The 110,886-nt window shown below is 52.1% G+C and carries 102 protein-coding genes, 1 tRNA gene, 3 rRNA genes, 3 pseudogenes and 3 riboswitches; of the genes and pseudogenes, 22 read left to right on the top strand and 87 right to left on the bottom strand.

Annotation, left to right across the window (positions count from 1 at the left end; all coding sequences use genetic code 11):
• Nucleotides 1-751 (top strand): tyrosine-type recombinase/integrase (locus tag EXW96_RS24675; RefSeq protein ID WP_174351667.1); only part of this gene is annotated, 751 nt, incomplete at its 5' end.
• 233 nt (nucleotides 752-984) lie between these two features.
• Nucleotides 985-1,287 carry a hypothetical protein gene (locus EXW96_RS24680; protein WP_054819375.1) on the top strand — a complete coding sequence of 101 codons (303 nt, stop codon included), beginning with the start codon at nucleotides 985-987 and terminating at the stop codon, nucleotides 1,285-1,287.
• Nucleotides 1,288-1,401: 114 nt separating this feature from the next.
• Here EXW96_RS24680 and ilvD (EXW96_RS24685) read toward each other — a convergent pair whose 3' ends face one another.
• Nucleotides 1,402-3,090 (bottom strand): dihydroxy-acid dehydratase, encoded by a 1,689-nt coding sequence (ilvD, locus tag EXW96_RS24685; protein ID WP_054819374.1) that lies wholly within the window; start codon nucleotides 3,088-3,090, stop codon nucleotides 1,402-1,404.
• A 218-nt stretch (nucleotides 3,091-3,308) separates the two neighbouring features.
• On the opposite strand from ilvD (EXW96_RS24685), the gene EXW96_RS24690 reads away from it, so the two are divergent.
• Nucleotides 3,309-3,602 (top strand): DUF3055 domain-containing protein, encoded by a 294-nt coding sequence (locus EXW96_RS24690; protein ID WP_062411007.1) that lies wholly within the window; start codon nucleotides 3,309-3,311, stop codon nucleotides 3,600-3,602.
• Between the two features lie 90 nt (nucleotides 3,603-3,692).
• On the opposite strand, the gene EXW96_RS24695 is transcribed toward EXW96_RS24690, so the two are convergent.
• From EXW96_RS24695 to EXW96_RS24705, 3 genes are all read right to left on the bottom strand, one after another.
• Nucleotides 3,693-4,229: an acyl-CoA thioesterase gene (locus EXW96_RS24695; protein ID WP_054819373.1), complete on the bottom strand. Its 537-nt coding sequence runs from the start codon at nucleotides 4,227-4,229 to the stop codon at nucleotides 3,693-3,695.
• 191 nt (nucleotides 4,230-4,420) lie between these two features.
• Nucleotides 4,421-5,026 (bottom strand): HD-GYP domain-containing protein, encoded by a 606-nt coding sequence (locus EXW96_RS24700; RefSeq protein WP_254611564.1) that lies wholly within the window; start codon nucleotides 5,024-5,026, stop codon nucleotides 4,421-4,423.
• Nucleotides 5,027-5,095: 69 nt separating this feature from the next.
• Nucleotides 5,096-5,302, bottom strand: coding sequence for a hypothetical protein (locus tag EXW96_RS24705; protein WP_074729326.1), 207 nt, complete (start codon nucleotides 5,300-5,302; stop codon nucleotides 5,096-5,098).
• Nucleotides 5,303-5,438: 136 nt separating this feature from the next.
• Nucleotides 5,439-5,526, bottom strand: a riboswitch (cyclic di-GMP riboswitch).
• A gap of 273 nt (nucleotides 5,527-5,799) precedes the next feature.
• Here EXW96_RS24705 and EXW96_RS24710 point away from each other — a divergent pair.
• The gene (locus EXW96_RS24710; protein WP_174351668.1) at nucleotides 5,800-8,478 is read left to right on the top strand and encodes a phosphoenolpyruvate synthase; all 2,679 of its coding nucleotides are present in this window, start codon (nucleotides 5,800-5,802) and stop codon (nucleotides 8,476-8,478) included.
• A 37-nt stretch (nucleotides 8,479-8,515) separates the two neighbouring features.
• On the opposite strand, the gene rrf is transcribed toward EXW96_RS24710, so the two are convergent.
• From rrf to EXW96_RS24735, 5 genes are all read right to left on the bottom strand, one after another.
• A 5S ribosomal RNA gene (gene rrf, locus EXW96_RS24715) occupies nucleotides 8,516-8,632 on the bottom strand.
• A gap of 73 nt (nucleotides 8,633-8,705) precedes the next feature.
• A 23S ribosomal RNA gene (locus EXW96_RS24720) occupies nucleotides 8,706-11,618 on the bottom strand.
• A 223-nt stretch (nucleotides 11,619-11,841) separates the two neighbouring features.
• A 16S ribosomal RNA gene (locus EXW96_RS24725) occupies nucleotides 11,842-13,392 on the bottom strand.
• The 16S, 23S and 5S rRNA genes sit together here, the layout of an rRNA operon.
• Before the next feature lie 547 nt (nucleotides 13,393-13,939).
• Complete coding sequence (locus tag EXW96_RS24730) at nucleotides 13,940-14,314, bottom strand: XdhC family protein (protein ID WP_082660833.1); 375 nt, start codon at nucleotides 14,312-14,314, stop codon at nucleotides 13,940-13,942.
• On the bottom strand, nucleotides 14,272-14,427 hold the full coding sequence (locus EXW96_RS24735) for a hypothetical protein (protein WP_160327387.1): 156 nt from the start codon (nucleotides 14,425-14,427) through the stop codon (nucleotides 14,272-14,274). Before EXW96_RS24735 ends, EXW96_RS24730 begins: the two co-directional genes overlap by 43 nt.
• A gap of 392 nt (nucleotides 14,428-14,819) precedes the next feature.
• Here EXW96_RS24735 and EXW96_RS24740 point away from each other — a divergent pair, with 392 nt between their 5' ends.
• Both EXW96_RS24740 and EXW96_RS24745 read left to right on the top strand, forming a co-directional pair.
• Nucleotides 14,820-15,044, top strand: a complete 225-nt coding sequence (locus EXW96_RS24740; RefSeq protein ID WP_054818689.1) for a hypothetical protein — start codon at nucleotides 14,820-14,822, stop codon at nucleotides 15,042-15,044.
• A gap of 39 nt (nucleotides 15,045-15,083) precedes the next feature.
• A complete protein-coding gene (locus EXW96_RS24745) occupies nucleotides 15,084-15,968 on the top strand; it encodes a 5'-3' exonuclease (RefSeq protein WP_174351669.1) in 885 nt (294 codons plus the stop codon).
• Between the two features lie 68 nt (nucleotides 15,969-16,036).
• Here the strand turns inward: EXW96_RS24745 and EXW96_RS24750 are convergent, their stop codons facing one another.
• Nucleotides 16,037-16,339 (bottom strand): hypothetical protein, encoded by a 303-nt coding sequence (locus EXW96_RS24750; RefSeq protein ID WP_174351670.1) that lies wholly within the window; start codon nucleotides 16,337-16,339, stop codon nucleotides 16,037-16,039.
• Between the two features lie 398 nt (nucleotides 16,340-16,737).
• On the opposite strand from EXW96_RS24750, the gene EXW96_RS24755 reads away from it, so the two are divergent.
• Nucleotides 16,738-17,052: an MFS transporter gene (locus EXW96_RS24755; RefSeq protein WP_174351671.1), complete on the top strand. Its 315-nt coding sequence runs from the start codon at nucleotides 16,738-16,740 to the stop codon at nucleotides 17,050-17,052.
• 54 nt (nucleotides 17,053-17,106) lie between these two features.
• Here the strand turns inward: EXW96_RS24755 and EXW96_RS24760 are convergent, their stop codons facing one another.
• From EXW96_RS24760 to EXW96_RS24770, 3 genes are all read right to left on the bottom strand, one after another.
• Nucleotides 17,107-18,291, bottom strand: coding sequence for an aminotransferase class I/II-fold pyridoxal phosphate-dependent enzyme (locus tag EXW96_RS24760; RefSeq protein ID WP_074728853.1), 1,185 nt, complete (start codon nucleotides 18,289-18,291; stop codon nucleotides 17,107-17,109).
• A gap of 65 nt (nucleotides 18,292-18,356) precedes the next feature.
• The gene (locus EXW96_RS24765) at nucleotides 18,357-19,433 is read right to left on the bottom strand and encodes a site-2 protease family protein (protein ID WP_062409422.1); all 1,077 of its coding nucleotides are present in this window, start codon (nucleotides 19,431-19,433) and stop codon (nucleotides 18,357-18,359) included.
• An 18-nt stretch (nucleotides 19,434-19,451) separates the two neighbouring features.
• Nucleotides 19,452-19,832, bottom strand: a complete 381-nt coding sequence (locus EXW96_RS24770) for an arsenate reductase family protein (RefSeq protein ID WP_062409423.1) — start codon at nucleotides 19,830-19,832, stop codon at nucleotides 19,452-19,454.
• 215 nt (nucleotides 19,833-20,047) lie between these two features.
• Between EXW96_RS24770 and EXW96_RS24775 the strand changes: the two genes are divergently transcribed.
• Nucleotides 20,048-20,794 (top strand): YdcF family protein, encoded by a 747-nt coding sequence (locus EXW96_RS24775; protein ID WP_217437503.1) that lies wholly within the window; start codon nucleotides 20,048-20,050, stop codon nucleotides 20,792-20,794.
• A 56-nt stretch (nucleotides 20,795-20,850) separates the two neighbouring features.
• Here the strand turns inward: EXW96_RS24775 and EXW96_RS24780 are convergent, their stop codons facing one another.
• From EXW96_RS24780 to EXW96_RS24880, 22 genes are all read right to left on the bottom strand, one after another.
• Nucleotides 20,851-21,783 (bottom strand): RluA family pseudouridine synthase, encoded by a 933-nt coding sequence (locus tag EXW96_RS24780; protein ID WP_137671159.1) that lies wholly within the window; start codon nucleotides 21,781-21,783, stop codon nucleotides 20,851-20,853.
• On the bottom strand, nucleotides 21,780-22,346 hold the full coding sequence (locus EXW96_RS24785; protein ID WP_054818682.1) for a cob(I)yrinic acid a,c-diamide adenosyltransferase: 567 nt from the start codon (nucleotides 22,344-22,346) through the stop codon (nucleotides 21,780-21,782). The genes EXW96_RS24780 and EXW96_RS24785 overlap by 4 nt, the downstream gene beginning before the upstream one ends.
• A 3-nt stretch (nucleotides 22,347-22,349) precedes the next feature.
• Nucleotides 22,350-25,019: a cobyric acid synthase gene (locus EXW96_RS28355; RefSeq protein WP_174351672.1), complete on the bottom strand. Its 2,670-nt coding sequence runs from the start codon at nucleotides 25,017-25,019 to the stop codon at nucleotides 22,350-22,352.
• A gap of 4 nt (nucleotides 25,020-25,023) precedes the next feature.
• Nucleotides 25,024-25,875, bottom strand: coding sequence for an adenosylcobinamide-GDP ribazoletransferase (gene cobS / locus EXW96_RS24795; protein ID WP_309225222.1), 852 nt, complete (start codon nucleotides 25,873-25,875; stop codon nucleotides 25,024-25,026).
• Entirely contained in the window at nucleotides 25,760-26,833 is a 1,074-nt protein-coding gene (gene cbiB / locus EXW96_RS24800) for an adenosylcobinamide-phosphate synthase CbiB (RefSeq protein ID WP_174351674.1), read from the bottom strand. The genes cobS and cbiB overlap by 116 nt, the downstream gene beginning before the upstream one ends.
• Nucleotides 26,834-26,853: 20 nt before the next feature.
• Nucleotides 26,854-27,420, bottom strand: coding sequence for a bifunctional adenosylcobinamide kinase/adenosylcobinamide-phosphate guanylyltransferase (gene cobU / locus EXW96_RS24805; protein ID WP_062409428.1), 567 nt, complete (start codon nucleotides 27,418-27,420; stop codon nucleotides 26,854-26,856).
• Nucleotides 27,417-28,496 carry a nicotinate-nucleotide--dimethylbenzimidazole phosphoribosyltransferase gene (gene cobT / locus EXW96_RS24810; protein WP_174351707.1) on the bottom strand — a complete coding sequence of 360 codons (1,080 nt, stop codon included), beginning with the start codon at nucleotides 28,494-28,496 and terminating at the stop codon, nucleotides 27,417-27,419. Before cobT ends, cobU begins: the two co-directional genes overlap by 4 nt.
• Nucleotides 28,496-29,281, bottom strand: a complete 786-nt coding sequence (locus EXW96_RS24815; RefSeq protein ID WP_174351675.1) for an ABC transporter ATP-binding protein — start codon at nucleotides 29,279-29,281, stop codon at nucleotides 28,496-28,498. Before EXW96_RS24815 ends, cobT begins: the two co-directional genes overlap by 1 nt.
• A gap of 15 nt (nucleotides 29,282-29,296) precedes the next feature.
• Complete coding sequence (locus EXW96_RS24820; protein WP_062409430.1) at nucleotides 29,297-30,334, bottom strand: FecCD family ABC transporter permease; 1,038 nt, start codon at nucleotides 30,332-30,334, stop codon at nucleotides 29,297-29,299.
• Entirely contained in the window at nucleotides 30,335-31,357 is a 1,023-nt protein-coding gene (locus EXW96_RS24825) for an ABC transporter substrate-binding protein (protein ID WP_174351676.1), read from the bottom strand.
• A gap of 160 nt (nucleotides 31,358-31,517) precedes the next feature.
• Nucleotides 31,518-31,725: riboswitch (cobalamin riboswitch) on the bottom strand.
• A gap of 25 nt (nucleotides 31,726-31,750) precedes the next feature.
• Entirely contained in the window at nucleotides 31,751-32,278 is a 528-nt protein-coding gene (locus EXW96_RS24830) for a hypothetical protein (protein ID WP_062409432.1), read from the bottom strand.
• A 221-nt stretch (nucleotides 32,279-32,499) separates the two neighbouring features.
• Entirely contained in the window at nucleotides 32,500-32,769 is a 270-nt protein-coding gene (locus EXW96_RS24835; RefSeq protein WP_054818679.1) for an aspartyl-phosphate phosphatase Spo0E family protein, read from the bottom strand.
• Nucleotides 32,770-32,893: 124 nt separating this feature from the next.
• The gene (locus EXW96_RS24840; protein WP_062409433.1) at nucleotides 32,894-34,099 is read right to left on the bottom strand and encodes an aminotransferase class I/II-fold pyridoxal phosphate-dependent enzyme; all 1,206 of its coding nucleotides are present in this window, start codon (nucleotides 34,097-34,099) and stop codon (nucleotides 32,894-32,896) included.
• A gap of 14 nt (nucleotides 34,100-34,113) precedes the next feature.
• Nucleotides 34,114-34,605, bottom strand: a complete 492-nt coding sequence (locus EXW96_RS24845) for an Lrp/AsnC family transcriptional regulator (RefSeq protein WP_062409434.1) — start codon at nucleotides 34,603-34,605, stop codon at nucleotides 34,114-34,116.
• 177 nt (nucleotides 34,606-34,782) lie between these two features.
• On the bottom strand, nucleotides 34,783-35,154 hold the full coding sequence (locus tag EXW96_RS24850) for a hypothetical protein (protein WP_254611565.1): 372 nt from the start codon (nucleotides 35,152-35,154) through the stop codon (nucleotides 34,783-34,785).
• Nucleotides 35,155-35,339: 185 nt separating this feature from the next.
• On the bottom strand, nucleotides 35,340-36,266 hold the full coding sequence (gene cysK, locus EXW96_RS24855) for a cysteine synthase A (RefSeq protein ID WP_074728846.1): 927 nt from the start codon (nucleotides 36,264-36,266) through the stop codon (nucleotides 35,340-35,342).
• Between the two features lie 116 nt (nucleotides 36,267-36,382).
• The gene (locus EXW96_RS24860) at nucleotides 36,383-37,705 is read right to left on the bottom strand and encodes an MFS transporter (protein ID WP_074728844.1); all 1,323 of its coding nucleotides are present in this window, start codon (nucleotides 37,703-37,705) and stop codon (nucleotides 36,383-36,385) included.
• A gap of 141 nt (nucleotides 37,706-37,846) precedes the next feature.
• A complete protein-coding gene (locus EXW96_RS24865; RefSeq protein ID WP_062409437.1) occupies nucleotides 37,847-38,344 on the bottom strand; it encodes a hypothetical protein in 498 nt (165 codons plus the stop codon).
• 24 nt (nucleotides 38,345-38,368) lie between these two features.
• The gene (locus EXW96_RS28145; protein ID WP_256380563.1) at nucleotides 38,369-38,494 is read right to left on the bottom strand and encodes a hypothetical protein; all 126 of its coding nucleotides are present in this window, start codon (nucleotides 38,492-38,494) and stop codon (nucleotides 38,369-38,371) included.
• Complete coding sequence (locus EXW96_RS24870; RefSeq protein ID WP_062411011.1) at nucleotides 38,494-38,913, bottom strand: DUF350 domain-containing protein; 420 nt, start codon at nucleotides 38,911-38,913, stop codon at nucleotides 38,494-38,496. Before EXW96_RS24870 ends, EXW96_RS28145 begins: the two co-directional genes overlap by 1 nt.
• Nucleotides 38,914-39,012: 99 nt before the next feature.
• Nucleotides 39,013-39,693: a PspA/IM30 family protein gene (locus EXW96_RS24875; RefSeq protein ID WP_074728842.1), complete on the bottom strand. Its 681-nt coding sequence runs from the start codon at nucleotides 39,691-39,693 to the stop codon at nucleotides 39,013-39,015.
• Between the two features lie 166 nt (nucleotides 39,694-39,859).
• Nucleotides 39,860-42,238: an endonuclease MutS2 gene (locus EXW96_RS24880; protein WP_062409438.1), complete on the bottom strand. Its 2,379-nt coding sequence runs from the start codon at nucleotides 42,236-42,238 to the stop codon at nucleotides 39,860-39,862.
• Nucleotides 42,239-42,434: 196 nt separating this feature from the next.
• Here EXW96_RS24880 and EXW96_RS24885 point away from each other — a divergent pair, with 196 nt between their 5' ends.
• Both EXW96_RS24885 and EXW96_RS24890 read left to right on the top strand, forming a co-directional pair.
• Nucleotides 42,435-42,800 (top strand): phage holin family protein, encoded by a 366-nt coding sequence (locus EXW96_RS24885; RefSeq protein WP_054818674.1) that lies wholly within the window; start codon nucleotides 42,435-42,437, stop codon nucleotides 42,798-42,800.
• Nucleotides 42,801-43,008: 208 nt separating this feature from the next.
• The gene (locus EXW96_RS24890) at nucleotides 43,009-43,410 is read left to right on the top strand and encodes a cupredoxin domain-containing protein (protein WP_174351677.1); all 402 of its coding nucleotides are present in this window, start codon (nucleotides 43,009-43,011) and stop codon (nucleotides 43,408-43,410) included.
• 122 nt (nucleotides 43,411-43,532) lie between these two features.
• On the opposite strand, the gene EXW96_RS24895 is transcribed toward EXW96_RS24890, so the two are convergent.
• The 16 genes and pseudogenes from EXW96_RS24895 to cobJ all read right to left on the bottom strand — a co-directional run bounded on the left by EXW96_RS24895 (nucleotide 43,533) and on the right by cobJ (nucleotide 61,981).
• Complete coding sequence (locus EXW96_RS24895; RefSeq protein WP_174351678.1) at nucleotides 43,533-44,105, bottom strand: CvpA family protein; 573 nt, start codon at nucleotides 44,103-44,105, stop codon at nucleotides 43,533-43,535.
• 4 nt (nucleotides 44,106-44,109) lie between these two features.
• A complete protein-coding gene (gene zapA, locus EXW96_RS24900) occupies nucleotides 44,110-46,248 on the bottom strand; it encodes a cell division protein ZapA (RefSeq protein WP_174351679.1) in 2,139 nt (712 codons plus the stop codon).
• 119 nt (nucleotides 46,249-46,367) lie between these two features.
• Entirely contained in the window at nucleotides 46,368-48,818 is a 2,451-nt protein-coding gene (pheT, locus tag EXW96_RS24905; RefSeq protein WP_054818671.1) for a phenylalanine--tRNA ligase subunit beta, read from the bottom strand.
• Nucleotides 48,819-48,840: 22 nt separating this feature from the next.
• Nucleotides 48,841-49,875, bottom strand: a complete 1,035-nt coding sequence (pheS, locus tag EXW96_RS24910; protein ID WP_054818670.1) for a phenylalanine--tRNA ligase subunit alpha — start codon at nucleotides 49,873-49,875, stop codon at nucleotides 48,841-48,843.
• 446 nt (nucleotides 49,876-50,321) lie between these two features.
• Nucleotides 50,322-50,825: a ferritin gene (locus EXW96_RS24915; RefSeq protein ID WP_074728835.1), complete on the bottom strand. Its 504-nt coding sequence runs from the start codon at nucleotides 50,823-50,825 to the stop codon at nucleotides 50,322-50,324.
• 115 nt (nucleotides 50,826-50,940) lie between these two features.
• Nucleotides 50,941-51,168, bottom strand: coding sequence for a DUF1450 domain-containing protein (locus tag EXW96_RS24920; RefSeq protein ID WP_054818668.1), 228 nt, complete (start codon nucleotides 51,166-51,168; stop codon nucleotides 50,941-50,943).
• Between the two features lie 280 nt (nucleotides 51,169-51,448).
• Nucleotides 51,449-52,867 carry a cobyrinic acid a,c-diamide synthase CobB gene (locus EXW96_RS24925; protein ID WP_054818666.1) on the bottom strand — a complete coding sequence of 473 codons (1,419 nt, stop codon included), beginning with the start codon at nucleotides 52,865-52,867 and terminating at the stop codon, nucleotides 51,449-51,451.
• Nucleotides 52,864-54,021, bottom strand: a complete 1,158-nt coding sequence (locus EXW96_RS24930; protein ID WP_174351680.1) for a cobalt-precorrin 5A hydrolase — start codon at nucleotides 54,019-54,021, stop codon at nucleotides 52,864-52,866. Before EXW96_RS24930 ends, EXW96_RS24925 begins: the two co-directional genes overlap by 4 nt.
• On the bottom strand, nucleotides 54,021-54,797 hold the full coding sequence (gene cobM / locus EXW96_RS24935; protein WP_062409449.1) for a precorrin-4 C(11)-methyltransferase: 777 nt from the start codon (nucleotides 54,795-54,797) through the stop codon (nucleotides 54,021-54,023). The genes EXW96_RS24930 and cobM overlap by 1 nt, the downstream gene beginning before the upstream one ends.
• Complete coding sequence (gene cobI, locus EXW96_RS24940; RefSeq protein ID WP_062409450.1) at nucleotides 54,794-55,504, bottom strand: precorrin-2 C(20)-methyltransferase; 711 nt, start codon at nucleotides 55,502-55,504, stop codon at nucleotides 54,794-54,796. The genes cobM and cobI overlap by 4 nt, the downstream gene beginning before the upstream one ends.
• A complete protein-coding gene (gene cbiE, locus EXW96_RS24945; protein WP_174351681.1) occupies nucleotides 55,497-56,756 on the bottom strand; it encodes a precorrin-6y C5,15-methyltransferase (decarboxylating) subunit CbiE in 1,260 nt (419 codons plus the stop codon). Before cbiE ends, cobI begins: the two co-directional genes overlap by 8 nt.
• On the bottom strand, nucleotides 56,757-57,902 hold the full coding sequence (locus tag EXW96_RS24950) for a cobalt-precorrin-5B (C(1))-methyltransferase (RefSeq protein WP_174351682.1): 1,146 nt from the start codon (nucleotides 57,900-57,902) through the stop codon (nucleotides 56,757-56,759).
• 5 nt (nucleotides 57,903-57,907) lie between these two features.
• On the bottom strand, nucleotides 57,908-58,558 hold the full coding sequence (locus EXW96_RS24955) for a precorrin-8X methylmutase (RefSeq protein ID WP_174351683.1): 651 nt from the start codon (nucleotides 58,556-58,558) through the stop codon (nucleotides 57,908-57,910).
• 3 nt (nucleotides 58,559-58,561) lie between these two features.
• Complete coding sequence (gene cobK, locus EXW96_RS24960) at nucleotides 58,562-59,338, bottom strand: precorrin-6A reductase (RefSeq protein WP_054818665.1); 777 nt, start codon at nucleotides 59,336-59,338, stop codon at nucleotides 58,562-58,564.
• Nucleotides 59,335-60,293 (bottom strand): annotated as a pseudogene (locus EXW96_RS27025) (sirohydrochlorin chelatase). Before EXW96_RS27025 ends, cobK begins: the two are co-directional and overlap by 4 nt.
• Before the next feature lie 41 nt (nucleotides 60,294-60,334).
• A complete protein-coding gene (gene cobJ, locus EXW96_RS24975; protein WP_174351685.1) occupies nucleotides 60,335-61,981 on the bottom strand; it encodes a precorrin-3B C(17)-methyltransferase in 1,647 nt (548 codons plus the stop codon).
• A 431-nt stretch (nucleotides 61,982-62,412) separates the two neighbouring features.
• Between cobJ and EXW96_RS24980 the strand changes: the two genes are divergently transcribed.
• From EXW96_RS24980 to EXW96_RS24990, 3 genes are all read left to right on the top strand, one after another.
• A complete protein-coding gene (locus tag EXW96_RS24980) occupies nucleotides 62,413-62,562 on the top strand; it encodes a hypothetical protein (protein ID WP_174351686.1) in 150 nt (49 codons plus the stop codon).
• 35 nt (nucleotides 62,563-62,597) lie between these two features.
• Nucleotides 62,598-62,799, bottom strand: a riboswitch (cobalamin riboswitch).
• 258 nt (nucleotides 62,800-63,057) lie between these two features.
• A complete protein-coding gene (locus EXW96_RS24985; protein WP_074728870.1) occupies nucleotides 63,058-63,417 on the top strand; it encodes an MmcQ/YjbR family DNA-binding protein in 360 nt (119 codons plus the stop codon).
• Between the two features lie 227 nt (nucleotides 63,418-63,644).
• Nucleotides 63,645-64,583: an aldo/keto reductase gene (locus EXW96_RS24990; protein WP_137671148.1), complete on the top strand. Its 939-nt coding sequence runs from the start codon at nucleotides 63,645-63,647 to the stop codon at nucleotides 64,581-64,583.
• A 331-nt stretch (nucleotides 64,584-64,914) separates the two neighbouring features.
• On the opposite strand, the gene EXW96_RS24995 is transcribed toward EXW96_RS24990, so the two are convergent.
• Both EXW96_RS24995 and EXW96_RS25000 read right to left on the bottom strand, forming a co-directional pair.
• Nucleotides 64,915-66,666 (bottom strand): putative bifunctional diguanylate cyclase/phosphodiesterase, encoded by a 1,752-nt coding sequence (locus EXW96_RS24995; protein WP_174351687.1) that lies wholly within the window; start codon nucleotides 66,664-66,666, stop codon nucleotides 64,915-64,917.
• Nucleotides 66,667-66,778: 112 nt separating this feature from the next.
• Nucleotides 66,779-68,443 carry a copper resistance CopC/CopD family protein gene (locus EXW96_RS25000; protein WP_074728817.1) on the bottom strand — a complete coding sequence of 555 codons (1,665 nt, stop codon included), beginning with the start codon at nucleotides 68,441-68,443 and terminating at the stop codon, nucleotides 66,779-66,781.
• A 472-nt stretch (nucleotides 68,444-68,915) separates the two neighbouring features.
• Here EXW96_RS25000 and EXW96_RS25005 point away from each other — a divergent pair, with 472 nt between their 5' ends.
• A complete protein-coding gene (locus EXW96_RS25005; protein WP_062409460.1) occupies nucleotides 68,916-71,141 on the top strand; it encodes a ribonucleoside-diphosphate reductase subunit alpha in 2,226 nt (741 codons plus the stop codon).
• Nucleotides 71,142-71,226: 85 nt separating this feature from the next.
• The gene (locus EXW96_RS25010) at nucleotides 71,227-72,273 is read left to right on the top strand and encodes a ribonucleotide-diphosphate reductase subunit beta (protein WP_174351688.1); all 1,047 of its coding nucleotides are present in this window, start codon (nucleotides 71,227-71,229) and stop codon (nucleotides 72,271-72,273) included.
• Between the two features lie 73 nt (nucleotides 72,274-72,346).
• Here EXW96_RS25010 and EXW96_RS25015 read toward each other — a convergent pair whose 3' ends face one another.
• A complete protein-coding gene (locus EXW96_RS25015; RefSeq protein ID WP_174351689.1) occupies nucleotides 72,347-73,729 on the bottom strand; it encodes a GGDEF domain-containing response regulator in 1,383 nt (460 codons plus the stop codon).
• 332 nt (nucleotides 73,730-74,061) lie between these two features.
• On the opposite strand from EXW96_RS25015, the gene EXW96_RS25020 reads away from it, so the two are divergent.
• The gene (locus tag EXW96_RS25020; RefSeq protein WP_054818655.1) at nucleotides 74,062-74,442 is read left to right on the top strand and encodes a hypothetical protein; all 381 of its coding nucleotides are present in this window, start codon (nucleotides 74,062-74,064) and stop codon (nucleotides 74,440-74,442) included.
• A gap of 16 nt (nucleotides 74,443-74,458) precedes the next feature.
• On the opposite strand, the gene EXW96_RS25025 is transcribed toward EXW96_RS25020, so the two are convergent.
• Entirely contained in the window at nucleotides 74,459-74,866 is a 408-nt protein-coding gene (locus tag EXW96_RS25025; RefSeq protein WP_062411013.1) for a gamma-glutamylcyclotransferase family protein, read from the bottom strand.
• A gap of 172 nt (nucleotides 74,867-75,038) precedes the next feature.
• Between EXW96_RS25025 and EXW96_RS25030 the strand changes: the two genes are divergently transcribed.
• The gene (locus tag EXW96_RS25030) at nucleotides 75,039-75,179 is read left to right on the top strand and encodes a hypothetical protein (RefSeq protein WP_054818654.1); all 141 of its coding nucleotides are present in this window, start codon (nucleotides 75,039-75,041) and stop codon (nucleotides 75,177-75,179) included.
• Nucleotides 75,180-75,246: 67 nt separating this feature from the next.
• Here the strand turns inward: EXW96_RS25030 and EXW96_RS25035 are convergent.
• The 7 genes and pseudogenes from EXW96_RS25035 to EXW96_RS25060 all read right to left on the bottom strand — a co-directional run bounded on the left by EXW96_RS25035 (nucleotide 75,247) and on the right by EXW96_RS25060 (nucleotide 82,649).
• A protein-coding gene (locus tag EXW96_RS25035; protein WP_174351690.1) for an IS3 family transposase occupies nucleotides 75,247-76,802 on the bottom strand; the annotation gives its coding sequence in 2 pieces (ribosomal slippage) (nucleotides 75,247-76,151 and nucleotides 76,151-76,802; 1,557 coding nt in all).
• 147 nt (nucleotides 76,803-76,949) lie between these two features.
• Nucleotides 76,950-77,173: pseudogene (locus EXW96_RS28805) on the bottom strand (transposase); the annotation flags it as partial.
• Nucleotides 77,174-77,207: 34 nt separating this feature from the next.
• On the bottom strand, nucleotides 77,208-77,981 hold the full coding sequence (locus tag EXW96_RS25040) for a LamB/YcsF family protein (RefSeq protein ID WP_062409463.1): 774 nt from the start codon (nucleotides 77,979-77,981) through the stop codon (nucleotides 77,208-77,210).
• A 111-nt stretch (nucleotides 77,982-78,092) separates the two neighbouring features.
• Entirely contained in the window at nucleotides 78,093-78,401 is a 309-nt protein-coding gene (locus EXW96_RS25045; protein WP_054818653.1) for a CD3324 family protein, read from the bottom strand.
• 540 nt (nucleotides 78,402-78,941) lie between these two features.
• Complete coding sequence (locus tag EXW96_RS25050; RefSeq protein ID WP_174351691.1) at nucleotides 78,942-79,958, bottom strand: 5-oxoprolinase subunit C family protein; 1,017 nt, start codon at nucleotides 79,956-79,958, stop codon at nucleotides 78,942-78,944.
• Nucleotides 79,955-80,764, bottom strand: a complete 810-nt coding sequence (gene pxpB, locus EXW96_RS25055) for a 5-oxoprolinase subunit PxpB (protein ID WP_074728868.1) — start codon at nucleotides 80,762-80,764, stop codon at nucleotides 79,955-79,957. Before pxpB ends, EXW96_RS25050 begins: the two co-directional genes overlap by 4 nt.
• 301 nt (nucleotides 80,765-81,065) lie before the next feature.
• Nucleotides 81,066-82,649: a bifunctional metallophosphatase/5'-nucleotidase gene (locus EXW96_RS25060; protein ID WP_062409465.1), complete on the bottom strand. Its 1,584-nt coding sequence runs from the start codon at nucleotides 82,647-82,649 to the stop codon at nucleotides 81,066-81,068.
• A gap of 194 nt (nucleotides 82,650-82,843) precedes the next feature.
• Here EXW96_RS25060 and EXW96_RS25065 point away from each other — a divergent pair, with 194 nt between their 5' ends.
• Nucleotides 82,844-83,800 carry a phosphate/phosphite/phosphonate ABC transporter substrate-binding protein gene (locus EXW96_RS25065; protein ID WP_174351692.1) on the top strand — a complete coding sequence of 319 codons (957 nt, stop codon included), beginning with the start codon at nucleotides 82,844-82,846 and terminating at the stop codon, nucleotides 83,798-83,800.
• A gap of 69 nt (nucleotides 83,801-83,869) precedes the next feature.
• Here the strand turns inward: EXW96_RS25065 and EXW96_RS25070 are convergent, their stop codons facing one another.
• From EXW96_RS25070 to EXW96_RS25085, 4 genes are all read right to left on the bottom strand, one after another.
• Nucleotides 83,870-84,799 carry a lipid II flippase Amj family protein gene (locus EXW96_RS25070; RefSeq protein WP_375256480.1) on the bottom strand — a complete coding sequence of 310 codons (930 nt, stop codon included), beginning with the start codon at nucleotides 84,797-84,799 and terminating at the stop codon, nucleotides 83,870-83,872.
• The gene (locus EXW96_RS25075) at nucleotides 84,800-85,573 is read right to left on the bottom strand and encodes an ABC transporter permease (protein WP_174351693.1); all 774 of its coding nucleotides are present in this window, start codon (nucleotides 85,571-85,573) and stop codon (nucleotides 84,800-84,802) included.
• Nucleotides 85,566-86,486, bottom strand: coding sequence for an ABC transporter ATP-binding protein (locus EXW96_RS25080; RefSeq protein ID WP_062409467.1), 921 nt, complete (start codon nucleotides 86,484-86,486; stop codon nucleotides 85,566-85,568). The genes EXW96_RS25075 and EXW96_RS25080 overlap by 8 nt, the downstream gene beginning before the upstream one ends.
• Before the next feature lie 86 nt (nucleotides 86,487-86,572).
• Entirely contained in the window at nucleotides 86,573-87,385 is an 813-nt protein-coding gene (locus EXW96_RS25085) for a uroporphyrinogen-III synthase (RefSeq protein WP_174351694.1), read from the bottom strand.
• 374 nt (nucleotides 87,386-87,759) lie between these two features.
• On the opposite strand from EXW96_RS25085, the gene EXW96_RS25090 reads away from it, so the two are divergent.
• Nucleotides 87,760-88,464 (top strand): 3D domain-containing protein, encoded by a 705-nt coding sequence (locus EXW96_RS25090; RefSeq protein ID WP_174351695.1) that lies wholly within the window; start codon nucleotides 87,760-87,762, stop codon nucleotides 88,462-88,464.
• A 149-nt stretch (nucleotides 88,465-88,613) separates the two neighbouring features.
• Here the strand turns inward: EXW96_RS25090 and EXW96_RS25095 are convergent, their stop codons facing one another.
• Nucleotides 88,614-89,672, bottom strand: a complete 1,059-nt coding sequence (locus EXW96_RS25095) for a TRAP transporter substrate-binding protein (protein WP_062409470.1) — start codon at nucleotides 89,670-89,672, stop codon at nucleotides 88,614-88,616.
• 157 nt (nucleotides 89,673-89,829) lie between these two features.
• Between EXW96_RS25095 and EXW96_RS25100 the strand changes: the two genes are divergently transcribed.
• From EXW96_RS25100 to EXW96_RS25110, 3 genes and pseudogenes are all read left to right on the top strand, one after another.
• A complete protein-coding gene (locus EXW96_RS25100) occupies nucleotides 89,830-90,216 on the top strand; it encodes a hypothetical protein (protein WP_174351696.1) in 387 nt (128 codons plus the stop codon).
• Nucleotides 90,217-90,379: 163 nt separating this feature from the next.
• Nucleotides 90,380-91,953: pseudogene (locus EXW96_RS25105) on the top strand (ATP-binding protein).
• Nucleotides 91,954-91,995: 42 nt separating this feature from the next.
• Nucleotides 91,996-92,736: a response regulator gene (locus tag EXW96_RS25110; RefSeq protein ID WP_074728866.1), complete on the top strand. Its 741-nt coding sequence runs from the start codon at nucleotides 91,996-91,998 to the stop codon at nucleotides 92,734-92,736.
• A gap of 7 nt (nucleotides 92,737-92,743) precedes the next feature.
• On the opposite strand, the gene EXW96_RS25115 is transcribed toward EXW96_RS25110, so the two are convergent.
• The 20 genes from EXW96_RS25115 to EXW96_RS27945 all read right to left on the bottom strand — a co-directional run bounded on the left by EXW96_RS25115 (nucleotide 92,744) and on the right by EXW96_RS27945 (nucleotide 110,771).
• Nucleotides 92,744-93,454, bottom strand: a complete 711-nt coding sequence (locus tag EXW96_RS25115; protein ID WP_062411015.1) for a DNA alkylation repair protein — start codon at nucleotides 93,452-93,454, stop codon at nucleotides 92,744-92,746.
• Nucleotides 93,455-93,665: 211 nt separating this feature from the next.
• Nucleotides 93,666-95,171 (bottom strand): transposase, encoded by a 1,506-nt coding sequence (locus tag EXW96_RS27935; RefSeq protein WP_203237022.1) that lies wholly within the window; start codon nucleotides 95,169-95,171, stop codon nucleotides 93,666-93,668.
• Between the two features lie 374 nt (nucleotides 95,172-95,545).
• Nucleotides 95,546-95,616 (bottom strand) — tRNA-Gly (locus tag EXW96_RS25125).
• A 233-nt stretch (nucleotides 95,617-95,849) separates the two neighbouring features.
• On the bottom strand, nucleotides 95,850-96,698 hold the full coding sequence (locus EXW96_RS25130; RefSeq protein ID WP_174351697.1) for an alpha/beta fold hydrolase: 849 nt from the start codon (nucleotides 96,696-96,698) through the stop codon (nucleotides 95,850-95,852).
• 40 nt (nucleotides 96,699-96,738) lie between these two features.
• A complete protein-coding gene (locus EXW96_RS25135) occupies nucleotides 96,739-97,701 on the bottom strand; it encodes a DODA-type extradiol aromatic ring-opening family dioxygenase (RefSeq protein ID WP_174351698.1) in 963 nt (320 codons plus the stop codon).
• 98 nt (nucleotides 97,702-97,799) lie between these two features.
• Entirely contained in the window at nucleotides 97,800-98,186 is a 387-nt protein-coding gene (locus tag EXW96_RS25140; protein ID WP_174351699.1) for a RidA family protein, read from the bottom strand.
• Nucleotides 98,187-98,249: 63 nt separating this feature from the next.
• On the bottom strand, nucleotides 98,250-98,993 hold the full coding sequence (locus tag EXW96_RS25145) for an SDR family NAD(P)-dependent oxidoreductase (RefSeq protein WP_174351700.1): 744 nt from the start codon (nucleotides 98,991-98,993) through the stop codon (nucleotides 98,250-98,252).
• A gap of 97 nt (nucleotides 98,994-99,090) precedes the next feature.
• Nucleotides 99,091-100,182, bottom strand: coding sequence for an ABC transporter substrate-binding protein (locus tag EXW96_RS25150; protein WP_174351701.1), 1,092 nt, complete (start codon nucleotides 100,180-100,182; stop codon nucleotides 99,091-99,093).
• Between the two features lie 39 nt (nucleotides 100,183-100,221).
• On the bottom strand, nucleotides 100,222-100,575 hold the full coding sequence (locus EXW96_RS25155; protein WP_174351702.1) for a Rieske (2Fe-2S) protein: 354 nt from the start codon (nucleotides 100,573-100,575) through the stop codon (nucleotides 100,222-100,224).
• 39 nt (nucleotides 100,576-100,614) lie between these two features.
• Nucleotides 100,615-101,661, bottom strand: a complete 1,047-nt coding sequence (locus EXW96_RS25160; protein ID WP_174351703.1) for an amidohydrolase family protein — start codon at nucleotides 101,659-101,661, stop codon at nucleotides 100,615-100,617.
• A 21-nt stretch (nucleotides 101,662-101,682) separates the two neighbouring features.
• On the bottom strand, nucleotides 101,683-102,516 hold the full coding sequence (locus EXW96_RS25165) for an ABC transporter permease (RefSeq protein WP_062409477.1): 834 nt from the start codon (nucleotides 102,514-102,516) through the stop codon (nucleotides 101,683-101,685).
• Between the two features lies 1 nt (nucleotide 102,517).
• The gene (locus EXW96_RS25170; RefSeq protein WP_174351704.1) at nucleotides 102,518-103,297 is read right to left on the bottom strand and encodes an ABC transporter ATP-binding protein; all 780 of its coding nucleotides are present in this window, start codon (nucleotides 103,295-103,297) and stop codon (nucleotides 102,518-102,520) included.
• Nucleotides 103,298-103,325: 28 nt separating this feature from the next.
• Nucleotides 103,326-104,411 (bottom strand): ABC transporter substrate-binding protein, encoded by a 1,086-nt coding sequence (locus tag EXW96_RS25175; protein ID WP_217437504.1) that lies wholly within the window; start codon nucleotides 104,409-104,411, stop codon nucleotides 103,326-103,328.
• Between the two features lie 11 nt (nucleotides 104,412-104,422).
• Nucleotides 104,423-105,727 carry an FAD-dependent oxidoreductase gene (locus tag EXW96_RS25180; RefSeq protein ID WP_217437505.1) on the bottom strand — a complete coding sequence of 435 codons (1,305 nt, stop codon included), beginning with the start codon at nucleotides 105,725-105,727 and terminating at the stop codon, nucleotides 104,423-104,425.
• A gap of 27 nt (nucleotides 105,728-105,754) precedes the next feature.
• Complete coding sequence (ilvD, locus tag EXW96_RS25185; RefSeq protein WP_217437506.1) at nucleotides 105,755-107,341, bottom strand: dihydroxy-acid dehydratase; 1,587 nt, start codon at nucleotides 107,339-107,341, stop codon at nucleotides 105,755-105,757.
• Nucleotides 107,342-107,464: 123 nt separating this feature from the next.
• Complete coding sequence (locus EXW96_RS25190; protein WP_054820325.1) at nucleotides 107,465-107,965, bottom strand: 3-phenylpropionate/cinnamic acid dioxygenase subunit beta; 501 nt, start codon at nucleotides 107,963-107,965, stop codon at nucleotides 107,465-107,467.
• 38 nt (nucleotides 107,966-108,003) lie between these two features.
• Entirely contained in the window at nucleotides 108,004-109,296 is a 1,293-nt protein-coding gene (locus tag EXW96_RS25195) for an aromatic ring-hydroxylating oxygenase subunit alpha (protein WP_174351705.1), read from the bottom strand.
• A gap of 385 nt (nucleotides 109,297-109,681) precedes the next feature.
• A complete protein-coding gene (locus tag EXW96_RS25200; RefSeq protein ID WP_054820326.1) occupies nucleotides 109,682-110,080 on the bottom strand; it encodes a RidA family protein in 399 nt (132 codons plus the stop codon).
• Between the two features lie 47 nt (nucleotides 110,081-110,127).
• Nucleotides 110,128-110,361: an FCD domain-containing protein gene (locus EXW96_RS27940; RefSeq protein WP_254611566.1), complete on the bottom strand. Its 234-nt coding sequence runs from the start codon at nucleotides 110,359-110,361 to the stop codon at nucleotides 110,128-110,130.
• Between the two features lie 32 nt (nucleotides 110,362-110,393).
• Entirely contained in the window at nucleotides 110,394-110,771 is a 378-nt protein-coding gene (locus EXW96_RS27945) for a GntR family transcriptional regulator (RefSeq protein WP_254611567.1), read from the bottom strand.
• Nucleotides 110,772-110,886: the final 115 nt, after the last annotated feature.

Raw genomic sequence — 110,886 nt, forward strand, 5'->3', positions numbered from 1 at the left:
GGTGGGCAGCATGATATTTAAAAAAGCAGTCGAATTAGAAATTATCTCAAAAGACATCACGGAGTTTGCCGAGATCCCGAGAAAGATGCAGAGCGTTGATGACTTGGAGAAGCAGGAAGAACTTCCGCGATATTTGGAGAAAGACGAATTAAAACGGTTTCTCGAAGCGGCGAAATACTCTATCCGTCCGATCGATTACCCCGCTTTCCTCACACTCGCTTATACCGGTTTGCGAGTCGGTGAGCTTTGCGCGTTAAAGTGGCGCGACATCGACTTTGATGAACAAACCATTAGCATCACAAAGACACTTTACAATCGAAAAAATAAATCCGGAGCCCATGAGCTGCAAACACCAAAGACGAAGAGCTCCCGTCGAATAATCGACGTGGACAAGAGCGTATTGGATGTGCTGGACCGGCATAAAAACCAACAGAAAATTGTCAGCATGGATGATCGGGAAAATGACTTTATATTCGCCGACGAAAACGGCCAACCGATCACGACATATTATATCTGGCGACGTATGGTAGCCTTGCTTAAAGAGGCCGGCATAAAACATCATCTATCCCCCCACTCTCTCCGCCATACGCACACATCGTTACTCGCTGAAGCTGGGGTTAGCTTGGAAGTGATACAACATCGGCTTGGGCACCAGGATGACAAAATTACGCGCAGCATTTATCTGCACGTAACCAAACCCAAGAAAAAAGAAGCCTCCCAAAAGTTCGCCGAACTAATGGGAGGCATATAATATTAGCTTTATGTGGGCAAAATGTGGGCAATTCCAAACCAATAACCAACAAATCCTTATAAAATAAGGTTATTCGATTCTTTTTAAGAGAGGTGCTTCCTCATTGACGTTTGAAATTAATTCAATCATATCATGGAGAACCTACAAAATCAAGCAGGTTTTGGATAATAATCCATGATAAGGGGAAAATTAAATCAACAGTTTATCACCCAGTCCCAAGGAGGTGACAACAAATGGCTTCGATCGACCGTAATCGAGACGGCTTTATAGAGGAAGCCCCTCAAAAGAAATATACCGATCTGAAAACCGTCGAATCCCAGCGCAACGACCTGACCGCGGAGGAATTTCCGGAGGGGCCCTACGGAAGCAGCCTGGAAACCGAATCTCTCGGCAAGAGTAGCCCATGGCGAGAAGACCAGCGGCCGCATAATCAATTTACCTACGAAAACCGGGAGCTTCACGCAGGCATTTCACGCGAGTATCCCGATGCCCATCCGACCCACGATTCGTCTGGTGACGATCATGTAGACGAATAAAAAGGATAAAGACAGCCTCATCCTGAACTGCCCCCCGATGGTTAGACATCCCTAACCATTGGAGGTGCAGCTCACCGCGGTAATACCGATGGGCTGTCTTTATTCATGGACAGATCAATCTATTTTCATAACGCCGCCCGTGCTGGCGGACGTAACAAGCTTGGAATAACGGGCCAAGTAACCGGTCTTCACCTTCGGTTCGAAGCCTTTCCAGTTCGCCTTACGACGCTCGAATTCTTCTTCGCTGATCAGAAGCTCAATCTTGCGGTTGTTCAAATCGAGCTCGATGATGTCTCCGTCTTCTACGAATGCGATCGGACCGCCTTCCGCCGCTTCCGGAGAAATGTGACCGATGCTGATACCGCGGGATGCGCCGGAGAAACGTCCGTCCGTAATCAGGCCCACCTTCGCGCCAAGCCCCATGCCGACGATCTGGGATGTCGGTGCGAGCATTTCCGGCATGCCCGGTCCGCCTTTGGGTCCTTCGTACCGGATGACCACCACATGGCCTTCCTTCACTTTACCGTTGGCAATGCCTGCAAGAGCTTCTTCCTGGGAATCGAAGCAAATGGCCGGCCCTTTATGGTAGCCGCCTACGGATTTGTCGACCGCACCGACCTTAATGATCGAGCCGTTCGGAGCCAGATTGCCGAACAGAACAGCCAATCCGCCTTGTTCGGAGTGCGGATTATCCAGCGTACGAATGACATCCGTATTCCGAATCTCATGACCTTCCACATTCTCTCTCAGCGTCTTGCCGGTTACAGTGATCCGGTCGCCGTGGATCGCTCCCGGCTTTTTGAGCAGTTCGTTAAGGATCGCGCTCACGCCGCCGGCGTTATGCACGTCTTCAATATGATAATCGGAGGCCGGTGCGATTTTGGCCAAATGCGGCACACGCTTCGCTACTTCGTTGATGCGTTCGATCGGATAGTCGATCCCTGCTTCATGCGCTATGGCCAGCGTATGAAGAACGGTATTGGTGGAACCTCCCATGGCCATATCCAAAGCGAACGCATTGTCGATCGCTTCAACGGTGACGATGTCACGCGGCTTGATGTCCTTTTGGATCAGCTCCATCAGCTGCTTTGCCGAACGTTTCACAAATTCTTTGCGTTCCGGATCGACAGCAAGAATCGTACCGTTGCCCGGCAGCGCAAGGCCAAGACCTTCAGCCAGACAGTTCATGGAGTTGGCCGTAAACATGCCGGAACAGGATCCACAGGTCGGACAGCCGTACTGTTCAAGCTCCTGCAGGCCTTTTTCATCGATTTTGCCCGCTTGGTAGGCGCCTACGCCCTCAAATACGGAGGACAATGAAATCGAACGGCCATCGCTGGTCTTACCCGCTTTCATCGGCCCGCCGCTGACGAAAACCGTCGGAATATTGACGCGCAAAGCGCCCATCATCATGCCCGGCGTAATTTTGTCACAGTTCGGGATGCAGACCATTCCGTCAAACCAGTGAGCGGAAACCACCGTTTCCAGGGAATCGGCAATAATTTCACGGCTCGGGAGGGAGTATCGCATACCGATATGTCCCATCGCAATACCGTCGTCTACGCCAATCGTATTAAATTCAAACGGAACGCCGCCCGCTTCACGGATCGCTTCTTTTACGATTTTCCCGAATTCCTGCAGGTGGACGTGACCGGGAACGATATCAATATAGGAGTTGCAAACCGCGATAAACGGCTTGTCGAAATCTTCTTCTTTGACGCCGGCAGCACGCAGCAAGCTGCGGTGAGGCGCGCGGTCAAAGCCCTTCTTGATCATGTCACTTCTCATTTTTCTCTTGGACATTTTTCTTACAAGCCTCCGTTTCTACTCTATGAATCGCTTCATTCTATGAATGCTACCGCTTCTTCCGATTGTACCATGTTTCACCCGAAATGAAAACGAAACGCATGGTCGAAATCGGGCTAAAGTCATCTCGCGATCGGATTTTTTGGCGAAGCCCCGAAAAATCTGTTATAATTCGAATAACTTACGGAAAGCTTGAATCGGAGGAGAAAGCGGAAATTATGGAATTTGATTATTTATACGACGGTACGGAGGAAACGAAAACAAGGTTCGTTTGTTTTGTCGGAGATTCGCTGCGGAGATTCGATTTGGCCATCACGACGACTAACCGTTTTTACGGAAAAAAGATGGTCACGGATTTGCAGACCGGACGCACGGCTGTCATCGGGCCGGACGATCTGGAGGCTGAGGGCTACCTGGAGCACGTATACAAGCTCAATGAGGAAGAAGCGGCGGAGCTCACAGCCTTCTTAACGGAGGTTGTGGGGCCGGTCAACTTTACCGATATTTAAAGTGAAGAAAGCCGATCGATAGCTCCCGTAAGGGGCAAGATCGGCTTTTCCATGATGATTGCACTTCCATCGATTCACTACGGCTCCACTCTAGGAATGATCAGAGCCTGAATCCGATTCCCACGGGAAACTCACCGTGAGGTAGTCCGCAAATTTCTTGCTTTCTTCCCTGCGCAATCGGCGCATCTCGGCGCGATGCACAGCCGTTTCGTGAAGCCTGATCTCCTCTTCCGTTTCCGGTATGACTGCCGGGATGGCAACGGGCTTCTTATTGTCATCGAGCGCCACGAAAGTAAGGAATGACGTCGCGGCAATGGTGCGCTCCCCCGTTTTCAAATCCTCGGTAATCACTTTGACAAAGACCTCCATTGAGCTTCTTCCCGTCCAGGTTACGAAGGATTCCAAGCATACCGAATCTGTTGTTCGAACCGGTGACAAAAAGTCGACAGAATCCGTCGAAGCCGTCACGACGTTTCTGCGGCAGTGCTTGGAAGCCGCGATAGAAGCGATATCATCGATATAGGCCATCAGCTTTCCGCCAAACAGCGTATTGTGATTATTGACATCCGTCGGAAATACTCGGGATGTTTTGTAGCATCTAGATTCCTTGACATATCTTTGTTCCATATACAGTCTGCCGGCTCCTTCATGTTCATGTACATCATCCGTACGCGCATGTACGTTTTGAACACATTATGCAGGCTAACCCAGATGTTGTCAATGCTGTGTCGCTTCCCGTTTGCCCAAATCCGGCGCCGTTGGAGAAAACCGAATGTAAAAAAGCCCCCCGGATTAATCACAGGAGGCATTTGGTATATTCAACCGTAATATTCTTCTCTCCATTTGCCGAAGCTGGAGAATGTCTTTAATTCATGCGACGGGATGCTCAGGAAAACCTGAACAAGGTTTTTGTCAAATTGCTTCCTGCTCTGATACCACAGCTCTTGCTTGGCTTCTTGAACGGATAAACCTTTTCTGTGAGGACCGTCCTGCAGCATGTCATCAAAAGCATCAAGGATAGAGCAAATTCGCGCAAAAGTCGGAATGAACTCACCGCGCAAGCCATAAGGATAACCGGACCCATCCCAGCGTTCGCGGTGGTATTTAATGATTTCAATAATATTCAAATCATGAATTCCTTCTTTTTGCGCCAGATTTGCTCCGAGCACAGGATAACGTTTCATGGTTTCCCACTCTTCTACCGTCATACCTGTTTTCTTTGTAATAATATCCGTTGGAATAAATATCTTGCCAATGTCATGAAGCAGACATCCTACGACCAGACTACGTGTTTGTTCCTGATTGAAATGAAGATAGGATGCCATGATTCTCGCCATTTTGCCAACCCGCATGCAATGTTCGTATGTACTTAACTCTTTCTTCATCAATCTAAAAAGAATGTACAGCAATCGTTCATTTTTCATGACTTACTCCTCCATACCATGAAACTGATCCATGCAGACTTCATGTGAAACCGTCCCGTATGTCAATCGTCAACTGGTCTTTTTTTCCTTTTTTCTTGATAATTCTTTAAAAATAAAATCGATTTCTTCCTTAAGATCGGCTGCCCTTTCAAATTCAAAATTAACGCGAGCCACCTTTAATTCAGCTTTCAGGTTAGTGTAGTGGTGTTTTAATTCCTCATAGGTTTGGTTTCGAATCTCATCCAATCCCATTGCAGGAACTCGGCCAAGATACATTTTCACTCTCTCCTCTCATCAATGATTTCACAAAATACGGACCAACTCATCTACTTAGAGTGACGATGGAAGAATGCTACATAATACGTCCCAAAACCAAAAAATCCCCCGAAATTGGAGGATTGATGATCCGGATTTCGGTAACTGGCTGGCATAGTGTTTATCACACTGAAGCCCCTGTAGCTTTGCGACCCCACTTTTCAATGGGTGTGCCTTTATCACTTTTCAAAGGAGATTAGTTAGAAAAAACTAGATATTAGCTAACAATGTTCGACATATTCAATCAAATTCCTTTTTTATAGTAAAAATTTTCATTTTTATACTATATATTGTGAATGGAAAAGCCTCTCCTCATGTAAACCATCGATTGGAGAACGGCTTTTGCCGGGGGATGGAATAATATGAAAATCAGTAAAAAAATGGTTGACAACTCAGTGACAAGATCAATATATTGGGAACCAAAGCAAGCTGCCATTTCGTATTAAGGAGTTGGAAAAATGCCAACGATAAATGTGCTGAATTTTCAGAGTATTGATAAATCCCATCTGCCGGCTGTGGGCGGAAAAGGAGCCAACCTCGGGGAGTTGACAAGAGCCGGCTTCCCGGTACCGCAGGGTTTTTGCGTGACAACTGCCGCCTACCGCCAATTCATTCAATCCAGCCGGGAGATGAAGGAACTGTTCGATCAGTTGGACCGCGTCAGCCATGAACAATTGGAGCAAATACGTATATTGGGACAGCGTATTCGCGAACATCTCACCTCCCTTTCGATGCCCAACTCTGTAAAATCGGCCATTTCAAAAGCGTGGGAAACCACTGGGAAAGCTCAAGCTTATGCTGTTCGTTCCAGCGCTACGGCTGAGGATCTGCCGACGGCCTCGTTCGCGGGACAGCAGGATACTTATTTGAATGTTTGCGGACTGGAGCAGCTGCTCAACGCCGTACAAAACTGCTGGGCCTCACTGTTTACAGACCGGGCGATCTCGTATCGCGCCAAAAACGGCTTTAACCACCGTTCAGTGTTTATTTCCGTCGTTGTTCAACACATGATTTTCCCGGAGGTGTCCGGAATTATGTTTACGGCGGATCCGGTCACGGGACATCGCGGAACGGTATCGATCGATGCAAGCTTCGGTTTGGGAGAAGCCCTCGTATCCGGTTTGGTTACTGCGGATTTGTATCAGGTGCGTGCAGGTGAAATCGTAAAAAAACAGGTTTCCAAGAAGGAAACAGCCATATATGCCGTGCCGGAAGGAGGAACGGTTGCTCAGCATCTCCCTCCGGAGAAACAGCAGCTGCAGGCTTTAACGGATCATCAAATCATTCAACTGGCAATATTGGGTAAAAAAATTGAAGCTCACTATGCCTCGGAGCAAGATGTGGAGTGGGGTTTTGCCGACGGTCAATTTTATATTCTCCAAAGTCGGCCGATTACATCGTTATATCCGGTACCGCCTGTCTCAGATAATCAATTGCATGTATTTATAAATTTCGGCTACATTCAAATGATGACTGATCCAATGAAACCGCTGGCTATATCCGTTTTGAGCCGCCTTCTTCATTTTATAAAGAAAAATCCTGCTTCATCCGAACCGTACATCCTGCATCATGCAGGGGGAAGAATGTTTGCTGATTTTACCGCTCCTCTTTCTATAAGGCCTGTTCGAAACAGAATGCTAAAAATATTCAAGGGCATGGATGAATCCATAGCGTCAGCTTTGGAGGAAGTCATGAGCCGAGAAGCCTTTCGCCATCGATCCATACCGATAGGCACAATATTACGCACGGTCAGTAAACTGGCGCCGATCATCATTCCCTTGGCATTGAAAGTAATCAATCACCGGTTTGTGCAAGATCCCGCAAAGGCGAACAGAAAGGCCTCCGCCCTTATTGATCGTATCACTCGTGAAACCGGGATCCATGTATTTTCCGCCTCAGGGGCGGACAGGATTCGCGCGATCAGGAAGAGTATCGAGAAAATGCCCAAGGTGATTCCCAGAGTGGCCGTCTATTTTATTGCAGGTGTCCTGGCTTCCGGAACGCTTAAAAAGAAGCTGTACAAAAGGGTGGGGAAAGAACGGGCAGATAGGTTGTTGAATCCATTGTACAAATCTCTTCCCGGCAATGTGACAACCGAATTCGGCTTGGCGTTGGGAGACCTTGCCGATAAGATACGAAAGTATCCCGGCTTAATTGATTATTTGCAGAAAGCAAGCAGCGACCATTTCGATGAAAAATTGGGCGAGATTCCGGGCGGGGATGAATTTAAATTAGAATTGGAGAGCTTTCTTCAGAAATACGGTATGCGGTGTGTGGGTGAAATTGACATCACCAGACCAAGATGGCGCGAGGAGCCTACCCAACTTATCCCTTCCATTATCAGCAATATCAGAACGGCAACGGCCGGGGAGCACAGGAAGAAATTCAGACAAGGCAGGCTTGAAGCCGAGGCGGCGGGAAAAGAAATTGCCGCGCATTTTGGTTTTTGGCAAAAAAGAAGCATATCCCGGTTGATTAAGCTATACCGCCACCTGCTGGGCATGCGCGAGCATCACAAGTTCTGTGTGGTGAAGCTGTTTGACATCTACAAACGCGCGATGATGGAAGAAGCAAACAGACTTGTCGCAAAAGGAGTCCTTCGGCATAAAGACGATGTGTATTATTTAACGCTGGAAGAGCTCATCGCACTGTTGGAAAACCGCTTTTCAGGAGATGTTCCAACCATCGTAGAAGCAAGAGAAAAGCAGCATGAACGGAATCAAAAACTAAAATCTCCCCGGGTGATGACAAGCGAAGGAGAAATCATTTCCGGAAAATTGCGTGATGTGGTGGAAGCGCCGGAGGGCGCGATTGTAGGCACGCCGGTATCCGCAGGTATCGTCGAAGGTGTTGCAAGAGTCGTTCTTAAGCCGGAGGAAGCCAAGCTGAATGCCGGGGAAATTTTAGTCGCTCCCTATACCGATCCCGGATGGACACCGCTGTTTACCTCGGTCGTCGGCCTGATCACGGAAGTAGGCGGTTTGATGACGCACGGATCGGTGATTGCCCGGGAGTATGGCATTCCGGCCGTCGTTGGAATTGAAAAAGCGACCGAACGGATTAAAGACGGCGCTTATATCCGGTTGAACGGAACGAGCGGCTACGTGCAAATATTGGAAGGCACTGACTTTGAGTAAGACATAAAAAAGCCTGCCATAGGCAGGCAGGCTGTTTGCTTGGCGACGTTCTACTCTCCCAGGACCCTGCGGTCCAAGTACCATCGACGCTGGAAGGCTTAACGGTCGTGTTCGGTATGGGTACGCGTGGTTCCCTTCCGCCATCATCACCAAACGTATTCATTTCTCAAGGCTTGCGCCCTGAAAACTGGATCGAAACCAAGCCGCTGATCATCTTCATGTGCTTTTTGGATAAGCCCTCGACCGATTAGTATTCGTCAGCTCCACACGTTGCCGTGCTTCCACCCCGAACCTATCTACCTCGTCGTCTACAAGGGGTCTTACATACTGGGAAATCTCATCTTGAGGGGGGCTTCACGCTTAGATGCTTTCAGCGCTTATCCCTTCCGTACTTGGCTATCCAGCCGTGCCTCTGGCGAGACAACTGGTACACCAGCGGTACGTCCATCCCGGTCCTCTCGTACTAAGGACAGCTCCTCTCAAATTTCCTGCGCCCGCGACAGATAGGGACCGAACTGTCTCACGACGTTCTGAACCCAGCTCGCGTACCGCTTTAATGGGCGAACAGCCCAACCCTTGGGACCTACTTCAGCCCCAGGATGCGATGAGCCGACATCGAGGTGCCAAACCTCCCCGTCGATGTGGACTCTTGGGGGAGATAAGCCTGTTATCCCCAGGGTAGCTTTTATCCGTTGAGCGATGGCCCTTCCATTCGGTACCACCGGATCACTAAGCCCGACTTTCGTCCCTGCTCGACCTGTTTGTCTCGCAGTCAAGCTCCCTTTTGCCTTTGCACTCTGCGAATGATTTCCAACCATTCTGAGGGAACCTTGGGGCGCCTCCGTTACGCTTTAGGAGGCGACCGCCCCAGTCAAACTGCCCACCTGACACTGTCCCCATACCCGCTTAGGGCACCAGGTTAGAACTCCGATACGATCAGGGTGGTATCCCAACGTCGCCTCCACACAAGCTGGCGCTCATGCTTCCCAGGCTCCCACCTATCCTGTACAGATCGTACCAAAGTCCAATATCAAGCTGCAGTAAAGCTCCATGGGGTCTTTCCGTCTTGTCGCGGGTAACCTGCATCTTCACAGGTATTAAAATTTCACCGGATCTCTCGTCGAGACAGCGCCCAAGTCGTTACGCCATTCGTGCGGGTCAGAATTTACCTGACAAGGAATTTCGCTACCTTAGGACCGTTATAGTTACGGCCGCCGTTTACTGGGGCTTCGGTTCACAGCTTCGGTCTTACCCTAACCGCTCCCCTTAACCTTCCAGCACCGGGCAGGCGTCAGCCCGTATACTTCGCCTTGCGGCTTCGCACAGACCTGTGTTTTTGCTAAACAGTCGCTTGGGCCTTTTCACTGCGGCCCCCTCGGGCTATTCACCCTACCGGGGCACCCCTTCTCCCGAAGTTACGGGGTCATTTTGCCGAGTTCCTTAACGAGAGTTCTTCCGCGCGCCTTAGCATTCTCTGCTCGCCTACCTGTGTCGGTTTGCGGTACGGGCACCTTCTCCCTGGCTAGAGGCTTTTCTTGGCAGCCTGAACTCATGACCTTCGGTACTCCAATTTTCCCTCCCCATCACAGCCCAGCCTTTCGATGTGCGGATTTGCCTGCACACCAGCCTCACTGCTTGGACGAGCATCCATCAGCTCGCGTCACTATCCTTCTGCGTCACCCCATCGCTCATAACGGTTCACGGTGGTACAGGAATTTCAACCTGTTGTCCTTCGACTACGCCTTTCGGCCTCGCCTTAGGTCCCGACTTACCCTGAGCGGACGAACCTTCCTCAGGAACCCTTAGGCTTTCGGCGGATCAGATTCTCACTGATCTTTTCGTTACTCATACCGGCATTCTCACTTGTAACCAGTCCACCAGTCCTCACGGTCTGACTTCAACCCGATTACAACGCTCCCCTACTGCCCATTACTGGACCCATAGCTTCGGTGGTGTGTTTAGCCCCGTTACATTTTCGGCGCAGAGTCACTCGACCAGTGAGCTATTACGCACTCTTTGAATGGTGGCTGCTTCTAAGCCAACATCCTGGTTGTCTGCGCAACTCCACATCCTTTCCCACTTAACACACACTTGGGGACCTTAGCTGATGATCTGGGCTGTTTCCCTCTTGACAATGGATCTTAGCACTCACTGTCTGACTCCCGGGATAACGTCTGTGGCATTCAGAGTTTGACTGGACTTGGTAACCCTTGGCGGGCCCCGCACCCAATCAGTGCTTTACCTCCACGACGCATCTCCCGAGGCTAGCCCTAAAGCTATTTCGGGGAGAACCAGCTATCTCCGAGTTCGATTGGAATTTCTCCGCTACCCCCACCTCATCCCCGAATTTTTCAACATTCGTGGGTTCGGGCCTCCAGTGCGTGTTACCGCACCTTCACCCTGGACAGGGGTAGATCACACGGTTTCGGGTCTACGCCTGCAAACTCATTCGCCCTGTTCAGACTCGCTTTCGCTGCGGCTTCGGCTTCTCACCTTAACCTCGCTTGCAAACGTAACTCGCCGGTTCATTCTACAAAAGGCACGCCATCACCCTTTAACGGGCTCTGACTTCTTGTAAGCACACGGTTTCAGGTTCTCTTTCACTCCGCTCCCGCGGTTCTTTTCACCTTTCCCTCACGGTACTGCTTCACTATCGGTCGCCAGGGAGTATTTAGCCTTGGCAGATGGTCCTGCCGGATTCCCACGAGGTTTCACGTGTCTCGCGGTACTCGGGATCCGTCTAGGGCTTTCGCAGAATTTCGGCTACAGGGCTGTTACCTTCTCTGGCCGGCCTTTCCAGACCGCTTCACCTACTCTGCTCAACCCACGTTGACGTCCCACAACCCCAGAGGGCAAGCCCCCTGGTTTGGGCTAATCCGCTTTCGCTCGCCGCTACTGACGGAATCACTTTTGTTTTCTTTTCCTGAGGGTACTTAGATGTTTCAGTTCCCCTCGTCTGCCTCCAATGCAGCTATGTATTCACTGCATGGTACGTATCTATTACGATACGCAGGTTTCCCCATTCGGACATCCCCGGATCAAAGCCTGCTTACGGCTCCCCGAGGCATTTCGTCGTTCGCCACGTCCTTCATCGGCTCCTGGCGCCTAGGCATCCTCCGTGTGCTCTTATTAGCTTAACCAATTCGGTTATTCGGTACCGACACTTACGTATCGGCTGCTGACGATTTCTCACGAAAATCGCAGCGGGATGATTCAGCATTTTGCTTCGTTTCGATATCCAGTTTTCAAGGAACAAACGGTTTTGAAAGGCATTGCACCTTTCAAAACTGAACACGAGTGAGTGCCGTTGCAACTTACGTTGCAGATTTGTCCGCTGACCTACCGTCAGCATGGACTCCATAGAAAGGAGGTGATCCAGCCGCACCTTCCGATACGGCTACCTTGTTACGACTTCACCCCAATCATCTACCCCACCTTCGGCGGCTGGCTCCTTGCGGTTACCCCACCGACTTCGGGTGTTGTAAACTCTCGTGGTGTGACGGGCGGTGTGTACAAGACCCGGGAACGTATTCACCGCGGCATGCTGATCCGCGATTACTAGCAATTCCGACTTCATGCAGGCGAGTTGCAGCCTGCAATCCGAACTGAGACCGGCTTATAAGGATTCGCTCCGGATCGCTCCTTCGCTTCCCGTTGTACCGGCCATTGTAGTACGTGTGTAGCCCAGGTCATAAGGGGCATGATGATTTGACGTCATCCCCACCTTCCTCCGGTTTGTCACCGGCAGTCAACTTAGAGTGCCCAACTTAATGCTGGCAACTAAGCTCAAGGGTTGCGCTCGTTGCGGGACTTAACCCAACATCTCACGACACGAGCTGACGACAACCATGCACCACCTGTCTCCTCTGTCCCGAAGGAAAGGTACATCTCTGTACCGGTCAGAGGGATGTCAAGACCTGGTAAGGTTCTTCGCGTTGCTTCGAATTAAACCACATACTCCACTGCTTGTGCGGGTCCCCGTCAATTCCTTTGAGTTTCACTCTTGCGAGCGTACTCCCCAGGCGGAGTGCTTATTGTGTTGACTTCGGCACCAAGGGTATCGAAACCCCTAACACCTAGCACTCATCGTTTACGGCGTGGACTACCAGGGTATCTAATCCTGTTTGCTCCCCACGCTTTCGCGCCTCAGCGTCAGTTACAGTCCAGAAAGCCGCCTTCGCCACTGGTGTTCCTCCACATCTCTACGCATTTCACCGCTACACGTGGAATTCCGCTTTCCTCTCCTGCACTCAAGCCACCCAGTTTTCGGTGCGATCCGGGGTTGAGCCCCGGGCTTATACACCAAACTTAAGCGGCCGCCTGCGCGCGCTTTACGCCCAATAATTCCGGACAACGCTTGCCCCCTACGTATTACCGCGGCTGCTGGCACGTAGTTAGCCGGGGCTTTCTTCTCAAGTACCGTCACCCTCAGGGCAGTGACTCCCCAAGGCGTTCTTCCTTGGCAACAGAGCTTTACGATCCGAAAACCTTCTTCACTCACGCGGCGTTGCTCCGTCAGACTTGCGTCCATTGCGGAAGATTCCCTACTGCTGCCTCCCGTAGGAGTCTGGGCCGTGTCTCAGTCCCAGTGTGGCCGATCACCCTCTCAGGTCGGCTACGCATCGTCGCCTTGGTGAGCCGTTACCCCACCAACTAGCTAATGCGCCGCAGGCCCATCTGTAAGCCACAGCTTGCACCGTGTTTCTTGATCCCTCCATGCGGAAAAACCACCTATCCGGTCTTAGCTACCGTTTCCGGTAGTTATCCCGGTCTTACAGGCAGGTTGCCTACGTGTTACTCACCCGTCCGCCGCTCCAGGGAAGCTCCCCTAAGGGAGCACCCCTAGCGCTCGACTTGCATGTATTAGGCACGCCGCCAGCGTTCGTCCTGAGCCAGGATCAAACTCTCCAATAAAGTTTAGAGAGAATTGATTGCTCAATTCGTCACTGACTTGTTTTGAAATCTCTTGACGAGACTTCGCACTCACTCGTTGTTCAGTTTTCAAAGGGCAATACTTTATGGTTTCACCGATCCGCTTGTCTCATGCGGCCGGGAAATCAATCTACCATAACTCCGTACCGTTTGGCAACTGTTTTTTATCCAGACTGAGGAACGAATCCTTTCGTCCAGACGCTGATTCAGTTGCAGTATTTTCGGAGTCACGGTTTAATAATCTATCATATTCGATTTCGTTTTGCAAGTCTTTTGTTTTCCATGCTTGGGATCGTCCGCAAGCTCAGAGAAACCGTCTGACTTGTATCCTGTCTGCCTCGCAGCAGCTCAGGATTAGTAATTTATCATACTTACTATCCCGATGCAACAGTTATATTTTCCAACCTAGATATTTGTATCATATTATCCAATGTTTTGGTGCTCGTTCAAAATAAAAAAGCACCGCATAGGTGCTCTGCTCTCGGTTCCGTCGGACGATGCGGCGAATCATGCTCTCCTCCGAGCGCGGCTAAAATGATCCTGGGTGTACGCACACGTCGCTAAGTCCCGAGGCCGTATAATCATTTATATCACTGCATGCAGAGCCTTCGCCCCTTACGGTCACCGGCCTAAGCGTCAAAAGGTTCCGCGATGTCCCTGCCGCCTCACGCAAGAAACCGCCGCTTCTTCTGCGGCGATGTGCCACCAATTCTCCCATGATGCTCAGCGTGATTTCTTCCGGCGTCCCGGCCCCGATATCCAAACCGATGGGGGAAAACAGCCTGTTCAATCTCTCTTGCGTCAATGTCACATCGTCGGACCGGAGGCTCTTTACGATTTTGCGGATGCGGCTTCCCGAGCTTAACCCCCCAAGATAGGCGATGTCTTCATGACTTTTTCCGATACAATAATCTTGCCGTCGTCAATGGCAACCGCCCCATCCTTGTAAATCCGCCTGTCCCGGTCTACAGTGATCACATAATCCGCATGAACAATCAACAACGAAACTTGCTGCAATCTGTTCATCTCCATTCACAATGGCAATCAACCCAAAACAAAAACCGGACTCACCAGAAATCAACATTCATGTTGACTCCGGCTGTCCGGTCGATTCTTTCCAACGTTAAAGTGATTCGGTTATTCGATTTTTCTCCTGTCATTCCAACTGGTGATCTAAGAGATATTAATATAATAAAATCACTAGGAATAATTGTCATTTTTTTGTTTTCATCTGATGAGACGACAGATTTCGTTTTCCGGCCAGCGGATGGAGTGAAGGCTATTCGCCGGTCATGCGGCAGGGCATCCAAACCTGCGCAGCTTCCCAAAAACGCAGCAAAGATACTTTCATAATCCTTAAGAGGAATTACTTATTTCTACGTCGAATATTGTAGATTGAGGTGAAAACAATGTCAGATACCAGAGCTCTTTATTCCGATACGGAACTATTCGCTGCATCATTGTTTCAGTTGAAAGTATCCGTCTGGGAACGTACCGCTGATGATATTCCGGTGAGAGTCGAGGACGGCGGAACCATTGAACGGATTACGCCGATTAGCGTTAAAATAAACGGGACCAACTATGTGCGAAGCGACTGCGAATTTCGAGTTTCCATGAGCGATATTAGATCGTAAGGTTCAGCTTCAATTTAAGATAAAGGATGTGGCGAAAAGATGACAGGACAATCTTTATTATTAATCGACGGATTTAACTTGTTGAGCAGAGCGCATTTTGCCACCTCATATAACCGAACCGATGACCAGTTAAAAAATAGCAAAGGCATGTACACCAATGCATTAAGGGTGTTTTACCAGAAAATATTCAACCTGATCAGGGACCACAGGATTACTCACCTCTCCGTGGTTTGGGACGTGAAAAGGGACGAAACCGCAAGAAGGAAAAAGTATCCGTTTTACAAGGCCACACGGTTTGAACTCCCCGAACCTTTGATCCATCAGTATGAGACGTGCAGAGCAGCATCGGATGCGATAGGGATTCATCAGATTTCATTGTCGCCTTACGAAGCCGATGACCTGATGGGGGCTCTGTCGAAAAAGTGGTCTGGCGGAGATTGCTACATATACAGCAATGACCATGATTTGTTTCAATTATTGAGTGAAACGACCTCGCAAATTATTGCGGGCAAACAAGGAGAATATGTTTACTCCCTGAGCCATTTTCAAGCGGATTATGGAATCGCTCCTGAACAATGGGTAGATGTCAAAGCGCTGCTTGGCGACAGCAGCGACAATATTCCCGGTTGCCCGGGGATTGGCGAAAAATCTGCTCTGCCGCTGATTCAGCATTATGGATCGCTGGAGCGGATCTATGAAAATATCGAACAACTGGAGCCCGGCCTGTCCCGGCTTAAAAAGAAATTGATTCAAGGCAAGGAAACCGCTCTTTTAAGCAGGGAGCTGTCGCAAATCACCTGCGATATTGCAGAGCTTGATCCGTTGTTGATGGATGATCTGAAAGTAAGCATACGTAAAGATGTCCTTGGCGAATGGCTGCAGCAAATGGAACTGAAAATCAGAATAGATTCGTATGGCGCTTAGTAGCGCCCGGGCTTTGGGAATAAACAAGAGCTGTCCGCCGGCCATTTTCATGGCGACAGCCCCGCAGCTTATTGTTTAATCGACCATTCGTTTACATCATAATGCATGCCGTAGATGGTGCAGCCTCGCCCTTCGATGGCTTTATTCAGCGCAATCAGATTTTTTTCGGAGTAGATGGTGACAAGCGGAACATCTTCCTGAATCAGGTTTTGCAGCTCTTTATATATGACAAACCGTTTGTCCTTATCGATTTCCTTCATGCCAAGCGCTATGTCGGCAACAATACCGGGCTGGCGATCGGAGCGTGCTTGGGAGGTTTGATCCCTCGATTTCGTTTCCGTTGACTTATGCCGTAACGTCAATGTCGACATTCGCTTTTGCCGTGTTCCTGTTCTTCTTCATGACATTCTCCGCGCAGGATGAGATTCCTGCGGAAAACGCTGCGGCGGCGCATGTCAAAAGTGAAAGCCCGCTGCGTGATTTGACCCGTTTCCACATATGTTTGTTCTTGGACTCGGCGCATTGTTTTATTATATGTCATTTACGTTCTGGAGCAACGGCATCGCACCTTATTTAACGGAGCAAGGATATCCCTTGGCCATGTACAGTTTATTGTGGATCGTAAACGGAATTGTCATTTTCGCCGGACAGCCGGTAACCACCCTGATCAAATCCACGATGGCCAGGTCGCTGGTCGCCCAAATGGTGGCCAGTGCGGTCTGTTATACGTTGGGGCTGGGCTTCATTTTAATTTTTTCACGAGACCTACGTGTTTCTGGTTTTCGGCATGAACGTGTGCACGATCGGAGAAATGCTGCTGCTTCCTGCGATTCCGACCTTTTCCTCCGAACGCACGGGCAAATCCGCGCCTTTCTATATGGGGTTGTCCGGCGGTTTCGGCAATGTGGGCAGAATGACCGGACCTACCATCTACGGCAATGTGTATGATCATTGGGGCGTCCTGCCGGTGATTGTGATCGGGACCCTCACTTCAGCCGTTTCGCTATTGTTCTTTTTGATGCACGCTTCGCTGCACAAACTAAGTAAGGAAAACGTCAGCAAAGGGCAAATCGCGACCTATTGATTCCATACCGTTAAGAAAAAAATCCCTTGCCGGAACGAACCGGCAAGGAATCGCCTATGTCAAACCTCTTGTTTTTAAAAAATGTCCGATCCGGCGAACAGCCTCGATCAGCCGCTCCTCTTCTTGAACCAAGGCTATGCGTACATAACCTTCTCCTTCTTTGCCGAACGCATCGCCCGGAATGACCGCAACACCGGCCGAATACAGAATTTCCCGGGAAATTTGTCGAGAAGTCCATCCGTCGGGAATCCGTGCCCAAATGAACATGGTCGCTTTCGGTCTGGCAATATCCCAGCCTGCCTCGCGCAAACCGTCAATGACGATGTCTCTCCGTTTCTCATACATTTCCGCAACCGAACGTCTATCCGGGCTCATGTCCTCCTCCAAAGCGGCAATGCCCGCTTGCTGCACCGCCAAAAACACGCCATAATCGATATTCGATTTCAGCACGCGCAGCGCCCGAACCGTATCGGACTGTCCGACCATGAATGCAATGCGGCATCCGGCCATATTAAAGCTTTTGGATAGGGAATGGAACTCCACGGCCACGTCTTTCGCGCCCTCGACTTCCAGAATGCTGGGCGGTCTGAATCCGTCAAAAGCCATCTCGGAATAAGCCAGATCCTGGACAATCAGCAGATCGTGCTTTTTGGCGTAATCTACCAGCCGTTCAAAGAACGGGAGCGTTGCAACGGCAGACAACGGATTGCTCGGGTAATTCAGCAGCATAAATTTGGCCTTCTTTGCCGTTTCCTCAGGGATATCCTCCAATTTGGGGAGGAAGCCGTTCTTTTCACGAAGCGGCATAAAGCAAGGCTGTACGCCGGCCAATACCAGGCTCGCCCCATAAATGGGGTAACCCGGATCGGGAACCAGCACGGTATCTCCCGGATCGGTCACCGCCATGGCAAGATGGGCGAGGCCGTCCTGCGAGCCCATAAGGGTGACGATCTCGCTTTCCGGATCCAGCGTCACGTTGAAGCGGTGTTTGTACCATTGCGCAACCTTCCGCCTGAACTCGGGGCTTCCTTCCGATGTCGGGTACCCATAAAGCTTAGGGTCTGCCACAGCATCCGCAAGCGCCTGCATCACCCTTGCCGAAGGAGGACGATCCGGACTTCCGATGCCCAAGTCGATCACATCGACGCCGCGGGCTGCCACCTCTTTTTTCCACTGTGCCACTTCAGAAAAAATAGCCGAACCCAGTTCGGCCAAACGTTTCGATTCCAGTCGTTTCATACGGAAAACCTCTTTTGGTATAAGAATAGATCTTAACATGTTAGCCTCGATCAAGCAAATGACCTTTAAACCGTCAAGCCGGAAACCCGATGCACAAGCGACATCATGGCGATCAGAAACGCGGCAAGCAGCACATATGCAATACCGAATTTCCAACGGGAAGCGGCGGGCACTTCGTAATATTTGTCATTTTCATAATGTGTGTAATCGATCCGGCAGTGAATCATCAGATGCAGCCCGTCTTCCTTCTGAAGATGCTCCAGCCGCGTCACGTACGCCCTCTGGATGATGCCTTGGCTCATCATCGGCACCGTGCCTTGAAAATCAAGGCTGTCCCAAAGCACCTTCACGTACTGCTGCCCATCCTCCAGACTGGAATACGTGATGAAAGGAAGTTCCCTTTTGTGCTCCGTTCCGGGAATGATGTATCCCTGGGCAATTAACGGCTCTGCCGGAACGGAAAAGCTCGCGGTCACCATGCGCTCCTCGCCCCGGTTGCGGTTTTTGACATACTTTTTGTAAAGGTCGTAGGCGAACATCGCCCAGATGATGAAAAATAAAATCGAACGCAAATAGATGATAATGACCAATCCGCCGATCAATCCGACCAGCCAAAGCCAACGGGTAACGGCCGTGGCGATGCGTCCTCCGTCTAACGGATGGATCGGCAGCAAGTTGATCAGATTCAGGAAAAACCCGACGTAGGCCACAGTATAGAGCAGCGGATGATCCAGCGCATAAGCCGCTCCAAACACGGCAACAGCCCCGAGCGTCCCGAGCGCCGGACCGCCAATCGCTACATAAGCCTCCGTCTCCGCATCTCTCGGGTGTCTTTTCATATTGATCAATGCGCCGAGAAAAGGAATAAATACGGGGGCCGTCACCGGTAAGCCTTTGCGCTTGGCGGCCCATACATGACCCAACTCGTGGACAAGGAGCAAAAGCACCACGCCTATGGCAAAGCCCCAAGGGTAGATCAAAGCATAGGCTCCAACAGAGATGAACATAGAAACCAACGCCCCGCCGGCTTTACCGAATTTCAGCAGCGAAAGCAGGCCTTTGCCTTTGGTCAGAAGGAACGCCGCCGCGGCCCCGATATACCACAGCCAATTACCTTTGTTTTTATTACGACTGGGCTGCAATCCTCGATCACCCTCCTTTTATGCTTCCGCCCGGCCCCACACCTCGGCATACATTTCCGGTTTGAACCCGACCGTTACTTTGGAACCGTCGGTCACTACCGGGCGCTTGATCAGCTTGCCGTTGGACGCCAGCAGCGCGATCTTCTCCTCGTCGCTCATGGAGGGAAGCTTGTCTTTCAGCTGCATTTCCTTGTAGACTTCTCCCGATACGTTGAACCACTTCTTGATCTCCAGGCCGCTTAAAGGAATCATTTCCTGCAGTTGCGATACGGTCGGAGGCCGCTCTACGATGTGAACGGCTTCCACATCCCATCCTTGCTCCTTCAGCCACTTTAATGCGTTGCGGCATGTGCCGCATTGCGGATATTGATATACGGTTAACTTGTGCTTGCTGCTCATCTGCTCCATCCTCGTCCCATGGTATAGATTTTCTTTACTTTACATTATACCGATGTTGGCAGCCCGCCTGCAAATCAGCGGCGGCAAGCCCGTAGTTGAAATCAGACGACGCAATACCGATAATGGAAAAGAATACCGCAACTTTCCCGGATTCATTATCTGCGTCCTGCCCGGTTATTCAGCCGTTCTTACGAATTTCCAAAAGGAGATACGACATGATTATTTATTTTATCAAACTGGTTTACAGCCTGCTCATTCCGCCCGGCATCTTTGTGCTTTTATTAGGGCTTGCCGCATTATGGCTGTATTATCGCTGCGGCCGCAGATCGTGGCTTATTCCATTGGCCCTCGCTTTCCTGCTGTACTTGTCATCGATCCCGCTGACCGGCGAAGCGGCCCTTCGGTCGCTGGAAGATCGCTATGCCCCGCCCGCATCCATAGAAGGGGACGCCTACGTTGTACTCACCGGAGGAGCCATCGCAGGAACCCCGGACATCGACGGTACAGGACATCTGAACGGCTACACTCTGCATCGGGTCGTATCGGCTGCGGAGCTGTACGCCCGGCATCCGCTGCCGGTTCTCATTTCCGGCGGCCAAGTGTTCGCCGATACCCCTAACGAAGGTCAGCTGGCAAAGCGCAAGCTGATCGCCTTGGGCGTGCCCGAACAGGCCATCCTGCTGGAGGATCGGAGCCGAACGACGCAGGAAAATGCCCGGAACGCCAAAGAGCTTCTGGAACGGCAGGGATTGACCCGCCCTGTACTGATCACCTCCGCTTTTCACATGTCAAGGTCCATCAAACACTTTAAGGAGCAGCAGGTGGAGGTTATTCCTTACCCGGTTAACTATCTGGCAGGCAATACCGGCGGCGGGTTATCGGGCCGGTTATTCGTACCGTCCTCTGCCGCAATGAATCAATTGCAATTAGTGGTGAAAGAGTACTTGGGCATGCTGCAGTAGCTTTTGCGGTACGCAAAAAACCGCCGGTTCTTTACGAAGAACGGCGGTTTTGGGCTTTATTCGTTTGATTCCAGTCTATCCAGGCACTGCTGTATGTCCGACGGCAGCGGAGCGTGAAATTCCATCCATTTACGGGATATCGGATGGGTTAACCCGAGCGCAGCGGCATGCAGCGCATGACGGCCGATGAAGACAGACGTTGACGGTTCCTCCGCTTCTTCCAACCCATAGAGCTTATCACCAAAGAGCGGGTGTCCCAGATGCTTCATATGAACGCGGATCTGATGGGTACGGCCTGTCTCCAGCCATAGACGAACCCACGTCGCATTCCGGAAGCGGCGCTCTACGCGATAGTGCGTTACAGACGGGTAACCGGTGTCGGTGACGATACGAAGATGCGGCGACAGCGGGTCGCGATCGATCGGCGCATCGACGGTTCCTTCATCGAGCGCCAGCACACCATGCACCAAGGCGACATACTCTTTTTTCAACCCGGTGGTCTGCATTTGTTCGGAAATTTGCTGGTGTACATACGCGTTTTTGGCAACGGCCAGCACCCCCGACGTTTCCTGGTCGAGACGGTGAACGGGACGGAAACGGAACCTTTCCCCTTTTTCCAACCAATAGTGAACCACGCCGTTGGCCAGCGTTTCCGTGTAATGTCCGTGCGTCGGATGAACGATTCGGCCGGCCTCTTTGTTCAGCACCAGCAGCTCCTCGTCCTCATAAAGTATGTCGAGCGGGATCGGTTGGGGTAATATGTCATCTGACGTTTCCACTTCCATACGGGCTTCCACCCTGTCGCCCGCCCGTACTTTGACGTCGATATACCTGCGCTCTCCGTTGAGCAGAATGCCCTGCTCCGTCATCTTCAGCCGGGACAACAGCTTGCGGGAAATCCCCATCCTTTGCTGCAAAACCGTCCGGAGCAACATGCCGTCATCCTCCGGCGGCACGATGTACTGAAGAGGTTTGTAATAGCTTGTCATTTTCGGCGGAACACCTTGGCGCTGCGCGCATATTCCACATCGGGAATCCCTGCGCGGCTGTTGGCCGCCCGGGCCACGGTAAAGAACAAATCCGACAATCGGTTCAAATAGCGGCGCACTTCTTCATTGATTGGCTGTGTACGGGCCAGCGTCACCACCCGGCGCTCTGCCCTGCGGCAGACGGTCCGGCATACATGCAGCGCGGAGGAAGCCCGGCTTCCCCCGGGCAGAATAAACCGCTGAATCTCCGGGGCCTCCGCATCGTACTTGTCGATCCATGTCTCCAGACGGTCCACCATCTCCGCCGTCACCTTATAAGGACGCAGCTCCTGCTTGAGCAGAGCCAAATCCGAGCCGCAGTCGAACAGCTCATGCTGAATTTCAAGCAAATCGGCAAGCAAATCCTGATCCCGCTCCGGGTCAAGGAAACCCATCGCCTGTCCGACAAAGCAGTTCAGCTCATCGACCGTACCGTAAGCCTCCACCCTTGCGTCATCTTTATCCACGCGTCCTCCGATCACGCCGGTTTGACCCGCATCGCCCGTCCTCGTATATATTCTCATCCGCTATCCCTCCTTGCGATCTATCATCTCATACAACCGGTCCATATCCAAGTGCTGCCTTACATGCGCCGCCAGCCTGTCAAATGCGGCTTCACGACGCTCCTGAAAGCGAAGCTCCGCCGGCACCGGCTCCAGCCCTTTACTTTCACGAATCCGGTTTAACCAGGCCCTGCGGAAATCGTCATTATGCAAAATACCGTGCACATACGTGCCGAATCGGCGGCCGTCTCCGTTCACGACCCCATCCGCGGCAGGCTCCGTATCATCAGCGGCCGGCAGCAGCAAAAAAGGATGCTCGACCGGTTCAAGAAATGAAGTTTGGCCCATATGTATTTCGTAACCCGTAATAGGAAACCGCTGTCCCTGCCGGGCGTACAGACCCGTTGTTCCTTGAGCTTGCACCGTTCTCTTCTCCCGGGCAAAGACGGTTTCCGTCGGAAACAGGCCCAGTCCCCTCAGCTCCGGCTGATTCGATTCCACCAGTTCCGGATCCAGCAGCCTGCAGCCGAGCATCTGATAGCCTGCGCAAATGCCGACGATCCACCCGCCGTTCTCGGCAAAATCCACCAGCTTCCGTTCCAGTCCCCCGTTTCGCAAATAAAGAAGGTCGTCGACCGTGTTTTTGCTTCCCGGCACGATCACCGCATCCGGTTCGCCGAACTGTTCCGGCGTCTCCACGAACCGCAAGCGAACGTCCCTCTCGTACTCCAGCGGATCTACATCCGTGAAATTGGATATGCGCGGCAGGCGAAGCACCGCAATGTCCAGCATGCCGGGCTGCTTCTCCCCGATCTGACGTTCCGCCAGCCTCCGGTCCAATGATGCGGAATCTTCATCTTCAAGTTCAAGCTGGGGCAGATAAGGAATCACGCCCAACACGGGCTTCCCCGTCCGTCGCTCAAGCCAATCCAGTCCGGGCTTCAGCAGGCTAATATCCCCGCGGAATTTATTGATGATAAATCCTTTGACACGCGATCTTTCTTCCGGAGTGAAGATCTCGAGCGTGCCTACAATCGAAGCGAATACCCCTCCGCGGTCGATATCCGCCACCAGGAGCACAGGCGCATCCGCCCAGCCCGCCAGCCGCATGTTGACGATATCTCGGTTTTTCAGATTGATCTCGGCGGGGCTTCCCGCCCCCTCAATGAGGACAACGTCGAAATCCCTGCGCAGCCGGGTCAGCGCTTCCTTTACAACCCTTTCCGCCTCAGGCAGGTATTTTTCCCGGTACGTCCTGGCGTCAAGATCGCGGAAAGGCTTGCCGTGCACGACGACTTGGGAGATCATGTCCTTTTTCGGCTTCAACAGGATCGGATTCATATCCGTCGTCGCGGGAATGCGGCAGGCATCGGCCTGCATCCCCTGCGCCCTGCCGATTTCTTTGCCATCCGGCGTGACGTAGGAGTTCAGCGACATGTTTTGCGATTTAAACGGCGCGACGCGCCGGCCATCCTGCAGCAGGATACGGCACAGCGCAGCCGTCAGCAGGCTTTTGCCCGCATCCGAAGACGTACCTTGGATCATGAGTGTAGGAGCAAGCCCGCGATCAGGAGTTCCCACCGCGGCAGGCACAGCATCCTCGGTCTCCGCCGAGCCCTGCAGAACGCTCAAAGCTTCGGTTAAACCGGCCAACAGCTTTTCGTTTTGTTCCCTCAGCTTGACCGCTACTCTGCACCAGGTTTCGTCCAATCCGGCAAAAAGCGACGCATCGCGCACCAGAATCCCTCTTCGTCCCATCTCGGCTTGAAGCGCCTGAACCGTAAGGCCAAGCGGCCGAAGCGAGAAGAGAATAAAATTGGCGTCGCTGTCAATCACCCGGAGCCCCAGTTTCCGGAGTTTTCCGGTAAGAACCTCCCGCTCTTCCTTCAGCCATTCCAGCGTGCGCACCGCGTATTCCCGCTCCTCCAGCACACTGCTGCCGATCCACTGCGCCAAAGCATTCACGCTCCACGGCACCTGCAGCCGCTTCATCAGGCGAATCCGTTCGGGATTCGCTACAATATAGCCGAGCCGGATACCGGGGATCGAATAAAATTTGGTCATGGAACGAATGACCATCAGGCTGGAGCTCTCTGCTGCCGTACGCGTCAGCGTAAGCTCCTCCTCGCGGGGACTAAAGTCAAGAAACGCTTCATCAATAATGGCCGGAATGCCGCCTGCCGCCAGCCAGGACACGATTTCCCCAGGCAGCAGCCGCCCCGTAGGGTTGTTCGGATGCCCCAGAAACAGCAAGTCGCACAGGCTTGCCGCCTCTTTTACATCGGAAAGCTTAAGCTCATATCCCGATGCCTCGGAGAGCGGAATATCGTACACCCGCCCGCCGATTTTTGCCACAGCTTCTTCATATTCTCCAAAAGACGGCCTCGCGAGCCCTGTCAGGCCGGGACGCAGCACCCGTACGGCCAGATCGATCAGCTCCGCCGCCCCGTTGCCCACCAGAATGCAGTCCTCGTCCACCTTATGCTTTGCCGCCAGCTTGCGCGTCAGCTCTCTCACAGCCGGATCGGGATAGTTCACGACTTCCTTCCACCTGCTGCTGAAGATGAATCCCACCGTTTCCGGAGGCCCAAGCGGATTCATGTTCGAGCTGAAATCGAGAAACTGATCCTTGGGCATCCCAAAGGTTTCCGCCGCCGTCCATAAATCACCGCCGTGTCCGTATCGCTCCAGCATCCATTCATTCCCCCTGTCCCGTCATCAACACAAGCAAAAGAAGCAGCAGCACCTCCAGCAGCTCGTTCATAGCCCCATAGGTATCTCCGGTCAAACCGCCCAGCTTGCGATGAATGTACTCGCTCATCAGATAACCGCCGCCAAGAGTCAATCCCGCAAATGCCAGCATAGGCCACAGCCCCCCTGCCAAGTGCAGACCCAGCGCCCGTGCGGTCAGGAGCACAGCTGCGGATAATAGTGCAGCCAGCGCACTATGGGCCGCAATGTGCTTCCATCCGACGCCGCGGTAAAAACTCCCCATACCGCCGCCTTTTTCCTGCCTCGCATAGGGCCAGCCGGCAATCGCAACCACCATATACCACCGGCTCCACAGCAAAACCATCGGCAGCAGCAGCCAGCTCAGCGTCCCGGTACGAAAAAGCTCCTGCAGCAAAGACCATTTCAGAAGCAGCACCAGCGCGCATACTACGACGCCCATAGCGCCGACCCGGCTGTCCTTCATGATCTCCAGCATCCGCTCGCGCGAACGGTGGCTCAATATGCCGTCCGCCATATCCATCAGGCCGTCCAGATGCAGCGCTCCGGTCAGCAGCACCCAGGCCGAAAGCAGCAGCGCGGCGGCGGGAAGCGGAGGCAAAGCCATATACAGCAGCTTCCCCGCACCCATCAGAAGAACTCCGAGCACCAAGCCGACCAAAGGATAAAAAACGACGCTTCGGCGAAACAAAGCGTCATTGTAATCAAGCTTCACCGGCACGGGAAGACGGGTCAGAAATTGAAAAGCAGCCGCACAGGCCGACCCCCACGTTATCCATAAAGCCAAAAAGCCCGCACAGCAATCCCCCCGCAACCAGATAACTGACACCGTACAATATCCCGACGGTTCGACGGATGTCCTCTCGCTCCCGTTCTCTGAGCGGCCACCCCATCCGTGCCCGCTCGCTCGTGCGGCCGTGGTAAACGTTCACTCCGCCAAGCTCGATACCCAGTGCTCCGGCGACGGCCGATTCCGGAATGCCGCTGTTCGGACTCGGGTGAAGCCGGGCAAAGCGCACAATCGAACGCGCGGCTCTTCCTGCACGAAGCCCGGGGCTGAACCACGCAGCCATCACGATCAGCAGACCCGCCAGCCTTGCGGGAATCCAGTTCATCACATCGTCCCAGCGGGCCGAAGCCCATCCGAAATGAATATATTTTTCATTCTTGTAGCCCACCATCGAGTCGAGCGTATTGGAAGCGCGGTACAGCATCGCCAATGGAGCGCCTCCCGCCAAGGCATAGCAAACCGGAGAAATAAACGCATCCACAATGTTCTCGGCTACGGTCTCGACCGCGGCCCGCGTAATTTCAGGCTCGTCGAGCTGTGAAGTGTTCCTTCCGACAATGAAGCCGACCTGCTCTCTTGCCTCATCGATACGTCCTTCGCTTAAAGGTTTATATACCGCCATCGCCGCGTCCTTCAGCCCCTTGACGGCGATCGTAGTCGAGATAAACCAGGTGCTGGCGGCATAACCAACCCATAGATGTACTTGATCCGCCAGCCATACCATAAGCCAAATGCTTCCGGCAGACAGACCGATCGTCAAGAAGGCCAGTACCGCTCCGCACAAACGGGCACGGTGCGCCTCTGCGGCCGATTCGCTCTCCTGTTTCACCGGAATCGGATACAGGCGGTTTTCCAAATATGCAATCAACCGCCCGATCCAAACAACCGGGTGTGTCAACCAACGCCATGCGGGGTCCCCGATGACCCAGTCGATCACTATCGCCGCAAGCACCATCCACATCAACTCTTGCAAACTATAAAACAGCAAGTCCGTTCCTCCGCACCGTACTAAAAGTGAAACGCCCGGCTTTTCAGTTCCACCGGAATTCCCGCCGTGACCAGAAACACTTGGTCGGCTATGCGGGCCAGCCGCTGATTCATTCGCCCGGACAGATCCCGAAACACCCGACCGAGCTTATATTCAGGCACCAGACCGCTGCCTACCTCATTGGTAACCAGAACGACCGGACGGTCGAGCGAACCGAATACCTCCGCCAGCTCGTCAATTTTGGCCTCAAGCCCGTCCAACCGCCCGGTCTCCGGCTCTTGTTCCAGCCTCAGCAGCCAATTGGACAGCCACAGCGTCAGGCAATCGACAAGCACGACGGGCGATTCCGCCCTAAGAAGCGCCCCGGCGAGATCATACGGCTCCTCCGCCGTAATCCACGGAAACCCTCGTTCATCCCGTTCCCGGCGGTGCATCGCGATGCGTTCCTTCATTTCATCGTCATAGGCTTGCGACGTGGCGATGTAAAGACCTTGTGCGCCAAGTGTTGCCGCATAGCTTTCCGCAAAAGAGCTCTTCCCGCTGCGGGCCCCGCCCGTTACAAGCACCTTCAGTCCCCGCCGGCTCATCCTTGCAGCTGCTCCGCAGGAAGCGCACCGGAAACACCCGCATTGGCGAAGGTCGCCATTTCTTTCATGATCTTGACCGCAGCCTCAATCAGCGGAAAAGCAAGGACGGCGCCCGTACCCTCGCCAAGCCGCATGTCCATCACAAGCATCGGTGTCAGTCCGATTTCTTCGAGCAGACGCGCGTGTCCCTGTTCCTGCGAAAGGTGCGAGGCGATCATATACCGTACGCTGAGCGGTGCCAATCGGGCTGCGACCAAAGCGGCAGCCGAGGAGATGAACCCGTCGATGACGACCGGACAGCGGTGCTTGGCCGCCCCCAGGATGACGCCGGCCAAGCCGGCGATCTCAAGCCCCCCCACTTTGGACAGCACGTCCATCGGATCGGCCGCATCCGGACGATTGAGCTCGATCGCTTGGCGAATCACAGCCTGCTTGTGCCGCAGGCGCTCGTCGTCGATTCCGGTGCCTCGCCCTGCGGCTTCGGCCGCATCCGTACCCCCAAGTACGGTCAAGATGGCCGAGCTGGCCGTCGTGTTGCCGATGCCCATATCTCCGGTGGCGATCAAGCCGTAGCCATCCCGCACCAATTCAGCGGCTATCTCCGCACCGACCAGAACCGCTTCCTCCGCTTCCTCCCGCGTCATCGCGGGCCCCTTAGCCATATTGGCCGTGCCCATGCGAATTTTATGAGACCTCAGCCGTGAATCGGAAAGCTCCGCGTTCACACCAATATCGACACACAGAACGTCGGCTCCGGCGTGGCGCGAAAGCACGTTCACCGCCGCGCCCCCATTCAGAAAGTTAAGCACCATCTGCGGCGTGACTTCGGCCGGATAGGCGCTGACGCCTTCTTCGCATACGCCGTGATCCGCAGCCATGACGACGACCGCCTTTTTCCCCAGATCCGGTATCGGCTCCCCGCGGATTCCCGCAAGCTGCTTGGCCACCTCCTCCAGTCTGCCCAAGCTTCCCGGCGGCTTGGTCAGCTGATCGAGATGACGCGCCGCCTCCTCTATACTCCGTTTATCCAAAGGGGCGATACCCGCAATGATTTGTTCCAATCGGTTATTGCTCATCATCTTGTTCCCTTTCCCAGTAAGATTTGCGGAACACCGCTGTCCGGATGCGCAAGAATGTGAGGCCGCGTTCCGTACACCTGCTCCAGCAGATCGGCACGAAGCACCTCTTCAGCCGTACCGATTCCCGCCGTCGCTCCTTCATGCAGCAGAAGGAGACGGTCGCAGTATTGAGCGGCCAAATTCAGATCGTGCAGCACCGAAATGACCGTCATCCCCCATTCCTGCTGCCATTTACGAACCATATCCATCATTTCGACCTGGTACCCGATATCCAGAAATGTTGTCGGTTCATCCAGCAGCAGCAGCTTGGGCTCTTGCGCCATTGCTTTCCCCAAGGCTACACGCTGACGTTCACCGCCGCTCAAATGATCGATGGTTCGCTCCCGCAGGGAGTCCAGCTTCAGCCAAGCGATAATCCGCTCTACCAGCGCAGCGGCATCCGCCGTTTCGTCTCCCAGCCAGTTTTGATACGGGTAGCGTCCCATTTCGATCACCTCCTGCACCGTGAAGCCGAGCGGCGGCAGCGCATCCTGCTCCAGCACCGCGATCTGCCGCGCCAAGGCTTTCCTTGAGCAGGATGCCACAGGCTTGCCATCCAGCCGCACATTTCCCGCAGTCGCCGGCTCCAGGCCGGTAATCAGATGAAGCAGCGTCGATTTCCCGCTTCCGTTGGGTCCCAAAATACCGAACCATTCACCGGGCTTCACCCGAAAGCGGACTCCCCGGAGCACCTCCCGCGCTCCGAATGCCTTGGACACCTCTTCCACATCTACTTGAATCATCGCGCCGGCCTCCTTTCACTCACGCACCATCCGTTTTTTCCGCCGAAGCAAATAAGCAAAAAATGGAGCCCCCATAAACGCCGTCACGACCCCGAGTGGAATCTCCGTCGGACTAAGCAGCGTTCGGGCCAGCGTATCTGCGAGCAGCACATAAATCGCGCCGCCAATTAGAGACAGGGGGAGCAGCAAGCGGTAATCCGGTCCGATCATCAGCCGAAGCAAATGCGGCACCAGAAGCCCGACAAAAGCAATCACCCCCGACACGGATACGGCCGCCGCAGTGATCAAAGTAGACGCCATCAGGACAATCAGCTTGGTCCTCTCGATATGGACGCCTAGATGCGCCGCTTGCCGCTCCCCGAGCGCAAACAAATTCATCGACCGGCCGTAACAGAGCAGCACTGCGGAGCCTGCAGCCAAATACGGCAGCAGCACCAGCGAATAAGTCCAGCCCCGCAGCGCCAGGCTTCCCATCAGCCAGAAGATGATTTCGTTGATCACCTGATCCGACATCGCCACCATTAACGAGACGAAGGCGCCCAGGAACGCCTGCATTACGACACCCGACAGAATGACGGTTTCCTTACGCAGCTTGCCGTCGGTCCGTGCCAGCAAAAGCACCGTACAGAGCGACAGTACTCCGGTCAAGAACGCTACCGCCGGTACCGTCCACTCCCCAAAGAGCGTATACTGCAGACCGAACAAGATCAAAAAAGCCGCACCCACCGATGCTCCGGACGAAACGCCCAGCGTGTACGGATCGGCAAGCGGATTGCGGAGTACGCCCTGAAAGGCCGCGCCGGCCAACCCCAGGGCGGCACCGACCAGAATGCCCAGCACTACCCTTGGCAGCCTGACCCTCCATACGATTTGTTCCGAAGCTTCGCTCCAATCCCCCTGGATTCGTTCACCGATCCAAGGCAGCTGATGAAGTACGATTCCCCAGACATGACCGAACGGAATTCGGACCGAACCGATCGATACTGCCGCAGAAACGGCGAATACAAGCAGGGCCAAGGCGGCTCCGCCCCAAATCCACAGCTTACGCTTCATCTATTTCACCAGTTCCGGGTATATTCCTTTGGCTACTTCCGTCAATGCCTGTGTAATCCGGGGACCCGGACGGCTCATAATGTCCTTGTCCAACCCGACCAACCGGTTCGACTTCACCGCTTCAATCCGGTCCCAGCCGCTGCGCTCGCGAATCAACTGATCCATCGGCTTATTGCTCTTCTCGTCGATGATCCCCGTCGGATAAAGAATAATCTGCGGATTGTCCGCGATCACCTTCTCCTCGCTAAGCTTTACGTAACCTTTCTCGCCGCCCGCCACATTGATTCCTCCGGCCAGGCTGATCAGCTCGTCAATATACTCGCCTTTACCGACCGTCCAGCCGGGGGAAAACTCGACAAATACCTTTTTCTTCTGCTCAGGCTTCAGATCCTTCACCGCATCCAGTACCTTTTGGCGTTCGGCCTTCATCGAATCGACCAGCTTCTCCGCCTGCTCCTGGCGGTCGAAGATTTGCCCCATGAGCAGAATATTGCTCATCACATCGTCTAACGTTTTGGGCTCGACCTTAAACAGATTCACCTTCAGTCCGCGAAGCTTCTCCACTACGGTCATATTCATGGATACCCCCGTCATGACCAAATCGGCGTTGGCCGCAACGAGCGCTTCCTCGTTCGGCTTGATGATGCTGCCGACTTTCGGCTTCGCCGCCGCTTCGGCTGGATAGTTGCAGAAATCCGATACGCCCACTACCTGATCTCCGAGCCCCAAAGCAAAGAGTGTTTCCGTTTCACTCGGTGAAGTGGAAACGATGCGCTCCGGAGCTTTCTCAAAAACAAATTCTTTACCCGTAGCGTCTTTGACGGTGAGCGGATACGTCGTCCGTTTGGCCGATGTGACCGACCCTTCCTGCCTGGCGTCGCCCGCCTTCGGCGATTCCGCCTGCTGACCTTGCCCCGGCGCTGGCGCAGTGCTTCCGCATCCTGCCAGCGTTCCCGCCAAAGCCAGGCTCAGAACGGCTGCAAGCAGCCTTTTTTTTATGCGAGTCGTCTTATCCCAATACATAGGTCCATCTCCTTATCATCATTCAAAAAACGAAAAGACCCCTGCTTTCGGATCGTCTCCGAAGCAGAGGCACACTCTGACAAACCTGGCGGCCGCAGTCGACATCAAGTCGATATGCCGCCGGCAGGCTGCGCGTCTGCCCCTTTTCCTCGAAAGGCTGCATCGAATGCATGTTCAGGCAGGTTTCCTGACTTACGGGCTGCTTCGCTGAGCCAGAGCTCTTCGCCTTCCCGTCTGCTCCAGACAGTGACTTCATGAAGAGCATTTACCCGTATACAGTGGCGGGACCGCGCCGGATTCACACCGGCTTCCCTTTTAACCCGCAAGCGTTGATTGGCTGTGCGGGCACCTGAACCGCTATGTTGTTGTCCGCTGCATGACTGGCATGCACAATTATTTCTCGGCAATTATTTTCATGACCTGCTTCGCTTTCTCTTTGTCCGGCGCATTGGCCGGAATGAACGCGAACAGATTTTTGCCGTCGAATTCGAGCTCCGTAAACCATTTGGTTTGATCCATCGGGATGCCGTACAGATGCTTTTGCTTCTTGCCGTCTTCCGTAACTTCCAGAACGCCCTCAGGAAAATCCTCCGCTTTGGCCACATCGTCCAGCGGAACATAACCGCCCTGCTCGCCCATCGCTTTAAAATGATTCTCCGGAATCATCAGAATGCCGTTCTGACCGGCCGCTATTTCGACGATCAGCTTCTCCATTGAAAATATAGGCGCCGCCAATACTTGCACACTGGCCGATTCACCTATTTCACTTTGCAGCGAGGCTTGCAACTTTTCTCCCGCTTCATTCGGGATCCCGTTGGATCCTATCATGAAAATCGACACATCCGCCTTCGATCCTCCGCCGCAGCCTGCAGCAAGTACGAACATCATCAGCAGCAGGCAGAGCAGCCCATTCCTTCTCACGCCGGTTTCTCCCCTCGTGTTTTTCCCTCTCTACCCCGATTCTCCAACATATCCTTTATGATGTTAACATAAAAGACCTGCTCTTTCAAAGCTTTTAAGAATAAGGAGGAAGCACGAAAAACCTGGCTGCTGCGCTGAAATCATCCTTACAGCTGACCATTTGACGTTTTGGCACTCTGCTGCTCACTTACACTTCTTTCGATCTCATTAAAAGAAGCCGGTCAAGACCGGCCCTTTTGATGAAGATTCATATATTCATTTATTTTGAGATCAAGCTCCATACTGATTTTCACTACTTCCGGTGATGTCAGGTCATTTCCGTTTTGTACAAGGCGCTCCAGTTCGCGTCTTAAAAGGTAAATATGATCTTCTAAAGATAAGGCAGACGAAGCACGTTTTCCTGTTCCAAAAATCCACTTGGCTTTCTGATCATTCTCGCGAATCCAGCCGTTATTCATGTATTGCCGAAGCTGATATTCCGGAAAAGCCATTCTTCATCCCTCCCGCTTCATATCTTTAGACCTATAAAGAAAAAGATTCATATTCTATGAAAATATGAATCTACATCTAATATACCAGTTTTTGGGGGGATTGAAAATGGATAATATTGTTTAATTAAAGCTTTTTGATGAAATTGCCTATTCGATCAATCGCTTCAATCAGCTGGTTAACCGAAGTCGCGTAAGAACAGCGGACAAATCCTTCTCCACCCTTGCCAAATACATTGCCGGGTACTGCTGCGACCTTCGCCTCACGAATCAAGCGCTCGGCAAATTCCTCGGAGCTTAGCCCCGTTGCCTGAATGGAAGGGAAGGCATAGAATGCGCCCTGAGGCTCATGACACTGCAGTCCGATGTCCCGGAAACCCTGTACGACAAGACGACGGCGCTGGTTGTAGGACTCTACCATGCGGTCTTTTTCCTCCATGCCGTGCTTGAGCGCCTCCAGGGCAGCAACCTGTCCCATGGACGGCGCACACATGACCGTGTACTGGTGGATTTTGAGCATGGCCGATATGAGGTCGGGATGCCCGCAAGCGTATCCCATCCGCCAGCCGGTCATCGCAAACGCCTTGGAAAAGCCGCTCACAAGAATCGTCCGGTCGCGCATGCCCGGAATCGAAGCGAAGCTGACATGCTTTTGTTCATAGGTCAATTCCGCATAAATCTCGTCCGAGATAACGATCAGATCGTGCTCCTCAACGACTTTGGCAATCGGCAGCCAATCCTCATAGGTCATGATGCCCCCGGTCGGGTTGCTTGGATAGCACAGAATCAACACTTTGGAACGGGGCGTGATCGCCGCCTTGAGCGATTCCGCCGTCAGCTTGAAGCCGTCTTTGGCAAAAGTCTCGATGCCTACGGGAATGCCGCCGCCGATCCGGGTAATCGGGCTGTAAGAAATGTAGCAGGGCTCCGGAATAAGAATCTCATCGCCCGGGGTAACCAAGGCGCGCAGCGCCAGATCGATGGCTTCGCTTCCGCCAACGGTGACGATCACCTCTTCGGAAGGCTCATACGGGACGTGAAACGACTCGTACAAGTATTCGGCAATCGCTTCCCGCAGCTCAGGCAGCCCGGAGTTGGGCGTATACTTGGTATTTCCGCGTTCAAGCGAATAAACGCACGCTTCTCTGACATGCCACGGGGTGCTAAAGTCAGGTTCCCCTACTCCAAGGGATATAATATCCTTGCTGCCGCTCACCAGATCAAAAAACTTACGGATGCCTGATGGCGGAATTTCACGCACGAGCGGAGCCAGATAGCCGCTCATCGACTTCGTCTGCAGCGGTTGCTGTTGGGCCTGTTTATGCTCTATCATCTTCTCAGCGTCCTTTACGGTGAGATCAAGAGGCGGCGATCATCTTCATGATCTTCGAAGGTAATCCCGTCCTGCTTGTACTTTTTCAATATAAAATGCGTCTTCGTCGACAATACCCGATCAATCGGGGAAAGCTTATTGGAAACGAACGACGCCACCTCTTTGAGCGTTTTGCCTTCGATCTCCACGAGCAGATCATATGCGCCCGACATCAAATAGACCGATTTCACTTCAGGATATAAGTAAATGCGTTCGGCAATCGCGTCAAAGCCGCGTCCGCGTTCCGGCGTAATTTGCACTTCAATGAGGGCAGTGACTTTCTCGCTGTCCACTTTGGCCCAATTAACGACCGTAGCGTATTTTACGATCACATTCGCCTCTTCCAGCTCTTGAATCGCCTCCGCCACTTCCGCCTCGGAAGCCCCGAGCATGGTTGCGATCAAGGCCGGCGTGCGGCGTGCATCTTCTTTGAGCAGCTCAATGATTTTCATTTTGAATTGTTCCATGGATGCGCCCTCCTACAAAGCTTAAAATGACAGAAAAGAAGTTCGATGAAAATCAAACCTTTCTGTATCCATAAAATTCCGGCTTTACCATGGTATCCATTCTTCGGCTGGCTTCGACCGGAAGCTTTTATTATTACTACATATTACACCTATCGCCCGTCATTTGGCAAAGCAAAATTACAAAGAGCATGACATGCAGCCGGAAATGGACGACAAAAAACCCCCACAGTAATGGAGGCTGATCATCGACTTATGAAGCAGACTAGCTATGGCAGAAGCTGTGAGCTGTAAGAAGTTTACCATATATCCTTCAATTTCCCGCCCTTGGTACCCGGGAAGCACTGTAATTTCAATCCTGCTCTGATCGGCATCCACGAGACGACCCAGTCCGACAAGCCGTCCTTGATCGTAAGCGGCTATAACACGATCACTATGAGAGTACGATTCGTATGAAAATTCTCCGCTCTGGCCAGAATGTGCGGAAACGGAATCGATCAACTGCTGAAACTGCGCCTCGCCCGGAAGCTCATTATGCAGTGCGATTTTCATGAAAGGTTCCCCTCTCCAGTAAGATGTTCAAAAATCAGAAGGACCGGTTTCCCGCTCCCTTGTTTATTATTATACATAATAATGAATATTTATGCAACCTTTTTCCGCACACTTTCTCTATACAAAAAAAGCGGCGGGAGCTGTCCGCCCTGGACTGTCCCGCCGCTTCCCCTATGCCGCTGCCATCAAAATATGTCCATGCTCAAATACCGTTCTCCCGTATCCGGCGCAATGCACAGCACACGTTTGCCGCGGCCAAGCTTGCGAGCTACCTGCAGACCGGTCCATACCGCCGCTCCCGCAGACGGGCCGACCAGGATACCTTCAAGCCTCGCCAAGTCACGCGTCGTTTGCAGTGCGTCCTCGTCAGCGACCTGCACGATCTCATCGTAAACATCCGTGTTCAGAATCGAAGGCACAAAGCCCGGGCTGGTGCCGACCAGCTTATGGGGCCCGGGCTGTCCGCCCGACAGAACCGGCGATCCTTTAGGCTCAACGACATAAATACTGATCCCCGGAAGCTTCTCACGGAGCACTTCCCCGGTACCGGTAATCGTCCCTCCGGTGCCCGAGGTGGCGATAAAGGCGTCCAGCCGCCCATCCATCTGCTCAATGATCTCCAGAGCCGTCGTTACTCTGTGGATATCCGGATTCGCCTTATTCTCAAACTGCTGGGGAATAAAGCTGTTCGGTATTTGCTCCTGCAGCTCAAGCGCCTTCTTGATGGCGCCCGGCATGCGTTCCGCAGCGGGAGTAAGTACGACTTCCGCTCCGTAAGCCTTCAGCAGATTGATCCGCTCCTTGGTCATATTGTCCGGCATAACCAAAATCGCTTTATACCCTTTTGCCGCCGCGTTCATCGCCAGCCCGATTCCGGTATTTCCGCTTGTCGGCTCGATGATCGTAGCGCCCGGACGAATCCGGCCATCCTTTTCCGCCTGAGCGATCAGATTGAACGCCGCACGATCCTTGACACTTCCGCTCGGATTGAAATATTCAAGCTTCACGTAAAGCTCCGCATCATCCTGGCCTACGAGACGGTTGACCCGAACGGCCGGCGTATCCCCGATCAGCTCTGTGATGCTGTTTACCATCTTTTTACTTGAACCCATGCTGCAGCCTCCCTTAACGTACAGAAACCTCCAGCTTCCGTACTACCAATCCTCTGTCCCCTTATTTTAGCGGGAGGGAATGTTTTGTCAAGCTGGCACGCGCTTACAACCATGCCTTAAGCTTTATCTGCCTTCACTTTACGCATCCAATACCAAGCCGCGATCGGCGAGCTGCCAATGGCGAGCAGCAGCCAGTTCATGGCTGCCGGGGACCGGGTCAGGGATACCACCGTAATGAATACCGCCGTACCCAGCAGACGTCCCGCATTGAGCGCAAGCTCCCTCATCACGATATATTCCTCCCGGCGCTTCACACTTTCTTCATCGCCTCCGATCAGATCAAAAACGATCGATGTCATGGGTATGGCATATAGCGGGTAGAATACGGCCGCTCCAATACCGAACATCAGGAGCGTAACAAAATCAACCTTCCAGAAAAAAGGAAAAATAATCAGCACCAGCATAACCGCCCCGATCAGTAAAGCTTTAGGCCGGTATTCCGGACGCAGCCATCGGCCCGCAAGCATAAAACTGATCAACGCCGCGGCCGAGGTCAGAAGCGAAAAATTGCCCAGCTTCATCTCGCTGCCGGTATGGACGAAAACGAGCAGGGCGATGAAAAAGCCGAACACGCCCTCCCGTACGCCTTGCGCCATCAAAGCCAGACCGACCTTGCGCCATGCCGTATCCTTTTGCCGTAAACATCGCCAGGTCAGGAACCACTCATAATTTCCCGAGGTTTTTCGTTTTTTCAGGAAAAAACTGACGATCACGCCGATGCAAAATACGATAAGGGACAATGTAAAAATAAGGCGGTACCCGTTGGTCTCCTGCATGCGGACAATAAGAAACCCCGATATCCAGGGGGCGATCATCCCCGCTCCCGATCCGAGCAGTCCTGCTGCACCGTTAAACCGGTCGCGGTTGTCCGGATCCGTCACCTCAAAATAAACGACATTAAAAGCCAACCAGAACAAACCGGATGACAGCCCCTGGACAGCCCCAAGGAGCACATAATAATCCGCCGACTGCTCGCCAAACCACAGCACAAGCAAATAAAACAGCGCGGCAACCGCCACTCCCGTTCGCAAACAGTTCATTTTATTATGTTCTTTCACCCATTTGCCAGCCAGCCAGAACGTCAAAGCCATCGAGAGGTGATGTACTAATGTAAACCAACCAATGACCGAAAAATCGTGCTTAGCCTTCCAGAGATATACATTCACGAAGACCCCGGATAAAGCGTTGGCGGCGGCAAATAATCCGTTGACTGTCAGCAGCAGCCGCGATTGTCCCGTTAACGGAGCGCTTTTCCCCGATCCCTCACGGCCCCCGCCTCCCGGGACTTCCCTGCGGACCTGCCGCCACTCATGACCTGCTCCGCTTTTGCTGCTTTTACGAGTCCAATGGTCTGGAAAATGTTTAGTTCCGGAATGCATTCGCTCACCTAATCCCATGTAATGTCTTAGTTAAGCTTCCCAAAAAGACAAAAAACATGAGCGATGCCGGCAATATGACAAACCTTTGAATCCCCGGTTAAAGAGAAAGCGGGGAAAGGCGCGAACGCCTCCCCCCACGATTTATGACGATGATTTGCCGTTTGAACGGAGCAGCTCGATCATGGCAAGCCGATCCTCCTCGGCCAAGGAATACTCTACCTTGAAGCAGGAAGGACAAACATAAACCTGTGACGAAAAAGACGCTTTAAGCAGGGGCTGCTTCAAGTTCCCGTGCACAAACGGCGCGAACCCTTGTGATCCGTTTTGCGTTCCGGCATACAGCATCAAGCTGTGGCATGCCGCGCATTCGGGAGCATCCTCCTGACTGTCCAGCACCCGCTGCACACCCTCTTCATACTCATCTATCAGCTCCAGGTCTTCGTCGGACAGATCGTAATCGTCCTCTTCTTCGTCATCGTACGTGATCTGCTGATCCGACGGCTTGACGGTAATATTTATACTCCGGTAATCTCCCAGCTCGTTGAAGCAGTGCGGACACGTTTCTTCCGGGCCGATCTCCGGATCCCAGACAATTTCGGTGTGGCACCAAGGGCATAGAGAGTCATAGGATTGCGGCAAACAATATTCCTCCCTTTATTCAACTCATGCATGATTAATAAAATAGTAAACGCCCGCGCCCAAAAACACAAGCGCAAGCGCCAACAAGGTGCCCCATAAATATTTCACAGGACGTTCCTCCTTCAAATCGAACAACGATCCGGATTCCATCAGGTGACGCTGGCGCCTACAACGTAAGAAAGCGATATCGAAATAATCATGGATAAAAAGCCGACCGCCCGGTTATCCTGCTGGATCTGTTCGTCAATTTTGAAATACGGTGTCAAAAACTCAAATATAAAGTAAGCGATCAGCAGCAGCAGGAATCCGAAGCCGGCCCAGATCAGCGAGTGCCAGATCGTGTCATTATTGAGAATGGAAAAACGAAATATATTACAAATCCCGAAAATTTTGCCGCCGGTCGCCATCGCTACGGAAAGATTGCCCTTCTTGATTTCGTCCCAATCCTTGTACTTCGTTACAAGTTCAAACAATGCCAGAAAAACGATTAATGCCAGCACGGCGACAGAAAAAAATGCCAACGTTTCCATGTATGGATTTGCTATCATGCGTCCCACCTCTTCATTCATCATGGTCGATTCTCCCCGCCTTTTCCTTGAAGCGCAAAGACAACAATCGAAGAGACTGAAAGTGCCATCCTTTCAGTCTCCGCTTTGCTTGTGAATCTTTTACTCCGCTTGCTTTCTCGCTGCGAGTTTCGCCTTCAACGCGGCCAATTCATCGTCTACACCGTCATTTTTGCCGAGAGCGGCTAATTCGTCGTCCAGGCTTTTCCCTCTGGAGTTCAGCTCACCGCTGGCCTCCGCTTCCGCTTCCAGCTGGAGCACCTTTTCGCTCATCCGGTCGAATCCCTTGGCGGCGTTGTCTGTGCCGAATCCGGACATCGCCTGGTTGATCTGCTTCTGCGCTTTGGCAGCTTCAGCACGGGCTACAAGAATATCCTTCTTGTTCTTCATCTTGGCGAATTCATCCTTCATTTCGGCAAGCTGGCTGCGCAGGCGGTCGGCATTAGCCTTGGCCGTTTCGAACTGCCCCTTCATCTCATCATGGCGCTGCTGGTGCTCTTTCTTATCCTGAAGCGCGCGGCGGGCAAGATCTTCATTCCCCGCTTCCAGAGCCTTGAGCGCTTGTTCTTCCCGCTTCTGAACCATTTCAAACGCTTCTTCATATTGCTGCTTGAATTTCTTCTCAATGGCAATTTGCTTCGCAACGGCAACTTCGGCCTCACGAATATCCTCTTCCATATCGCGCAAAAATTGGTTGAGCATTTTTACCGGGTCTTCCGCCTTGTCGAGCAAATCGTTGATCGAAGCCATCGTCAAATCGCGCAGTCTCTTAAAAATCCCCATATCGGAGCCCTCCTGAAATATGAAATGGTTATGTTTTTAGCCTGCAGAGCTTGTGGAACATCGATGCTTTACTCTTATATACGACAATCTTCTCACGGAGTTTCAAAAGTAAAGAAAAATTCAGAATCAGTTCCCGGGCCGGGAAAACGGATGGTTGCAGCTGGTATTATTTCAGCTCCGCGACCGTCACCCCGGCGCCCCCTTCATTATACGCACCCATCCGGAAGCTTTTCACATGCTTGTGCTTGCGCAAAAATTCCTGAATCCCCGACCGCAGAACGCCGGTTCCCTTACCGTGAATAATATACACTTGTCCGAAATTGGCCAGATAGGATTCATCCAGAAACCGGTCCACCTCAATGATCGCTTCCTCGACATTTGCCCCCCGCAAATCAAGCTCCATCTTTGCGTTATCCTCCCTGGTCCGCTTCAGGCTTGAAGTTGCCTTCGGAGGCGTTTTCGTCTGTGAGGAAGCCTTTTTCACAAGCTGCAGATCGTCCTGCTTCACCTTCATTTTGAGGATACCCAGCTGCACATTCGCTTCCTGAGCGTTCACGATGTCCACCACATGCCCTCTTTGACCAAGGCTTGTGACGATGACTTCGTCTCCCGGTCCGATCGCCTCCGGCTTTTTCTTCGGAGCCTTGGACGCCTTCTTCAGCTCCGGCGCAGCATTGTTCAGCCGGCTCTTGAGCTCGCTCAGCTTATGGTCCTTTACGCCGCTTCCTTCTTCCCGCTGCAGTCTGCGCAGCTCCTTGATGACCTCATCGGCCTCGCGCCGGGCTTTAGCCACCGCCTCGCGCGCCTCAAGCTCGGCCCGCTCGAGCAGCTTGTCGCGCTGCTCCTCGAAGCGCCGTCGCTCGCTCGCCAGCTGCTCTTTGAGCGCTTCGACCTCGAGGCGAAGCTGCTCCGCCGTGGTACGCTCCGCCTCCGCCTTCAGCCGGTTCTCTTCGAGCGTCGCAATCATCGACTCGACGCGCTGATCCTCCTCGCCGACCTGCCCCCGGGCATGATCGATGATCGGCTTGGCCAGACCGAGCCGCTCGGCGATGGCAAAAGCGTTGCTTCGCCCCGGCACACCCACCAAAAGCCGGTAAGTCGGCTTCAACGTTTGGACATCGAACTCCATGCTGGCATTGATGACGCCCTGGCGATCGAAGGCGTATGCCTTTAACTCGCTGTAATGCGTCGTGGCTACGATGCGGCAGCCCATCCGGTGAATATAATCCAGAATGGATATCGCAAGCGCCGAGCCTTCGGCCGGATCCGTACCCGCTCCAAGCTCATCAAGCAGCACCAGGCTCTTGGGCGTCATTTCCTTCAAGATGCGAATGATATTGGTCATATGACTGGAGAACGTACTTAAGTTTTGCTCGATGCTTTGCTCATCCCCGATATCCGCATAAATCGCATCAAAGACGCAAAGCTGGCTGCCCTCCTCGGCGGGCACGAACAATCCGGCCATGGCCATGAGCGACAGAAGGCCGATCGTCTTGAGCGAGACAGTCTTGCCCCCTGTGTTCGGGCCCGTAACGATGATGGCCGAATAGCGGTTGCCCAGCTCCACATCGATCGGTACGACGCTGTCCGGTGAAATCAGCGGATGCCGGCCGCGCTTCAGCTTGATGAACCCGCGGTCGTTCAAGATCGGCAGCGTCGCTTTCATCTCACGGGCAAGCCCGGCTTTGGCAAAGATGAAATCCAGCTCCGCCAATGCCTCCACATTCACCAAAAGCGGATCAGCCGCTTCTGCGACAAGCGCGGAGAGCATGCGCAAAATTTTCTCAATCTCCGCTTCTTCCTTCAGCTTCAGCTCCCGAACGCGATTGTTCATCTGTACCACAACTTCAGGCTCGATAAATAGCGTTGCTCCCGATGCGGATTGATCGTGAATCATTCCGCCGAAGTGGCCGCGGTATTCCTGTTTTACCGGAATGACGTAGCGGTCGTTACGCATCGTTACCAGATTTTCCTGGAGCATCTTCTGGATCGACGGCGTCCGTATCATCTGCTCAAGACGCTCTCGGGCTTTCGATTCGCTGCCGCGCAGCTCTTGACGTATCCTTGCAAGCTCGGGAGTAGCGGAATCGGCCACATTCGCATTTTCATCGATGCACGCCCGGATCCGGTCCTCTATCGCTTTATGATCGGTCATCGGCTCCGTCAGTTCGATCAGCAGCGGTATCGGATAATCCTCATGCAGGGCTTCCAGAAACTTCTTCAGCCGTCTGCCGCCCTGGGATGTCAGCAGGATATCCAACAGCTCCGCCGGATTCAGCATACCGCCGATCCGGGCGCGGTGAACCGCTGCGCGAATATCGCGTATACCGCCAAATGGAGCCCCGCCCTTAAGGCGTTCCACATTCACGGCTTCATCGGTAGCCTGCAGCCTGCGTTTCACCTCGGAAAATACACCGCTCGGCTCAAGCGAAAGGACGCGTTCCTGCCCCATAGATGTGGAAGCGTGCTGCGAACAACGCTGAAGCACGGCGTGAAAATCGAGGGTGGACAATATTTTTTGATTGTATGATGAATTTGTTTTCATTGGAATTGGTTATAAACCTGCCTTTCTTGAGAACCGAAAAAGCTATTCGCTATACTATTATATCCAAGTCGGAGCCGTTAAGCTATGGATACCCTAAGGATTGCCACTTATAAAGCGTTTTGTCCGCGGTAAAGCTAATTTCAAGCCCGCGAAGCTCAAGCGTCGCGACTAACGTATTTTAAGGAGGAATCTGCAGATGCATTTGCTTGGCCATCTCGTCAGATTTGTCGTTTCCGCCATCATGCTGCTGGTGGTAAGCTGGATTGTTCCCGGATTTTCCGTTGGGGGATTCTGGAGCGCCTTCTTTCTGGCACTGGTAATCGCCATTGCGGCGTGGATCATCGAAGGAGTTTTCGGCAGAAAAATTACGCCATTTGGACGGGGGGTCGTAGGCTTCATTACGAGCGCCCTTATCATCTGGCTGGCGCAGTTTATCGTAACCGGAGTATCGACCAGCATCATCGGCGCCATTTTGGCCGCCTTGGTGATCGGGATCATCGATTTGTTTATTCCGGTCAAGACTCCCTTTGAACACGCATCGAAACGCGAAGGCGCCAAGTAACAAAGGAACTGTCCCGGTCATGGGGCAGTTCTTTTCTTTTTGCAGCACATACAGGATTAACCGGATACCATTTTTGTTTTGATGCACACGGGCTTCGGTCACGATCTTTTCACATGTCTGTCACGGCCCTGACACAGCCAAACGAAGCCGATATTGGTAATATATACATAAACAATTCTTTAATCAACCGGGTAGGGGGAATGATCATATGAAAAAGTGGATGATCAGTATTGTGGCTGTCGGCCTTATATTTGCACTGTCTGCCTGCGGTACAAAACCGCAAGCTTCGCAGCCTGCTGCCAATGAAAACACAGCAGGAGGAGCGGCAGGAAGCTCCGCATCGTCCCAGGAAGTCAAGCTGATTGCCACCAATTTTGCTTTTGACCAAAAAGAATATAAGGTGAAAAAAGGACAAGAAGTTACCTTTACGCTGGAAAACAAAGAAGGGCTTCACGGGATCGCCATTAACGGACTGAAAGTGAATCTGGACAATAATAAAAAATCGGCGACGGTGATCGTCGACAAAGAAGGCTCTTATGATATCATTTGCTCCATTCCATGCGGCTCCGGCCATATGGCTATGAGAGCCAAGCTAATCGTTGAAGCATAAGCTCATATACAAGCAGCCTCATCCCGTACGGCAATGGCGGGTGGGGCTGTTTTTTTCGTATTCGGTTATCGTGTGCCTTAGAGCCGGAACTTATTTTCCGATTAACGACAGCATCGATCAAATCAACCGGACTGTCCGGCCGCCTGATCCCCATTCGCCCGGCTCTTCCACAGCTCCTGAAGCTTCTCCGTGATGACCGGTGTCCGCTCCAGGATATAAGGAGCCAAAGCGGATTGTTTCAACAGCCGCTGAGACGTGTCGTTGGGAAGCACGGTCATGATGTGGACGGCAATTACGGCAATCAACGCAGCTTCAATAAAGCCTAATGTCGCACCGCTAAACTGGTTAATTTGCTTGAGTCCCGGTGCCGCCGTCAACAGGTTTAACAGACGTCCGGCCATGCTGAAAGCGAATTTGGCGCCAAACAGCAGGAAAGCGAAAGCAAGCGCATTGTACACGTAAGTATCCAGATGCAGCTCTTGTGTGAGGAACGCATCATTTGAGTAAGTTTCATGTCCCGAATATCCGAGCATTCCTTGAAACCATGGCGCTGCATCATCGTAGAATGCAAATGCAATCAGGTAAGCCGCGAACAAGCCGGCGATCGAGAGGAGCTGGGCAATGAACCCACGTGAATAGCCGAGCACGATCCCGACAGCCAAGATCACCAGTACTCCCCAATCCAATCCGTTCATTCTTCTATTCCTTCTCCACGAGCTCAATCCACTCGTTATATTCGATTTGCAGCTTTTCGTATTCGGATCTCAAGGTCTCCAGTTCCTGATATACCTGTTCCGCCTTCTCCAGCTGCTGTCCGTATTCGGCCTGCAGCGCTTTATGCTGCTGCACCTGTGCGTTCAACTGTTCCTGCAGCTCATTATACAGCTCTATCTGCAGCTCAAGCTCTTCCTGCTGCTCCGTCAAATCACGCCCCAGCTTCTTTGCCAGTTCGGCTTGCGCCTCCAGCTCAACAATGCGGGCTTCCTGTGCGGCAAGCCGCTGCTGGAGCACATCCCGCTCGCTCTGCGCGGAGATCTGCCGTTCTTCGAGCGCAGCGCACTGTTCTACCAGCGCCCTGCTAAGCTCTTCTGCCGCCTCGCGTTCGCGGCGCAGCTCGGCTAATTCGCTTTCGCGTTCAGCCAGCTTGCTTTCCAGTTCCGCCCTATACGCTTCATGCCTTTCCGCCGTTTGCCGAGCCTGCGCTTCCTGGGAAACGACGCGCTTCTGAAGCTCGTCATACTGTCCCTGCAGTTCGTCATACAGTTCCTGCTGCAGTTCAAGCTCTTCCTGCTGCTCATGAACCTTGGCGCGAAGCTCGTCGGCATAAGCCGCCTGCGACTCGCTGCGCTGCTGCCACTGGCTGCTGCTTTCCTGCAGCTGCAGATTGTACGCCTGCTGCTGCGCGAGCTGCCGTTCCAGCTCCGCCCGGCGCGCCTCCAACCCGTCGGCTGTCTGCTTCCACTCCGCTTCGCGCTCGGACAGCTTCCGCTCGAGCTCCGCCAGAGCCGCTTCCTGCTCCGCAGCTTCCTCGCGGGCGCGATTGCGCACGGCCGCCAGCTCCCCGGCGTGCCGCTTCTCTTGATCCGCCAGCTGCCGCTGCAGCTCTGCTTCGCGCAAACTGCTTTGATCCCGCAGTCCTTCAAGCTCTGTTTCCAGCTCACGGTAAAGTTCCTCCTGCAGCCCGAGCTCTTCCTGCTTCTCATGATGCTCGCGACGCAGCGCCTCGAGCTCCGATTGCAGCTTGTCATTAAGCTGCTGCAGTTCCCGGCCTTTCTCCAGCTGTTCGCCCAGCTGCATCTGCAGCCGCCGCTTTTGCTCCAACTGCTCTGCCAGCTCCGCTTCACGCTGCTGCGCCTGCACACGCTCTTCCGCTGCCTGCTGCTGCAGTTCGTTGTAGAGCGTTACCTGCAGCTCAATCTCCTGCTCCCGCTTGGCAACCTGCTCCTGGAGCAGGTCCAGCTGATCGCTGAGCTCAGCATACTGCCGCTCCCACGTCGCAAGCTGCTCAACCAGCTTGTCCCGCTCGGCCTGTACGGTCTGCAAACGCTGCTCCAGCTCACGGACGCAAGCCTCCTGTGCAGAGAGGCGCTGTCCCGTTTGCTTTGCCGCATCCGCCTGCTTGACGAGCTGCGCTTCCAGCGAAGCCGCACGGCCTTGCAGGCCGTCTTTCTCTTTCTCCAGCTCAGATATACGCCGCTCCAGTCCCTGCTTCGCCTGCTCCAGTTCCCGCAGCTGCTTTTCGCGGCGCTCCGCTTCCTGCGCATCCGAATGAACACGCTCTTCAAGCTCCCACGTACGCCCGACTGCTTCCGTCAGCTGCCGTTCCAGCTCTCCGGTCAGCTCCAATTGACCGTCCAGCCGCTCCCGTACCTCCGCCAGTTCCGTTTCCAGCTTCTTCCGCAGGTCCTCCAGCTGATTCAGCTCCGCACGAAGTGCAGCCGACTCCAGCTCGGCTTGCTCGAATGCGGATTGCTGCGCATCCCGCTCCGCCGTTACGGCGGCCAACCGCTCGTTTACGGCAGACAGCTCCTCCTGCTGCTGCGCATGAATCCCACGGAGCTCCGCCAGATCATCCTGCGCTTTTTCAAGCTGCCGCACCTTGGCGAGCGTGCTTTCCAGCTCCTTCTGTATGCGTGTCCATTCATCCGCCATGTTCACCGCCGCCAGCACGGCGATTTTGGGCAAATCCAGCCGGGGACTGCTTTCGGCAATTCGATGCATTTGATCATTGACGAGCGCCGCAACGCTCTTTATATAAGAAGGACTCGACCTTGAAATCAGCTTATATTGAGTGCCATAGATGTCTACGGTCATCCGGACTTTATCTTCACCGCTCACGAAACGCTGCTCCCCTTTCCAGAACAAACAAAAAAATTCTCCGTATCCTAGAAACATTCGATACGGAGAATCGCTTTTCCTGCTACAGTTCTCAACCTTTTGTCAGAAGAGATGAACCATTATTTCCTCAGCACGGCGGCGAAAGCCGATTCCAGCTCGGCCACAACGCGGCCATGCAATTCGCTTACCTCATTGTCGGTCAATGTACGGTCCGGCGTCCGATACACAAGGGAAATGGCGACGCTTTTCTTATCCGCTCCAAGCCGTTCACCCGTGTAAACATCGAATACCTGAATCGACTCTAGCAGAGAACCCGCCGTCTCCCTGGCTTTATCCAGCAAATCGCCCACGGCTACGCCGCGGTCCACCACCAGCGCCATGTCGCGGATAATGGCCGGGTAACGAGGCAGCGGGTCATAGGTGAAGCGTTCACCCGCAAGCTCCGTGAGCGCGTCCATTTCCACTTCTAATACGTATGTGTCGGCAAGGTCTTTCTGCTGCTGCAGTGCCGGGTGCAGCTGTCCGAGCGTTCCGATGATTTTGCGGACTCCGTCACGCTCTACTTCCACTTGCGCGCAGCGCCCCGGATGGAAGCCTTCCGGACCTGCCGCTACGTACCGGACGCCTTCTATACCCAGATACTGGACGAGCCCTTCAAAGATCCCCTTCAAATCATAGAAGTCCACGTCCCCCGGTTTTCCCGTCCAATGCACATCGCTCCGCTTGCCCGTCAGCAGGATCGCGAGCATAAGCTTTTCCTCCGGCAGCCGGCTGAGCGTTTCTTCATCCGAGAGGAACACGCGGCCAATCTCAAAAACAGCCACATCGTTGATGTTCCGGTTGCGGTTATATGCAGCCACGTCCAGCAGATGAGGCACCAGGCTCGTGCGTAGCACGCTGCGTTCTTCGCTCATCGGCATCGCCAGGGCTACCGGCTTCGTTTCGCGGTGAGCGCCAGGGAAGCTGTGAATCTGTTCCGGATGGGTGAACGAATACGTAATGGCCTCATGAAGGCCGCTGTTCGTCAGAAGCGTCCGGACCACGCGGCGGATCGACTGCTCTCTTGTGAGTGCGCCCGGCGTCGTTACTACGTTCATCAGCGTTGTCGGAATATGATCGTAGCCGTGAAGGCGCGCCACTTCCTCAATGAGGTCGACCGCTCTCGTGATATCACCGCGTCTGCTGGGCACATGCACCCGGAAGCCATCCCGATCAAGCGGCTCAACGGCAAAATTCAACCGCCCGAAAATGGCTTTCACTTCCTCGGCAGACAACTCGGTACCAAGGTAGCTGTTGATGCGGCCTACGGTGATCTCGATCTTCACCGGCCGATGCTCGCCGCTTACAGCCTCTACCACACCCGATGCCACTTGTCCGCCGGCCAGCTCCGCAATCAGTGACGCCGCACGGTTCAAAGCCGGAATGACCGCTTCCGGATTCACTTCCTTCTCAAACCGCAAAGACGCCTCGGAACGGAGCCCGAGCTGACGCGACGTTTTGCGGACGGAGCCGCCGTCGAATTTGGCCGATTCCAGCACAATCCGGGTCGTTCCCTCGGTGACCTCGGAATTCGCGCCCCCCATTACGCCTGCAATCGCGACCGGCTTCGTACCGTCCGTAATCAGCAGCATGTGAGGCTCAAGCGTTCTCTCCACATCGTCGAGCGTTACAAGCTTCTCGCCTTCGCGGGCCAGCCTTACGTCAATATGGCCGTTGGCCAGCTTATCCGCATCAAACGCATGCAGCGGCTGTCCAAATTCCAGCATCACGTAGTTGGTAATGTCGACGATATTATTGATGGGCCGAATTCCGGCCGCCATCAGACGATTTTGCAGCCACAAAGGTGACTTTCCGATTCGTACGCCTTCGATCAAGCGCGCCGCATAATGCGAGCACAAATCTTTTGCGGAAATTTCGACCGATATCTTATCCTCCGCCTTTATTCCGCTTGTATTCTTACGGAGTCCCGACTCGGCGTCAGGCAGCTTGACTTCCCGGCCGAGAATGGCGCCGATCTCATAAGCCGTACCCAGCATGCTCAAGCAATCCGAACGGTTCGGCGTCAGATCCAGATCCATTACCTCATCGTTTAGAGCGAGCACATCCAGAATGCTTGCACCCACCTCCGTGTCCTCAGGCAGAACAAGAATGCCTTCCTGAATCTCCTTGGGCAGCAGCTTGTCGTTTAAGCCCAGCTCCTTGGCCGAGCAAATCATTCCCTGCGACTCCACGCCGCGCAGCTTCGAGCGTTTGATCGACAATCCGCCCGGCAGCTTCGCGCCTATTAGCGCGACAGGCACCTTCTGGCCTGCAGCCACATTTTTCGCTCCGCAAACGATTTGCAGATCTTCGCCTTGGCCCGCATCGACGATGCATACGCTCAGCTTGTCGGCATCCGGATGCTTCTCCCGCGACTTGACAAAGCCGACGACGACCTTTTCCACACCCTTGTTCCGGTTTTCCACAATATCGACTTCAATCCCGCTTCTAGTCAGCTTTTCAGCCAATTCGGCCGCTGTATTACCGCTTATATCCACATACTGGGATAACCAATCATACGATACCTTCATTTCCCCAGGTCACGCTCCCCTCTTAAATATGCACGAACTGCTTCAGGAACCGCAGATCGTTTGTATAGAAATGGCGAATATCTTCAATGTCATATTTCAGCATCGCGATTCTTTCCACGCCAAGACCGAAGGCAAATCCGCTGTATTCCTGCGGATCATAGCCTGCCATCTCAAGCACGCGCGGATGCACCATGCCGGAGCCAAGGATTTCGAGCCATCCTGTCTGCTTGCACACCCGGCAGCCGTGACCGCCGCACATCGCACAGGTGACATCCACCTCCGCACTGGGCTCCGTGAACGGGAAGAAGCTCGGCCGCATCCGGATTTGCGTTTGCTTGCCGAACAGCTCCTGAACGAATTGAAGCAAAGTCCCCTTGAGGTCGCTCATACGAATGCCCTTGTCGATGACAAGTCCTTCAATTTGCGTGAACATATGGGAATGCGTCGCATCGTCGTCGTCACGGCGGTATACCCGGCCGGGGCAGATGATTTTGACCGGCACATGGCCTTTCATTTTCTCCATGGTCCGTACTTGTACCGGAGAGGTATGCGTCCGCATCAGAATGTCTTCCGTTACATAGAACGAATCCTGCATGTCGCGCGCCGGGTGGTTTTTCGGCAAATTCAGCGCTTCGAAATTGTAGTAATCCTGTTCCACCTCAGGGCCTTCGGCCACCGAATAACCCATGCCGATAAAAATATCCTCGATCTCCTGAATCACCTTGCTGATCGGATGCACCGCGCCCCGTGCAACGGGCCGCCCCGGGAGTGTCACGTCAATCGTTTCAGCCGCCAGGCGCGCCTGCGTTTCCGCTTGGTTGTATTCTGCCTGCTTGGCTTCAATCACTTCCTCGATCGCAGCGCGCACTTCATTGGCCACTTGACCGATAACCGGACGCTCTTCCGCGCTCAAAGCGCCCATACCGCGCAAAATTTCGGTGAGCGGGCCCTTTTTCCCTAAATACTTGATACGAAGGTCGCTGAGCTGCTGCTGGTTTTCCACACGAGCGAGCTCGTTAAGCGCCTCTTCCTTTAATGCAAGCAATCGTTCTTTCATCGCCATGCCGCCTCCTTAATCGTTGTTTCATTATGTGCCTTAAGTGCCTCCCGGTTTCGCTCAACGCAAAAAAGGCTTTTCCGTCCGATAAGGGACGAAAAAGCCGCGGTACCACCCTTGTTGGAAAAACCTTTCTTATGCTGCATAGCATAGGCACGAAGAAACGGTTCCTCCCACTTCGTTGAACGTAACGGTTCATGAACCACAATTCGCGGTTCGACACCGGTTCCTTCTACTTGCCGATACAGACGTCCGTACGGTTTCAAAGGACTGCTCAGGAGCGAACTTGGGCAGCCTGATTCCTCGGACACGCTCTCAATCGCCGGCGTATCCTCCCTGTGAAGAAGCACTGCTTACTTTTCTCCGTCAACGCATTTATCATTATGGATTTATCAAGTATTATATGCAAACGATGCGCCGGATGCAAGTGCCCTCCGCCTATCCGGTTACTGGGCCGGTGGCGTAAAGGTGCGTGCAAGAAACTCGGTATCGAGCATAAAAAAGGCATTGCTGTCTTTATCGATGCGCTTCAGCTTTTGAATAATGCTGTCAAACAGCGCCTCTTCCTCAACCTGCTCGTCAATAAACCACTTCAAAAAATGAATGGTGGCATGCTCGCGATCGTTCATGGCAATGTCGGACAAGTCATAGAACCGTTTGGTCACAACTTTCTCATGCTCATAGGCATGCTGATAAGCATCCAGTACGGACTTGTAATTATTATTCGGCGTATCCATGCCGGATACGGTGACGCGTTCGCCGCGATCGTTCAAATACTTGTATATTTTCATCGCATGGAACCTTTCTTCCTCGGCCTGCACAATGAAGAAATTCGCAAACCCGTCCAGGCTCTCCGAAGAACAGTAGGCCGCCATGGCCAAGTAGACTTGAGCCGAATAAAACTCAAAATTCATTTGGTCGTTCAACGCTTTGCTCAACGCTTCATTCATGAAATCACATCCTAAATATGTAGTCATATATCCCTATAATATACCATTGTGCGTCAAGGAAAGCGATTGTGAAATGTGAACATGATATGTCATTTCCTGCCGCCAAGCCGGAAGATCAACTGATCTTGTTCTTCAATTTTTCAAATAACATTTCGGCATTCGGGGCAGATACCAGCTTCTTGGATTTTCCTACAACGGCAAAGCATTCTTTGGAGCAAAGCTTGCAGTTACCCAGGCAGTCCCTTTTCTTCTGCTTTACTTTAGGATAGTCGCCTTTAATGCTTTTATACACTTTTTTGGTGCCTCTTTTAAAATTTTTGCAGCAGTATCTGATCTTTTTCATAAAGATGATGTCCCGCCTTCCGCCGCTGATTCAAGCTTTATACCCGAATGATAATAGTTATCATTATCAATGTCAATCCTGCAGAAAACCGGTTGTTTCCGCTCGTTGCCGCTGCGATCGCGCTTCACCCCTCTCACGCGGGCCACTGCGCTGAAATTCATCCTTACGGCGGGGTTTTTGGCCTCTCCGCTCTCTATTGCGCTGATTTTCAACGTTACAGACTGCTGCATACTAAAAAGCAGTAGAGATGGGACGACCCTTGCTCTACTGCTCCTCTACTTCACGGCTGCACTATTGGCAGACGATATTCCTCGCATTCCTTGAGCCATCGTACTACAAGCTCCGGATTGGAAGCAAAATGCAAATGCGTATAACCTGCCACCGTCCGGTACAGCAGGCAGCCGTCCTTTTTCGTGCCCCGCAGACCCTTGGTTTCATAGGCCGGTGCCGGCTCTACCGCCTCCGCCGGTACATAGGTGGAATAATGGAACTCGTGCCCGCGCGCGATGTCCCCGTCCCGAAACAGAAAATTGTCCGGCGTGCCTGTGATTTCTCTGAGTCCTAGTGCAGCGAGCTTCGGCTGCATGACAACTTTGCCGGGGATAAGCCCCAGCATGGGATAACTTCGACCCTGTGTATCTTCAATCGCCTGTGTCAAATACATAAAGCCTCCGCATTCGGCCAATGTCGGCAATCCGCTTTCCAAGGCTTTCCGTATGGACCCGGCAACCGCCTCCTCCCGGCTCAGCGCATCAGCGAATTCTTCGGGGAAGCCCCCGCCAATATATAGCCCCTGCACCCCTTCCGGAAGCGGTTCTCCCGCCAGCGGGGAGAAGTAGACCAGCTTTGCTCCGTAATGCTCCAGAAGCTCCAAATTTTCAGAATAATAGAAATGGAAAGCCGCATCGTACGCTACAGCCATTCTGACTTGATATAACCGGGCCGGAGGCGCAAAAAGCTTCGGCGGCTCTACTGCCGGCGGTTCAGCGGCGGAAGCAAGCTCCAGCAGTCTATCCAGATCGGTATTCTGCTCCAGACGATCGGCCAATTCCTCGAAGAAACCGCCCATCTCCCCACGTTCAATGGAAGGTACGAGTCCGAGATGACGCTCGGGCAAGGCCAGCTGATCTTCCCTCTTCAGAAAGCCGATGACCGGAATGCCGCATTCCTGCTCGATCGCTTGTTTGACAATGCGGTAGTGTCCGTCACTGCCGACCTTGTTGGCGAAAACGGCGGCAATGCGCACATTCGGCTCCAGAAGCTGAAAGCCTTTCACGATCGCGGCCGCGCTCCGCGCCATGCTCTGACAGTTTACCACCAGCAGAACAGGCAGCTGCAGCAGCATGCCGATCTCGGCTGTGCTTCCTGTGTTGGACAGCGGATCTTTCCCGTCGTACAGCCCCATTACACCTTCAATGACCGATACATCTGCATCCTTGGAGGCGCGTCCGTATATTTCTTTCACCGTCTCGGACGTCAGCATCCAGCTGTCCAAATTGCGCGAAGGCCTGCCGGTCACCGCCTTATGATAAGTCGGATCGATGTAATCCGGGCCGCATTTAAATCCCTGCACCGTCAAGCCTCTGCGGCGCAAAGCCGCCATGAGACCAAGGGTAACGGTCGTTTTGCCTGCACCGCTGCCGGTCCCGGCGATGACGACGCTTCGATGAACCGCTTGTCCGTTCACCCCTATGCTCATAAGCTGCCGCTTCCCTTCTCAAAATCCATTATGCCAACGGATATCGTTACGTTGCCGCTTTTTTTCTTTACCAGCGCAAGACGTTTCGCTCCCGTAAAGCGTTTGGCGGCAGGTTCGCTGACGCCGTACGCGCCGGTATATTTATATACGGTCTCGGACGGTTCCTCGATCGGTATTTCATTAAGCTCCCCGGGCGTATAGCAAACCAGCGGCCAGCCGTTCTCTTCACATACGGCGAGCAGGCCTTCCTCGTCTTTTTTCAAATCGATAGTGCAAACCGCCTTCACGCTACGAATCGAAAACTGAAGCTCCTCCAGCGTTTCCCGGATAACTGCCGCAATTTCCTCGGAGGAGGTGCCCCGATTGCATCCGATGCCGAGTGCGATCACTTTGGGACGGAACAGCACGCCGTTTTTCAGAATGGGCTCTTCTTCAGGCGTGAGGATACGATGAGTCACGACCAGCGCAGCCTGCGGCTCATCGCCTAGAGCGGTCGGGATATCCTTGTAAACGCGGATGTTGTGCGGGAGCGGAGACGGATAAGTCCACCAATCCGGTTCCCCGGATTCCTGAATGATAGCGATTCGTTCCTCATTTACGACGGATGCGCTCACCGGCGTCAGCTTGTCCGCCGATTCCCAAGTCCATCCGTAACGTCGCCCGAACAAATCGACGGCAATCGTCTTCTGCACGTCCGACGCCGTGGTGATCACCGGCACTGCGCCAAGTACCGCCGCAACCTCGCGCGCGAGCTCGTTCGCTCCGCCCAAATGGCCGGACAGCACGCTGATGACATGCTCGCCTTTGTCGTCAATGACGACGATACCGGGATCCGTCTTTTTATTCTTCAATAAGGGAGCGATCATGCGAACGACGGCCCCAAGAGAAATGATGCAAATGATTCCGTCGTAAGCGGGAAACAGCGCCGGAAACAGCAGGCGCACGCTTCCTTCAAACAGCTGGATATTCCTTCCGGATTCGTCTCCACGGGCGAACTTGGACATATAATACACATCCGCATGGTCAAACGACCGCTGCAGCCGGCGTGCTAGCTCCACCCCGTGCTTTGTGATGGCAATCAACGCATAATTGCCCGATTTCCGGATATCCGGGATCGTCCCTTCCTGCAGCGTAATGACTTCCGGTTCCCCCATCAGTCCTTCACCCCTTTGCGGTAGCCGTGCGTGAACGATTTATCGTACAGCTTCGAACGGTACTCCTCATGAGTACCGATTTCCGGGTCGAGCGCCCATCCGGCCAAAATCATCGCATGCTTGCGAATTCCGTTCACGCGCATATCCTCATCCAACCGGGCAAGCGTAGTCCGCACGATGATTTGATCCGGCCAGGACGCTCGTTGAACGACGGCAACCGGGGTTTCGGGACTCCATCCGGCCTCTGTCAGCTCGCGCACCACTTTTTTCGTCAGCGTTGCGCTCAGAAACAACGCCAGCGTACAGTGATGGGCCGCCAAATCTTTGAGCTGCTCGCGATCCGGCACCGGAGTGCGTCCTTCGGCCCGTGTCAGAATGACCGTTTGGGTCAGCTCCGGAATCGTAAGCTCAGCCCCTACCGCAGCCGCAGCCGCAAACACGGAGCTGACACCCGGTACGATCTCGCATGCGATTCCTTCCTTGGCCAGCAGCGCCTTCTGTTCCATGATGGCCCCGAAAACGGCCGGATCTCCCGTATGGACACGGGCTACAAGCTTGCCTGCTTTGACGCGGTCCGCCATGATGGCCACCATTTCCTCCAGACTCATCCCCGCGCTTTTGAGCACTTCCGCTTCAGGCTTTGCCCGTGCAATCAGTTCGTCGTTCACAAGAGAGTCCGTGTAAAGCACGACATCGGCCTCCTGGAGGATGCGCAGTCCCTTCACCGTAATCAAATCCGGGTCTCCCGGGCCTGCGCCGATAATATAAAGCTTCATTTTCTCACCACCATTAACGTCAAATACTCCAGCTCGCGACCGGCCAGCTCTTCGATATTGCGCCAAATCTGCTCCTCGCCCGAGGTCACCTTAGTCAGTACCGACGCCTTGTCCGTCAGCCCCAGATCCCGCAGCACCGACAGCATCAGATCGATGACCTTCGCCACCTTGATGAACACGACGCAATCATGCGTTTCCAAAGCCCGGCGCATCTGCCCATAATCATTCGTAGCCGGTACGATCGCCATCTGCTCGTCACCGTCGGCAAGCGGTAACCCGAGTCTGGATGCCGCAGCGTTGACGGAGGATATGCCGGGAACCGAAATGGCCTCCACCTCCGGGTGCCTTTCTTTCATCAGGCGCATCAAATGGATATAAGTACTGTACAGCATCGGATCGCCTTCGGTGACGAACACGACATTTTTCCCCTGCTCGAGGTGGCTCCAGACCGTATCTACTGTCTTGTTCCACTGTTTTTCCAGCGCTTCTTTATCTTTCGTCATCGGGAAGGTCAGGGCGAGCATCTCCTTTTCCCGGGTGTCAACATACATTTCTACAATGGTCAGGGCGTAGCTCTTGGCGCCCGATTTTTTGCGCGGATAGGCGATCACCGGCGATTCCTTGAGCAAACGAAACGCCTTGACCGTAATGAGCTCCGGATCTCCCGGGCCTACGCCCACGCCGTATAATGTGCCGATCTTACTCATCCGTTTGTCCTCCTGTCGTCGGACTGTCTTTTTGATGCCGTCTTGCTGCAATGATATACACGGGGTTCAAGCTTTCAAACCGCGTCATGTCCAGAATCGGCTTGCTGCGGCTGATTTGGGCGAGCGTTATATCCGCTGCGAAGCCTTCTTCGGCAAAAGCTTTGGTTGCGGCCGACAGGTTCTCGATCGTTGCAGCGTTCAGCACAATGGTACCTCCCGGTCTCAAACGATTGCAGCAGATCGAAAGCAGTTCCCTCAGCTCTCCCCCGCTGCCTCCAATAAACACCGCATCCGGATCGGGAAACTGATCGAGTCCCTCCGGCGCTTTGGCATGAATTCCCGTAATGTCAGTCCGGAATTTGCGGATATTTTCACGGAAGTTCGCCAAGTCCCCTTCATTTTTCTCGACCGCATACACAGCCCCGTCACGGCATATCCGGGCCGCTTCAATCGCTACGGAGCCTGTGCATGTACCGATATCCCATACGATGCTGTCCCGTCTTAAATGAAGGGCCGCCAAGCTGAGGACGCGAACCTCTTTTTTCGTGATCAGCCCTTTGTCGGGCTTGCGCTGTGCAAACTCGGCGTCATCAATGCCGAGCGGCCAATCCGGCGACGCTGTCCCCGGCCGCCTCCGCAGAATCACGATATTCAGCGGTGAGAAGCCCGATTCACCGGAGGCGGCAAGCTCTTCGAGCCCGTACCAGCCGGTACGCTCCTTCGTACCTCCGAGATGCTCGCCGACAAAGACGCGGTATTCGGTCATGCCGAATTCCAGCAAATAGCGGGCGATTGCACCCGGATGGTTCTTCTCATCCGTCAGCAGCGCTACTTTGGCTTGTCCGTCGATCCGCTGCGCAAGCCCCTTCAGGCTGCGGCCGTGCACGCTTGCGATATATGCATCCTGCCAGCTCTCGCCGATTCGCGCAAAGGCGAGCTGAAGCGAGCTCACCTGCGGATATACCTCCACCCGCCCGGGAAGCTTGCCCGCCAAATAACCGCCTATACCGTAAAATAGCGGATCGCCGGATGCCAGCACCACAGTCCTCCGGTGCTCTGCCTGAAGCTTCTCCGTCAGCTCGCCCAGACCACCCTTAATCAGAATCGTTTCTCCCCGAAAATCCGGGAAAAACTCCAGCTGCCGTTCTCCTCCGATAAGCACCTCGGCCTGCCTGATCCGATCCATGTACAATTCAGGCAAACCCGCCGTTCCGTCATCACCGATCCCTATGACGGCAATCGTTTCTTTCATCTAAAAATCCCCTTCCTGCCTGACGCTATATCCGCCGCTTTCCTTGGTCATGCTCATCCTTCCCAACAGCTCGGCCTTCATCGAGATAATGACCGTTTCCACCTCAAAGCCTGAGCTGCTGCTTCCCCCTGCTTCTTGAAGCAAAGAACGGCAGCAGTACGCGCACATCACATCGAAAAATAATCTGCATCCCAGCTCATGCATCATATCTCCCACCTGAGAAGCGGTGTTCGCTTCGGCAATCTTACGGACCACCGTCTCAGAAGCTCCGGCCTCCTCCGCCATACGGGCAAGAAAGCCGAAATCAACGGGGGCGCTCTTGGAATGTACCATCATCACCCCTTGCGCGACTTTGGAAAACTTGCCCATCATTCCGACCAGCGTCACCTTGCGAATGCCTTGTCTCGCACATTGTTGAAGCGCGAACCCGACAAAATCCCCCATTTCGACGAACGCTTCCTCCGGCAGCTTCGGATACAGCTCCATCCCGAACTTTTCGGTCCGTCCTCCGGTGGAAAGAACAACATGGCTGCAGCCGCCCTTGACCGCCACTCGGATAGCTTGGGCTACGCTGGCTTTATACGCTGCCGTCGAGAACGGGACGACGATCCCCCGCGTACCCAGAATCGAGATGCCGCCTACAATGCCGAGTCTGGCATTCAGCGTCTTCTTCGCGATTTCTTCTCCATCGGGAACGGAAACAACCACCCTTACCCCCCGATTCAGCTCATACCGGTTTAATACCGCCTCGACCGCTTCGCGGATCATCTTCCGGGGGACCGGATTAATCGCCGCCTGACCAACCTCTACCGGAAGTCCGGGCTTTGTTACCCGACCTACGCCGACGCCGCCGTCCAGCTCGATGCCGGGCGTTTCCCGCCAGGAAACCTCGCAAATGATTCTTGCTCCATGAGTCGCATCCGGGTCGTCGCCGCCATCCTTAATAATTTCAGCGGAAGCCCGGTGCTCCTCCACCTCGCATGCGACGATCTCGAAGGTGACGTCCTGACCGATTGGCAGCCGGATGGTCGACTGCCGCTGCGGCTCCTGCACAATCAGCGCCTCAAGCGCCGCCTGCGCCGCAGCGGTCGCGCAGGCGCCCGTCGTATATCCATGACGCAGCGGCTTGGACTCCTTCGCATCCATGCCGCTTATCCTTCGCGCTCTGCAAGCAGCGACAGCGCATTAACGGATGCCACTGCAACAGGGCTGCCGCCCTTCCGGCCGATATTCGTAACGAAAGGCACATCAAGCTTGAGCAGCTCTTCTTTGGATTCCGCCGCAGAAACGAAGCCGACAGGCACGCCGATGATCAGACCCGGCTTCGCCTGGCCTTCCTTGACCAGACGAATCAGTTCCAGCAGCGCCGTCGGCGCATTGCCGATCGCATAGATCGCTCCGTCCGCCTCACGGGCCGCTTTACGGATCGAGATGATCGCCCGCGTCGTATTCAGACGCTTCGCTTCCTCCATAACATCCGGATCCGATATGTATACCCGAACGTCGCCGCCGTACTTTTGAATTCTCGGCTTGCTGATGCCCACCTGCACCATTTGCACATCGGCTACGATCGGCTTGCCGCTTCGGATGGCGTCGATACCGGCGCGGATGGCATCCGGATGGAACACCAGGCTGCGCCCCAATTCAAAATCCGCCGATGCGTGAATGACCCGCTGCACCACCTTGTACTGCTCCTCGGTAAAGGAATGCTCGCCAAGCTCCTCGGTAATCATTGCAAAGCTTTTCTCCTCAATTTCCTGCGGCTGTACCGTCAGCGGTTTAAACTCCGTCCGAAAATCCATAATTTATCGCGCCTCCCGTAACGTGTGATTTAATTCGTCCAGCACTCCGTCAAACTCCGAATACACAACGCCGTAATCCAGCTGCGGGCGTCCGATGACGATTGTATCAATGTTCATTTCCAGCGCTGCCGCAAGCTTTTCCTCGACCGCCCCGATTTTGCCGCTTTCCTTGGTGATGACCGTCGTGACCCCGTAATGCCGATACAGCGCTTGATTCAATTCCTTGGAAAAGGGCCCCTGCATGGCCACAATGTTCTTCTGTTCGATGCCCAGCTGCTCGCACTTTTCCATGTTATCCTTACGGGGCAGCATACGGGCAACCAACGTCGTATCCGGGAGCCCGATCAGCCGCTCGGCAAAAATATGCAGCGTCTTGCTGCCCGTCGTGAGCATAATCACGCCGCGTCTGCTCGCGGCAAGCTCCGCTGCTTGCTCATAGTCGTCCACGAACAAAAGCCGCTGATGCCCTTCATAGGTTCCCCGCTCCCGCTCATAACGGATATACGGCACGCCCGTCTGAAGAGCGGCCGCCATAGCCTGCCGCGAAGCTTCCTCGGCAAACGGATGACTCGCATCCACGACTGTCCGAAACCCGCGGCTGCGGATCAGCTCGGCCATACCGGCTGCGTCAAGCCGGCCGGTTTGCACCGGAATCCCCGCCTCCTCCAGACTTTTCGCGGCACTCTCGGTCACAACCGTAGCAAGCAGTTCATACCCTGCGCCCTTAATGCGCACCGCCAATTCACGCGCATCGCTCGTTCCTGCCAGCATGAGAATCATAAGTACACCTCTTTGCTCTTAACAGTCGGCTTCTGCCGTTCATGTTCATGATCGTGGTCATGGTGGTCGTCATGTTCGTGATTATGATCATGATGGTGGTCGTGATGCTCGTGATTATGATGGTGGTCGTGATCATGGTGATGATGGTGATCCATGTGCTTCGCCGCCTCAAGCCGAAAATGGCACATATCACAGTTCATGCGAACTTCTCCATAGAGCGCCTCGTTGGCCCGCTCCTTCAAAATTTCGCTCAGCTTCGGATGAAAGCCAAAGTAGTCCGCCAAAACGAACGACCGGTCCGGATGCTTTTTAGCAAACTCGCCTTTCATTTGCTCCAAGCGTTTGATCAGCACGCCCGTAAACAGAAAATAAGGCAGCATCACAATCCGTTTGGCGCCGAGCTTCACGCAGCGCTCTACGCCTTCGTCCGCGAGCGGGGCCGTTACCCCAATGAAGGCAGTTTCCACCCATTTCACCTTCAGCCGCTCCCACAATAGCCGCGATATTTATATAAATCGCTGTTGGCGTCCGCATCGCTGCTGCCGCGTCCGATCACAAGCAGCGCCGTATCCTCCGCGTTCTCTTCAAGATCGATCCCCGCTTCTTCCAAGCGTGAAGACAAAATATCAAGCGCCAGCTCATGAACGCCGATCGGCCGGCTGTAAACAAACAGAACGTCCGGATACTTCTGCTTCGCCGCATCTATGGCAGCCGGAATATGCAGCTTCGCATGCCCCGCCGCAAACAGCGTGATCGGCACAACCGCAACCAAGGTCGCTCCCCGGTCTACGCAGGTCTGAATGCCTTGAGCGATCGTAGGTGACTCAAACTCCAAAAAGCACGTTTCCACGATCGGCTCCCCCAGCATTTTTGCCACCGAAGCTACAAAAATGCGTACCTCCTCATTTCCTTCCGGATCCCGGCTGCCGTGCCCTACAAACAATACCGCATTCATGCTCCGTCCCCCTTCTTTACCCATTATTGTCCTTATCGGCCTTATGAATCGCCGCACACCGCATTTTCGATCTGAAAGACCGGCAGATCCTGATGCCGGTACCCTTCCAGCTCCTTCACGCGGCCGAAAAATTTATGGAACCGCTCGTTCGGGTAACCTTCATTGGCGTAACGGGAGACGATCCTCTCCACCGTCTCCACCAACCGCTCCGGCTCGATGCCCTCAGCGACAGGCTGCCCCGGGTGAGCATTTCTTCCGACCGTTTTGCCTCCCAGGAACAGATCGAACTTTTCTCTGCGGTACACGATCCCGATATCCTCCTTCACAGCTCCGTAGCACGCCATACCGCAGCCGTTGAAGCCGATCTTCAGCTCCTTCGGCACGCGCATACCACCCAAGCGGCGATGGAGTTCTTCCATATAAGGCACCGAATCGGCCTTGTCCATGTTGCAGAAATCGCAGGCTTTCAACTGCGCCACATCGCCAATCGGGGCAACGAGCAGCCCTGCGTCCGTTAATCTTGAGGTCACCGCATCGGGATCCGATGTCCGGAGACGCACCAGCATTTGATGATGCGGGGTATATTCCATCGTCCCGTCTTCACCAACGATCTCGGCAAGCAGCGCAAGCTGGGCGGCGGTCAGCCGTTTCTCGGCAAGCCCCGGACTCACGGCAAATTCAAGGATGGCTTCCTGGCGGAATAGGCCTGTGTCAAGGCCGCCGGATTCAGGCCGGGCCAATCCGGAGCTGTGCGCATCGGCAAGCTTCAGTGCTTCCAGTGCCAGCTCATACGCGGATACCGGCTTCTCAGATTTCCCCTCCGCTTTATATTCCGCCGCCGGACCATCCGGCTCCGTCTGTTCCCCCAGAGCCCAGGGCTCCGCTTCTTTCTGCAGCCTTTGATGCGGCTTTAGGGGCTGTACTTCTGATCCGAGCGTATACTTGCGCTGATAGCCGCGCGGTGTCACCATGAGCCCGTCATAAACTACCGTGGTCGAGTTGCCGATAATCACCGTCGTCAGCATCCCGATGTCGTGCTCCAGCATCTCTTCAAGCGTAGTGATGACGATGTCTTCACGCTCGCGGTAAGCGCTCTTGACGATCCCTACCGGCGTCTGCGGCGAGCGATACTTCAGCAGCACCCGCTGCGTTTCCACGATTTGCCTTGTGCGTCTGCCGCTTCGCGGATTATACAGTGCAATGACAAAATCGGCCTGCGCCGCTGCTTCCACGCGCTTGATGATCAGCTCCCATGGCGTCAAATGGTCGCTCAGACTAATCGTGCAGGCATCGTGCATGATAGGCGCCCCAAGCAAGGAAGCCGTCGAGTTGATCGCCGATATGCCGGGAATCACTTCGACATCTACGCCTTGGCCGCGCCGCCAGCCTTTTTCCATCAGCACCTCATAGATCAGCCCGGCCATGCCGTATACACCGGCGTCCCCGCTGGAAATGACAGCCACCCGATGTCCGGCCTCCGCTTGACGAACCGCCTCCTGCGCCCGGCTCACCTCTTCGGTCATCCCCGTGCGCACTACCTGCTGCCCGTTTAACAAACCTCTCACCAAATCTACGTATGTATTGTATCCGATCACAACGTCGCTTTCCTGAATTGCATCTCTCGCTCTCTGGGTCATATGCTCATAGCTGCCCGGTCCAAAACCAATCACAGACAATTTCCCTTTCATACTTCATCCCTCCTTGACTTCCTAAATCAATTGATCAGCATGGTCATACCTTCTATAAGGAATATGCCTAGTCCCTTCGCAAACTGCCTTCAACAATAAAATCTGCTTCCACTAGAGTGATGTTCAGCGCAGTGGCACTCCTTCTGGCAATGAGCCCTCTTTTGGGACTGCTGTTAGACTGATTTTCAGCTCAGCAGCACAACGTGGTCCAATCGCGACCCATACAGCAAGCTCGTGAGGCAGCTCGCAGGAGGTGCCGTACGAATCCCGCAAGCTTCTGCGTCCATCCGGATTCAACGGTATTCTCCTCCGTCCGGTGAAAAAAACTGCTGTCCAACCGATATTCGGCACCCGAACATCGGCGAGCACTGCAAACCGGATGGACTCGCTCCACATGCCAAAAATACAAAAAAGCATCTTCCTCCCGGAAGATGCTTGACGACAATGGATGGGGAACCAGCAGCACGGCTTTATTTTACGCATGGGCTGTCGCCCGTTCGGCTGCGCTCAATAAAGACGGTCGTGCCTGCATGGCTTCTACCGCTCTCGTACACCATCCTATCCGCGTAGGTATCGGGTGACTTCGTTGACAGCCGCCATCACAACATCGGATGGAACGGCCTCAACAGAACAGGCAGGTCTCCTGACTTGCGTCTCAACGCTTTTCCGCAGCCTTCCCATCATTCGACAGTGGCGTCATTCAAGCAGAAAAGCTTCTCGCTTACAGTGGCGGGACCGTGCCGGACTTGCACCGGCTTCCCTTTTAAACCGAGACCGTCTTTACGAACGGAATCGGTACCTGTTCGATAAAATGATGACTATTGCTGATTAGGGTAAAATCGAGTTAATGATAGCATGGTTGTCCGCTTAATGTCCACATCAGTTTTCACTTTTCACGGGACCCCGAAAAGGTTATGATGGAATCGACAGGGCATAAGAAAAGCTTCTGCTAAGAAGCCTGTTCGATGAAGAACCGTTTGTGTGTTAAGATGAAGCTTTTCCGTAATACCGGAATCGTGATCCTCCGGATCGAAGCCGTACATTCTGATATTAATAAAAAAGGAGATCTGCCGCCGATGGATCATCAACAGCTGATCAACTATGGATTGAAGAAAACCGGCGCCGACTTGCGTTATCCGTTTGATCCTGAAACGCCGGTATTGTTCGTCGCCAATAAAATGTTTGCACTTTTCGGCTCATTTCAAGGTACCCCCAGCGTGAACCTGAAGGCCGACCCCGACACCGTATGGCTGACGAGACAAACCTATCCGAAGTCCGTCTACCCCGGCTATCACATGAACAAGCGCCATTGGAATACCGTCCTGCTGGACGGGTCGATCGGCGACAGCGAAATATTGGACATGCTGGACGAATCTTATCAGCTGGTTTGCAGCAAGCTGCCCAAGTCGGAAAAACAGCGCTTGTCTCTCCCGTAAACGATGTTTCAACTTGCGGCTTACCCGTTAAGCGCTCTTGCTATACCATACATCGTAAGCCGTCATTTCACCGTTTGGCATCTCCCATCCACGGCCTCGCCTTTGAGATTCCTCGCTCGTTTTCTTCAAAAGCGGGTTTGAATAGGGCCACCCGTTTTTGTACAATCGGGTACAGGCTGGACAGTTCGAATCACATCCCAAAAGCACTCATCCAAGGAGGAATGTCCATGAAATATCGCAAGCTCGGTGCAACGAATTTGAAGGTTTCCGTCATCGGCGTAGGGACTTGGCAGTTCGGAGGCGAATGGGGCAAGCCTTTCACGCAAGCCGAAGTGGACGGCATTCTCGATCAGGCCAAGGATAGCGGCATCAATCTGATCGATACTGCGGAATGCTACGGCGACCATACGTCCGAGTCGCTGATCGGCAGCTACGTCTCCCGCGGACGCCGGGAAGATTGGGTGATCGCCACCAAGTTTGGCCATCGCTTCCACGCGCATATGGATCGTACACAGCACTGGTCCCCGCAAGAGGTGCTTCAACAGCTGGACGCTTCCTTAAAGGCTCTTCAAACGGATTACATAGACCTGTACCAATTTCATTCGGGAACAGACGAGGCGTTTGATCAGGACGACTTATGGACTATGCTGGACAAACAGGTGCAAGCGGGTAAAATCCGCCATCTCGGAACGTCCATCGGGAGCAACGATAACCTGCATCAAACCGAAGCTTCCTCACGCGTCGGCTCAAAGGTCATTCAAATCGTATATAACCGGCTGGACCGCGCGCCGGAGGAGCGGGTATTTCCTTCCTGCGAGCGGCAGGGGCTTGGCGTATTGGCACGCGTGCCTCTGGCAAGCGGATACTTGAGCGGCAAATATAAGCCGGGAGCTGTGTTTGCCGACAACGACGTCCGGCAGCGGCACGATCCCGAGCAAACGCGCCTCAAGCTTGAAGAGGTCGAACGCATTAAGGAGAAGGAGCTGCCCGCCGGTATGGATATGGCCACTTGGGCATTAGCCTGGTGCCTCAAGCACCCTGCGGTTACTGCCGTCATTCCCGGCTGCAAAAGCCCGGAGCAGGTTATCGCCAACGCCGCAGCGGCAAATTACGTGGGGGACGGCCACCCTCAAAGCTGGAAGCAGCAACCCAATGACCAAGCATAAAATGGTTTTGAGTTAAGAATGCCAAGGACGCGGCAGAAGCACTCCTCACCGGAATTCCGGTCGCTTTTTCACTTGCGGTAGTGCTTTGCCATGTGATAGTCCGTCTGCCGGCCGATTCCACCTGCCGGTAACAGGCGGAATCGATGCCACCCGCCGCGGCTCTTCCGCCCAAGCGGACATCCCGGCAGTCTGGTTCAGGCGCAGCGTAACTTTTACAAAAAAAAATCGCCCCCTCGCCTTAAATGAACTGTGACCCACAATAGGGTCACTTTTTTTCAAAGTGTCCTTCATTAGGGGTCACAGTTCAAAAGTGTGATGGGGGCCGCTTGGTTTACGCCACCATGTTCCTCTTCAGCAAATCGTAAAACTCATCTGCCGGAACCGGTTTGCTGTATATGTACCCTTGAATTTCCCTGCATTTGACCTCCAGCAGAAACGAAAGCTGATCTTCCGTCTCCACCCCTTCCGCAATGACATTCAGGTTCAAGCTTTGCGCCATCGCCATGATCGCCTGAACGATCGCGGCATCATCCGGGTCATCGGTAACATCTCTAACGAATTGCTGTGCGATTTTCAGCTTATCGATGGGAAATTTTTTCAAATAATTCAGTGAGGAAAAGCCTGTCCCGAAATCGTCAATCGAAATACGTACTCCCAGCTCGCGCAACGTATTAAGCTTGTCTACCACTTGGTCCAGCTGATACATCGCTATGCCTTCCGTAATTTCGAGCTCCAGGTATTGCGGCTCCAATCCGCTTTCCTGAAGCGCTTCTAATACAACCTGTACAAAGTCGTCCTGGTAAAATTGGACCGGTGAGATGTTGACTGCCATCTTCAACGGCGGGAACCCCTCAAGCTGCCATGCTTTATTTTGCATACAGGCCGTTCGCAGCACCCACTTCCCGATGGGAATAATCAATCCCGTTTCTTCCGCAAGAGGAATGAAATCACCCGGAGAAATAACGCCGAGCCGCGGATGATTCCATCGAAGAAGAGCCTCCATCCCGTTTAAACGATGATCGAATATATCCACTTGAGGCTGAAAATACAGCACGAATTCATCCTGCTCCAGCGCTTTGTTCATCCACTCCTCCAGAACCAGCTTCTGGATGACCGCATCGTTCATCTCGGCGGTATAAAAGCGGTAGCCGTTCGTACCGTAATCCTTAGCCCTGGACATGGCCGTGGCCGCATTCTTCATCAGCGTAATCGGATCGTCTCCGTCCTGTGGATATCTCGCTATGCCGATACTGCAGCCCACGCGAAGCTCGTGACCGTCAATGGAAAACGGCTTGCTGAACAGATGAACGATCTTTTGCGCAGCCAGCTCGACATCCGAAGACGGCTCCGCCTCCTCAATCGTTACGGTGAACTTGTCTCCCTCCTGCCTCGATACGCTCGCACCGCTGTTTAGTCCGTTCTTCAGTCGTTCCGCCGCTTCCATGAGCAACCGGTCGCCGAACGTGTGTCCGAACGTATCATTGATATTTTTGAACCTATCGAGATTGATGAACAGGACAGCCAGCGTGGATCTGGCTATTCGGGTCGCCTCAATGGAAGCCTCAAGGGATTGCTGGAATTTCTCCCTATTCGGCAGCCCGGTAAGCTGGTCATGAAAGGATAAATCATGTAAACGCCGTTCCGTCGCATCCCTGTTCCGGAGATCGGCAATAACAAAATACAACAAAGGGACCGCCAGCAGCATCGTTCCTGCCGCATCCGCCAAGTGGACTAACCAGCCGTTCCATTCTGCATAGATGTAACGGGTCGCCATCTCCGCACATTCCGCCAGCAGCAGCAAAGTCAATGCGGCATACCAGGCAGCCCTCAGTTGATTTGCTTTTTTCTTTAAAGACAAATAAAGAACCGGCCCGGCAGCAATCAAGATGAATCCGGGCGCGACCCAATCCGCTTGATCATAGGGAAGACCGAGCACTCCTTTTATCGAGATCAGCCCGGCTTGCGTTCCGATCAAAGTAAACCACAGACGCAGAAATGAAGCATGCTGCAGAAACCCGTCCCCTTGCCATGGCCTACTTGTCCCGGACGCTCCCGCAGGACTTCGTAGTTTATGCCTGTTCATCCTCTGCTACCTCCTGAAGGGTATATTTCTATTCTAATTCCCCTGTTTCAAAAGGACAAGAATTTTCAGTCGGGAAGTCCTGCGCATTTGGGCATTTTGTCATATTTAGAGATCAAAATATTCTTATTTCCTTTTCATAGACCGTTTCGTCATCGTTGCTGTCCATGACCCGAACCTCCAACTTCCAGCGTCCGGGATACGGCAGGTAGGCCCCCCGGGCCTTGTAGCTGTGCCTTTTCATACCAAATGATTCTTCAAAGCTCGGATCCTCAAAAGATTCCAGAGGAACCATCAGCGGAGCGATCTCCGGACTGTCGACCGATTGAAGCTTCATAATGACTTGCTTCGGTTTGCCGAGCTTCTCGGGCAGCCACACCTTCGCCGTAAAATCGTTGACTCCCGGAGCGTTGGGACTGATCTGCGCCGTCATGTGTATCTTTTCGCCCATCACATGCCAATTCAGCGGTTCATTCGCAGGAGCCGGCAGTAAATAGGTAAAAACACCGGCAATCCCCAAAATAAGGGACATCAGCAGCACATCCGCACGAATCAGGCGTCCAGTTGTCCGTTCATGATTCCGCCGGTAAAAATAACGGATCAAGGATGCGGTAACGACCACCGCCAGCACCAGCGCCGTCTTGACGATCAGCAGCTTGCCCCAAAGTGTTTCCACGATATAACGGATATCCGGCAGGAATATGAAGGTCATCAGCACCCCCGACGCGATCAGCACCAGAATACTGATCATCGCAGCCATAGAAAAAAAAGGGTACAGCCGCCTTGCTTGCTCCCTCTCATGGCGCCACAGCAGCAATAACGTCAGCAGCCCTCCAACCCAAACGGAAGAAGCGGCAAGATGCATAAAGTCCAATGTCAATGTATCTTTGGCGGGCTGGAAGGCGGCCGCATGCCCCAGCATGCTTTTGGCAACCCAGACGGCAGCAACCCATGCATAGTCCAGCAGAGCATTTCGGTACAGCATGACAAATGAAAGCAGAGCCAGCAAAAGCCCTCCGAGCCATGCATAGCCGATGGTCGTTTGCGAGAACAACCGCAGCAGCGCACCCGCCCCGGCATCGCCGATTAAATCGCCCATATGGGCCCACATGAACAAAATATAAACAATGAGGTAAAACTGCTGCCAGCGCTCTGCGTTTCGGCGCAGCCGATTCTTCGTCTCCAACGGACTGCCCGTCCCGAACCAGCGAAGCCACAGCAGCAATCCCGTAAAGCCCAGCATTGTAACGTAGAAAGCGATACGCGAAGCAAACTGCAGCACATCCTTCACTCCAAAGCGATCGAATGGTCCGCTGTCGTGATAGTGAAGATGCTCCATGTCGGCCCTGATCCCGTCTGCGGGCGCCTGCCCGCTCAGGCTCTCGCCTACGGCGAACAGATACGTTCCGTTCACCGGATGTCCATCCGCTGAAATGACATGATATGTCACCAAATAAGTCCCTTGTCCAAGCTGCGGCAAATCCAGCTTAATTGCTGTTTGATTATCGCTCATCACCGGCCCCTGCTGCGTGACGAGCCGTTTGTCCTTATCATATACCCTTAATTGGTACAGCTCTTTTTCCAACGGTTCATTAAAGGTAAGAACAACCTGTTCAGGAGCTTGTACAAGCTCGCTGCCTGCTGCAGGTACGGCTTCAACCAAGCTGGCATGAGCGTCTGCGCGTGGCGCCCATCCAAGTGCAAAGACCAGCATCCAACATACTATCAAGAAATAAACCGGACGCCGAATCATCCGACTTACGGAAAATTTAAAAAACATGATAAAACCTCCTTCAAGTAGGTCCTCACTAAATGTAGCATAAATGACTCACATAAACCAATTACAAAACAATGAATATGGAATACTCACATATTTGTCGGATATTGTGTGAAATCATACATTGACAATCGGCGCGATAATGAGTTAATCTCATACTATCGCTCATCAAACAACTACATATGGTATTAGCGAACAGCTTTAGCCACGATATATTGTGGGATATTAAAAAGAAAGGCGGTTTGGTTCTGAACCGTACCGCCGATTTAAGCAGGAGCCAGTCGGCCGGATTCGCCATCTTTCGACTCGGAAAACAGCAGGGAAGAACTGCTTTTCCGAGTCGCAGACCTGCCCGCTTCTTTGGCACGATTACCCGATGGCAGACAGGGGTGTGCCTTCCGGGACGCAGCAGGCATGCTTCGTTTGCGGGAACGGCGGCGGCATGCTTTTTACTTGATGAAAGGGAGCTGTTAACATGATTATCGTCAAAAGAGACGGCACGAAGGAAGAACTCGTATTCTCCAAAATGAAAAAAGTCATTGACTTCGCTTGCGAGACATATCCCGATTGTGATCCATTGGAGCTTGAAACCGCCTTGCTGCCGTTATTCCGCAATGAAATTTCGACCAAGGAAATACAGCGTCTGCTGATTCAAGTTGCCGTAGAGAAAACCAGTGTGGAACAGCCTAATTGGCAGTATGTGGCTGCCAAATTATTGACCTATGATTTATATAAAGAAGCGCAGTTAAACCGTAAATACGGCCATTTCGGATATGGCGATCTTTATTCCCTGATCACCTATCTGACACAAATCGGCCTGTACGGCGAGTACATTCTTGAACACTATACTAAAGAAGAGATCCGGGAGCTCGGCAGCTACATCAAACCGGAAAGGGACTATCTGCTAAACTACATCGGTCTGAAGACACTTACGGACCGATACCTGATCAAAGGGCTGAATAAAGAAATCCTGGAGCTGCCGCAGGAGCTGTTCATGGGCGTTGCCATGCATCTGGCCATGAAAGAATCGGACAAGCTTTACTGGGCCAAACGATTCTACGATGTGCTGAGCAATCTGGAAATGACGGTGGCCACCCCAACGCTTGCCAATGCCCGCAAGCCGCTGCATCAGCTGTCCAGCTGCTTTATCGACACGGTGCCGGATAACCTGTGGGGCATCTACAACGTAGACCAAAGCTTCGCGCAAGTATCCAAGCATGGCGGCGGGATGGGAATTTATGTAGGTAAAGTCCGCAGCCGCGGCTCCAACATTCGGGGCTTCAAGGGAGTGGCCGGGGGCGTCATTCCATGGATTAAAAACTACAACAACACAGCGGTTGCTGTCGACCAGCTTGGTGTCCGCTCCGGAGCGGTGGCGATTTATCTGGACGTATGGCATAAAGACATCCTGGACTTCCTGAACCTGAAAACGAACAACGGGGACGACCGGATGAAAGCCCACGATATTTTCCCGGGTGTATGTATTCCCGATTTGTTCATGAAGACGGTGGAGGAACGCGGCAGCTGGTATTTATTCGATCCGCATGAGGTGCGCAAAGTCAAGGGGTACTCCATTGAGGATGCTTACGGTGAGGAGTGGGAACGCCGTTATTGGGAATGCGTGAATGACGACAAAATCTCGAAGGACGAAATTCCGGCGATCGACATCATGAAGCGCATCCTGACGAGCGCTTTTGAGACGGGTACTCCGTTCATGTTCTTCCGCGACACGGTCAACCGGGCCAACCCGAACAAACATAAGGGCATGATTTACTGCTCGAATTTATGTACGGAAATATGCCAGAACATGAGCCCTACGGAATTGATCCAGACGCAGCACGAAGACGGCATCATCACCTCGCAGGTAAAGAGCGGTGATTTCGTCGTTTGCAATCTGTCGTCTACCAACCTGGGCCGCGTGTATACAAAAGAAGACATTGAACGTGTCGTAACAACGCAAATGCGGATGATGGACAACGTCATCGATTTGAACTACTATCCGATCCCTCAGGCGGAAATTACCAACAAAAAATATCGTGCCGTAGGCCTTGGCTCCAGCGGCTACCACCAAATGCTGGCTCAGCTTCAGATTCAGTGGGAATCCGAAGAGCATGTGCAAAAAGCAGACGAAGTTTATGAATGGATGAACTACTATGCCATTAAAGCTTCTATGGAAATCGCCAAGGAAAAAGGCGCGTATCCGGCATTCGAGGGAAGTGAATGGCAGACCGGAGAGTACTTTGAATCGCGCGGCTACAACAGTCCCGAGTGGCTGGAGCTCAAAGAGCAGGTAGCCAAGTACGGCGTTCGCAACGGCTGGATGTTCGCCATCGCGCCGACGGCGTCCACTTCCCTGATCGCCGGTTCGACTGCGGGCATCGATCCGATTTTCAACAAATTTTTCGTTGAGGAGAAGAAAAACGCCGTCGTGCCGCAGACCGCGCCGAACCTGAATCCGGACACGATGTGGTATTACAAGGAAGCGCACCGGATCGACCAGCACTGGAGCATCCGCGCTGCCGGCGTACGCCAACGGCACATCGACCAGTCGCAATCGTTCAATCTGTACATCACGCCGGAGCTGTCCGCTCGCGAATTCCTTGAGCTGTATATGGCAGCCTGGAAGAACGGGCTAAAAACCGTTTACTATGTCCGCAACCAGAGCCTCGAGGTAGAGGACTGCGTTAGCTGCAGCGCCTAATATCAACCACGAAGCTTAATGAACGGATCGCAGGTATGATCATGCCTGGCGATCCTCTATTTGTACACCGCAGGGTGCAGGAGGCATGAATTCGAATGGAACTTCAAAAAAGAAGCTGTTTAACGAGCACGGAGACCGCGATTGGGGCAAGCGCCGGATTATCGGAGGGAATACGACCAACCTGATCGAGCTCAACAATGTGAAATACGACTGGGCAACCAAAATGTACCGCACGATGATGAACAATTTCTGGATCCCGGAGGAAATTCCGCTCGCTCAAGATGCGAAGGATTACAAGTTCCTGTCGCCGGCAGAGCGTCAAAGCTATGATAAAATCATCTCCTTCCTCATCTTCCTGGATTCGCTGCAGACGGCCAATCTGCCGAACATCAACGATTACATAACGGCACCGGAAGTCAATCTGTGCCTCACCGTCCAAACGTTCCAGGAAGCGGTGCACAGCCAAAGCTACTCGTACATTCTCGATAGCGTTTGTTCTGCAGAAGTACGCGACGATATTTATAATCAATGGCGTGAGGACAAGCACTTGCTGCGCCGCAACCGGTTTATTACAGACTTGTACGAGCGGTTTATCGAATCGCCGACAACGGATAATCTGATGCGCACCATCATGGCCAACTACATCCTTGAAGGCATCTACTTCTACAGCGGATTCAGCTTCTTCTATGCGCTCGGCCGTCAAGGAAAAATGCTTGGCACCGTATCGGAAATCAAATATATCCAGCGCGACGAACTGACCCATTTGGCGCTGTTCCAAAACATCTTCCGCGAAATCCGCAAGGAAAATCCGGAGCTGTTTACCGATGAGTTAATCGGCGACCTGCGCAATATGATGCGAACCGCCGTCCAGCACGAGATTGAGTGGGGTCAATACATTACCGATAACAAGATCAACGGCTTGAGCAATGATATCATCGATCTATATATTAAATACCTTTCCAATGAGCGGTTGAAAAACATTGGACTTGAAATTCTGTATCCTGAAGTTGTTGAACATCCGATGAAGTGGGTGGAAAACTTCAGCAATATGAACAGCATCAAAACAGACTTTTTCGAGCAAAAGGTGACCAACTACAGCAAATCGTCAAACCTGAATTGGGACGACCTGTAAGGCCGGCCTTCATTCTCCGAAACAGCAGAAGCCCGGAACGAGCATCTATTCGTTCCGGGCTTCTGCGATTTTCTCAACCGATATTCAAAAGCTCCCTTACCTTAAGCTCCAGTTCCACCATGGAAAAAGGCTTGCGCAGGTAAGCATGGGCTCCAAGCTTCATCTCCCTGCTGGGATCATCCTCTCCGCTTCGTCCGGAGAGAATGAGTATCTTCATTCCGGCCGGCCATGTTCCACGGTCCCTCAATCTTTCCAGCATGCCGTATCCGTCAAGCAGAGGCATCATCCCATCAAGAATACATAAATCCGCAGGCTGACTTAACAATGACTCATAAGCCTTTTCTCCATCTACGGCTTCCGCGAATTCAACAGGCAGATGCTTCAGCTTGGCGACCAGAATCGAACGCAGTATGTTATCGTCGTCGGCAATAAGTATCTTTTTGCGAACCGGAGGAGGAGACGGCATGACTCCCGAATCCTTCTGTGAAGTACCCGGGTGCAGCACAACCCGGTTGCGGCCGCTCTTTTTTGCTGTATACATCCCTTCGTCCGAGGCCGCAATCCACGCTTCCAACGACATCCCCGGTTCCCACTCGCAAACCCCTGCAGAGAAGGTAATGAAGAAAGATTGACCTTCGTTTTGTGCCACGGGTTCCAAACGGGTCCGCGTGAGAATGCTTTCCATCGTTGTCAAAGCATCCTTGCCTGAAGTATTCGGCAGAACGACGACAAATTCTTCACCGCCTAAGCGGGCCAGCAAATCCGTCGAGCGGAGATTGTTCTGCAGCAGATGCGCCAATCCTTGAAGAACCAGATCGCCTGCGCTGTGCCCATAGGTGTCGTTAATGGACTTAAACCGGTCGATATCGATAAATACAAGCGAAATGGGGGCCGGATACCGGTCTATACGCTGCAGTTCCACTTGGATCTGGTGATCGAAAAACCGCCGGTTATAGACCCCGGTGAGCGGGTCCCGAAACGCCATCTGCTCGAATGTCCTTGTCCGTTGAAGCAGGCTGTAGATCCGCGCGCTCAATTCCTCATATTCGAAAGGCTTTATCACATAATCGTCCGCTCCCAAATAAAAGCATCGAACCTTATCGTGCATTTCGTTGCGTCCGGATAAAACGATAAGCGGTGTCCATTTTAAACTCGGATCGTCTTTCATAAATTCAAAAAGCTCATAACCGCTGATCGGATGTATCATCAGCTCGAGCATGACTACATGGTAGGTCCGTTCGCGAAGCATTCTCTTTGCCGTCATGATATCGGCGGCATCGTCCACTTCATACCCGTCTAGCTTCAGCCTGCATACCAAGCCGCTGCGCATCACATCATCGTCGTCGATGACAAGAAGCCGTTGCCCATGCGAAGGGCCGACAGCATGCCGATGCCTATCCTGCTGCCCATTCAGCTCCCGGGAATACATATCGGCCTCCCTTTCCACATTCGGCATCCTTTTTCCCCCTTCCTTTCACTGCCTCTTTTCCCAGGCTAACCGATCCGCATGGCTGCGTTCCACCAGGATTCTCTTTCCATTCTCCGGTTCATCAACCCCATCCGGATGCATGTGGGAATGAATACCCTTTACGCGTCTATTCATTTTCCTTCCATTATATCATTTTCGACAATGATTATATTAAATCATTTGGGACTATTCCATCATTTATGGGTCTATAGAATTATTTTTCGCAATCCTTTAACTATGTTATGATGTAATTATAAGTTCATTTAGAAAAACCTTATAAAATTTTAGGCATCATGACCTATCGGAAGGAATGACAACGCATGAGCTCCGTGGAGCATATCATTAAAAAAGTGTCCAGATACATCACGTTCGGACAGCCGGTTTCTTCCGGATCCTTGGTCAATCAGCGCATTTCGGATCCCCGCATTCCAATGCAGGCTTATTATTTGGCCATTCAATCGAAGAACGAGCAAGAGAACTATTATCATGAAATTTGGCTCAAAAAAGAGGGAGAATTCGCCATCACCGAGGCTTGGTATCGCGAGAACAACGTGACGAGAAAGCTGCTGAAGGATCATTTATCATACGATCAGTTAAAAAACTCCATCGGCGATGAAGAGGCCAATCATATCCTCATGCGGATGACCGAAATCATCGAGAAGTCGGAAGACGGCTGGGGGCCCTATTCCAGAAGGACATAATGTGGATTTTACAAGCTTAATCGACATCGGTTGGGCTTTTTTGTTTTTCCCGGATATGCTTCCTCCAAGATCCTCTGCTAATCAGACGGCAATTCCGTGAATCCGTCCAGACATAAACCCAGCCCTCCCTTTCGCCGTTCAGCATATCCCGAATCCACACCCTTTCATAGTCGTTCACTTTCCCCGGACCATAGTATTCCTCCAGCTCATCCATGCGTTCCAGCCCTTCCTTTGTGACCATAAGCCATTGGCCTTCCACAAGAGATTCCCCGTGCTCCCCGGACAGCACAAGGGCGGGATACGAACCGGCATCGTACAATAAACCTTGCACTGCTCCGGACTGTACCGACAATACATAGGGAGCAACGACATGGTGGTTCGCCTCCCCGACAAGCAGCGTTCCATAAACAAATACAGGTATCACGGCCCTGCCTCCTTTCCCGGTCATGGATGCCCTTATCATATCATAATCTGGGACAGATCTGCGCCAGCCGGAGACAAACAAAGATTTGCCCGGATCCCATTCCCGTGGCATTTCGTTCAGCCCCGCATAAACTGAATACAAGCCGCTGGAACCTGTGGAAGGAGGGAGCATTTTGCTTAGTGCCGAAGATGCTAACAAAATCATCCGCTTTTTGTCAGCCGCCTATTTTTGTACTGACTCCGCGGAAGCCCGAGCGGAATTCAACCGTCTGGCCAACGAACTTCGTAAAGCGTCGGGACAACCGCCGCAGTAAAAAATCAAGGGGCTGTCTCAAAAGTGAACTGCACCCCGTCAAGTAGACAGTACAAAAATAAAAATGGTTAAGCGGCCTTAGTTCTGAATTCCATAGGACTGAGGCCGTTTAGTTTTGTCTGCAATCTTTCATAATTGTAAAAGTGAATGTAATCATCAATGTCCTTTTTGAGATTCTCAAAGGTGTCGTAGGTACGTAAATAATACTTCTCGCATTTCAGCGTCCCCCAAAAGGATTCCATCGGACCATTATCGATACATCGTCCAACTCGGGACATGCTCTGGGTAAGGTTGTTGTCGTCCAAAAGCGACTTAAAGCCGAGAGAGGTATACTGAAACCCTCGGTCACTATGAAGCATTGGCGTGCCCCCTGGCGCGGCTTGCAAGGCCAGTTTCAACGTCTGGAATACGAGTGGATTGTTATTGGAATTCCCTAAAACATAAGAAACTATCGCTTTATCATGAAGATCGAGAATGGCGCTTAAGTATGCCTTCTGGCCATTGCCGTATTTGAATTCCGTTACATCGGTTAACCACTTCTCGTTCGGCGCTTCCGCTTGAAACTTGCGATTCAACAAGTTCTCGGCAACCTGCTGTGGAGTAGATCGCACATATCTCTTTCTTTTCCTGCGAATGACTGACTGGATTCCCTTTAGCTTCATAAGGCGCTGAACACGCTTATGGTTAACCGGCTTCTCAATCTGACGACGCATATGTAGGGTGAGTTGACGGTAACCAAAGGTACCTTCAACCTTCTCATACAGTGACATCATGATATCCATCAGTTGTTCGTTCTCCAACTCGCGGGAACTGGGTTTGCGATTTAGCCATTTGTAATAGCTTGACCGCGGAATCCCTGCAATGCTGCATAGAAGTTGCAGGCTAAACCCTTCTTCTTGCTGGAGCGCTTGAATGGTGCGGTAGACGTTCTCCTGGCGATGTTGACTTAGGGACGCCTCCTTTCGAATTCCTGCAACTTTTTTAGGAATGCATTCTCCGCCCTCAGCCGCTCGTTCTCATACTCCAGCTTTTTCACGGCAAGCTTGTTGCGATCCGCCTCGGTTAACTCTTCAGGCGCCTTCGTTCTCCCCCGACCGTCTCGCAATGCTTCTTGACCGCCTGCTTCGTACTTCTTAACCCAGCCATACACTTGCTGATAAGAAACCTGAAATTGCTTCACTGCCTTCCCGTAGTCCTGCTGATGAGCCAGACAATAAAGTACGATTTCAATCCGTTCCTGCCACGTAGTAGAGCGTCCCTTCGTCATAGCCGTCTTTCCCCCCGTATAGGCTTTTAAGTTGCTATGACCATTATACTTCTTAATCCATCTGGCGAGTTGATTTCGGCTGGCTATTTTGTATTTGTCGATCACTTGATATTGCGACAATCCCCCGTACAGGTAATCTTTAACCGCTTGAAGCTTAAGATCAGCGGAATAACTACTATTGCGGGTTCGGATCTCTAATCCTTCGTAGCCATACACCCGATAACGACGCCGCCATTTCGCTAAGGTGGTTTTCGAAATGCCGAACTTTTTAACCGCAGCCTTAACGCCGATTCGACCACTTTCGATCTCCTGGAGAATGGCAAATTTCTCTGCGGCAGTACATTCTGATTTAGACATGAAAATGCTCCCCCTACAGAAACAGGTTTTATTATTTCACCTGTCTACCGTAGGGGGAGCATATCAAAGTAAGTCTGCTCACCTGACGGACAGCCAGCTTGATAAGAGAAAAGCATATCAAAATGAAAAAATGGCGGTGCAAAGGGGTTACCCCTGCATCGCCATTTCTTGCTTCCGGTCTATTGCAAATTGATGGGCAAGCGAAAGCCATCCGGTATCCAGGCTCACCTATGGCAGGCCTCGAAGCAGAAAACGTCGGTATTTTGTCTAAATACACTTTCTGGCTCGATCATTCGCCGAACCGACAACGCATAGCCTTCCTCGCTTCGAAGTTGCTCCCTTGCTTGCTGTTTATAGCGCATCTGCCTCAGACAGCGTTATCCGCAGGTTATAGCTGACAAGCGCCTAAATCCCATAGGGGCGGACGGCGACGCCCGCGTGCTGCAGGCGCTCCTTGATCAGCGTGGCTAACGCCAGGGCTTCCGGCCCGTCCCCATGGATGCAAAGGGTGTCTGCTGCAAGGGCTACTTCGTCCCCTTGCAGTGACTTTACCTTTCCTTCACAGACCATCCGAACCGCTTGGTCCGCGGCCTGCCGGGCATCGCGAATCACGGCTTCAGGGTCGGTCCTTGGGGTCAGCGTCCCATCCGCCCGGTAGGTCCGGTCTGCGAACGCTTCGGACGCCGCCCTCAGACCGATGGACTCCGCCGCTCGAATCAGCTCGCTGCCTGCCAGACCAAACAAAATAAGCTCCGGATCTAAACGATAAACCGCCTTGGCGATGGACTCCGCCAGCGGACGCTGTACAGCCGCCATATTGTATAAAGCGCCATGCGGCTTTACATGGCGCATCCGTCCTCCCTCGGCACGGACAAACCCCTGCAGCGCACCGGCTTGATACAGCACCAGATCATACGCTTCCTCGGGTGTGATCTGCATTGCTCTGCGTCCAAATCCCATCAGGTCGGGCAGTCCCGGATGCGCGCCGACCTCCACGCCATGTTCCAAACAAAGCTTTACCGTACGCCGCATAACCGCCGGATCGCCTGCATGAAAACCGCAAGCAATATTAGCCGACGTCACTACCTTCGCGAGCTCCTCATCGTGCCCGATCCGATAGGCTCCGAAGCTTTCTCCCATATCTCCATTCAAGTCGATGAATAACTGCTTCGTGGTCATGAACGATTCCCCCTTCGCCTAACTTCAAGCCCAATCCAAAAAAAACGGGAAGAAAGCCAAAAGCGTCCACTTTTGGCTTGTTCCGCGTGCTGTGCTGTTATAATTCCCCGCTCAATGTCTCGTGGTCGCCGCTTCCTGCCGGTCTGCTGCAAGTCCTCTCGTTTTTACGATAATTTTACGGATGCTGTCTTCCGAGAGATGGAATTGACGAATCAGCTCCGTCACGGAGTGACCGCTTTCATATAATCGGAAAATTTCATGATTTCTGCGCTGGATCGATTGCCGGGCGCCGTTGTTTTCACCCCAGCCCGCACGGGTTTGTTCTTTTTTCGGTATATACACGATCTCGCCCTGTATGTACTCCTGCAGCTGCTTCAGCAGCACGGGCGGCAAAATGTCTTTTCCGTTCTTGTACCCCACCGATGAAAGCCTCCTTTCGCGCCGTGATGGCCATAGCCTCGAAAGTCGTTAGCATGTTCATCTTCACACCTCCATCGGGTTTTGCTCTCGCAAAACGATCATTTCAGCACAAGGGCATAAAATAAAGAAAAACACGATAGCCCTATCGTGCCTGAATGCCTTTAATATGTCATGTATCATGCAATGACGATCAGGTGACGGTGTTGGAGAAAATGCCTATTCATTTGTCGGCAAACCCTTTTCCGCTGGTCCATGCAAATGTGTTTACAAACATCGAATGACACTCCCTTCACCTGAGTTAGATTGATGATACGCATTATGCTCCACATTATAAACCATGCTTTGCTTGAAGTCCATTGGCGAATCGGATAAGAAGGGGCCCGAAGGCCCCTTCCGACAACTTGGGCTCCCCGCTTTACGCGGAGATCACCCCGGTTAACGTAATCATGTTCACGATCACTCCTTTCCCTTAGCGTCAGCCGGCCGGCTACATGTACTATTTACTCATATGTCACGGCTTGCCGCAAGATGAAAGAATGATTATAACGATTTTATCCTTGCTTCCACGGCCGCAGCCAGCTGACGAAACGCAAGCTCGCGGAGAATGTACAGCGCCTGCGCTTCCGGCGCCGTGATCTCGGTGAAGCGCAGCCTGCTGCCTGGACGCGCCTGTGCGACAAGCGGCAGATCGACGGCAGCGACCTGCGCAATGCGCGGATAGCCGCCGGTCGTCTGCACATCGGCGAGCAGCACGATCGGCTGTCCGTCCGGAGGCACCTGAATGGTGCCCGGTGTGACAGCCTCGGAGATCATTTCGAGCGGAGAGATTAAGGCGAGCCGCTCTCCGTCCAGTCGGCAGCCCATGCGGTCCGACTGCGCAGTCACGCGATAGGGGGCGGAAAAGAAAGCTTCGAGGCTGCGGGCCTCGAAGCTTTCGGCCTCGCGCCCGCGTACCGCGCGGATCGCCGGATGCTCCGCATACGGCGGACGCGCCTCGCGCGCGAGCGCCCACGGTGCGGGCGAGAGCGCCGCCCCGGGCGCAGCCGCAGCCGCGAGACGGGCGTGGAGCGCGGCGGCCGGGGCCGGAGGCGGGCCCACAGGCAAGCGGTCGCCCGCCTGCAGGGGCCGGCCGGCCAGACCGCCGAACCGCGCCGGCACGTAGGTGCTGCGGCTGCCGAGCACGGCGGGCACGGCGAAGCCGCCCGCCACAGCGAGGTACGCGCGCACGCCCGAGCGCGCGGAGCCAAAGCGCAGCACCGTACCGCTGCGCACAAGCACCGGCCGCCAGCCGGGCAGCGGCGGCCCGCCTTCCGCGTGCGCGTCCATCTCCGCGCCGCAGAAGGCCACGACCGCCTCCTGCTCAAAGCGCAGTACCGCGCCCGTCAAGGTCATTTCCAGCACCGCTGCCCCCGGCGCGTTGGCCACGAGCGCATTCGCCGTTCGGAAGGCGAACGGATCGACGGCGCCGGCCGTCACGACGCCGATGCCGCGGCGGCCGAATCTTCCGGCGTCCTGCACCGTCGTGAGCATACCCGGCTTTTCCACCACCATGCTCATGCGTCTCTCCCTCCGATCCTTTCCGAACTGCTTGCATCCCGCTGCAGTTCCCGCTCCAGCTCCTCGTACCGCTCAGGGGTCAGCGGCTCAAAACGTACCCTGTCTCCCGGCTGCAGAAGACTGGGACGTTCGCGGTGAGGATCGAACAGCGTCTCCGGCGTTCGGCCGATGATCCGCCATCCGCCCGGCGACGCGAACGGATACACTCCTGTCTGCGTTCCGGCAATGCCGACCGAACCGGCAGGCACGTACGGACGCGGCCTGTCGAGACGGGGACAGCATAAACGGTCCGGAAGTCCCCCGAGATAAGCAAAACCGGGCATAAATCCGATCAGATACACCGTATAGGTATGGGAACAAAACAGCTCGATCGTGCGCTCCTCCGTCAACCCGGCTTGAGCCGCGACCTCCCCGAGATCCATGCCAAAGACACCTCCAAAGCATGCGGGGATCACAACGGGATTGCCGTCAAGTTCACCCGCATTTTCTTCCGATAAGCCAACCAGACGGCGATGAATCCATTCACAAACCTGATCATAGGGGGAAGTTTCCTGGCTGCCGTTCAACCCGGAACGATTCCCTTCCAGCCCCTCTTTATACACAAGCCAGGAGTCGTAATATACCGTCACCGTCGTATAAGCCCTTACCCACTCCACCACGGCTGCCGGCGGATGCTCGGCTAATCTGCGTACCGTACCGTCCACCAGCTTCCGATTCCGCTCCGAGACAACGCCTTTCCAGCGAATGACTACCGCCTGCTCACCAAGCGGGTACAACTCATAGGCACCATGATCACGGATCTGCATCTGTTCAAAACCCCTTTTGCGCGGCCAAGCACCGCAAGCCTGCGTCCATGCGAGTGCCCCGTGACGGTCTTTTCGCAAGTCCCAGCCCGTGACGGCCGCTCTTATATACATGGAATCGTGGCCAATCGTTCTAAGGCCGCTCCTCAAATCATACTATAAAAGCGGTCATTTCGAAAAACGGTTTCGACCGCCCCGCCGAACAAAAAAAACCGGAGAAAGTCATTCCTCCAGTCTCACCCGTCAGCCGGACCTTCCGCTGTTTTGGGCCGTGCCATCTTCGCCTGCAATCCATACAGCGGGACTAATCCCACACCACTTCCCAGTTCCGGTTAAGCGTCGCCTCGATCGTACCGCGTTCCATGATATAACCGGCAAGCAGCTCGGCCATGTCCGTCGGAATGTCCTTGATCACGGGCTTGCCTTGGAACATCAAATAATTTCCGCCTCCGCCGGCGCGGTAATTATTCATGACCACGTCATATTCCGCCAAAGGATCGACCGGACGCCCTTGATAGTTCAACTTCACCACCCGTTCCCCGACCGGACGTGAAATGTTAATCCGGTATTCAATGCCCTCCCACATATCGTAGTTATAATGCTGCGGCTTCGGATCGCTAAAATCGGGACTTACTTTGATCGGACCGTTTCCGTCATACCGCTCAAAATAGGATGCGGACCGCTCCAATGCATCCTTGATATCCTGTCCCGTAACCCTGATCACCTGCAGTGTATTGGGATATATGTAATTCGTCACAATATCGCGCATCGTAATTTGCTCGGGAAAGCCCGGCGAAACGTTGTCGAACAGCGCCGTATTGGAAATCGGAGCTCCGGACAGCTCCATCTGCACTTTGTTGATAAATTCGATCAGCGGATGCTCCTGGAGCCTCACCTGCATCGGATCGGTGATCCGCATATCTCCGATTAAACGTCCGATCGGCTGATCCAGCCAGATTTGCGTCTGTTCTTCGTGAGGCCGCATAAGCGAAAGAACCGTTCGATCCGGCTCAACGCCCTTAGCGGACAGGAGCTCGGAATATTTGGATGTGATCCGATAACGGCCGTCCGTTTTGCGAAGGGTCAGCTGGACTTTGCCAAGGCATGCTCCGGCATAGCCCGGCTGAACAATCGGAACGCCGCCGATTTCTTTACCGGCAAGCATTCGATGCTGATGGCCCGTAAGGAGCACGTCGATACCTTCCACCTCGCAGCAAAGCGCATAGCCCTGATTTTCTCCCGTCAACGGCTCCGCAATCTCCCCCGTGTCCAGATGCCGTTCGAATCCCCCATGATAGGAGACGATGACCACGTCCGCCCTTTCCGTTTCCCGCAAATAGCGAACCCACCGTCTGCCCGTATCCACAGCGTCATCGAAACGCAATCCCGCGATATGCTCCGCTTTTTCCCAATTGGGGATGTACTGCGTCGTTAATCCAAGAACGGCTACCTTGCAATCGCCGCCGTATGTTTTTATGAGATAGGGCTTTCCGAAATACGGCTCCCCCGTCGAAGCATTCACGATATTAGCGCTCAGCCAAGGAAATCTCGATTCCGATACCGCCTTATTCAACAGTTCGATTCCGTAGTTGAATTCGTGGTTGCCGATGACTCCCGCGTCGTAGCCAAGCTCGTTTAAGGCTTGGATCATCGGATTCGGCTGCTCCCTGTTCAGCTTCGCATGATGGTACGCCAGCGGCGTGCCCTGTATTAAATCGCCATTATCGATGACCAGCACGGCAGCTTCCTTGCGCCGTTCTTCTTTGATCAACGCAGCGATTTTGGCAAAACCCGACTCGGTCGGATCATTGTTTGCATATTGAATGGGCAGCATATTTCCATGAATGTCGCTGGTTTCCAATATAGTGATGGTTAGACAGGTGGACATCCTCGTATCAACTCCAATATTCGTTGGCTGAGACCCACTATATCAAATTTGTGGAAAAAGAGCTACAACGGCACGAATTTCGTTTATATCGGGGATATGATCCACATGAATCCATATTTACAAAAGACAAAAACCAAATATGTTATATTGTTATCAAGATTGGATTCAAGATATTTCACAGGAGGTTCATAAGCATGTTCCATAAATTCGCTTCGATCAGTTTATCCCTGGTTCTTCTGGCCGGAATTGCAGCAGGCTGCGGGCCACAGCAAGATAACGCGCCGACGGATCGAGGAGATCAGCAGGAAACGCCGGCAGCCCGCTATGTTCCCAAAGAACTGAAGGTTCAGGTTGTCCCCCCGCACAACGCGGAGACACTGGAAGCCAAAGCGAAGCCGCTGGAGAAGCTTCTTGGCGATAAGCTGAACATTCCCGTGAAAATTTCCGCTTCAACGAACGACCATACCGTCATCGAAGCGATGTCCTCCAGGCAAGCGGATATTGGCTTCCTACCTCCGAATGCTTACGTTCTCGCCCATGACCAGAAAAAAGCAGCCGACGTGCTCCTTCAGGCTCAGCGCTATGGGATTGAAGATGCAACGGGCGCGGAAACAAACGAGCTGGTCGATGTTTACAAAGCCATGATTATCGTGAAAGCCGACTCCCCGATTCACGCATTGAAGGATCTCAAAGGTAAAAAAATCGCTTGGCAAGACGCTGCTTCTTCCGCTGGCTATGTATGGCCGGCCAATGAAATGAAAAAGGCCGGCGTCGATCCAAAGAAAGACGTAACCGGCATCGAAGTCAAGGGCCATAACAAAGGCGTGCTAGCCGTATTGAACGGCCAAGTAGACGCAGCCGCCATATACCAGGATGCCCGTAACCTAGTGAAAAAAGACAGGCCGGACGTATTCCGGCAAACGCGCGTTGTCGCATTCACGGCACCGATTCCCACCGATACGATCTCGGTCCGCAATGATATGGACCAAGCCTGGAGAGACAAAATCGCTCAAGCGTTCATCGATATCGGGAAAGATCCCGAAGGCTCGAAAATCATTTACGATGTCTTTTCCCACCGCGGTTATGTGAAGTCTGACGACCGGAAATTCAATATCGTTCGCGACTACTTTAAAAATGCCGGACAAAAGTAATGATCGATTTGTATCCCCAAGGTGCATTTGCCTTTACAGGGCCGTGTCATATCCGCTTCCGGACCGGACTTAACTGACGTACCAAGCAATCAGCTGCGCGCCCGGAGCCAGAAAAAGGTGCGCCAACAGCGTACCTGCGAGCCTGGACAGCATTAGGAACCCGAACATTCGGTTCATCTCATTCAGGCTTGTTTGGCCGGCCATCGTCTTATCCGTGAGCAACGCCACCCTTGGATCGATAAAGACCGTCAGCAGGATCGTGGCCACGCCGTTAATCAAACCCGACGATTGCGATGCGGCCCTGGAATGCTCCGGTACGAGATACGATGCGTAAAGAGCCGAGAGTACCCCTACGGTGTAAATGCCGGTGACCAGCGTATTTAACAGAAGCAGCCGCTTGGGAATCCCTCCCACCCGAAGTCTCTTCAGCATCTCCCAACGGGGAAAGCGCACATTGTTTTTTACCCGTTTAAGCTTGTCGATGGAAACGGATTGCCGCAAAAGCAGGGGAATCGAGCCAGCCGCTTCCAGACGGGATACCATCCGCATTGAGATAAAGACCATCGTCGGAAACAAAAGAATGGCCAGCAGCGTACCCGCCGCCGCACCGGCCAAAATGAGATGAAACTGCCATTCCAAAGGTGTTCCCGGTTGAAGAACGGCCGAATCGATCAAACCACCGGTTAGCGGCCCCTGCAGCAAATTCGACGTCCGCGACACCAGAAGGATAATGCCGGTCAAAGATAAGGCCACTGCCAGCTTGCCTGTACGAATCCCGGCCAGCCTCACGGCATAGGCCAGCGTTTCCACAGCATGAATCACCAGCGTCAACAGCACAACCAGCAACAGCTCTCCGGTCAATAACGCACCTCTCCTTTCATACCATTCCCGGGACCGCTTATACAGCGGTTTGCTTTTAACATCAAGCCGTTCCATGCGTTCTGACCGTAAAAAAGGGATGGCGCACTCCGTCTGGAGCAGCTGCATCACGCTGTTCAATCAGCCTCCGGCAACGTCCCTTTTCGTGAACAGCAGCCAAGAGACGGCGCAAAAGACGATCCAATAAACCATCAGCATAGACACCGAAAATCCAAGCGTCATCCCCGGAATCAGCGGATTTCCGCCCAGTACATAAGGGGATAAATCGGTGTTGGCGAACAATAAATATTTTACCCAGGTATACTTGAGCTGCGCCAGTACCGAAACGACCGTTCCGGAAGTAAACATGAGAAAAATGGACAACCCGATCGCAAGCGAACTGCTGCGGAATACGGTGGAGATCATAAAAGCCAAGGTTCCGGTCATGACAATCTCGACGGCCTTCAGCCCGTACCTCTGCAGGATCGAAGAAATCGTCTCATCCGGAGCAACGATTCTGCCTGCGCCGAACAGCAGCAAGCCCGTAAAATAGGAAATGATCAGCATGACAAGCAGAAGCGTTACGCTAAAGAGCAGCACCGTCACATACTTGGACCAGAGAATTTTCCCTCGGGACGACGGACGGATCAGAAGCAGCTTAATCGTACCCCATGTAAATTCGGCAGCTACGATATCCCCCGCCACAATAACCGTAAATATGGTAACGAGCGAAGCCAGGCTCGACGCGAAAACCATAAATTGGAGGACATGATCCATCCCCGCTTCAACCACATACTTCATCAGCACACCCATGGCGATGACCGCGAGCGCCAGGATCGCCAGCATCACCCACGTGCGCAGCCGGGTATAAATCTTCATGTGTTCATTCTGTACAAGCCGGACAAAGCTAGACAATCCGATTCCCCCTTGTCACTTCGAGGAATTGTTCCTCCAACGTTTTGATCTGCGTACGAATACCGTATACTCCGATTCCAGCCTTCACCAGTCGGGCATTCAGCTCCGCGATGGCTTGCCGCCGATTCGGCAAAGTAACGACCAGCTCCGAATCGTCAACTCTGGCCGTCATATCATCGGTTAGCATGTCGAGCGCCTGAGCAAGCTCGTTCACCTCGAAGCGCACCTCCACCGTTTCCGACTCCGTCAGAACGTTTTTGAAGGAGCGGACATCCAGCAGCCGGCCGTTCTGAATGATCGCCACCCGGTCGCACATCAGCTCCATCTCGGAGAGCAGATGGCTGGAGACAATGACAGCAATCCCCTCCTCGTTCGCCAAACGCCGCAAATAATCGCGCAGCTCACGGATTCCTTCAGGGTCGAGCCCATTGGTCGGCTCGTCCAGCACAAGCACTGAAGGGCGGTGCAGGATGGCCTGGGCTACTCCAAGCCTCTGACGCATACCAAGAGAGTACGTTTTCACTTTATCCTGAATGCGATTCTCCAGGCGAACCAGCTGCACGACTTCGTCAATTCTTTCTTGTCCTACATCCGGCATCATCCGGGCAAAATGAACCAGATTCTGATAACCGCTCATAAAGCCGTAAAATTCAGGATTTTCTACAATAGCTCCGACGTGCACCATCGCTTGTTCAAATTCGTTTCTGACACTGTGGCCCCGGATCTTCACTTCTCCGTCAGTGATCGACATAAGACCTACCATCATCCGGATCGTTGTCGTTTTCCCCGCCCCGTTCGGCCCGAGAAAACCAAAAACCTCGCCGGGCATGACTTGAAAAGTCAGGCCGTCAACTATGGTTTTGGAACCGATCTTCTTTGTCAGGCTTTGCAGTTCAATTACAGGACTGGTCATATAGCCTCCAAATGAAAAAAGATATGATACGCTTTTCTGGCACGAAAAGTATACCATACCTCATGAAATATGACCAAACGCCCCGATTAATCTTCATTTTCTTCATAATACTTGGCCAAGCTGACGATCATGCTCCCCATTCTTTCCTCTGCAGGAGCTACAACACGGTCAATCCCTTCATCACGAAGCGCCTCCGCCGTCACCTTCCCCACGGCAACAGCCACCACACTGCCGTTGAACGCCGACTTCACTTGCTCCGCCAAGCCTTGCTTGCGGGCATAGGACATCAGAAAACGGACTTGGGGCGTGCTTGTAAACGTTACGGCATCCAGCCGCCCTTCGACGATTTCCGATAAGAGCTGATTCATCACGCTCAGTTCCGGGGGCACATGCAAGTACGGAAGAATTTCATAGTACTGAGCCTGCTGCTCGCCCAGCCATTTCACAAGACGGGGTGCATGATCTCCATACAACTGCAGGGCAACCCTGCGGCCGCGGAGGTCATACGGCATAAGCGCCCTCAGAATGCCTACCGTCGTGCCGTCGTCATCCCTTACCTTGGGCTCCAAACCGAGAGATTTCAAATACCTCACTGTCTTGTAGCCTCTGGCGGCAATTTGTGTACGTCTTAAAGTATCGATGAACGCTTCGCCGACTCCCATCGACTCTGCCGCTTGAACCAGCATCTCCGTTCCCATACCGGTAGTAAAGATGACCCAGTCCGTTCCGTTTTCGATGAGGCTGGTGATCTCCTTCTCTACTTTCTCCCGATCGACGGCTACCGTGCCTTGGGCGGGACGGACGAGCGGAATGCCTCCAAGCTTTTCTACCATAACGCTCAGCTCTGCGGCCTTCCTCGGTCCAGTGAGCGCGATTCTCTTTCCCTCTAGTCTGCGCATGTCCTTTCTCCCCATATCCGCTGGTATCTTCTTGATGACTGAACCGCTCGTTCATACAGCGTGAAGACACGATTAAAAAAAACAAATTATGTCAATTATCCTATCTATAGGCGTAGTCTATCTTTACATAATATTTGTAATAGTAATATACCTTATGGACCAGGAAGATTCAATACAAATCTGCTTATAACATTCATAAATTGTGCTTATGAAGCCAAAATAAGCGAACATTTAAAACAAAAAAACTAAATTGTTCGTCTTTATTTTCACAAACATGACCCCCTCTATGAATTACACAGGTTTATATTCTATGAATCCGGGCAACTCTAGTACTATCGCTTCTATTAAATCAGATTCAGAGGAGGATACACTTGATGAATAAGTTTAGCCGAATAACAATGTTATGTTTTCACCTGCTTCTGCTGCATGTTTTCATTGGGGCTGTGCCTGCCGCTGCTTACAATACGTATGACGAATACTATGAGTCATGCTGCATATCCGCATCCTATTTTTATTCCGGAGAGAACGTGAACGAAGCTCCCGGGCTTCAAGTTTCGCCACCCCTGACGTACAAAATCAAGTCGGGAGACACAATGTACAGCATCGCCAGGTCCTTTGGTATTAGCCTTCCAACCTTACTCGCTGCCAATCCGACGGCAGAACCCAGCCATCTCACCATCGGACAGCTGCTGGAGATCCCGGCGGATGAGGCGGAACTGCGGCTGCCCGACGGCCAAATGAATACGATAAGCCAAGTGTTCACTTCTACACTCACCGCCTATACCGCCGGGGCCGAATCGACGGGCAAATCCCCTTCCCATCCGGCCTACGGTGTTACATCCAGCGGCAGCAGAGCGGAAGAAGGACGGACGATCGCCGTAGATCCGTCGGTTATTCCGATCGGTACGACCGTATTTATCGAAGGTATCGGCATTCGTACAGCCGAGGATACCGGTTCCGCTATCCGCGGCGCACGCATCGACGTATTTATGGAAGATGTGCGGAAAGCCCGTAAATTTGGCGTGAAGAAGAATGTCAAGGTGTATGTATTGGGCGAAGACGCAGCACGAACCGGCTGATGACGCCCGTCTGTATTCAACCGATGGCGCTCGAATATGACAAAACAGCGGCAGGGGCTGTCCTTCCGGCTTAAAGAAGGACAGCCCCTTGCACGTTTATTTTCGGCTCCCGACGGAGAGCCCCTTTCAAGAAGCGGTTCCTCTTAAAGTCATCCTCCGTATTTTTTCTGAAGTTGGCGAATCCGGTCGATCAAATCTTTGCCGATGACTCCCTCAAATTCTTCATAAATCGGCTCCCAAACACGCATCCACTCCCGCCTCTCCTCCGGCGTCTGGATATGGATTTGCATCATGGACCGGTCATAAATCTCCTGAAGCTGGCGCGCGTTCATCACGACGGCATTTTGATTCGCCCATTCCGTAGTCTCTTTTAACGCCTCGCTGATTAGGCCTTTCAAATCGTCAGGGAGCTTATCCCAGTATTCTTTGTTCATCAGTACCGCATATCCTAAATAACCGTGATTGCTAATCGTCATATATTTTTGAACCTGATAAAACTTTTTGGAGTCGATGTTGCTAATGGCATTCTCCCCGCCATCCACGAATCCCGATTCCAGTCCGCGATACACTTCGTCGAAAGGAATGGCCACGGCTTTGGCACCAAATAATCGAAACTGGGCTTTAAGCACGTCACTGGGCATGATCCGAAACTGCTGCCCTTTAAAATCCGCCGGATGAATAAGCGGCCCCCGGGCCGAGGTCATTTGCTTAAAGCCATTGCTCCAATATGAAAGCCCTATCATATTTTTGCTCTTTAATTTCTTAAAAAGGATTTCTCCTATTTCTCCGTCAAACGCCTCTTGCACCGCCTGATCGGTCAAAAAAGCATAAGGAAGATCGAATGCCTGCCAGGCCGGCACATATTGAGATATTTTCGAAAACGCCGGAGCGATCATCTGAATGTTGCCGTTCATCAATGCATCCACTTCGTCCGTATCGTTATAAAGAACGGCATTCGGGAAAACCTCAACCTTGACGCGCTGGTCCGTTTTTTGATAAACGCGACGGGCAAAATCTTGAGCCGCCAAGCCCTTGGGCGTATTTTCCGCAACGACATGACTGAATTTGATGACGATTTCCCGGTCGAAGCCCTGCTGTTCATCATCATCGGCGGCAGGAGCGGAGCTTAATGTGGGATAAAAGCCGATGGCAACCGCCGCGACAAGGCCGATCAAAATGACAAGCATCGTTCCGAGCAGCCGTCTCAAATCCGCCCACCTCCAACCTCATCAGGATGATAAAACTTAAGTACAGTATACCATGAAATCTTTGTCCTTGCAGGAACAAACATGAATTCGGAGTTTTGCGGTTACACTACAAAAAAGCCCTGCCGGCCGCGGCCATGAGAGGAAGAGGAATAGCCCTATGATGTATAAAGGTTATGTTATCCGTTTAATTTGTTATCCCGCCCTTGTTCTGCTTGTTGCATCCGGGTGCGGACAAAATCAGCAAAATTCCAATCCAAACCAGCAAAGCTCGAATCAACAAAATGTCAAACCGGTCGATACAGAGCTTCAGTACCAAATGAAAATGTACCAGGACATCCGGCAGGAAGAATTCAAGCAGCAGGAACAAATTCGCAAAAACGAAAAACAACAGCTAAAGACCCTGCAAAAGCAGCAGGAGGAAATGCTGAAGCAGGAGCTTGAGTTTCAGGAAAAAATCCGAAAAGCAGGTAATTCCTGGTCGATCAAGAATAAAGAAGAGAAGTCTTCCGGCAAGCAGGAGAACCAAGATGAGCAGGACAGGTAAAGCGCCAGAGGCTACCCCCGCCGTACATGCCTGTCATTGTAATTATTACCACAGATAGGAATGACGGGCAAATTTATTCCCAATGGCTTCAGCTTATTGTATGATTAGAATAAACAATGGCTCAGTCATTCGCCGACGGGAAAGGGGACATCTTGCCAAAGCTATGCTGCAGCGTTTGAAAATTAATTGGAAAATCGCCATTCTATCATTTGGTATCGTGCTTTTTTCGCTGTGCATCGCCGGAAGCGTTCTCATGGGCGGCATTATCCGGATGAAAGAGGAAGATCTCGGGTGGCGGCTGCTTGTCACCGCGCGAACCGTGGCCCAGATGCCCGAGGTCATCGCCGGTCTCACTAACCCCGATCTGCGACCAGGGATCCAACCTGCCACCGAACGCATCCGCATTATCAATGACGTGACTTACGTCGTTGTCATGGATATGAATCGGGTACGGCTCTCTCACCCGGTTCAGAGCCTAATCGGCACCCAGTCGAGCGGAACTGACGAGGGATCGGCCTTCGCTGAGCACACCTATATATCCAAGGCAAAGGGGGAGCTGGGTACGGCACTGCGCGCTTTCGTGCCGATTATGAACGATAATGTTCAAATCGGAGTCGCATTGGTCGGCCGCATTATGCCGACCGTAGGACAAGTGCTGCTCGACCTTTCCGGCCAAGCTTATGTGGTTTTGCTGCTCTCTCTTTATTCGGGTTTTGGGGTTCCTGGAAACTTGCCCAGCACATCAAGCAGCAAATGTTTGAACTGGAGCCGCACGAAATCGCCAGGCTTCTGGTTGAGCGCACGGCAACCTTTCACGCGATGCATGAAGGCGTTATCGCGATTGATAAGAATGAACGAATTACCATATTTAATGAAAAAGCGAAACAAATGCTGAAAATTTCAGGCGACGTGATCGGGAAGCTGATTCACGAGGTCTTTCCGAATTCCCGTCTGCCCGAAATTCTCAAGATGAATCACCCCGTATATAATCAAGAACAAGCGATTGGCAGCGATATCATTATGAGCACCCGTGTTCCCATTACAGTAGGCGGCCGCACCGTTGGGGCAGTGGCGATTTTTCAGGACCGGACTGAAGTGACGCGAATGGCCGAAGAACTGACCGGTGTGAAAGCGTTCGTTGACGCCCTGCGTGTTCAAAATCACGAGTATATGAACAAGCTTCATACGATCGGAGGCTTGATTCAGCTGGGCAACAATGAAAAAGCGCTCGACTACTTGTTTGAAATTAGGGAGCAGAAAGAAGAGCTGACCCGTTTCCTTACCCGACGGATCCAGGACGACAGCCTGACCGGACTTCTCCTTGGCAAGATCAGCCGCGGACGCGAGCTTGGCATTGAAGTAACGATCGACCGTCAAAGCCAGTTGGAGCGGTTTCCGGAACGGCTCGATCACCATGACTTTGTTATTTTGCTCGGGAACCTGCTGGAAAATGCTTTTGACGCTCTTCAGCAGGTTCAACGGGATAAGCGCGTATTCGTCAGCATTGCCCAAGACGAACAGGCCCTCTCGGTGCTTGTGGAGGACAACGGCTGCGGTATGGATAACGCTACTCGCGCCCGGATTTTTGAACGCGGCTTCACTACAAAAGGCGGCAGCGAGCGGGGCATCGGACTTCACTTGGTTGCCGGTATAGTGGATAAAGGCGGAGGTACCATCGAAATCGATTCAACACCTGGTGAAGGAACCACATTTGTGGTTTCGTTCCCGATGGACTAATGTTTGATATAACGAACGAGGCAAGGTGAACCTATGAATATGATGAATTCCCCAGAATCCAAGCTGTTTCGTGTTATACTGGTCGAAGACGATCCTATGGTTCAAGAAGTGAACCAACAGTTTATCGAACGTGTGAAAGGCTTTCAAATTATCGGCACCGCTTCCAGCGGAGATGAAGGGCTGCGCATGGTGAAGAAGCTGAAGCCGGACCTGATGATCCTTGATATTTTCATGCCGGTACAGGACGGGATAGAAACGCTGGCACAAATTCGGAAACAGCAGCTATCCGTTGATGTTATTGTGATCAGCGCCGCTAACGATATGCGAACCATTGAGCGGATGCTGCAAAACGGAGCGGTCGATTACATTATAAAACCGTTTAAATTCGATCGTGTCAAACAGGCGCTTGAGCATTACCGGAGCATCAAAGAAACGCTTCAAAGCGAGCATACGGTAACCCAAAGCGAGCTCGACCGGGTTCTGTACGGCAATCCGCAAACGCCTTCTTCACTTATATCCGCTTCAGACGCAGCGGCGGTCCAAGATCTGCCCAAAGGTCTGCAAGCTTTAACCCTGAAGCAAATTCTTCATTTTTTATCGGGCCAAACCGATCCGCTTTCAGCTGAAGAAGTAGCCGAAGGCGTTGGCATCGCCCGGGTCACGGCTCGGCGTTATTTGGATTATTTGGAAAAGAGCGGTCAAGTACGCCTTGATCTGCAGTATGGCGTAGGCCGCCCCATGAACAAATATGTTCTTTCATCCCGGCCGGGAGAATCCCGTTGAACGTAAATTAACAAATACAGGTCTTTTTCTTCTTGCCGATTTTGCCGGCCTGCTTCGCTTTGCGAAGGTATTCCGACGCCAGCGGTACTTTACAAGCCGTTGCCCCGACATCCACGTGTACGCTACCGATCGATTCAGCAACCCTCATTGCCTCTTCATGCAAAACGGCTGCGTAGGTACCGACTGCAATAACGAATGAATTCATGGTATAGCGGACCCGGTTCATTTCGTCATGTACGGTCGCTTCCACCTGCTTTAAAAGCTGTCTGATTTCATTTATATCCAAAAGCTCGTCAGGAGTAATCGAGATATAGTTCGCATAAGTGCTCCAGCCGCAAACAGCGATCATTTCCTCAGGCGACTTTATCCATTCCCTGGCTAATTCCATGGCGTACGGACTTTCCGCGGCAACCCAAGCTACCGTATACTCAGCAAGCATATACCAATTGGCTCTTCTCACCCAGTCTTGAAGCATTTCTTTTGTCGCCGTCTTGGGGTTAACGGTAAGTCCGGCCAAATACATCGCATCGCTATTTCCGGTTTCGTATAGCGCACGAGCGAGATGCTGGTCTTTTTTCACATCTTTGACCAGCTTCTTTAAATCGCCCACCTTCACTCCGAACAAAGGCTCTTTCGCACCGTGACGCAGGAAGATCTGTTTTGTTTGCTCCGATCCCATTGCTATGAGCTTGTCCATGATTTCGTTTAAATCAGTCATTGTATCCACCTTCCCCTCAATGTATGCTTTTCTCGATTTTGAAAATCCGATACTTTTAAACCAATTCTGGAATGAAGCATGCTCAAAACAATTCAGGAACATACTATCTTAAGAGATAAAAAGGCCCCAGGAACCCACTTCCTTGGACCAATTTTTTACTTTCTTAAAAATTAACTTCCAATATTAAGAATGAAATTATTTAACACATGACCTATGCAGTTCGTGGTAAGACCTGGTAAAGTTCTGGTCTGGGTGTAACCCAAAGAAGCATTAAATAATGCTCTGGCCAAAACAATTCAATTAGTCTTGCAAATTGCCGCACTTGTATGTCACAATCAATAGAGATTCGCTGAATGCCCTTGTGGTTTTTCACGCGAACCTGACAACGAGTGTGGAAGAGGCCACGAACCATTTCCCCGTGGGTGTAGCCTTCATCACTCGTTTTTTCTTTGTTCAGTTCGAAAAGCGCAACGGCTAATAATGTCTCAGCGGCGAACAATAGCTCGAAATGAGCATGGTGATGCGCTTCGGATTGGGCATGGCACTTTTCAAAAGCCAGTTCCTGCTTGGCTGCACGAAAGAACACTTCGATCCGCCAGCGTTTTACGTAGGTCTGCAATGCTTGCTCCGGCGCATCAAAGCGGTTACTGATGAGCAAGTACGCGCCTCTGTAAGTGGCAGGGGACTCTTCCTCTTCTGTCTGGACGGGATTCGAATCGGGTTGTTCATCTTCCTTTAATCGCATGGCGACAACAGCGGCGATCGGTACAAATCGTTGTTTGGTCACTTGCTTTCCTTTTCGATTTATAGTGGTGTAAGGGCGCTTCATGTAAATACCCGGAATGGAAATGGAACTCAATCCGGATGTCGCTTGACGAGTCAAATCCTTGAACACTTCGCGGATGAGCATGACCGGAGTCAGCGGCACGAAGCGTTCTCGACGGGTACCGGGTTCAATGACTTTACGGAATAAAGCGGTGTTGCGCTTGGCCTTGGTTACCCAATCAAAGTTGTTTTCTTCTAGGAATACGAAAAATTTCTTGCACAGATACCACCGGTCCATCGCCACCCACAGTCGGCATGTGACGGATTCACGCAGCATCAAAAGCATCTGTCTGGCCAGATCCAGCTTCGTAAGACCCTCACCCTTCGTTTCCGGCTTATGCCACACGCGGTAAAACAACGGATATTCCAATCCGCTTTTTAGGACAGCTTGCAGGACCACAAGATTCATCGCCCATGCATATGTTTTTGTGGAATGGTCGTAGAGCCAGCTGAGAAACGGAAGTTGTTTGGCGTAGGGATGCGCACTATGCGTATCATCGAGATTGACCACATCCCCATCGGAGAGTCGGGTCAGGGTATCTTGCTGCAATCGCTCGACACGCTTTTTTCCAAAGGTCATCCAGGCAAAGCTAGTCGTGAAGAAGCGGCTCAACGTATACTGAGTGAGCTTCCAGGGCTGGAACATGACTTTCAGCAAGGCATCCTTGTCGGCTAACTGTGCCATTTGAACAACGGATGAACAATTGGAAACGAGACCGACGACATAAAGGAAGCAAAGGAGCCAAGACGGTGTTCCACTACGCTTCATCATGCCGGATTGGGAGAGCAGCAGAGAGAAGTCAAAACGATCCCACAAACTTTTTAGGACGGGGGCTCCCGCGCATTCACTATGATTGAGCTCAGTAAATCTCGGTTTTTGTAACGCTGACATTGGCAAACCACCTATAATCTAGAAGATATACCCTGCAAATAGAGGTATCCTTCGCGATTATGGGGGTGTTTCCAAAATGTCAAGTGGTTTTTCGTCCTAATTTCGAGAAATTAGTGACATTTGTGCAGCAAAAACCACCGTTTACCAGTTAATGACACGAACTGCATAGATCATATTTAACAATTATCACAGGGTAAAATAACCAGTCTCTTGACTTATACTCTTTCGAGTAAAGATCCCTAATATCCCGAGTGATGCCATTTTCAATGAGGAAATTACGCAAGTGTCCTCAAATTGTCCCCACCCCCTGAAGATGAAGGTTCGTGAAGAGAATAGAAAATAAAAAAACCTTGATATACAAGGTTCTTTCATTAAGCGGGTGATGGGAATCGAACCCACGCCGCCAGCTTGGGAAGCTGGAGTTCTACCATTGAACTACACCCGCATGGCTGATTAAAATGGTCGGTACGGGACGACACGATTGGAATGCCGGTAGAGTGACAAATATTAATATAGCAGGCTTTAAGTCAAAATGCAACATTCTATTTTATTGTACATCATGCTTTCAATGTGTCTGAAATGAGGTATCTTTAAAAGGAAAAAACAAGGAATCCCGTATTGATGATTCCTTGTTTTAATTATGCGCTCGAGAGGATTCGAACCTCTTTTTGCCGTGATCTAAATGATCTTCATGGAATTCTGGTTGCTCTGCGATTCCAGATGCTTCTGTGTAAATTGAATGATCAGAGCGTTGATCTCGCGGGGCTTTTCACTCGGGCCGTAATGCCCACAAGATACTACCGCCATCTCAGAATGCGGAATCAGAGAATGCATCAATTCGCCCATACTGATATCATTGATCTTATCCTCGGATCCCCAGATAATTAAAGCAGGGCTCTTTATATAAGGCAATCTCCGCTGCAGGTTGTATCTGGCGCGGTGTGTAGGTTCATTCATATGGTTCAATATTTTTTGATAGGCCTCTAATGCCCCCGGCAGCAAAGTGCGTTCATACCACCGCTTAGCGGTTTCAGCGATTTTCGTGGTTTCACCGCACGACGTTTCACTCACATGCTTCAAAATGTCATCATAGACCGGCGGCTTAAACGATGTCATCGATGATAAAGTGCGCTTGGATATCCCTCCGGCACTAATCAAGGTCAATGTGCGAACGCGATCCGGGCTTTCATAACCGAGAAGCGATGCAACCCATCCCCCCATCGAGTGACCCACAACATGCGCGGATGAAATTCCTAAAGCATCCTGAAACTCTCGGACAAAGTCCGCGAGATAAGAAAACGAATACTCGACCTGAAGCCGGTCTCCCTTTCCCCAGCCAACGAAATCGGGAGCATAAACATGAAAATATTGGCTGAGTTCAGCCATGTTCGGAAGCCAGTAATCGCCCCCCGTCCAAAATCCGACCCCATGAAGCAAAATCAACGGCTCCCCCTGACCTGCTTCCAGATAATATGTAGTGCCGTGACTTAACGCAAGCTGACGTTCCTTTACCGAATCGATATCCAACCAGATTCCTCCCCACTCTTGCCCTACGCATCATTTGTGCTTATCTCCAGACTGCAAATGTCATTCCTACTCCCGTACCGGCGGGTGACCGATACCCTGAAACATATTCCAGATACTGCAGTTCCAAATGTTCAATTGCACCTGCAGAAACAATCCAGTTCAGAATCTCCCCGGAGGCCCCCTCCAGCTTTTCCCTGGGCAGCGTCTTGAGAATGTCAGGCTCCTTGCTCTTGAGCCCTTGAATAACTACTTGATCGAGATGCTCATCCAATTTAAAATGGCTCAACCCGCCGGATGCAATGACAGCGACACGTTGATCTTCTCCCCATGACTCAATGGCCCGTCTCAGTGCTTGCCCGAACTCATAACAACGTGCAGGGGTAGGCTGATTGGGCTTATAAAAGCAATTGACAAATACCGGGACCATGGGAATGGTCTTGTGAGTAGCCAACCGCCGTTGAACAAATGTATAAGCGTGACCGAGCGACCGGCCCTCGATCTGGGTTGTGCTTTGTGAGACGTCAAACCCCTCGATCATCATCTTTTCAATGATATGTTTGCCTAATTCGCTATGCGCGGGGTAATAATCGATATTCTCTGTCGTGTGCCAAGCCCATATGACGGGGCGCATCGACGGATGAAGATCCTCCAAGCGGAGGGGAAAATCTTTCAATTCCGATCCCCAGAACACACCGAATGTAGGCTTAGCTTCATCCAAAAAGAGCTCTTCCTGATCGTCCCCTACAACCACCAGAATGTCAGGATCAGCCTCCTGAATCTCGCGGTTCAAACGCTCCACGGCAGCTTGACATGCTTCGTATTTTTTCTGCCAAACTTCCGGGGATAATTGCTCCTGAAGCGTGTGACCGAGCTCCCGTTCACGTTCTTCATAATGAGTATCCGGATTCAATCGGTCCCGTTCCGCATGCAGTGACCAAATATCCGCCGTGCTGCTCACTTGTGGGCTATGCGACGAACCAATACCAAGCACGATCTTTGCCAAACGAATCATCCTCTCTATGATAAATCATTAATGAATGAAACCGTTCTCAAATCGTATTGTAATTTTATTCGCAGTTGTTGCTCGAACTTATGATTTTTTCAGGGCAAAACAGCAATAATTTCAACTTGTACGATGGCTCCCATCCGCAGATTTTTAACTACAGAATGCCGTGCAGGCCGGCTTTCAGGATCAGGAAACATTTTCACCCACTCTTCATTGACCAAGTCCCGATATTGCTCATCCTGGAGATAAACCGTCATTCTTCCGATATCGGCGGGAGTGCCTCCCGAAATTTCCATGAAGCGTTCAACGTTTCGAAAAACAAGTTCCACTTGTCTTACCGGATCTTCCGGGATCTCGCCGGATGCCGGATCCATTCCTGCAATCGCAGAAGAGAAGACCAATTGATCCACTTTCGCTCCCAAAGGAATAGGGGCAGACCTATGAGTGATCCCCTCGATCTCGATACTTTTCCTACGAGCCATTCCATCACCTCGATTTGTTGTATGTATGGTTATATAGATTACTGACCAATTTTCCGCGATAAATCAGAGCATCAGGCTACCGCCGGTTACATCAAATACGGCTCCGGTCACATAGCTGGCCTCATCGGAAACAAGAAATGCGACCGCATTCGCAACTTCTTCAGGTTGACCGATCCGTCTCAATGGTGTTCTAAGCGCAGCTTGCCGGCTTAATTCCTTATCCACGCTTTGTGTCATTGGCGTATCAATACGTCCGGGTACAACTACATTTACCCGAATGCCTAAAGGACCGTATTCGCCGGCTAATTTACGGCTTAATCCCAGCAGTCCGGATTTGCTTGCAGCATAGTGCGCGGATGTAACCGGACTGTAGGTTCGGGATGCTTGAGAACATATATTGACGATTCGTCCTCTTTGATTTTCAACCATCATCTCCAGCGCAACCTGGCTGCAATTAAAGGGACCGTTCAAATTAACGGCAAGCACCCGGTTCCAATCTTCAATCCTAATCTCTTGAAATGGAATCGAACCATTCGGACCTTTAGGAGAGATACCGGCATTATTAATTAGGATATCGACCCTCCCAAAGCGTTCCTTTATTTTTCGTCCCCCTTCCCATACGGCCTCCGTGTCCGATATAATTTCCACAGGATATGCGGAAAGCTTTAGAGACAGCTCTTGTAAAGCATCATGATTTATATCGCTAAGTATAAGATGACTCCCTTGTTCGGCAAGCTTATGGCTGATTGCCTGGCCCAAACCTCCGGCAGCTCCTGTTACCCAACTGACAAAATGATGAAGTTTCAATGCATTCACCTCCTATCCGGATAATTCCAGTGTATTTAACGTCGACATTATTGTCAACAATATTTATAACAATTTTGTCATCGGTACACATCAGATGTTATTCTCCCATTTCCTTCAATGTTTTTTCCAATAATTCCGTGTTTACGAAATCCTTGGGATCAACCATCTGTTTAATATAATTTTCCTTAAAGTACCAATTGATTTGTTCCTTGATATCTTCCACATTCATTTTACCGTCGGGATCAATGTACGGAAAAACGGTAATCCTCTCTTTAGGCTGCTCGCTATATTTGGAAATAATGCCGATCACTTCTTCATAGTTGCTGCCTTTTACAAAATTCCCGTCTTTTTTTGCAAGTACCGCATCGTAATAATAACGTGAGCCTTTAATAAAGGCCTTCAGAAAACGTACACTCGCATCTTCGTTTCCGGCAAACTTTGACGAGAAAAATATCGCAGCGGATTGAGGAGAAATCTCATCTGAAACCCAAGCGAGCACTTTTCCGTACCCTTCCTTTATCGCAATGGACACGTTAGGTTCACTGAGCCCAATGACATCCAGATTTTTGCCTTTTAACGCTTCCAGCAGACCACTGACACTATTTAACGATACCCATTGAACATCCTTTGAATTTAGACCGTTTTTTTCTAACATCATTCCTATATTATATTGATTGGCGCTTCCAATCGACGTGAGTCCGATCTTTTTGCCTTTTAAATCTTTAATCGATTTGATTTCGGAGTCATCCTCTCTAACCACGATGGCTGAATAATGATATGTTTTTTCTTCCCTCCCTTTATCTGCTACGGCAACAACCTTCTCTCCGGCTGAAATCATATTGTACAAGTCCGCTGAAAAGCCGCCTGCTCCAACATCTGCACTTCCGGATGCTACCGCTACATTGATCGCCTGGCCCGAATCTAAAAACTTGAATGTTACATCCAGATTTTCATCTTTAAAAAAACCTTTTTCCATAGCTATGAACAATGGCGCATTGGTTGTAAACTTCGATATGGCTACGTTTATAGAAAAAGGATTCTTAACCGGCTTTGGCGATTCTTCTTGAGTTGCACCAACTTTGGGAGTTTCCTTTTGAGTCTCTTGGGTGGTTGTATTTGTTCCACAAGCCATAAGTAATGTTGAGAGATGCAGCATAACCGCCAACATTACTATTTTTACTTTTCTCATATTAAGCAGCCCTCCAATAAATAGAGTTGTACTGCAAAACTAAACGGCGACAAATACATTTCCGTCTTCAACTTTGACTTCATAGATTTTCAGTCTTTGCTTAATAGACGGAATAACAGCCTTTCCCGAATCCATGGCAAACTCCCAATGATGCCAAGGACATCTCAGCACCAATTCATCATGCCGCATTTCATATTCTTCAAAAGAGTGGCAAATCAGGGTTCCGGTTACATGCCCCTTGCATATTTCCGCATGAAAATGCGGACAAATGTTCAATATGGCGTAATACTTGTTTCCTTCATAAAAAATGCCGATTTGCTTATTATCGACTTGCACTAACTTAGCCTTTCCGGGAGCAATCTCCCCTTCCCGGGCAACAAGATTCCATGGCATTTGCTTCCTTCCTCCTTTTCAGGCCATAATGGATGACTGCTACTTCAAATTGAAAAATTCCGCAGCATTATCATGCAGTATTTTCTTTCTTGCCGTTTCCGAAAGCTTCTTCGGCAAAACGCTGGGTTCGTCAAAGTCCCAATGAGGATAATCACTCGCGAACATCAATATATTTTCGGCGTCCATCATATCGAATATATGAAGCATATGTTCTTCTTTCTTCGGATCCGGCCATGGTTGGGTAGTCAGACGTACATGATCGGCTATATACTCGCTGGGCAGGCGCTTTAACCAAGGTGCTTGCTGACGCAGCCCCTTAAAGCGCCCATCCATTCTCCACATTAAATACGGCAGCCAGTCAAATCCGCCTTCAATAAGTACGAACTTCAGTCGGGGAAACCGCTCAAAAACGCCTTCCAATATGATGCTTGCCAAATGACCCATATAGATCTGCGGTACACATGAATGCCACTCCAGATAATTGCGGGCGACACCTGCCGGTGTAGGCGACGCCTGCGCAAACATGGCATTGGATTGGCCGGTATGCACCCCTATGGGAAGTCCTTTGCGCTGCGCCGCCTCATAGATTGGATAGTAAAAGCGATTGCCGAAGGGAATGCGTGACGTTGAAGACATAGCAACCATGACCATGTCCGGATGGTCTCCAAGCCTTTCGATTTCTCTTGCCGCCAGATGCGGATCTTGGGGGGCTACCATAATGACGCCTTTAAATCGTTTATCCTTAGGCAGCCAATGCTCGATGGAATGGTCATTATATGCCGAGCATATCGCCTGAGCGTAATCGGGATCCGGAATGGCCGATATGTGATACCCCGATCCCGTCAGTAAAGCATACGAATAATTGTACTTATCCAGCAATTGCTCCCTTAAAAAATCAGGATCCGAACCGGCTGGGCCGCCATTGGGCGGAATGGAATCCCATCGGAATCCACCTTCATTCAGAATCCCGGAATCCATTTTCCTCTCACCGTACTTCAAAAGCTCCGATCTCCATGGTTCGGGCAAATAGGGAGCCAGGTCTACCTCTTTTCGCCGGGCATGATGGACATCGCAATCAATGATCATCGTATGAACACCTCTTCTCCTTTATTTCCACGGCAGCAGCTTTCGTTCCAGCCATTCCAACGAACGGTTAAACAATAGGCCGAGCATGGACAAGATCAAGACACCTACCATCAAATTGGTCGTCATCATCAGATTGCCGTAATGCAAAATCATGGAGCCGACCCCCTTCTCAGCCGCAATCATTTCCGCCGAGACAAGCAAGAGCAGGGAATTCCCGGCAGCAAGCTTTAGCCCGGCAAAAATGGTCGGCAGTGCAGCAGGCAGAATAACCTTGCGGATGACGCTGAAATATTTCGATCCGAACGTAACGGCAGCTTTGAGCAGGATCGGGTCAACCTGTTTGACTCCGGCATAGGTGTTAATCACTACCGGGAAGAATACGCCAAGCGCGATAATCGTAAACTTGGGCAGTTCGCCGATCCCAAGCCATAAGATAAACAACGGCAGCAACGCAATCTTCGGGATCGGGTAGATCGAATAAATAACCGGAGTTAATACGGAATCCACCCAGCGAAAGAAGCCCAGCAGCAGCCCGATCACAATGCCGGCAACCGCTCCGATGGCATACCCCGTCCCTATCCGCATTAAGCTTGTCAAAATATTATCCGTGACTTCCCCCGTCGTTACCATCTGCCATCCGGCTGCAAGAATGGCCGAAGGGGAAGGCAAAAAAAGCGGCGGAATCACTTGTATTCGGGCAAGCCCCTCCCATAATGTCAAGATGCCGAGTACTCCCAGCACCGAAGCATAGACCGGGGTTCGTTTCTCCAAAAAGGCTACGCGATTGCGGATGGTTTGCCTTTGAGGCTGAACGGTCCGACTGACTATATTCACGTTCGTGCTTCCCTGTTCCATCCTAATCCCCCTCCTTCAGTGCTTCTTGTGCGTCATGCCGGATGAGCTGCCATATTTCATCCACATAACGTTCGAATACCAACCGGTATTCCTCCTGATTCCGGCCGATTTTCGGCAGATCGATGTGGATAATGTTTTTAATCTCTCCGGGGCGTCGTGACATTACAATGACCCGGTCGGCTAAATAGACCGCCTCTTCGATGTTGTGGGTGACATAAAGCGTACTTAGTCTAGTACGATTCCAAATGGCCAGCAGTTCCTCTTGCATAATGGTTCGCGTTTGTGCATCAAGAGCCGAAAACGGTTCATCCATCAGCAGAAGGTCCGGCTCGACGGCAAGCGCTCTTGCAATCCCCGCACGCTGCCGCATGCCCCCCGATAGCTGCTTCGGATATGCGGACTCAAAGCCGGTCAAGCCCACCATTTCGATATAATGGCGGCCTTTTTCCTGCTGCTCCTCTTTGCTGGCACCTTGCTCCTCCAGACCAAATATCACATTTTCGTAGACGGTCCGCCAGGGGAATAACGCAATTTCCTGAAACACAATCGCGAGCTTCGGCTCCTTGTTTCCCTGCAGCCCTTCGAAACTCACTTCACCGCTGCTGGGGGACAGCAGTCCCCCGACAATGTTCAATAAAGTAGATTTGCCGCAGCCGCTTGGGCCGACAAGTACTACAAATTCCTGGGCCGCTATCGTAAAATTGATGTCCTTGAGCGCAGTGATTTCCCGCTTGTTTGTGTCAATAAATTGTTTCTGAACATTTTCGACAACAATTCTCACGTCCTATTCACCAGCCAATTATAATTTTTTAATTCCCTGCCGCTTTTAAAGCTTCGTCTAACAGCGTGGTATCTACGAAATCGTCAACCTCCAACGTTTTGACAATCAATTTTTCCTTGGCATACCATGCGATCTGCTCCTTGAGATCATCAATATCAGGCTTTCCGTTACGGTCGATAAACGGAAAGGACTTTTTGATCACGTCTTCCGGCTGGCCGGTATATTTGGTGATGATCTTGAGCACTTCGTCAAAATTCGGGCCCTGCGCCAATTTCCCGTCCTTCTTGGTCAATGCCGCGTCATAATAATAGCGCAGTCCCTTGAGATATGCTTTCAGGAAACGTACACTCGCATCCCTGTCGGATATGAATTTTGAAGAAAAAACAAGGGCGGAACTTTGAAATTTTATCTCGTCCGATATCCAAGTGAGCGTTTTGCCAAAACCTTCATCCACAGCCTTGGTAACATTGGGCTCACTGATAAAACCGAAGTCCACGCGTTTGCCCTTAATGGCATCTACCACGCCGCTGACGGAGTTCATCGGTGTCCATTGAACATCCTTCGAACTCATGCCATGATTCTCCAATATTCTGGCTATCGAGTAATGGTTCGTGCTGCCGATGGTTGTAATGGCGGCTTTCTTTCCCTTTAACTCTTCAACCGATTTATACGGAGAATCATTAGGCAGCACCAGCGCCGAGTAGGCATATCCCTTTTCCTCTCTGCCCTTATCGGCGACGAGAAACATCTTTTGACCCTGCGCGATCATATTGTAAAAATCTGCAGTCAAACCGGCAGCCGCAATATCCACGCTGCTGGACGCCACGGCTACGTTGACGGCATTCGCCGAATCGAACCATTTTAATTCAACGTCGAGATGTTCATCTTTGAAAAAGCCTTTCTCATAAGCGATAAACAGTGGAGCATTGGACGTAAATTTTAATAAGGCCAACGATACCGACTTCGATTCGGCCGGTTTATTATTAGCAGGCTCCGACGGGTTAGCCGGTTCCGCGGAATTCCCCTGTGTTTCCGCACTTTTTCCGCAACCGGAAAGCATCATCGCCAAAAGTAAAAGAATAGCAATTACCGGGTAAACTGTTTTTTTCACCATGAACCCCTCCTTTATCCGTTATATGGATCCATTCTGGTAAGGTTATCCTTCAGCCGTTCCTGAAGTGCGGCAATGTCGATCTCATGGACGCTGCCCGTACCGGCAAGGCTTAATGCGTGTGCTGCTGCCGCCCCCGTTGCAATGCACGGTCCCATAACACGTACGCTGGACAGAGCCGCCAGATCCCCGTCAATACAACGGCCGGCTGCAGCCAGGTTGTCAACATCGGGAGGCGTCAGACTGCTTAAAGGGATATAGTGGACATGATCCTCGGAAAATGGCTGCCAGACATAGCCATCCTTTCGATTATGCAGTTCAATCGGCCATGCTGTACGGGCTACTGCATCCGGAAACCGCGTTCCGGCACGCACATCCTCAACCGTTAATTGCCGGCGGCCGACAATCCAGCGCGTTTGCCGGACGCCGGGAAAGCCATAACTGCGTACTCGACACTGGCCGAATGCAAGAGGAAATTCATTCTTTAGAAATACAACCGTTCGATCAGCCTGTTCCTTGCCTTCAAGCGCTTTTTCCGCTGCCGCAATCGGCTCAAGCGGCGTTTCAACGTGCGTCATATTGAGAAGGGCTGTTCCCCTGCCCGGGAATACGATGGCAAGACCGTCCCTCCGTTCAAATCCATAATCATCGGCCTTTTCCTTAAGTCTTTGAATTAGCTCGTCATATGACGGGTAGTTCTTTTCGTCGATCCCCTCGAGTACCAACACCTGGGACCCATAAACCGAACCTTCCGCAGGCTCCCGGCATGGAAGGCCGGCGTGCCAAGCAAGTGCAGCGTCACCCGTCGCATCTACGAAACCGTTTGCATAAAGGCGCAAATCGCCATACCGGGTGGCCAAATCGATCGAATCGATACGCGTTCCCTTTCTTGTCACCCCCCGCAAAACGGCACCGGTAATCACGGTTACCCCGGCATCTCTAACGGATTTTTCTATCCATCGGGCAAGGGCTACCTCATCGTACATGATGGTATTAAATCTCCTGCGCAGGTGCAAATTCCCAGCAGCGCCAAGATCGCGGATGATGTCTTCAGCAATGCCATAGGTCATCAGGTATGGGTTCGGACCGTTAGAAACCAGGCCGGCGAATGTGCCTATGATCGAATTCACAGCCTGCCCCCCTAAGGTAGGCGAACCGTCCACCAATGCCACCTTATGACCGGATCGTGCCGCTTCCAAAGCGGCTGAAACTCCGGAAATGCCCGCACCTACTACACAAATATCGACTTTCACCTCCTGTACGTTTACCGTTGTGTCTTTTTGAACCGTCCGCGTAACCTTTAAATTCATTTCTTCCATTCTCCAAACATCCCTTCTTGTGATTAATTATTTAAAGAGAATACCTCCGGTTTCAGGCAACGGCCTAACCAATCGCTGATAAATCGACAACCATCCGTGCTCTTCCATGGCAGGAGCGCCATTTAAGCGCGAACGCCGAAGCTCTAGCTCGCTTTCCGGCACTTCAAGATTGACGAAACGCTTCTCTACATCAATTACGATGGTGTCGCCATCTTCCACAAGTCCTATAGGTCCGCCCTCCGCCGCTTCAGGAGAGACCTCGTTCACCGCCAGACTCATATTGGAAAGTCCTGATTGTTGCCCGTCAGTCACCACTGCAACCTTATCGCCTAAACTCGCCCCGTTCAGGGCAAAAACAAAATTGGACAAGAAGCCCATGCCGGGTGCACCCTTTGGACCAAGTCCTCTGACTACAACCACATGTCCGGGCTTGATCAGTCCCTTATGTACGCCTTCAATGGCTTCATCGGCTGAATTAAAGACAATCGCCGGCCCGCTAAACTGAAGTTGCCGATCATCGGTGACTGCAAGTTTGACGATACCGGTGTCCGGTGCTAACGAACCGCGTATTAATACAATAGAAGGGCGATTGACGAACGCGCGGTTCACTGGACGGATCACCTCTTCATCGGAGATCGCGATCCCGTGAAGGTTCTCCTTTATGGTCCGGCCGGATACCGTTATTGTATCGGTATGAAGGAAAGATTCGAGCTGCTTCAAGACCGCTTGCGCTCCGCCAGCCGCCTCGAACTGCTCAATCGTATGCTCCCCGTTGGGCCGTACGGCGCTCAGAAGCGGAATTTCATCGGCAAACCGTTCGAACATGCCGTAAATGTCCACATCCATCTGAGCCTCCCTGGCCAGCGCTTGAAGATGCTTCACCGCATTGATCGAACCGCTGATCGCCAACACCACCTTCACGGCATTAGCAAAAGCTTCAGGTACAAGAATATCACGGGGTTTCAGGTCGTCCCACACCATTTGTACTATTCTTTTGGCAGCGAGCCCGACCGTGTCCCACATCTTCTGGCTGTTGGCCAGTACCGGAGTGCTGCCGGGAAGCGCCATGCCAAGGGCTTCGCAAACAATGTGCATAGTGTTGGCCGTACCCATCCCGGCACATACGCCAGGACCAAGGATCGCATTCTTGCTCATCTCACTCAGTTCTTCGACCGAATAAACCCTCTTGCCGTTTTGTTGTTTTACAGCGTTTAACCAAAGATCCTCAAAATCAATGTGCTCGCCACGATACTGCCCGCTTGGCTGATAACCGCAAGCTACGACAATAGTCGGAATGTTAAGCCGGGCGGCCGCCATGAGAAGACCCGGCACTGTCTTATCACAGGATACCAGGCAGATCATCCCGTCCAGCATGGCTCCTTCCACCGCCACCTCGACGTCGTTCACAATCAGGTCGCGGGCCGGCAGAATATATCCTCCCTTACGTCCCATACTGGTTACGGCATCCGACGGTGCCGCCGTGCGTACCTCAAATGGCAAACCACCGGCAGCGCGTATTTCCTCCTTCATCTTCGCAGCGATGCCATCAAGGTGGGCAAAGCACGCCGCCAGGTTTGAGGAGGTGTTTACGATCGCGATCTTGGGCTTTTCCATATCCTCCTCGTTGATTCCGAAAACTCCCCATTGCGCCCGCCTCATGGCCCATCTTACACTACCCGGTTCAACATAACTCCTAAGCTTTCTTTCCATTGCAATAAAAATCTCCCTTCTGTTGACTTACAAAAACGTACTCAAATTCATCATAGTTAACACGGTCTGATCCGGATAAATGCTCCGGGAAGCGATTTTCCAATCTCCACCGATGTTGCGCAATACATCTAAACGCTCGCCAAAAATTTGCTCTACGGCATGATCAACTCCCCTGCTTCGTTGAAACGAAAAATAACTTTGTACTTTTAACTCGTTACTGGATGTACCTTCTTTAATAATAATATTGGATACAAAATGGCGTGTACGCAGCGGAGGATCCTCGGCCCATGCCGAGCCGGTTCTAAGTCTTTTTACTCGTGTTGTCAAAGATTTCTTGGTTTCCTCATAATAAGCCATATCATTATTTTTATCGAAACCGTCTTTGGATTCCTTCGTGACCCGTACAGGCATCCGATAAACAACATCATCCGTAAGCAGTTCCAACCAATCCTCGAACTCCCTATTATCCAATAAAAGCGCTTCAGTGTTGAGAAAATTCGTTATTTGGTAGTGCAGCTCATAATTCATAACCATCCCCTCCTTTTCTCCCCTTTTTCTTACCGATTTCAATCGTTCCATTTACTATCATCTTTCAAATCGCTTGTCATCAGTTCCAACCAATAGTCATGCATCCCTCTCAAGGCGGCATCCACATAACATGTCGGGTAAGCGACACCGGGTCCCGGCCACGATTCATCCGGCAACACTTCATCCATACCCATCATATAGTTAAGCAGATTATTATAACTAAGGTCCTTATCGCGAGCCATTCTCCCCTTGCTTGCCTGAACCACCCGAGTCCAGATTTCCGTATCGTCCGCCTCTAAAGTTCCCGATGGACCAAACGAAGCCACATAGCCTTTATACGAATCCATTTTATACGCTTCCGGTGCAGCTTTATCGATCAAGAACCAAGACCATATTTCAATTTTGTCCGGCCCCATTGGACGCCATATACGCAAAGTTAAATAATTGTGCAAGTGACCTTCACTTCCATGCACCGGACAATGGAAAGAAAGATTCGGGAAGCAAGAACCGACGATCACGGTGGTCTTTTTATAAACCTCCAACTGTTCTTTGGATAAGTTCCTTTCAAACATGGGCCACATTTCTTTAGGCAGCCCTTGATAAGGCGGCATATTTAAACCGGGCACGACTGTACTTACGTTTACACAATGTCCATGATTTAACTTGACTTGATGGCCATAACTGGAATATAGCGGGTCCTTGGGACTTATGCCAAGTTCAACGGTAGATCTGTGAGTAGTTGCTACATGATAGGGGTCGCCCCCGAAGTTTTCCGCCGTTAACTTCCAATTCGTGTTTACAACCCAGCGCTGAGGACCTCCTTTGACCTCCATTCCTCCGTCGCTTCGTCCTAAAATAATGTCAAGATACCATTTGAGTTCCCCGAGATACTCATCCAAAGACATTGCATTTTTGTCCATATTGCCGAAAATCATACCCTTATATGTCTCAACTCGGGGAATCTTGCGCAGCGACCACTCTTTCTTATTCAATTTTTGGCCATAGACCTTGTCGCCTGCAACGACTCCAATCAGTTCTCCCTCCGTATTAAACGTCCAGCCATGAAATGGGCATGTAAACGCTTTCTTATTTCCTGAATCGGCCGTACATAAATGTGTTCCTCTATGGGTACAAGAATTCAAAAAGGCATTGATTTCTCCCTGTTTGTTTTTGATTAACAACACAGGATCATCCAACAACCATCTGGTGACATAGTCCCCTGGTTCCTTTAATTCCGACTCATGCCCTAAATATTGCCATGTGTATCCGAATATCCTATCCACTTCCAAAGCATAAATATCCGGATCTGTTAAAATCCATTGAGGGAACAATCCTTCTTCAAATTTTTCTTTATTTCATTAAGCATTTCTTGATCAATACCATTTCTTAAATTATGTATCCTCGCCATTTGATTACCTCCCAACCCAATGTACCTGCATCCGTTTGCATCGATGACGGCAGTTCCACAGAATCTCTTGCTTCCAGACTGCAAAAGTCATTCCTGATCCCGTACCGGCGGGAGACCGATACCCTGTAACGTATTCCAGATACTAAGCTTTAGAGACATCAACCCCCTCGATCATCATCTTTTCAATGAAATGTTGGCCTGATCGTTTCCTACAACCACTAAAATGTCTGGGAGCGTCCTGAATCTAAACGCTTCATAAATGAAACCCCTTTCAAATCTTCATACGAGAAACGGCAGCAAAAATCCTTTCACGCTTCCTCGCGTAAAACAGCTGTGATTTCAACTTGCACGAGCGCTCCCGCCCGCAAATCCTTCACTACCGTATGTCGCGCAGGCCGATTGGCAGCATCGGGAAACATGCTCACCCATGCCTGATTGACCAAGTCCCGATACTGCTCATCCTGGAGATAAACCGTCATTCTCCCGATATCGGCTGAAGTTCCTCCGGCAACCTCCATGAAGCGATGAACGTGATCAAAGACTAGCTCAATTTGTTTTTCCGGCTCATCCGGAATCTTGCCGATTGCCGGGTCAACCCCGGCAATCGCAGAAGAGAAGACAAATCGACCCACTTTCGCCCCCAAGGGAATCGGAATCGTTCCGTGATGATTTACCCCTTTAATCTCAATACTTTTTCGACGAGCCATTCCCTCACCCCACTCACGTTAAACATTCACTTTAAGAACAAAAACGTCTAAAATAAATCTCGCAACCCGTTTAAAATCCGGCCGAGGTGCAGGCGCATGGCTTGTTCTGCCGCATCAGGATCACGTCGGATTACAGCTTCAACGATCGCCCGATGATCTTCGTATGATTTATCAGGCCGCCCCCGTTGCAAAATCGTTTTATACTGAAAACGAACACTCTGTGAATTGAGCGTATCCAAAACCTTCGCTGCGGTCTTATTCCCCGACATTTTAATGAGCATGTGATGAAGCCTTGTGTTGCAATCTGAATATTTCAGCAGATCGTTTGCCTCATAATATATTTCATTTCATGTAAAATGTCCTGAAGAACACCCTCGTCCTCGTCTGTTGCATTTTCTGCGGCGCGACGAGCGGCTAGGCCTTCTAAAGCTGTACGTACCTCGAGGATTTCTATCGCTTCTTCCTCCGTGACGAGACGGACACGCGCTCCGCGATAGCGTTCCCGCTCTACCAAGCCCTCTTGCTCCAAGCGCGCCAATGCAGTCCGTATCGCCGCGCGTCCGGCACCATATGATTTCGCCAAATCCAATTCCACAAGGTGCTGGTTGGGCATCAGAATCCCGCGGCATATATCCTCCTTCAATCGGAGATAGCATTCTTCTTCGTTCAGTAATGTAGCTTCATTTAGCATTGTACGCCAAATACTCCTTCCCCAGATAGCTAACTTTAGTATATTTCTATTCCAACATTATTGTCAACAATAATTTATACAATTTAGCTGAAAATATGATCTATCATTTTATGCA

The organism is Paenibacillus sp. JMULE4, from assembly GCF_013337105.1.
GTDB lineage: Bacteria > Bacillota > Bacilli > Paenibacillales > NBRC-103111 > Paenibacillus_G > Paenibacillus_G naphthalenovorans.

Coding starts and splice junctions, on each gene's coding strand:
- EXW96_RS24700 (WP_254611564.1), bottom strand. CDS start 5,026: ATGAAAAATGAACGATTGCTGTACATTCTTTTTAGATTGATGAAGAAA.
- EXW96_RS24775 (WP_217437503.1), top strand. CDS start 20,048: ATGATTATTTATTTTATCAAACTGGTTTACAGCCTGCTCATTCCGCCC.
- EXW96_RS24760 (WP_074728853.1), bottom strand. CDS start 18,291: ATGAAACGACTGGAATCGAAACGTTTGGCCGAACTGGGTTCGGCTATT.
- EXW96_RS28355 (WP_174351672.1), bottom strand. CDS start 25,019: ATGCTGGAGCGATACGGACACGGCGGTGATTTATGGACGGCGGCGGAA.
- EXW96_RS24695 (WP_054819373.1), bottom strand. CDS start 4,229: ATGGAACAAAGATATGTCAAGGAATCTAGATGCTACAAAACATCCCGA.
- cobT (WP_174351707.1), bottom strand. CDS start 28,496: ATGAGCAATAACCGATTGGAACAAATCATTGCGGGTATCGCCCCTTTG.
- EXW96_RS25155 (WP_174351702.1), bottom strand. CDS start 100,575: ATGCCATGGAATCTTGTTGCCCGGGAAGGGGAGATTGCTCCCGGAAAG.
- EXW96_RS25050 (WP_174351691.1), bottom strand. CDS start 79,958: ATGAGCATGGTGGTGGAAAAGCCGGGTATGCTCACGACGGTGCAGGAC.
- EXW96_RS24740 (WP_054818689.1), top strand. CDS start 14,820: ATGTCAGATACCAGAGCTCTTTATTCCGATACGGAACTATTCGCTGCA.
- EXW96_RS28145 (WP_256380563.1), bottom strand. CDS start 38,494: ATGGAATCCGGATCGTTGTTCGATTTGAAGGAGGAACGTCCTGTGAAA.
- cbiE (WP_174351681.1), bottom strand. CDS start 56,756: ATGAAAGAAACGATTGCCGTCATAGGGATCGGTGATGACGGAACGGCG.
- EXW96_RS25100 (WP_174351696.1), top strand. CDS start 89,830: ATGATGTATAAAGGTTATGTTATCCGTTTAATTTGTTATCCCGCCCTT.
- EXW96_RS24840 (WP_062409433.1), bottom strand. CDS start 34,099: ATGATAGAGCATAAACAGGCCCAACAGCAACCGCTGCAGACGAAGTCG.
- EXW96_RS24890 (WP_174351677.1), top strand. CDS start 43,009: ATGAAAAAGTGGATGATCAGTATTGTGGCTGTCGGCCTTATATTTGCA.
- EXW96_RS24985 (WP_074728870.1), top strand. CDS start 63,058: ATGGATCATCAACAGCTGATCAACTATGGATTGAAGAAAACCGGCGCC.
- EXW96_RS25000 (WP_074728817.1), bottom strand. CDS start 68,443: ATGTTTTTTAAATTTTCCGTAAGTCGGATGATTCGGCGTCCGGTTTAT.
- EXW96_RS24780 (WP_137671159.1), bottom strand. CDS start 21,783: ATGACAAGCTATTACAAACCTCTTCAGTACATCGTGCCGCCGGAGGAT.
- EXW96_RS24950 (WP_174351682.1), bottom strand. CDS start 57,902: ATGGATGCGAAGGAGTCCAAGCCGCTGCGTCATGGATATACGACGGGC.
- cobU (WP_062409428.1), bottom strand. CDS start 27,420: ATGAGCCGGCGGGGACTGAAGGTGCTTGTAACGGGCGGGGCCCGCAGC.
- ilvD (WP_054819374.1), bottom strand. CDS start 3,090: ATGTCCAAGAGAAAAATGAGAAGTGACATGATCAAGAAGGGCTTTGAC.
- EXW96_RS25040 (WP_062409463.1), bottom strand. CDS start 77,981: ATGACCACGAAGCAGTTATTCATCGACTTGAATGGAGATATGGGAGAA.
- EXW96_RS24930 (WP_174351680.1), bottom strand. CDS start 54,021: ATGGGGGAACCGGAAGTCATTACGCTGCAGGAAGGGACGATCCCGGAT.
- EXW96_RS27940 (WP_254611566.1), bottom strand. CDS start 110,361: ATGCTCATTAAAATGTCGGGGAATAAGACCGCAGCGAAGGTTTTGGAT.
- EXW96_RS25180 (WP_217437505.1), bottom strand. CDS start 105,727: ATGGAAGAAATGAATTTAAAGGTTACGCGGACGGTTCAAAAAGACACA.
- EXW96_RS24920 (WP_054818668.1), bottom strand. CDS start 51,168: ATGAAAAAGATCAGATACTGCTGCAAAAATTTTAAAAGAGGCACCAAA.
- EXW96_RS24870 (WP_062411011.1), bottom strand. CDS start 38,913: ATGAATGAAGAGGTGGGACGCATGATAGCAAATCCATACATGGAAACG.
- EXW96_RS24875 (WP_074728842.1), bottom strand. CDS start 39,693: ATGGGGATTTTTAAGAGACTGCGCGATTTGACGATGGCTTCGATCAAC.
- pxpB (WP_074728868.1), bottom strand. CDS start 80,764: ATGCAGATCCGTGATCATGGTGCCTATGAGTTGTACCCGCTTGGTGAG.
- EXW96_RS25060 (WP_062409465.1), bottom strand. CDS start 82,649: ATGTCCACCTGTCTAACCATCACTATATTGGAAACCAGCGACATTCAT.
- EXW96_RS24750 (WP_174351670.1), bottom strand. CDS start 16,339: ATGTCGACATTGACGTTACGGCATAAGTCAACGGAAACGAAATCGAGG.
- EXW96_RS25190 (WP_054820325.1), bottom strand. CDS start 107,965: ATGAATTATGAGCTGCACTACCAAATAACGAATTTTCTCAACACTGAA.
- pheT (WP_054818671.1), bottom strand. CDS start 48,818: ATGAAGGTATCGTATGATTGGTTATCCCAGTATGTGGATATAAGCGGT.
- cobJ (WP_174351685.1), bottom strand. CDS start 61,981: ATGAAAGGGAAATTGTCTGTGATTGGTTTTGGACCGGGCAGCTATGAG.
- cobK (WP_054818665.1), bottom strand. CDS start 59,338: ATGATTCTCATGCTGGCAGGAACGAGCGATGCGCGTGAATTGGCGGTG.
- EXW96_RS25165 (WP_062409477.1), bottom strand. CDS start 102,516: ATGGAACAGGGAAGCACGAACGTGAATATAGTCAGTCGGACCGTTCAG.
- cobM (WP_062409449.1), bottom strand. CDS start 54,797: ATGAAGCTTTATATTATCGGCGCAGGCCCGGGAGACCCGGATTTGATT.
- EXW96_RS24980 (WP_174351686.1), top strand. CDS start 62,413: ATGCTTGACGACAATGGATGGGGAACCAGCAGCACGGCTTTATTTTAC.
- EXW96_RS24705 (WP_074729326.1), bottom strand. CDS start 5,302: ATGTATCTTGGCCGAGTTCCTGCAATGGGATTGGATGAGATTCGAAAC.
- EXW96_RS24845 (WP_062409434.1), bottom strand. CDS start 34,605: ATGGAACAATTCAAAATGAAAATCATTGAGCTGCTCAAAGAAGATGCA.
- EXW96_RS25005 (WP_062409460.1), top strand. CDS start 68,916: ATGATTATCGTCAAAAGAGACGGCACGAAGGAAGAACTCGTATTCTCC.
- EXW96_RS25150 (WP_174351701.1), bottom strand. CDS start 100,182: ATGAGAAAAGTAAAAATAGTAATGTTGGCGGTTATGCTGCATCTCTCA.
- EXW96_RS24710 (WP_174351668.1), top strand. CDS start 5,800: ATGCCAACGATAAATGTGCTGAATTTTCAGAGTATTGATAAATCCCAT.
- EXW96_RS24995 (WP_174351687.1), bottom strand. CDS start 66,666: ATGAACAGGCATAAACTACGAAGTCCTGCGGGAGCGTCCGGGACAAGT.
- pheS (WP_054818670.1), bottom strand. CDS start 49,875: ATGAAAGAACGATTGCTTGCATTAAAGGAAGAGGCGCTTAACGAGCTC.
- EXW96_RS25200 (WP_054820326.1), bottom strand. CDS start 110,080: ATGGCTCGTCGAAAAAGTATTGAGATTAAAGGGGTAAATCATCACGGA.
- EXW96_RS24815 (WP_174351675.1), bottom strand. CDS start 29,281: ATGATTCAAGTAGATGTGGAAGAGGTGTCCAAGGCATTCGGAGCGCGG.
- EXW96_RS24835 (WP_054818679.1), bottom strand. CDS start 32,769: ATGGCTTTTCCGGAATATCAGCTTCGGCAATACATGAATAACGGCTGG.
- EXW96_RS25110 (WP_074728866.1), top strand. CDS start 91,996: ATGAATTCCCCAGAATCCAAGCTGTTTCGTGTTATACTGGTCGAAGAC.
- EXW96_RS24860 (WP_074728844.1), bottom strand. CDS start 37,705: ATGCATTCCGGAACTAAACATTTTCCAGACCATTGGACTCGTAAAAGC.
- EXW96_RS24915 (WP_074728835.1), bottom strand. CDS start 50,825: ATGAATGAAGCGTTGAGCAAAGCGTTGAACGACCAAATGAATTTTGAG.
- ilvD (WP_217437506.1), bottom strand. CDS start 107,341: ATGGAAAAGCCCAAGATCGCGATCGTAAACACCTCCTCAAACCTGGCG.
- EXW96_RS24785 (WP_054818682.1), bottom strand. CDS start 22,346: ATGAGAATATATACGAGGACGGGCGATGCGGGTCAAACCGGCGTGATC.
- EXW96_RS24925 (WP_054818666.1), bottom strand. CDS start 52,867: ATGAGCATAGGGGTGAACGGACAAGCGGTTCATCGAAGCGTCGTCATC.
- EXW96_RS24745 (WP_174351669.1), top strand. CDS start 15,084: ATGACAGGACAATCTTTATTATTAATCGACGGATTTAACTTGTTGAGC.
- EXW96_RS24770 (WP_062409423.1), bottom strand. CDS start 19,832: ATGAGCAGCAAGCACAAGTTAACCGTATATCAATATCCGCAATGCGGC.
- EXW96_RS24850 (WP_254611565.1), bottom strand. CDS start 35,154: ATGAAAATCGCACTGCATAATGAGCTTCCGGGCGAGGCGCAGTTTCAG.
- EXW96_RS25015 (WP_174351689.1), bottom strand. CDS start 73,729: ATGCCGAATGTGGAAAGGGAGGCCGATATGTATTCCCGGGAGCTGAAT.
- EXW96_RS25010 (WP_174351688.1), top strand. CDS start 71,227: ATGAATTCGAATGGAACTTCAAAAAAGAAGCTGTTTAACGAGCACGGA.
- EXW96_RS24880 (WP_062409438.1), bottom strand. CDS start 42,238: ATGAAAACAAATTCATCATACAATCAAAAAATATTGTCCACCCTCGAT.
- EXW96_RS24895 (WP_174351678.1), bottom strand. CDS start 44,105: ATGAACGGATTGGATTGGGGAGTACTGGTGATCTTGGCTGTCGGGATC.
- EXW96_RS25085 (WP_174351694.1), bottom strand. CDS start 87,385: ATGCGCAGACTAGAGGGAAAGAGAATCGCGCTCACTGGACCGAGGAAG.
- EXW96_RS24885 (WP_054818674.1), top strand. CDS start 42,435: ATGCATTTGCTTGGCCATCTCGTCAGATTTGTCGTTTCCGCCATCATG.
- cobI (WP_062409450.1), bottom strand. CDS start 55,504: ATGAGTAAGATCGGCACATTATACGGCGTGGGCGTAGGCCCGGGAGAT.
- EXW96_RS25175 (WP_217437504.1), bottom strand. CDS start 104,411: ATGGTGAAAAAAACAGTTTACCCGGTAATTGCTATTCTTTTACTTTTG.
- cysK (WP_074728846.1), bottom strand. CDS start 36,266: ATGGGTTCAAGTAAAAAGATGGTAAACAGCATCACAGAGCTGATCGGG.
- EXW96_RS25020 (WP_054818655.1), top strand. CDS start 74,062: ATGAGCTCCGTGGAGCATATCATTAAAAAAGTGTCCAGATACATCACG.
- EXW96_RS24820 (WP_062409430.1), bottom strand. CDS start 30,334: ATGAAGCGTAAGCTGTGGATTTGGGGCGGAGCCGCCTTGGCCCTGCTT.
- EXW96_RS25065 (WP_174351692.1), top strand. CDS start 82,844: ATGTTCCATAAATTCGCTTCGATCAGTTTATCCCTGGTTCTTCTGGCC.
- EXW96_RS24955 (WP_174351683.1), bottom strand. CDS start 58,558: ATGGATTTTCGGACGGAGTTTAAACCGCTGACGGTACAGCCGCAGGAA.
- EXW96_RS27945 (WP_254611567.1), bottom strand. CDS start 110,771: ATGCTAAATGAAGCTACATTACTGAACGAAGAAGAATGCTATCTCCGA.
- EXW96_RS25090 (WP_174351695.1), top strand. CDS start 87,760: ATGAATAAGTTTAGCCGAATAACAATGTTATGTTTTCACCTGCTTCTG.
- EXW96_RS27935 (WP_203237022.1), bottom strand. CDS start 95,171: ATGTCAGCGTTACAAAAACCGAGATTTACTGAGCTCAATCATAGTGAA.
- EXW96_RS25115 (WP_062411015.1), bottom strand. CDS start 93,454: ATGACTGATTTAAACGAAATCATGGACAAGCTCATAGCAATGGGATCG.
- EXW96_RS24825 (WP_174351676.1), bottom strand. CDS start 31,357: ATGTATTGGGATAAGACGACTCGCATAAAAAAAAGGCTGCTTGCAGCC.
- EXW96_RS24990 (WP_137671148.1), top strand. CDS start 63,645: ATGAAATATCGCAAGCTCGGTGCAACGAATTTGAAGGTTTCCGTCATC.
- EXW96_RS25160 (WP_174351703.1), bottom strand. CDS start 101,661: ATGATCATTGATTGCGATGTCCATCATGCCCGGCGAAAAGAGGTAGAC.
- EXW96_RS25140 (WP_174351699.1), bottom strand. CDS start 98,186: ATGGCTCGTAGGAAAAGTATCGAGATCGAGGGGATCACTCATAGGTCT.
- EXW96_RS24680 (WP_054819375.1), top strand. CDS start 985: ATGGCTTCGATCGACCGTAATCGAGACGGCTTTATAGAGGAAGCCCCT.
- EXW96_RS25080 (WP_062409467.1), bottom strand. CDS start 86,486: ATGACCAGTCCTGTAATTGAACTGCAAAGCCTGACAAAGAAGATCGGT.